Here is a 115,343-nt window from a genome sequence, read left to right on the forward strand (position 1 = left end):
ACCTAACTCCTTCGGATACAGCGCAAATAGATAAGAATAAAATACTAGGATTTGCTACAGAAATAGGTGGGGTAACATCTCATTCAGCTATTATTGCTCGTTCCATAGGAATACCTTCAGTTTTAGGTGTAGGAAAGGAAATAGAGGAAATAAAAAATGGAGAACTTATTATATTAGATGGAAACAAAGGACTTATAATAACTAATCCAGATGATGAAAAAATAAATCTTTATAAAAAGCAAATAGAAGAAGAAAAGAAATTACAAAAAATATTAGGAAAATATAAAAATATTGAAGTAATTACTCTAGATGGTAGAAAAGTAGAAGTTGCTTCAAATATAGGTTCAATAGAAGATTCAGAAAATGCCCTAAAAAATGGTGCAGAAGGAATAGGCTTATTTAGAACAGAATTTTTATATATGGCAAGTAGTGAACTTCCAGAAGAAGAGTTTCAATACAATGCCTATAAAGAAGTTTTAGAAAAAATGGGGGAAAAACCAGTTATAATTAGAACTTTAGATATAGGTGGAGATAAGAAACTTTCATATCTAACAATAGATGAAGAGATGAATCCTTTCTTAGGTTATAGGGCTATAAGATTATGTTTACATAGGAAGGATATCTTTAAAACTCAATTAAGAGCACTATTAAGAGCTTCTTACTATGGGAATTTAAAAATTATGTTTCCTATGATTGCAAATTTACAAGAGTTAAGAGAGGCAAAATCTATATTAGAAGAGTGCAAAGAAGAACTAAGAAAAGAAAGTATAGCTTTTAATGAAAATATAAAAGTAGGAATAATGGTTGAAATTCCATCAGCAGCTATTATGTCAGATGTATTAGCTAAAGAAGTAGACTTTTTTAGTATAGGTACAAATGATTTAATTCAATATACTATAGCAGTGGATAGAATGAATGAAAAAGTTTCATATTTATATGATTTCTTTAATCCAGCAGTATTAAGACTTATAAATAACGTTATTGTAAATGGACATAAAGAAGGAAAATTTGTAGGAATGTGTGGAGAAATGGCAGGAAAAAAAGAATTAATTCCGTTACTACTTGGAATGGGATTAGATGAATTTAGTATGAGTGCATCCTCTGTATTAAAAGCTAAAAAATTAATAACAGAATTAAACTATGAGGATTGTAAAAAAATAGTGTCAAAAGTTATGGAAATGGGAACAGCAGAAGAAGTTAAAGCTTTTTTAGAGAGGAACCTTAATTTCAATGAATAACTAACAATGAACAATGAATAATTAAGGATATTTTTCTTCGTTGCATTTAGAAAAATTTTAATTTTATTTTGTGGGCTCGTTTGGCAAGCCAAACATCGCTATTTTAGTTTGTTTATGAAATAGTTTATTCAGCGAAGCTGAACATCAGAATTTTATATAATCAAAATTTTTCGTAATGCTAATGGAGAAAAATATCCATAGTTGTTCACTATATTCATTGCTTGCGGTATATTGGTAACTAAAAAATAGGAGATAATTTAATGTATAATGATAATAAGTTAAATAATTATAAAAATATTGCAGAAGCTTTTAAAAATAAAGGAAATTATATAAAAGCTTTAGATATATATAATAAAGCCTATGAATTAGAAGAAGGAAAAAAAGATATAGAATTAATTTTACATATAGCATTATTATATGATGAATTAGGAAATGGAGATCTAGCAAAGGAAAAGTATAAAGAAGTCTTAAAAATAGATGAAGAAGAAAGAGCATATTATGGATTAGCTATAATTTATGAAGAAGAAGGAGAATATGAAAAAGCTTTAAAAAATTATAAGAAAGCCATAGAGTTAAATCCATATTATCATAAAGCATATTTTTTTACTGGGAATTTATATGATGAATTAAATAATAAAGAAGAGGCAATAAAGTATTACAAAAAGGCCTGTGAAATACAACCTATTGATTTTTGGAGCCACGTTAATTTAGGTTGTATTTATGAAGAAATAAACGAAAATAAACTGGCTCTAAAGGAAATGGAAAAGGCATTACAGATAAATCCAAACAACTATAAGGCTCTTTTTAATATGGGAGTTATATTAAAAAAATTATCACTATATGATGATGCAATTAAATATTATAAGAAATCTATAATGTTCAACAAAAATTATGGATATAGTTTTTTGAATTTAGGAGAATTATATAAAGAGCAGGGAAGATATAAAGAGGGTATAAATATTTTAAATGAAGGAATACTATATAATAAAAAAGAGACATATCTATACTATAATAGAGCTTGCTACTATACCCATGAAAATTATATAGATAAAGCTATTAAAGACATAGAAACTGCTCTAAAACTTAATCCAGAAATTGAAGTTTATGTAAAAAAAGACAAAGATTTAGAAAAGATATTACCATTTATTAAATTTTAAATTTATAAATTATTAAGGAAATCATAACTTTATATTAAAAATAATGATTTTTCTTGTTATCTAGGCAAAATATGATAAAATTTTAGTTAGGCAAATTACTGTGTTTTGGAGAGGAATCTTATGAAAAAAAATATTTTAATAAAATTAATAGTGTTATTATCAGTAATGTTAATATCTTTTTTTGTGGCAAAAAAAATGGGTATAAACCTGTTTGATATAAATGTTGATAGTCTCAGTATTACTATAAAGAGTTTTGGTAAATATGCTTTTATCTGTTTTTTAATTATATTTACATTAAAGCCACTTATGATGTTTTTACCTGCTGCTGTATTTTCAGTAGTGGGAGGAACTATATTTGGATCAGTTAAGGGTTTTACCCTTAATATGATTGGATTCTTTTTATCTGGTACTGTAGCTTTTTTAATAGCAAGAAATTTAGGGAAAGAAACTGTAGACAAGCTTCTTAGAGGAAAGGGAGTAAAATTAAATAATAATTTAAGCAAAAATGGATTTAAAGTTTTATTCCTATTGAGACTTCCGCCAGTATTGCCCTATGACCCACTAAGTTATGCTTGTGGTCTTACAAAAATCAAATACAAAGATTTTATATATGCATCACTTTTAGGAGTGGTTCCAGAAACATTATGTTACTCCATTATGGGACAAAATATATTTAATCCTAATTCGCCTAAATTTATAATACCCTTTATAATAATTATAATTTCAACTCTTGTATCAGGCATATTTTTTAAAAAAGCTAATTTATAAAATTAAAGCTATTCTGACGAAAGGAAGAATAGCTTCTTTAATTGTTCATTATTCAGTGTTAGTTATTCACCAAAAAAGTGCATAGCACTTTTTAAGGGGGAACATTTGTTTTTACTACCAAGTTCTGATATAATTTTAATTTATGAATAACTTTTTTAGAGGAGGAGAAATATGGAACATAAAAGCTATAAGGATTTCAACTATGATGTAAGCACTCTTACCTCCCTTGAAAAATTAGAACCTGTAAGAGTACGACCAGGTATGTATATAGGTTCTACAGGTGCAAAAGGTCTTCATCATTGTGTTTGGGAGATCCTGGATAACTCTATAGATGAAATTTCTAATGGTTATGGAGATACTGCTACCATAATATTAAATAAAGATAAAAGTGTTACTATAATGGATAATGGAAGAGGAATACCTACAGGAATACATCCTATAAAGAAAAAATCTGGAATAGAGATGGTATTTACAGAACTTCATACTGGAAGTAAATTTAATAATTCTGTTTATAAAACCTCAGGAGGACTTCATGGTGTAGGAGCTTCTGTGGTTAATGCTCTGTCTAAGTGGTTAGAAGTTGAAGTAAGCCAAAATGGAAACATATACAAACAAAGATTTGAATATGCATATGATAAAAAACTTAAAAAAAATATGCCAGGAATGCCTATAGGACAGGTTGAAATAGTAGGAAAATCTAAGTCTACAGGTACTAAGATAAGTTTTTTACCGGATGATGATGTGTTTTCTACTACAGATTTTAAATTTGAAATTATAGATGAAAGACTTCAAGAACTGGCTTTTCAAAATCAAGGAATAACTTTAAAATTCATTGATAATAGAGGAGAAGAAACTGTAGAAAAAGAATATCATTCAAAAAGAGGACTTTTAGATTTTATAGATTATTTAAATGAAAGTAAAACGATAATACACAACCCACCCATATTATTTGAAGGGGAAAGGGAAATAAAAGGTATAAGAATTCATGGAGAAGTGTGCATACAGTTTACAGATTCTACTACAGAAAATATAGCGGGCTATGTAAACAATATACCTACAACAGAATCTGGAACTCATGAAACAGGATTTAAAATGGGAATGACCAGAGCCTTTAAAGAATGGGCTAAAAAATTAAATCTAATAAAGGATAAGGATAAAGACTTCGAAGGTGATGACTTAAGAGAAGGAATGACTGCAATTGTAAAGGTTAAAATAAATAATCCTATATTTGAGGGTCAAACTAAAACAAAATTGGGAAATAATGAAGCCTATACTTTAATGAATGAATTAACCTATACCAAACTTTGTGAATGGATTGAAGATAATAAAGAAACAGCTACTTTAATTATGAATAATGCATTAGAAGTAGCTACGCGAAGGGAAAAAATAAAAAAAATAAATGAAGCAGAAAGAAAAAAAGTGGGAAAAGGTACAGCACCCTTAGCAGGTAAGGTAGCTGTATGTACCCTAAGAAACCCAAAACTATGTGAATTTATAGTGGTGGAAGGAGATTCAGCTGGAGGATCAGCAAAACAAGCAAGGGATAGAAAGTTCCAAACTATAATGCCTTCTAAGGGAAAGATTATGAATACAGAAAAACAAAAAATAGAGAATGTTATAGGAAGTGAAGAATTAAAGATATTTAATACCGCTATAGGTACAGGTGTATTAGAAAACTATAGAGAAGAAGATTTAAAATACCATAAAATAATAATAATGTCAGATGCAGATGTAGATGGCTTTCATATTAGAACTTTATGGATGACATATATATATAGATATATGAAACAACTAATAACTAACGGACATTTATATGTGGCTATGCCTCCCCTTTATAGAGTATATAAAAACTTAAAAGGAAAAGAAATATCTAAATATGCCTACAATGATGATGATTTAGAAAAAATTAAAAAGGAATTAGGAAAGGGTACAAATGTGCAAAGGTATAAAGGACTCGGAGAAATGAATCCAGATCAACTTTGGGAAACCACTCTTAATCCAGAAAGTAGAATTCTACATAAAATCACCATAGATGATGCAGCCAAGGCAGAAAAAATGGTATCACTATTAATGGGCGATGTAGTAGAACCTAGAAAGAAATATATATATAAATATTGTAAATTTTAAAGGAGTGTTTTCATGACTAAAAAAAAGCTTGAAATACCAAAAGATAATAATATAATAGAAATGCCTATAGAAGAGGCTATGCCAGAAAATTACCTTCCTTATGCAGCAGAGGTTGCAAAAGATAGGGCTTTACCTGATGTAAGAGATGGATTAAAGCCTGTACATAGAAGGATATTATATGGAGCTTATAAACTAGCAGCCTTCCCAGATAAACCTTATTATAAATCAGCAAGGATTGTAGGGGATATATTAGGTAAATATCATCCTCATGGGGATACATCAGTATATGATGCCATGGTAATTTTAGCTCAGGATTTTACAACTAGAATGCCACTTATAGATGGTCATGGAAACTGGGGAAGCATAGATGGAGATAGTGCAGCGGCGATGCGTTATACAGAAGCAAGACTAACTCCTATGGCACTAGAACTTTTAAGAGATATTGATAAAGATGTAGTAAATATGGAGGATAACTATTCATCCACAGAAAAAGAACCAGAAGTATTACCTAGTAGATACCCTAATTTACTTGTTAATGGTGCCTTTGGTATAGCAGTAGGATTAGCTACTAACATACCACCCCATAATTTAGTTGAAGTCATAGATGGAACCTTAGCATATATAGATAATAATGAAATAGATACTAAAGAACTTATGAAATATATAAAGGGACCAGATTTACCTACAGGGGGAATACTCATAGGAAAAAACTCTTTACTTAAAGCTTATGAAAACGGAATAGGAAAGGTATCTCTCAGAGCGAAAACCCAGATAGAAGAAATTGAAAAAGGGAGATTTGGAATTGTAATTACGGAATTTCCTTATAGAAAAAATAAAAGTAAGCTTTTACAAAATATATCTGAAATGACTGGGGAAAAAAGACATAGTAGGGCCTTAGAATATATAAGCGACATAAGAGATGAATCAGATAGGAATGGTATAAGGGCTGTAATTGAATTTAAAAGATCAACAGATAGAGAAATAGTAGAAAAAACATTAAAATATTTATATAAAAATACAGATATGCAAATAAATATTTCCTTTAATATGGTAGCTCTGGCTAATGGAAAGCCTGAAGTTATGGGATTAAAAACTATGATATATCACTATGTGGAACATCAAAAAGAGGTGGTTAGAAGAAGAAGTGAAAAAGAATTAGAAATTGCAGAAAATAGATTTCACATAGTAGAAGGATTTATCAAAGCTATTGATATCATGGACGAAATAATAAAAACTATAAGAGCATCTAAGTCTAAAAAAGAAGCTTCTAAGAATTTAATAGATAAATTTAATTTCACTAAAGTACAATCAGAAGCTATATTAGAGCTTATGTTATATAGATTAACAGGACTTGAAGTAACTTCCTTTAAAAAAGAGCATAAGGAACTTGAAAAGAAAATAAAAGCATTGAAAAAAATACTTCAGCATGAAGAAGAACTTTTAAAAGTTATTAAATTTGAGCTAGAAGAGGTAAGGGAAAAGTATGGAGATAAAAGAAAAACCTTAATCATAAAGGATGATGAAAAGGCAAAAATAGATATAGAAGATTTAATAATAGATGAAGAAACTGTTATAACTATATCCAAAGAAGGATTTTGTAAAAGAGTTTCTGTAAAGTCTTATAATAGATCTAATTCAGACATAGAAGATATTGAGTATAGAGAAGGGGATTATAATAAGTTTTTATTAGAAGGGTCCACAAAGGATAATGTATTAATCTTTACAAATAAAGGTAATATGTATAGCACTAAAGTTATAAATATTCCAGAAAAGCGTTGGAAAGATAGAGGAATAAGATTAGATGAAACAATAAAAACTATAGATTTAAATGAAGAAGAAATAATAGATATATATGTGGTTTCAAAGTTTACTACACAAAATGATTTTATTTTTATAACTTCTAGAGGAGGAATTAAAAAGACTTCTTTAGATAAATTTGAAACAAACTATTCAAAGCTTATGGCATTAAAATTAAGGGAAGATGAAGAAGTAATAGATGTAAAACTTATGGATAAGAATCGAGAAGAAAAGTTTTTAAAATTATCCACTAAAATGGGGTTGGATTTTACTATAGAAGAACCAACTATAAATGAAGAGGATAGAAATATATTATCAAACATATTCTGTAGCATAGGATATAAGGATAAAGTAATAAAATCACAATTTGAAGATAAAAATGAATTAGCTATATTTTCTTTAAATGTAAATAAAAATGGTAGCATAATAAAAGGTAATAGAAAAAATAAAAGTTCTATAAATTTAGAAGTGGACAGTAATAAAAAACTATTAATATTTTTGAAAAATGGGGAAGTAATTAAAATAAACTGCAATATGCTTCAGAATTTAGAAGGAAAAGCTATAAACATATTTGATTTATTGGAAAAGTACGAACAAAAAAATGAAATAATAAATGTATTACCATTTGATTATAATGATGAAGATTTAGAGATCTATTATTTAACAAAGTTTGGATTAGTTAAAAAAACTTTGTTAAAAGAATTTCAAGGAGATTATTTTATAACCATAGGATATAAATTTAGACATAAAGAAGATGAAATAATAACTGTAGATTTTGGCAAAGCACATGAAGAAAAGGACATAATAATAATAAGTGAAAAGGGAATGTGTATAAGATTTTCTAAAAACTCTATTAATCCAGTTGGAAAAATAGCTTCAGGAGTTATGGGAATAAATCTAAAGAAAGAAGATAAAGTGTTATATGGATTTATAAATACAGAGATTTATAAAAGTATAGTTTTAACTTTTAAAGAAGGTAAAGATGAAGAAATAAAATTAAAAGATATTATATCTCAAAACAGAGCGGGTAAGGGAAATAGCATATTAAATGCAGATAAAGGAGTAGATGGAATAAAAAGCATTTATATTAAATAAAACATAAAAACCTATGATGTTTTCATAGGTTTTTATTGATTTTTCAAAGACATATATATAGAATAAAAAATAGAAAAATACTTTATATTATAATATATCCGAAAATCTAAGGAGAAATAAAAATGTATCTTAAGTTTTGCTATTTGTTTATAATCTGTATATCATCTTTGATTTGTTTCTTTTTCTATGTTAGGAAATTACGAGTAGGAAAGAAATTTAACGATGATTTAATAAAACAGTATAGAAGCATATTATCAAATATACCTGCAACTATAATTAGGATTAAAGTAGAAGAGTGTAAAGAAATAAAAATTAAATATATAAGTTCCTCTTGTGAAAAAATACTTGGAATTTCTTCAGAAGAAATTATAGGAAATTCATCTTTAATATTTGGAAGAATATATTATGAGGATTTGGTAAATTATGAAATATTTATTAGAGAATTAATAAATAGTGAAAATAATTTCCAAGCTGTGACAAGGATTACAATGGAAGAACAGGTTAAGTGGATTCAATGTAATTTAACCTTAGAAAAAAATAATAAAGAAAAAATATGGGATGGCATTATAGTAGATATAACAAGTCAAAAAAAGGCAGAAGAAGAAATAAGAGATCTAAATAAAGAGTTAAAAGAACTTAGTATGGAATTACATAAAATGTCTTACTTAGATTCATTAACGGGTATGTATAATAGAAGAAAAATTATGCAATTAGGAAATGGTTTAATAATAAAAGCTAAAATATGTAGATCTCCATATTTTGTAGCAATGATGGATGTAGATGATTTTAAAGAGATAAATGATACTTATGGACATGCTTTGGGGGATAAGGCTCTACTAGTTATATCTCAAATATGCGTAGATAATCTAAAAGGAAAATGTAATTTTGGCAGATTAGGAGGAGAAGAATTTATATTCATTGTTACCGGGAAAGATAAAAAAGAAGTTATGGAACTAATGAATGAGTTAAGAAAGGAAATAAGTAAAGAAGTAATAGAGAAGCCTATAAGAAATATTAAAAGAAATATCAAAATAACTGTAAGTATAGGGGTTACTGATTTAAAGGATCAAGATGAAAGTTTAGAAGACATTATACAAAGAGCAGATGAGGCTTTGTATTTAGCTAAAAGAAATGGGAAAAACAAGGTTATTAGTATTTAATTAACAATGAACAATTATGGAGAAAAGTTATCCATAATTATTCATTGTTAGTTATTCATTAAATAAAAGTTTTCCTTTACAAAATTTTTATTTGATATACTTAAAACACCAGTCTAGCAGTTCAATACATAGATTAGATGTACTATCATCTTTATCCAATCTAGGATTTAATTCAACAAAATCCATAGATTTAATTAATCTACTTTCACATAAGGATTTTAATAAGGTTTTAGCCTCACCTGTAGAAAGTCCATCTTTTACAGGTGTACCTGTACCAGGAACAAAGTCTGGATCTATACAATCTATATCAAAACTTAAATGTATAGCATCAATCCCCTGAGCATCCAATTTAGAAAGAATATCTTCCAGTACATAGGAGATACCTTTATATTTAATGTCCTCAGTGGAATATACATTTAAATTTTTCTCTTCTATTAGTTCACATTCACCCTCATCTAAATCTCTAGCACCTATTATAAATACATTTTCTGGTTTAACTTTGGTACCGTGGAAATAAAGATTTGTTAGGTCATTATATCCAACACCCATGGCAGCTGCAAGAGGCATACCATGCACATTTCCAGTATGAGTAGTTAAGTAAGAGTTTATATCTCCATGAGCATCTACCCATATTACTGCAAAATTTTTATAGTATTTACTAACACCAGAAATACTTCCAAGGGCTAATGAATGATCTCCGCCTAATATAAGAGGGAAACTTTTAGAACTAAGAGAAGCATATACCTCCTGAGCTAAATTGGTATTTACCTGAATTATTGGTTTTAAATATTTCATTTTTGGATGATAGGAATATTTATTTAGTGAGTTTTCCTCCGGAACATATAAATCACCAAAATCGTATACCCTATGATATTTACTTAAAACCTCTACTATATTTTTTTCTCTTAATTTTTTAGGACCAAATTCTACTCCTTCAATATCGGAACCATAGAATAATGGAACACCAATTAAATTAATATTCATTTAAGTACCCCCTCTCGCCATATTAACAAGGTTTTTCTAATATAATTATTTTTTTAGTACGATAAAAGATTATATAACAAATTAAGAAAATATATAAGGTGTTTTTTAATATACGTATAATTAAAAATATTTCAACATTAATAAGTATTTGCAAATATATAATATTTATTAAATTATATGTTATTTTTTATGAGATAAAAGTACATAATAAATTTATACTTAAATATTTTAGAATATTAAGAAAATATAGTGTTCTTTTATTGATATACTATTCTAAAACTTTATAATATGTTATATAATAAATTTAAGGGTTTAGAGGATATACTAAAGAAAGGGGTATGTTTAAGTATGAAAAAAATTATAAATAACGTAGATTATGCTGTAGAGGATATGCTAGAAGGTATGATAAAGGCCTATCCTAATAAAATTAGAAAATTAGATGCTGGAAATATAATAGTAAGAAAAGATGCTCCAATAAAAGATAAAGTAGCACTTGTAAGTGGTGGAGGAAGTGGTCACGAACCTGCTCATGGTGGATATGTAGGAAAGGGAATGCTAGATGCTGCAGTAGCAGGTGCGGTATTTACATCACCAACACCAGATCAGGTTTTTGAAGCTGTAAAAGCAGTAGATGGCGGACGTGGCGTATTATTAGTTATAAAAAACTATAGCGGAGACGTAATGAATTTTGAAATGGCAAAGGATATGGCAGAAATGGAAGGAATACAAGTAGAAGCTGTTGTAGTAAATGATGATGTAGCTGTAGAGGATAGTACTTATACCACTGGTAGAAGGGGAATTGCAGGTACTATTTTTATTCATAAGATAGCGGGGGCTAAAGCGGAGAAAGGTGCTTCATTAGAAGAAGTAAAATCTGTAGCAGAAAAGGTTATTTCAAATGTAAAAAGCATGGGAGTGGCGCTTACACCCTGCACTGTACCAGCGGCAGCAAAGCCTAGCTTTACCTTAGAAGAAAATGAAATGGAAATAGGAATAGGTATCCATGGAGAACCAGGAACTCATAGGGAAGAATTAAAATCCGCAGATGAAATTACAGAACACCTAGTGAATAAAATTTTAGATGATATAAAAATAGATAAAGGTGAGGAAGTAGCAATTATGGTAAATGGATTAGGTTCTACACCTTTAATGGAATTATTTATTGTAAATAAGAAAGTACATCAAATGTTAGAGGATAAGGGTATAAAAGTATATGAAACTTTTGTAGGAGAATATATGACATCCCTTGAAATGGCAGGTTGCTCAGTAACTTTATTAAAATTAGATGGAGAGCTAAAAGAATTATTAGATGCTAATGCGGACACTCCAGCTATGAAAGTGTTATAATATAGGAGGTTTTATAATGGCGCTAAAATTAAAAGATGTAGAAGAATTAATTAAAAATATAGGTAAAGTTATGGAAGAAAATAAGGAGTTTTTAACGGAACTAGATTTAGCCATTGGAGATGGTGATCATGGAATAAACATGAATAAAGGTTTTAGGGCAGTAATTGATAAATTAGAAAGTACACCTATAAACACCATACAGGATATATTTAAAAACACAGCAATGGCGCTAATATCAAATGTGGGAGGAGCTTCTGGACCTTTATATGGCACTGTATTTATGAAAGCAGGTAGTGCAGTAGCAGGGAAGGAAGAACTTAATATAGAGGATCTTGAAAAAATATTAGAAACTTCCCTTGAAGGAGTTAAAGCTAGAGGAAAAGCTCAAAGAGGAGATAAGACCATGATAGATGCAATAGCTCCTTCTTTAGAAGTTGTAAAAAATGGAATAAAAGAAGGATTAGATGAAAAGAAGATATTGGAAAATATGAAGGATGAAGCCTTAAAAGGTGTAAACTATACTAAAGATATAATTGCAAGAAAAGGAAGGGCTAGTTACTTAGGGGAAAGAAGTATAGGACATCAAGATCCTGGTGCTACATCAAGCTATTTAATTTTAAATGAAATATACAAATATGTATGTGGAAAGTGAAAACTAATGAATATAGGAGGGAATATATATGGTAGGAATGGTAATAGTATCTCACAGTAATAAAGTAGCTAAAGGAGTTAGAGAATTATCCCTACAAATGGCCCCAGATGTTCCCATAGCATCAGCAGGAGGAACAAAAGATGGAAGAATAGGAACAGATATAGATTTAATACTAGAAGCCATTGATAAAGTGTATTCAGATGAAGGAGTTATTATACTATTTGATTTAGGAAGTGCTCTTATGAATGCAGAAATGGCTTTGGAATTTTTACCTGAAGAGAGAAAAGGTAAAGTAAAAATTGTAGACACTGCTTTAGTTGAAGGGGCTATAACCGCAGCAGTAGAAATAAGTATAGATAAAGATATAGAAGAAATAATAAAAGAAATTGAGATAATGAAACTAGGGAAAAAAGCTTAAGGGGTATTTTATGGAAAATATAGAGAAGATGCTTATAGAAAATCCTATAATAGCAGCTATAAGAAATGATGATGACTTAGAAGCTGCCATAGTAAGTGAAGCTGAAATAATATTTGTTTTATATGGAAATATTATAAATATAGGATATATATGTAATAAAATTAAAGAAAAGAATAAGATTGTGTTTGTACACATAGATTTAATAGAAGGATTAAAAGGAGATAGCCAAGGCTTAGAATATATAAAAAAATATGGGAACCCAGCAGGTATAATTACTACTAAAATAAGTTGTATAAAACATGGTAAACATTTAGGTTTTTATACAATTCAAAGGGTTTTTGTAGTAGATTCCTTATTTTTAAAGACTGGTGTAAAAAGCATACATGAGATATCACCACATGCCATAGAAGTTATGCCAGGAATTGCCATGAAAGCTATAGGTGAAACAGAAGACTTAGATAAAAAACTAAAGACACCTATAATAGCAGGAGGATTAATCAGAAGTAAAAAAGATGTTATGGATTGTTTATCTTCAGGAGCTATTGCAGTATCGACAAGTACAACGGATTTGTGGAATTTATAGAAAATATTGATAATTTGTATAAATTATAATATAATATATTTAAACAGTAAAAAATAATAAAAAGGCGGAGAGAAAGAGAGCCATATTTTAAGAATGCTCAATATAGAGCCTTCTTAAGTGTGGCTTTTTTTATATACCTTTTGTAAACCTTGTCAACCAAAATAAAATAAAAGTAGGGGGAATTGTACTATGGCAAAGTATGTAATGGCTTTAGACCAAGGAACAACTAGTTCAAGATGTATAATATTTAATGAGAGAGGACTTATTGTAAGTGTAGCTCAAAGAGAATTTAAACAGATATATCCTAAAGGTGGATGGGTAGAACATGATCCAATGGAAATATGGGCAACTCAATTCAGTGTAGCTACAGAAGCAATGGCAAAAGCAAATATAGAGGCTAGTGAAATAGCAAGTATAGGAATTACAAACCAAAGAGAAACTACCATAGTATGGGATAAGAGAACAGGACTACCTGTGTACAATGCTATAGTATGGCAATGTAGAAGAACTGCACAAATATGTGATGAATTAAAGGAAAAAGGTTTAACAGAAACAATTAGAAATAAAACAGGTCTTGTATTAGATGCTTATTTCTCAGGAACAAAAATAAAATGGATATTAGACAATGTTGCAGGAGCAAGAGAAGAGGCAGAAAAAGGAAACTTAATATTTGGTACAGTAGATACTTGGTTAATTTGGAATCTTACAAAGGGAAAAGTACATGTAACAGATTATTCAAATGCATCGAGAACTATGATATATAATATACATGAACTAAAATGGGATGATGAACTATTAGAAGCTTTAGATATTCCAAAATCAATGCTTCCAGAAGTTAAGCCATCAAGCTATGTTTATGGAGAAACCAATTCAACTCTATTTGGATCATCAATTCCAATAGCAGGAGTTGCAGGAGACCAACAAGCAGCTTTATTTGGACAAATGTGTCATCAAGAAGGAACAGCTAAAAGTACTTATGGAACAGGATGCTTCTTACTTATGAATACAGGAGAAAAAGCTGTTAAGTCAGAAAATGGACTATTAACAACTATAGCTTTTGGCATTGATGATAAAGTTGAATATGCTTTAGAAGGTAGCATATTCATAGGTGGAGCTGCTATACAGTGGTTAAGAGATGAACTTAGAATGCTTAAAGATTCTCCAGAATCAGAAAGATATGCTACAGCAGTAGAAGACACAAATGGAGTATATATGGTACCAGCCTTTGTAGGTCTTGGAGCACCTTACTGGGATCCTTATGCAAGAGGCGCTATAGTAGGACTTACAAGAGGAGCTACAAAGGAACACTTTATAAGAGCAACACTTGAATCCTTAGCATATCAAACTTATGATGTTTTAAATGCAATGAGAGAAGATTCAGGAATAGACTTAAAAGCTCTTAGAGTAGACGGAGGAGCAAGTGCAAATGACTTCTTAATGCAATTCCAAGCAGATATATTAGGAGTACCTGTTCAAAGACCAGAAGTAATTGAAACAACTGCATTGGGAGCTGCATACCTTGCAGGACTTGCAGTGGGATATTGGAAAGATAAAAAAGATGTAGCTCAAAACTGGGCAATTTCTAAAACTTTCGAACCAGATATGATTAAAGAAAGAAGAGAAGAATTGTTAGAAGGATGGCATGAAGCTGTTAAGAGATCTATGAATTGGGAAAAGAGTGAATAATAGAAAATAAAAAAGGTACAAGCAATTGTACCTTTTTTATTTAAATTATATTCCTAATCTAGTAATTTCTTCTTCTGATAATATCTTCATCATAGTTACAGATTTAGATTGATTCTTAACATGATTATTGTTTACAATTCTTAAAATACCATAGGATATTGCAAGAAAACCCAATCCTGTAAAGGCAGCTATTGTTTCATTTTTAGTAGTTATGTAAGCTATAGCTACGCCTAAAAGCATGAGTATAAGTGGAAGTGCATAAGCAAAGAAGGTAAGCTTAAAAAATATATTGTCCTCCATATTTACAGCTACAGCATCCCCAGGTTCTGCAAATAGTGTATTTTCTATATCTAATACTAATGGTGGTATTTCACAACCGCCAGAACAATTAGCACATTTATCACCACAACTGGAAGTTCTTTTAAAAATAATATGAGCTTTTTCACCATCTACTTTTGTAACATAACCAACTTGGTTCATAAAAATCACCTCTTTTAAAGTTTCACTTTACTTTTTATATTATAACACAAAATAAAAAAACTGCGACGCATTTTTTTTATTAATGAACAACTAACAATGAGCAATGAATAATTTAGGTGGATTTTATTCCTTGCCTTAGAAAATCTTTAATTTTATTAGATAATATAGATAGTTAGTCTATGAATTAGTCCGTTTAGCGAAGCTAAACATTGGGTTTTTATAAAATTAAAGTTTTTTCGTAATGCTAATGGAGAAAAAATATCCACAGTTGTTCATTATTCATTATTCCTTGTTCATTAAATAAAAATTTTGTCACGCAAAATTTTTATTTTACGAATTGTTTTTAATTAATTATACTATATATAATACTTTTAAAAGTACAAAATTATGTGGGAGGTAATAAAAGTGAAAAAAATAGTTGTAATGTTAGCAAAGGGCTTTGAAGAAATCGAAGCATTAACAGTGGTAGATATTCTAAGAAGAGTTGGAGTAGATTGTAAAACTTGTTCTATAACTGAAGAGAAAATGGTAAAGGGAGCTCATAACATATATGTAAAAAGTGATACACTTTTAAAAGATTTTAAGGAATATGGATTTTCAGGTATAGTTTTGCCAGGGGGTATGCCAGGAGCTACTAACTTAAGAGATAATAAAGAAGTTATAGGAATAATAAAAGAATTTAATGATGAAAATAAATTGATAGCAGCCATTTGTGCCGCTCCTATAGTATTAAAAGAAGCAGATATTGTAGAAAATAAGAATATAACTTCTTATCCAGGTTTTGAAGAAGAATTAAAAGGATCTAATTACAAAGAAGATAAAGTAGTTCAACATGGCAATATAATAACTAGTAGAGGACCTTCCACAGCTATAGATTTTACATTTAAAATATTAGAAAATATAATAGATGAAAAAGAATTAGAAGAATTAAAAAAATCTATGCTTTATCTCTAAAATATAGGTGATTAAATGAAGGATATAAAATTAAATAATGGAACTAAACTTATATATAAAAAAATAGAAGAACATATAACTTCCTTTTGTATAGGCTTTGATGGAGGAGCCATAAGAGAGAATGGATTTCCCTATGGAACAGCTCACGTAGTGGAACATATGGTATTTAAAGAAACTAAAAATAGAACAGAATGTGAAATAAATTCTTTATGTGATGAGATTTTTGGATTTCAAAATGCCATGACTAATTACCCTTATGTAATATATTATGGAACTACTTTATCAGAAGAATTTCATAAGGGAGTAGAAGTATTTTTAGACATAGTATTAAATCCAACTTTCCCCGCAAAAGGATTTAGAGAAGAAATAGATGTAATTAAACAAGAATTAAAGGATTGGAAAGATGATAATGACCAATATTGTGAAGATGAACTTTTTTATAATGCCTTTGAAAATAGAAGAATAAAAGAGCTTATTATAGGGAATGAACATAGTCTAAACACCATAACTTTAAATCAGATAAAAGATTTTTATAATAAATTTTATAAATTAAATAATATGACAATATCTGTAGTTTCATCTCTGGAATTTGAAAAAGTAAAGGAAATTATAGAAAAATATTTAATAAAAAAAGAAGAAAAAACTAGTATAGAAAAAGTTAATGAAAATTATCTATATGAGTTAAATAATCCAGGAACTTTTGTAAAAATAAAACAAGGTATAGAAGGAGCAAAAATACAATATGTTTATCCTATACATATGTTAGAAAATAAAGAAATAAAAGCAATGGATGTGTTTAACTTTTATTTTGGAGAAGGTACTAGTGGTATTTTATATAATATTATAAGAACAGAAAACTCATTAGCTTATGATATTAGTAGTTTTATAAAGAATGAAAAAGGAATAAAACTTTTCTGTATACAATTATCTGTGCATAAAGATAATATAAACAAAGCTATAGCTCTTATAAATAAAGCCATAGAAGAAATTAAAGTGGATAAAAATTATTTTACAGAAGATAAAATAAAAAAAGCTATTAAGGGAATTAGACTAAAACAGGAATTGAGATGTGAAAGATCTATACAGCTGGCAAAAGATTTAACTTGTTATGAAATAATGTATGGAGATTATAAAGGAGTATTTCAAACAGAGGAAGACTATAAAGATATAGATGGGTACCATATAAATAAGATTATAAGAAGAATCTTAAACAATCCAAGCATACAGATAATTCAGTAATCCCACTTGACTGTTAAAACATGCTGTAGTATCATTTAATTAATAATGGAATAAAGTTTCAGGGGAGCTGGTTTATGTCAGCTGAGAGTAAGAACTAAATTCTTAGACCCTTTAACCTGATCTGGATAATGCCAGCGTAGGGAGATGGTTTACTATATAATTTTATATTATATAGTTGTACTATTTGAATGCAAAAGTGCAGACTTACGTTGTCTGTACTTTTATTTTTTTATAAAAATATAGGAGGATTTTATGGATACTAAAAAATTAACATTGTCAGCTCTATTAATAGCTATAGGAGCTTTTCTAGGAAATTTAATATTTATACCTATAGGAGCAGCTAAGTGCTTTCTTGTACAACATGCAATTAATGTTATATCTGCGGTAATATTGGGACCTTTTTATAGTGTGACTATAGCATTTTGCATATCTCTTTTAAGAAATATAGTTGGAACAGGTTCTTTACTAGCTTTTCCTGGGAGTATGATAGGAGCAGCTATTGCAGGTGTTTTATGCAAGAAAACAGGTAAAGAATTTTTAGCAGTTATTGGAGAGATTTTTGGAACAGGATTAATAGGTGGATCACTAGCATTTCCTATAGCTAAATTTATACTGGGAAAGGAAGTGGCAGGTCTATTTTTTATAGTACCATTTTCTATAAGCAGTATAGGGGGAAGTGTTATAGGATATACTATAATAAAACTAATCGGAGAAAAAATATTTAATAAAGACAAAGCTTGTTGGAGGGGATAAATTTGAAAAAAGCATTAACTATTGCAGGGTCAGATAGTTCAGGAGGAGCAGGTATTCAAGCAGATATAAAGACTATGTCAGCTCATAGAGTATTTGGAATGAGCGTAATAACAGCAGTAACAGCTCAAAACACTCAAGGAGTTTTTGCAGTACAGGATATAGATAAAGAAATTATAATCAAACAAATGGATGCTATATTTACAGATATAGAAGTGAATGCAGTTAAAATTGGAATGGTATCCAAAATAGAAACCATAGAAATAATAGCAGAAAAATTAAAAGAGTATAAAGCTAAAAATGTAGTGGTGGATCCTGTTATGATATCCAAAAGTGGATACAATCTGTTAGCACCAGAATCTAAAAAAGCTCTTATAGAAAAACTAATACCTTTAGCAGATGTAATAACACCTAATTTACCTGAGGCAGAGGAAATAATAAAAACTTATAAAGAAGAAGGTAAACTTAAAGAGGATATAGAAAAAATACTACCTATTGATAATAAAGAAAAAATGGAAAAGGCTGCTGGAATAATAATGCAAATGGGACCTAAAAATGTTCTTATGAAGGGTGGACATTTAGAAGGTGAAGCGGTAGATATTTTATATAGTAAAGAAAAAATTAGTTATTTTTCATCGCAACGTATAAAAACTAAAAATACCCATGGTACTGGTTGCACTTTATCTTCAGCCATAGCTTCAAATCTAGCATTAGGATATACATTGGAAGAAAGTGTAAAAAAAGCTAAGGATTATATACAAATAGCCATAGAACATTCGCTAGATATAGGAAAGGGAGTAGGACCTATAAATCACTTTTATGAATTATATAATCAAGTGGAGATAGACAAGGAAAGTTATCAGTATACAGTTAATTGATATAATTTTGGAGGGGTAAGATGGAAATTTACAAAAAAATATATAATAGCTTATTAAAATTAAAAGAAAAAAATCCATTAATTCATCATATAACAAATTATGTAACGGTAAATGACTGTGCCAATATAGTGTTAGCTATAGGTGCATCTCCAGTGATGGCAGATGATATAAGAGAGGTTGAAGATATGGTGTCCATAGCTTCAGCTTTAGTTATAAACATAGGAACTTTAAATAAAAAAACAGTTAAATCCATGTTTTTGGCAGGGAAAAAAGCAAATGAACTCAATATACCCGTTATTTTAGATCCAGTAGGAGTTGGAGCTACCAAGTATAGGACATCCATAGCTTTAGAACTTTTAGAGGAAATAAAATTTTCAGTAGTAAGAGGTAATATATCAGAAGTAAAAGTTTTATCAGGTATGAATGCATCAACAAAAGGAGTAGATGCAGAAAGTTGGGATGAAACCAATCCTATTGAAGAAAGAATTAGACTAGTTAAAAGTCTTTCAGAAAAATACAATGCAGTAATTGGCATAACAGGGGAAAAGGACGTAATAGGTTTTAAAGAAGAAGTTTACACTGTGGAGAATGGAAGCAGTATTATGGCTAAAATTACAGGGGCAGGATGTATGTGTACTTCTGTAATAGCATCATATTGTGGAGCAGAAGAAAACTATTTACAAGCTACATTATCAGGAGTGGTATCCATGGGAATAGCAGGAGAAATTGCCTATGAAAAAACTAAAAATTTAGGTCCAAGTTCCTTTAGAACAGCTTTAATAGATAGTATATATAATCTTGAAGAAAGTTCATTTAATGAAAGGGGAAAGGTTTACAATGCATAATAAAAATTTAGATTGTACTCTTTATTTAGTAACGGATAGAGATATATTAAAGGGAAGAGATTTGAAAAAAGTACTAGAAGAGGCCATATTAGGTGGAACTACATTAGTGCAATTAAGAGAAAAAAATGTTTCATCGAAAGAATTTTATGAAATAGCAAAAGATATAAAAGTTATAACAGATAAATACAATATACCATTAATAATAAATGATAGAGTGGATATAGCTTTAGCAGTAAATGCAGAAGGGATACATATAGGACAAAAGGACTTGCCTGCAAATATTGTAAGAAAAATAATAGGAGAAGATAAAATTTTAGGAGTATCTGCAAATACTATAGAGGATGCTCTAAAGGCTCAAAGGGATGGAGCAGACTATTTAGGAGTAGGAGCAATATTCCCTACAAATAGTAAAAAAGATGCAGAAAGTACATCTATAGAAACCCTTAAAGAAATAAAAAATGCTGTAAACATTCCTATAGTTGCCATAGGAGGGATAAATGAAAATAATGTACAAAAATTAAAGGAAACAAATATAGATGGCATTGCAGTTATATCAACTATATTAGGAAAAGAAGACGTTAAAAAAGCCTGCGAAGAGCTGACAGGCTTTTTTAATGAATAACTAACAATAAATAATGAACAATTGAGGAGGATTTTCTTTCTTTCGTCATAAAATCTTAGAATAATATTAGATGCCATAGACAGTTATCCAAAGTTATTCATTATTAACTATAAAGAGGGGAGGTGAAAACTTTGATAATAAATGGGAATGAAATGAATTTTAAAGAGAATATAACCATAGAAGAGATTTTAAAAGAGCTAAATATTAATAAAGATAAGGTAGTAGTGGAAGTGGATTTAAATATAATATCTAAAGATGAGTTTAATACCTTTAAACTTTTTACAAATTCCAAAGTAGAGATAATAAGGTTTGTAGGAGGGGGTTAATATGAAGATATATGTAAATGAAATATTCTTAAATGTAGAAGAAGATATAGATGTTTTCAAATTAAAAAATAAAATAAAAAAAGATGCAGACATTGTAATATATAATGGCTTTCCCATAAACAACAATATAGTATTAAAACCTTTAGATAGAATTGTATTTATAAAAAGAGGAGAAATGCCAACTAAGGAAGAAATGGAAATTCAACTTGTGGCAAGACACACTCCAAAGGTTTATGAAGAATTAAGAAAAGCTTCTGTAGCTATAGCAGGACTTGGTGGATTAGGTTCTACAGCTGCACTTTCTTTAGCACGGATTGGTATAGGTAAGTTAATATTAGTAGATTATGATGTGGTGGAACCTAGCAATTTAAATAGACAGCAGTATTTTATAAAGCACATTGGAATGAAAAAAACAGAGGCAATAAAGGATATAATATCTCAATGTAATCCCTTTGTAGATATTCAAACAATAGATGCTTATGTAGATGAAAAAAACATGGAAAATATATTTAAAGATGCAGATATAATAATAGAGGCCTTTGATAATGCAGAAACTAAGGCTTTAATTACAAATACAGTCCTTACGACTATGAAGGATAAAAAAATAATAACCGCTTCAGGATTAGCAGGCTATGAAGATTGTAATTTAATAAGAAGTAAAAAGATAAATGATAGATTTTACATAGTAGGAGATGGGCAAGCTGAAGCAAAATCAGGAAGGGGGCTTATGACTCCAAGAGTTTCTGTGGCAGCTAACCATCAAGCTAATCTGGTTTTGGAGTTAATACTTAAAGAGAATATTTAGGAGGAAAGAGTATGGACAAGCTTAATATAGGTGGAAAACAATTAGAAAGTAGACTATTTATAGGTACAGGAAAATATGGTTCAAATGAAATTTTACCAAAAGTAATAGAAAGTTCAAAAAGTCAGGTAATAACTGTTGCATTAAGAAGGGTAGATTTAAATTCAAGAGAGGAGAATATATTAAATTATATAAAAGATGATTGTGTATTACTCCCAAATACTTCAGGGGCTAGAAATGCAGAAGAAGCTGTAAGGCTTGCAAGACTTTCTAAAGCAGCAGGTTGTGGAAATTGGATAAAGATAGAGGCCATATCAGACAATAAATATCTTCTTCCAGATAATTATGAAACTATAAAGGCTACAGAAATACTTGCAAAAGAAGGATTTTATGTATTTCCTTATATGAATCCAGATTTAATGGATGCTAAAAGATTTGTAGCGGCAGGAGCGGCAGCAGTAATGCCCTTAGGAGCACCTATTGGAACTAACAAAGGATTGAAAACAGAAGAGATGATAAAAATTTTAATCGAAGAAATAAAAGAAGTTCCAATAATAGTAGATGCAGGTATAGGAAAGCCATCCGATGCTTGTAAGGCTATGGAAATGGGAGCAGACGCAGTTCTTTTAAATACAGCAATAGCCACAGCAGAAAATCCAATTTTAATGGGAGAGGCTTTTAAAAATGCTGTGGAAGCAGGAAGAAAAGCTTATCTAGCAGGATTTGGAACAGAAGCAAAGTTTGCAAATGCATCATCACCCTTAATAGGATTTTTAAGATAATAAAAAAGAAGGTGACAATATGAGTTTTTATCATAAGTTAAAGGAATACGAAAATTTTGATTTTGAAGATTATTTACAAAGTGTGACAAGTGAAGATATAGAAAGGGTTTTATCCAAAGAAAGCTTAAATGAAAAGGATTTTTTAACTCTTTTATCCCCAAAAGCTGAAAATTATTTAGAAGCTATGGCACAAAAAGCAAGAAAACTATCTTTAAAAAATTTTGGTAAAACAGTGGTTTTATATACTCCTATGTATTTAGCAAACTACTGTGAAAATAAATGTATATACTGTGGATACAATGCTGAAAATCATATAAAAAGAAAGAAACTTACCTTAGAAGAAGTGGAAGAGGAAGCTAAAGCAATATATGCTGAAGGAATAAGGCACATACTTATATTAACAGGAGAGTCTAGGTATCACTCACCAGTATCATATATAAAGAACTGTGTTAATATTTTAAAAAAATATTTTAGTTCCATATCCATAGAGGTTTATGCCTTAGAGGAAGAAGAATATAGAGAACTTACAAAAGCAGGGGTAGATGGATTAACTATATATCAAGAGGTTTATAATGAAGAAGTTTATAAAAAAGTTCATATAAAAGGACCAAAAAGAGATTTTAAATACAGACTAGAAGCACCAGAAAGAGCGTGTAGAGTTGGAATACGTTCCTTAGGAGTAGGAGCTCTTTTAGGACTTCATAACTTTAGAAGTGAAGCTTTTTATTCAGCAAAACTATCCTCATGTAGAACTTTGTATGTCATTTCCTAGAATTAGACCCCATGCAGGAAGTGCCATAGAAATACATGATGTAAATGATACAAATATAGTTCAAATAATGCTTGCATACAAAATATTTTTACCAAGAGCAGGAATAAATATAACTACAAGGGAAAGAGAAGAATTTAGAGATAACTTACTTTCACTTGGAATTACAAAAATATCAGCAGGAGTTTCTACAGAAGTTGGTGGACACTCAAAGGGAATAAAGGGAGAAGCGCAATTTGATATAGCAGATAATCGTTCTGTAGAGGAAGTAAGAGATATGATAATAAAAAAAGGCTTTAATCCTGTATTTAAAGATTGGCAAAGAGGTTTGATATAATGATATTTGTAGTTACAAATAGAAAAATATGTGGTGAGGAAAATTTTATAAAAACAATAGAGGAATGTGCAAAGTATAAGCCTTTTAGCATAATACTTAGAGAAAAGGATTTGGATTATAAAAATCTTTATAAATTAGCTGTAGATATAAAAAAAGTGACGGATAAATACAATATACCCCTTATTATAAATGGAGACTTAAAGATATCAAAAGAATTAAATACCTGGGGATATCATTGTAGTATATCAGCTTTTAGAAAAATCAATGTGAAAGTAGATAGAAAGCTTGGTATTTCTGTACACAGCTTAAATGAAGCAGTAGAAGCTGAAAAATTAGGAGCGGATTATATATTGGCAGGACATATATATGAAACTAAATGCAAAGAAGGTTTAAAAGGCAGAGGACAAAATTTTATAAAAAGTATAAGTCAAAAAGTTTCAATACCCATTATTGCAATAGGTGGCATAACTGAAGAGAACACCGCAAATGTTATAAAATCAGGAGCCAAAGGAATAGCAATAATGTCCTCTGCCATGAAAAAACCATCTACTATTTTAACATTAAAAAAAGAGTTTAGAACCATTCTTATTTAGAGAACAACTAACAATGAACAATGAATAACTATGGATATTTATCTCCGAATAATTAAAAACTTTTCGTAATGATAACGGAGAAGAATTATCCTCAGCTGCTCACTATTCATTATTGGTTATTTTCTATAAAGAGTAGTAGTACTCTTTAAGTAAAAGAGCATCCTTTTCTAAAACAGGGCTTTCACATATAATACATCCTTTAATATCAAAAGATTTAAAAGCTTTCATGCAATCTTTATAGTTAAAATCACTTTCCAAAAATGGAAGGTGATTTTTTTCACCCTTTTCACCATAGTGAATACCAGATATATGTATATGCATATCTTCCAATGCTTCGTATCCTAAATTTTTATGCATATAATCTAAAATATTTGCAAAGTCATCATAATTTTTTAATGTACCATTATATCTTGCATGTAAATGAGAAAAATCTATGCAGGGTTTGCAGTGTTTAATATCTTTACAAAGTGCTACGATTTCCTCTAAAGAGCCAAATTGAGTAGGTTTTCCAGTGGTTTCTAACCTATAGTCTATTCCAAAATAGGGTAGTTTTTTAAGATTTTCTTTTATGGTATTAAAGGTTTTCTCTTTTGTATCTTTTAAATAAAATCCTGGATGAAAAATTAAACTTCTACCTTCTACCTTTTTCAATCCGTCTGCTCCTTTTATAATTCTTTCCATAGACTTTTCTTGCTTTTCTAGTTCTACAGCATTTAAATTTATAAAATAAGAACCATGGGCAGAGAGATAAATATTATTTTCTATTTTAGCGTTTAAAACCTCTTCTTTATTCTTTTCAGTAATATTAACAGATCTAACAAAGGGAAGTTCCATGGCTTCTAAACCTATAGAGTTTAAATATTTTATACCAGTTTTATAATTAAATTTTGAATTTCCGTCTCCTATAGGAAGTCCAGAAATTCCAAAGATTAATTTATCCAAAGTAATAACAACTCCTTTTAACTAATAACTATTAATATAATAATTTTACTTTTAAAGAACGTCTGTTGTCAACCCTGTAAAAAACAGAGTTTTTAATGAATAACCATAATCAATGAACAATGAACAATTAAGGTGGATTTTCTTCCGCTTTGCTACAAAAAATCTTATATTTTATTTTGCAGGCTCGTTAAGCTTTGCTTAACATCGTTTATAATCGCTTGTAAAGGGCTCATATAATTAAAAACTTTTCGAAATGATAATGGAGAAAAGATGTCCACAATTATTCATTATTCACTGTTAGTTGTTCGTTGATAAAAGTTTTGCTACGCAAAATTTTTATTTAGTATATAATGTTAAAGAGGTGAAATCAATGAAAAAGAGATGGATGATTAAATGCAGTAGCGTAAATATAAAAAAATTATCTAAAGCAACAGGGATAAATGAAGCCATGATTAAAGTATTAGTAAATAGAGGTATAAAAACTTCTTATGATATAAATAGATTTATAAATGCATCCATAGAGGATTTATATGATCCTTTTCTAATGAAGGATATGGATAAAGGTGTTGAGTTAATAAAAAAGGCCATAGAGGAAAATAAAAAGTTAGCAATATATGGAGATTATGATGCTGATGGAGTTACCAGCACTGTTATTTTATATAGAGGATTAAAAAAGTGTGGAGCAAATTTTATATATCATATTCCAGATAGAGAAAATGAAGGATATGGCATGAATAAGGACAGAATAGAAAAATTAAAAAATAATGGTGTAGAAATAATATTAAGTTGTGATAATGGTATAAGTGCCATAAATGAAATAGAATTTGCAAAGGAACTTGGTATGCAAGTAGTTATAACAGATCATCATGAACTAGGTTTTATTGATAAAGATGAAAAAAGAGAATATATATTACCAAAAGCGGATGCCATAATAAATCCTAAAAGAGAAGATTGTACCTACCCTTTTAAATTATTATGCGGAGCAGGTATAGCCTTTAAATTTATTCAAGCTCTTTATTCAGTTATGGGAATAAATTCTAAAGAACTTTATGAATTACTACAATATGCAGCTATAGGAACAATTTGTGATGTAGTAGACTTAGTAGATGAAAATAGGATATTAGTTAAAAATGGTATAGAACTTTTAAAAGATACAGATAATTTAGGATTAAAATACTTAATAAAGGAAACAGGAATAAACGAAAAAAATTTAAACTCTTATCATATAGGATTTGTTATTGGACCTTGTATAAATGCCACAGGAAGATTGGAAACTGCAAAGTTATCTGTAGAACTTTTGTTAGCAGAAGAGGATAGTAAGGCATTAGACTTAGCTAAAAAACTCCATGAGTTAAACTTAGAAAGGCAAAAGCTAACAAGTGATGGTGTAGAAAGTGTAAGAGAAATAATAGAGAATAGTTCTATAAAAAATGATAAAATAATTGTAGTATATAATAAAGATATACATGAAAGTATTGCTGGAATTGTGGCTGGAAAAATAAGAGAAGAATATAATTTACCAGCTATAATAATTACTAAAGGTAAGGAAAAAGCAAAGGGGTCAGGAAGGTCTATAGAAGAATATAATATGTTTGAAGAATTAATAAAATGCAAAGAAATTTTAGAAAACTTTGGTGGACATCCAATGGCGGCGGGACTCTCTATAAAGGAAGAAAATATAGATAAATTAAGAGAAAAATTAAATGACCAATGTAATTTAACAGAAGAGGACATAATTCCTAAAATAACTATTGATGAAAAATTAAGTCCGGATAAGGTATCTATAGATTTTATAAACAAACTTAGTATATTAGAACCTTTTGGTAAGGGAAATTCATCACCAGTTTTTGCAGAGAAAAAATTAAAAATAGATAAAATACTTTTGCTAGGTAAGGATAGAAATACTTTAAAATTTATTATAAAAGTTGATGATGTGAGAAAAATGGAAGGCATATGCTTTGGAAGAGGTAATGAATTTGAAAAAACATTAAAGAAAAATTATGGAGAGAAGTATAGGTTTATAATGAATAATCCTAAGGATATAAAAATGGACTTTATATTTTATCCTACTATAAACGAATATAATGGATATGTAAATCTTCAAATGAGGATAATAGATTATAGATTTAGTAGTTAAAAAAGTATAATACCACGATTGTGGTATTATACATATATATTTATAGCTTATTTAGAAGATAAATCTCTTTGGTATTTTTCAACCATTTTTTTAACCATGTGTCCTCCTACGGAACCATTTTCCCTAGAAGTAAGGTTTCCATTATAACCTTCAGTTAAATTTACTCCTAATTCTCTTGCAGCTTCCATTTTAAATTGATTTAATCCTTGTTTAGCTTCAGGAACAAGAATTCTATTACTTCTTGCCATTTTTATTACCTCCTTTTTCTGTTGTATTATTATATTGCCCGGAAAGTAAATTAATATATTAGCTTTTCGTAGGTATATTAGTTAATTAAAACATAAAATAATAGAAAATGGATTTTGAAATTTTATAATAAAGGGTGGTTGGTGAACTTGAAAAAAAAGATTATATTAACTGGTGGAGGAACAGCAGGTCACGTTACTCCAAATATATCATTAATTCCAAAATTAAAAGAACTAGGATATGAAGTACAATATATAGGAACAAAAGATGGCATAGAAAAAAGCTTAATAAAAAAAGAAGGTATAAAATATCACGAAATTTCTAGTGGCAAATTAAGAAGATATTTCGATTTAAAAAATTTTACAGATCCATTTAAAGTTTTGAAGGGAATAATGGAAGCCAGAAAAATAATAAAAAAGGAAAAACCAAATATAGTTTTTTCAAAGGGAGGATTTGTTGCAGTACCTGTGGTTATTGGAGCATATTTAAACAAAGTACCTGTCATATCCCATGAATCAGATATGACACCAGGTCTTGCAAATAAACTATCAACACCCTATTGTAATAAAGTATGTGTTACTTTCCCAGAAACACTAAAATATATAAAAAAAGATAAAGGTGTTTTAACAGGAACTCCTATAAGAGAAGAACTTTTTTTAGGTAATGAGGAAAAGGGGAAAAAAATTTGTGGGTTTAAAGATAATAAACCTATAGTATTACTAGTAGGAGGAAGTTTAGGTTCTAAAATTTTAAATAATTTAATAAGAGAGAATATAGAGGAATTATTAAAAAAGTTTAATATTATTCACATTTGCGGTAAGGGAAACATAGAAAAAACATTAGAAAATAAAGAAGGCTACGCTCAATTTGAATATGTAAAAGAAGAGCTACCCCATTTTATGAAGGCTTCAAATATAGTAATATCAAGAGCAGGGGCTAATTCTATATTTGAATTATTAGCTCTAGCAAAACCTAACTTATTAGTACCTTTATCTAAAAAGGCAAGCAGAGGAGATCAAATATTAAATGCAAAGTCCTTTGAGAAAAATGGATATAGTTTAGTTTTAGAAGAAGAAGAGCTATCTAAAAAGATTTTTCTAGATAAATTGAACTATCTTTATGAAAATAGAGAAAAATATATAAAGAATATGAAAAATAGTTCTTTTAAAAATGGTATAGATAATATAATAGATTTGATAGAGAAATACTATACAATGAAGAATTAACTATTAATTGAAAAAGATATTGTGTTAATATATAATTTAAATTAATAGGTTTAATGAAGGAGGGTGTTATTGTGAAAAAGATTTCAATAATATATTGGAGTGCTGGAGGTAATGTAGAAGTTCTAGCAGAACATGTATCTAAGGGAGCAAAGACTGCAGAAGCAGAAGTAGATATAAAACAAGTTCATTATGCAAAACCAGATGATGTTTTAAAAGTAGATGCAGTAGCCTTTGGAAGTCCATCTATGGACAATAACCAAATAGATCAAACAGAAATGGCACCATTTTTGGAAAACTTTAAGAACTTAAATTTAGAAAATAAACCAGTTGTTTTATTTGGATCCTATGGATGGGATAATGGTGAATTTATTGAAAAATGGGAAACTCAAATGAAAGAATATGGATTTAATGTTATAGGAAAACTAGCGGTACAAGAAACACCTAACGAAAAAGAGTTAGAAGAAGCAAAAAAATTAGGACAGATGCTTGTAAAATAGCAAAAAACTAAGCCCTATACTTTACATGTATGGGGTTTAACATTACAATTAAATGTGTAAAGAAGGGGGTACATATTTTTGTGCCAATATTAAAAAAAATATACAATAATAAAATATTTGTGATATAATAGCTTTGGAAATGTTTTAGTTTTAATAGAGGCTTTTACAAATAAGGATAGAGTTTCAGAAAAAATTAATAATGCATTTTACATATTTAAAATTTTGTTGTATATTATAAAGTGTACTAGTTTTTTAGAAGTTAGTGTATTAAAAATATATAACAATTGGACAAGCAAAATATAGAATTAAATCCTTTACACAAAAAAAGCTTATATAATTTTGTAGAAATCTACAAAATTTTAATTAAAATTATATATTATTTAAAATATATAGAAAGAAGGGAATTACTAATGAGTAGAAGAATGAAAACTATGGATGGTAATACCGCTGCCGGATATATATCCTACGCGTTTACAGACGTAGCAGCAATCTATCCTATAACACCATCATCCCCAATGGCTGAACATGTTGATGAATGGGCAGCACAAGGAAAGAAAAATATATTTGGTCAAACTGTAAAATTAGTTGAAATGCAATCAGAAGCAGGTGCAGCAGGTGCAGTTCACGGATCATTACAAGCAGGAGCTTTAACAACTACATATACAGCTTCTCAAGGATTACTTCTAATGATTCCTAATATGTACAAAATAGCAGGAGAACTTTTACCAGGAGTATTCCACGTTAGTGCAAGAGCTGTTGCAACTCACGCATTAAACATATTCGGAGATCACTCCGACGTTATGGCTGCAAGACAAACAGGATTTGCATTACTTGCAGAAAGTAGTGTTCAAGAAGTTATGGACTTATCAGCTGTAGCACATTTAGCAACAATAAAATCAAAGATACCATTCCTAAGTTTCTTTGATGGATTTAGAACTTCACACGAAATACAAAAAATTGAAATGTTAGAATATGATGAATTAGCTAAATTAGTTGACATGGATGCAGTTAACGAATTCAGACAAAGAGCTTTAAATCCAAATCAACCTGTAACAAGAGGAACAGCTCAAAATCCAGATATTTTCTTCCAAGGAAAAGAAGCATGTAATAAGTTCTACAATGACGTACCAGCTGTTGTTGAAAATTACATGAACGAAATAAACAAATTAACAGGAAGAGATTACAAACTATTCAACTACTATGGAGCAGAAGATGCTGAAAGAGTAATAGTTGCAATGGGATCAATCTGTGACTGTATAGAAGAAACAATAGATTACTTAATGGCTAAGGGAGAAAAAGTTGGTTTAGTTAAAGTTCACCTTTACAGACCATTCTCATTAGAACACTTCTTCAAGGTTATGCCAAAAACTGTTAAGAAGATTTCTGTTCTTGACAGAACTAAGGAACCAGGTTCAATTGGAGAACCATTATACTTAGATGTTAAATCAGCATTCTACAACTGTGAAGATATGAGACCAATAATAGTTGGTGGAAGATATGGACTAGGTTCAAAAGATACTCTTCCAGGACACATAATATCAGTATTTGATAACTTAAAAGAAGAATGTCCAAAGGATAACTTTACAGTAGCAATAGTAGATGACGTAACTCATACATCATTACCAGAAGGAGAAAATGTTGATACAACACCAGAAGGAACTACAGCATGTAAGTTCTGGGGTCTTGGATCAGACGGTACTGTTGGAGCAAACAAGAGTGCTATAAAGATCATAGGAGACCATACAGACATGTATGCTCAAGGATATTTTGCATATGACTCTAAAAAATCAGGTGGTATAACAGTATCTCACTTAAGATTTGGTAAAGAAGCAATTAAGAGTCCATACTTAATAAATAGTGCAGATTTCATAGCTTGCCATAACCAAGCATATGTTCATAAATATGATGTACTTAAAGGATTAAAGAAAGGTGGTAAGTTCTTACTTAACTGCATTTGGTCAGATGAAGAATTAGAACAACAACTACCAGCTTCTTTAAAGAATTACATTGCAGAAAATGATATAGAATTCTACACAATAAACGCTGTTAAGATCGCTCAAGAAGTTGGTCTTGGTGGAAGAATAAACATGATAATGCAATCAGCATTCTTTAAAATTGCAAACATCATACCAGTAGAAGATGCAGTTAAGTATCTTAAAGATGCAGTTGTTACTTCCTATGGTAAAAAGGGAGAAAAAGTTGTTAACATGAACAACGCTGCAATAGACAAAGGTGTAGAAGCTGCACATAGAGTAGAAGTTCCAGCATCATGGAAAACAACTACTGAAGGATTTGTAGAAAAAGCTGAAGAAAAACCAGCATTCATAAAGAATATTGTAGATGTTATGAACAGACAAGAAGGAGATAGCCTTCCAGTTTCAGCATTTAACGGATATGAAGATGGTACATTCCCACAAGGAACAGCAGCATTTGAAAAAAGAGGAATAGCAGTTAACGTTCCAGAATGGCAACAAGATAACTGTATCCAATGTAACCAATGTTCATTTGTATGTCCTCACTCAGTAATAAGACCATTCTTATTAACTGAAGAAGAAGCTAAGAATGCACCAGAAGGATACAGAATAGTTGAAGCTAAGGGAGGACCTGCATTTAAAGACTTCAAGTACACAATGTCAGTTTCACCACTTGACTGTACTGGATGTGGAAACTGTGCAGAGGTTTGTCCAGCACCAAGTAAAGCTCTTATAATGAAACCAGCTGGAACTCAATTAAAAGAACAAGAAAACTTCGCTTATTCAACAAAATTATCTAAAAAAGAAAATCCAATGAATAAGATGACTATAAAAGGTAGCCAATTTGAACAACCATTACTAGAGTTCAACGGAGCTTGTGCAGGTTGTGGAGAAGCTTCCTATGCAAGATTATTAACTCAATTATATGGAGATAGAATGATGATTGCTAACGCAACAGGTTGTACATCAATCTGGGGAGGATCAGCTCCATCAACTCCATACACAACTAATGAAAAAGGTCAAGGACCTGCTTGGGCTAACTCCCTATTCGAAGATAACGCTGAATTCGGATTAGGAATGGCTATAGGAGCTCAACAAATAAGAGAAAGATTAGTAGATAAAGCTCACGAAGCATTAAATGCTGATGTAAAAGAAGAAGTTAAAAAAGCTCTTCAAAACTGGTTAGATAACTATGATGATGGAGAAGCTTCAAAGGTAGCAACTGCTGAACTTATAGCAGTACTTGAAGGAGAAAAAGACAGTCACGATGCATTAAAAGAAATCTACAAAGATAGAAACTATCTTGTAAAACAATCTCAATGGATCTTTGGTGGAGACGGTTGGGCTTATGATATCGGATACGGCGGTGTTGACCACGTTCTAGCAAGTGGAGAAAACATAAACATCTTCGTATATGATACAGAAGTTTATTCAAACACTGGAGGACAAGCATCAAAATCTACACCAACTGCTGCAATAGCTAAATTTGCTGCTGCTGGTAAGAAAACTAGAAAGAAAGATCTTGGAATGATGGCAATGAGCTATGGATACGTATATGTTGCTCAAATAGCTATGGGTTCTGATAAGAATCAAACTATAAAAGCAATGAAAGAAGCAGAAGCATATAACGGACCATCATTAATCATAGCTTACGCTCCATGTATCAACCAAGGATTAAAGATAGGTATGTCTGCTAGCCAAGAAGAACAAAAGAGAGCTGTTGATTGTGGATACTGGCAATTATACAGATTCAACCCAGAACTTAAAGAAGAAGGAAAGAATCCATTTACATTAGATTCTAAGGAACCTGATTGGAGTAAATTCCAAGACTTCTTAATGGGTGAAGTAAGATATGCTTCCTTAAAGAAAGCATTCCCAGAAGTAGCAGATCAATTATATGCAAAAACTGAATCAGATGCAAAAGACAGATATGAAAGCTACAAAAGATTACAAGGTTAATCTATAAAATAAAGAGAAGACCACGGTCTTCTCTTTATTTTTTAAGGAAATTTCAAAAAAGCCTTTTAAAATACTTAAATTAAGGGTAAAATTATAACATAACCGAAAGGAGGTGAAAGTCTGGGAATATTTCCAGACGTTTCTATGGATAAAGATAAAATGAATAATTGTTGTTGTGATAATGATGACCACCATGACCATAATCATGGTTGTGGATGTGGATGTGAAGGTGATCATGAACACGAACATGAAGCTCTATTAGTAGATTTAGAAGATGAAGAGGGAAATGTTGTAACTTGTGAAGTAGTAGACGGTTTTAATTACAAAGAACAAGATTATGCTGTAGTAGAAAACCCAGAGGATGGAACAATATATTTATTTAAAGTAGTTGGAGACTCAGAAGAAGGAGAACTTCAAATTCCAAATGATGAAGAATTTGAAGAAGTAAGAACTTACTATGAAAGTCTTCTACAAGAAGAAGAGTAATTAATAAAAAGAACCGTTATAATTTATATCGGTTCTTTTTATTTTAAATATAGAATTAAAAGGAGATGAAAAAAATGAGTGGTGAAAAAATTAAATTGGCCATATTCGATGTAGATTTTACCTTAACTAGAAGAGAAACTCTAGTGGAATTTTATTATTTTTTACTTAAGAAAAAGCCAAGTCTAATAAAAAATCTACCTAGAAGCATAAAAGGAGGATTTTTATATCTTATTAAGATTTATGATGCAGGTAGAGCTAAAGAGGAATTTATATCTTTTATAAGAGGAATTACAGAGAAAGAAATGGAGGAAATCGTAAAGGAATTTTATGAAAAAAGACTTAAAAATATATTATATAGCGATGCCCTAGCCACTATAAAAAATTTTAAAAAAGAAGGATACAAAATATATTTAATTTCTGCCTCGGCTGAATTTTACTTAAAAGAATTATATAATATAAAAGAGGTAGATAAAATAATAGGCACAAGGTTTGAAATAAAGAATGGAAAGTATACTGGTAAGATTTATGGGGAAAATTGCAAAGGAGAAGAAAAAGTATTAAGACTTAAAAAGTATTTAAAACAAGAAGGTCTAGATGTTGATTTTAAAAAATCCTACATGTTCTCAGACTCCCTAGCAGACTTACCTTTATTTAGAGCAGTAGGGAATCCTTACTTAATAAACTTTAAAAAAGAACACGAAACTATAAAAAGATTAAGTTGGAAGTAGCAAAGAGTGTTAACGTTAACACCTGGGGATCGTTAACGTCAATGAACAATGAATAACGAAGGAGGATTTTCTTCCGCTTTGCTACAGAAAACCTTACATTTTATTTTGAAGGCTTGTTCAGGCAAGCTGAACATCGCTTTAGTTTTATAATTAAAGTTTTTTCGTAATGAGAATGGAGGAAAAATATCCATAATTGTTCATTATTAATTATTAATTATTCATTGCTAACACCGGGGGTGTTAATAAAAGAGGAGGGAGATTATGAACATATTTGGAAAATACTATATCTTTAATAATGATATCAAAGATTCTAGAGAATTTAACGATAATATTATAAAGGGAGAAAAAAATATTTATGAGGTATTAAAAGTTAAAAATAGCGTGCCACTACTACTAGAAGAACACATAAAAAGACTTAAAAGCACTTCTAATTTAACTAACCTAAAAATATGGTTGAAAGAAAGCTTTATAGAGGATTCTATAAAAAAATTAATAAAAAAAAATAAGGTGGAAGAAGGAAGTTTAAAATTTATTTTAAACTTTGAGGAAAAAAACTTTATATGTTACTTTGAAGAAACAATATTTCCCAATAAAGAAGATTTTAAAGAAGGCATATCTACTGCATTATACAATGAGGAAAGAGAAAATCCTAATGCAAAGGTTTTAAAGTTAGATTTTAGAAAAAGTTTAGATAAATTTATAAAAGATAAAAATATATTTGAAGCCATATTAGTAGATAGAAATGGATTCATAACTGAGGGAAGTAAATCCAATATATTTATGGTAAAAGACCATAAACTTATAACTACTCCATCAAAGGCTGTATTACCTGGAATTACTAGAAAACAAGTTTTAGATATATGCAATGAATTAAATATATCTGTAATAGAAAAGTATATAGGTAGTGAAGAATTAGAAGAAATAGATGGAATATTCATATCAAGCACTCCTTTTGACATTTTACCAATAAAAACTGTAGATGACTTAAAATTTAAATCGTCAAAAAATCCTTTAATTATATCTATTATGGATAAATACAATAAAAAGATATATGAATATATAAAAGATAAGAAAGATAATTAATTTTATATTGAGATTATGGGGGGATTATATTGAAAACTAAATTTATAGGATCATCTTTAGAACAGTGTATAGGGGATGCATGTAAATTATTTGATGTGGAAAAAGATAAGTTAGATTATAAAATAATAAAAAAGAAAAAAGGGCTTTTCATAAAAAAGGTAGTTATAGAAGCTAAACCTATAGAAGAAAAAGTAGAAGAAGTAATAAAAGAAAAAGAGGTGGAAGAAATAGAAACTTATAATATTGAAGAAAAAGCAAAGAAAGAAAACTATGGTACAGTTAAAATAAAAAATGGGGAGCTAATTGTAAAAAATCCTAAAAAAGATGGAAAACCAGCTAATATTGTAATTGGAGAAGATTCAGAGTATATAAATGTAAAAGTAGATGGACAAGAAGTAGTAAAAAGAGCAGAAATATATGAACATTCCACTATAGAAGTATCTTTGTATGATCAAGTTGCTTCTAGAAAGATAAATATATCTACTAGTAAGGATAACATAGAAGCCTTTGCGTCTGTATATTATGAACCAGAGATAATTTATGAGTTAAAAGATTCAGAAGAAAATAATGAGTTAATTTTAGAAAAAGTGTCAAAATATTCTAAAATGCCACCTAAATATACAGTAGAGGAAATAAAAGAACAATTGTCCAAAGGTGGAATAATTTGTGGTATAATAGAAGAAAATCTACAGAATGTCATAGAAAAAAGTTGTGATAATGTCTTAATAGCAAAAGGAGTAAGACCTATACATGAGAAAGATGATGTAATAGAGTATAGATTTAACGTAGATGAAAGAGAAAAAAAATTAGAAGAAGATGCTATGGGAAATGTGGACTTTAAGAGTATAGGCACTGTAGAGGCAGTTAAAAAAGGGGACATACTTGCTATAAGACACTCATCAAAGCCAGGAAGAGATGGAGTAGATGTAAAAGGAAAACTTTTAAAACATAAATTGGGTAAAAAAATTAGAATAAGAGCAGGAAATGGATGCCAATTAAGTGGAGAAAAAATTATTGCAAGTATTGAAGGAAAACCTTATGTAAAGAACAATGCATTCTACGTATATAGAATGTATGAAGTTAGATCTGATGTAGATTTAACTACAGGAAATATTGAATTCATTGGTGATGTTTTAGTATATGGAAATGTAAAAGAAGGTATGGAAGTAAATGCAGGAAACTCTATAACTATAAATAAAAATGTAGAAAGATCTAAAATAGAAGGTAAGGGAAATATAACTATAAAAGGAAGTATACTATCTTCAGATATATTAGGTGGAGGACAAGATGTTACTAAAATAAAAGCCATTGATAATTCAAAGGCACTTATAAACTTATTAAGAGAAATTATAGAATCTACAAAGGAAGTAAAAAGATTAGATCTATACGGAAAAGATAAAAAAGATGGTGAAATAATAAGAATATTAATGGAGCGTAAATATAAAACCCTTCCTAGAACTTGTTTAAACATCATAAGAGATATAACCGTTTGTGGTAAAGATCAAGAAGAAGGAAAAATAATATTAGCAGTAAAAAATAAATTAATAGGATTGGCTCCTTTAAATATAAAAAATTATAGAGAACTAGAAGATATAATAAAGCTTTTAGAAGAAAGAGTTGTAAAACTTGAAAAGGAATTAACTATACCTATAGATGTAATTATAGATTATTGTCAGGACTCTAATATATCCAGCTCGGGAAATGTTTATATAACAGGAAAAGGCGAATATATATCTAATATAGTATCAAATAATTCAATTTATTTTACTAGCGAAAAAGGGCTGGCTAGAGGTGGGCAAATAAAAGCTAAAAAGGAAATAAGGTGTAAAACTGTAGGAAGTATTAGTGGAGTAACTACAAAACTTATTGTAGGAGATAAAGGGGAGATTTGGGCAGATATAGCTTATCAAAATACAGTCTTTAAAGTAGGAACTAAAGAATATTTATTAGAAATGCCAAGTAAGGATATACATGTTTATCTTGATAAAAATGGAGATATAATAGCTGATAAATTATTATTATAGGAGGAATATCAATGGGAAATAAGGAAGAAAAAATATTGATATTTGGTATAAATGATGAACTTTATGCAACGGATATAATGGAGGTAGAAAGAATATTAGGCTTTGAAGAGCCTACAAGGGTACCAGACTCCCCAGCTTTTGTAGAAGGTGTTATAAATTATGAAGGAAATATACTTCCAATAATATGCTTATCTAAAAAGTTCAACATACCAAAGGTTCAAACTCATAATGACAGTGATAAGAAAATAATAGTTGTCAAAGATGAAAAGAGTAAAATTGGTATATTAGTAGATATAGTATTTGAAGTAAGAGATGTAAATAAGGATAATATTGAAGAGCCACCAGAAATAGTTGCTGGTATTTCTAGACGATATATAAAAGGCTTAATAAAAGAGGAAGATAAAATTATAATATTTTTAAATTTAGGTACTATATTAACAGAAAAAGAAAAAGAAGTTGTTAATAAATAGTAAAAATATATTTGTGAAAGGTGCATACTATGGAAGTTAAAGAATATAGGGTGGGGATTGCAGATTTAAATGTAGCAAAATCCCCAGATAGAATAATCACAGTAGGACTTGGCTCATGTATAGGTATAGCATTATATGATAGAATTAATGGCGTAGGAGGACTTTTACACATAATGCTTCCAGATAGTACTCAGTTTAAAAATGTAAGTAATCCATTAAAATTTCCTGATTTAGGGATAATTATAATGACTGATAAAATGAAAGAAAAGGGAGCTAATATTAGAAACATAAAAGCTAAAATCTCTGGTGGGGCATCTATGTTTAACTTTTCAGATAAAAGTATGGTAATGGATATTGGAAGAAGAAATATAGAAGCTGTAAGGAAGAAATTAAAGGAATTATCTATACCCATAGTAGCAGAAGAAGTTGGTGGAAATAAAGGAAGAACCATGACTCTAGATACATCAAATGGGATTGTTCAAATAAAAACTGTAGGAGTAGGTATGAAAGAAATATAATGGAGTGATATACATTGAAGAAAATAAAAGTTTTAGTAGTAGATGATTCAGCTTTAATGAGAAAAATAATATCAGATATGATAAATTCACAAAGAAATATGGAAGTAGTAGCAACAGCAAGAAACGGAAAAGATTTAATAGATAAAGTTGAAGTGCTATCACCAGATGTTATAACATTGGATGTAGAAATGCCTGTTATGGATGGTATGGAGGCGTTAAAAGAGCTGCAGAATAAAAAAATTAACATACCAGTAATAGTACTTAGTAGCTTTTCTAAAAGATCTTCAGAATTAACTATGGAATGTTTAGGGAATGGAGCTTTTGATTTTTTACCTAAGCCTTCGGGATCTATATCATTAGATATAGATAAAGTTAAAGATGATTTAATAACTAAAATAAATTTAGCACATAAAAAATGTGAAATTGTATGCTCAAGGGAAGATATTAAAAAGGATCCAAGAAAAATTAAATTAGTAAAAAGCACCTTAAATAACAAGAAAATAGAAGCAGTGGTAATAGGGGCTTCTACTGGAGGACCAAAAGCGCTTTACGAAGTAATAACGAAACTTCCAAAGAATTTAGGTGTTCCTATCTTTGTAGTACAGCATATGCCTCCAACCTTCACAAAAGCATTTGCAGATAGATTAAATAATAACAGTAATTTAAAAGTGGTAGAAGCAGCTGAAGGAGAAATAATAGAAGAAAATGTGGTATACATTGCCCAAGGAGGATATCATATGGAAATAAATAATTCTAAGATATCTCTAAATAAGGAAGAAACCTTATGGGGTGTAAGACCTGCTGTAGATAAACTCTTTTTTTCAGCTGCAAAAACTTATAAAGATAAATTATTAAGTATAGTATTAACAGGTATGGGAAAGGACGGAGCTCAAGGTACAGTGGAAGTAAAGAAAAATGGAGGAATAACCATATCCGAAGATGAATCTACATGTACAATATACGGAATGCCAAAATCAACTTTTGATACAGGGAAGGTGGACATGGTTTTACCAATACATGAAATTTCAGATGCTATAATAAAAATAGTAGAAGGAAGAGGAAATGGATATGGATTTAGAAAAATTTAAGGATTGGGTATACAAAGAATTTAGAATAAATCTTCATGCATATAAACCAAATCAATTACATAGAAGACTTTTAAGCCTTATGTCTAGAGTAGGTGCAAGAAGTGTAGATGAATATATAGATATATTAAAAAAAGATGGAGAACAAAGACAAAAGTTTTTAGATTTTATCACTATAAATGTAACAGAATTTTTTAGAAATCTTGAAATGTTTGAAGACTTAAAAAGTAAAATAAAAGCTCAACTACTTTCTGAAAATAAAAATTTAAAAGTATGGAGTGCAGCCTGTTCTATTGGAGCAGAACCATACTCCTTAGGAATACTATTAAATGAGTTAGCTCCTTTAGGTAGGCACACTATAATAGCCACAGACTTAGATGAGAAAATATTAGAAAGAGCAAAGCTTGGGTTTTATACAGAAAATGATATAAAGAATGTAAATAAAGATAGATTAGATAAATATTTTAAAAAGCATGGAGAATTTTATTTTATTGACGATAAAATAAAAAGGATGGTAAACTTTAGAAGACATGATTTGATTTTGGACAACTATGAAAAAAATTTTGATTTAATAGTGTGTAGAAATGTAGTTATATACTTTAATCAAGACATAAAGGACAAAATATATGAGAAGTTTAATGAATCCTTAAAAAAAGGTGGATTGCTTTTTGTAGGTGCTACTGAAAGCATTTACAATTATAAAAATTTTAATTTTGACAAAGCCTCCACTTTTATATACAAGAAAGCATAAGGAGGTAAGCTTATGGATACATCTCAATATATGTCAATGTTTTTAGAAGAAGCTATGGAGAACCTTCAAACTTTAAATGACTCCTTACTTCAATTAGAACAGGAGCCAGAAGATTCTGATAAGTTAAATGAAATCTTTAGAGTTGCTCACACTCTAAAGGGTATGTCGGCTACTATGGGATTTAATGAAATAGCTGAATTAACTCATAAAATGGAGGATGTATTATCGGAGTTTAGAGATGGAGAGTTAAAAGTAACAGAAAATGTTGTAACAGTGCTATTCAAATGCCTAGATACTCTAGAACAAATGGTAAATAATATTGCAGATGATATAGACGAGGAAATTTCCATAGAAGGTATAATATCTGAACTACAAGATATAAAAAAAAGTAGTGAAAAAGGAGATATAAAAGAAAAAGCCATAGAAGAAATAGCTCTAAATTCAGATTCAGATTTAAATTTAAATGAATATGATAAAAACATAATGAAGCAAGCTAAGAATAAAGGTTATAATACTTATATTATAAAAGTTATATTAAGTGAAAATACTTTATTAAAATCCGCAAGAGCCTTTTTAATATTCAAAAGCTTAGAAGATGTAGGAGAAATAGTAAAATCTGAACCTAGTGCAGAGGATATAGAAAGTGAAAACTTTGATTTTGAAATTAATTTAATGTATGTTTCTAAAGAGAATGAAAAAGAAATTTATAAAATTTTATCAGGTATTTCTGAAGTGGAAGAAGTTATGCTTCATAAATTAGAGGAAGAAAAGATCATAGAAGAGTCTAAGGAACATACAGCCTCAAATTTAGATTTGGATTTAAATGAATATGACATAAATGTAGTAAAACAAGCAGAGGATAAGGGATTTGATTCTTATGCTATAAAAGTTGTATTAAATGAAAATACCCTGTTAAAATCTGCAAGAGCTTTTTTAATATTTAAGAATTTAGAGGATTCAGGGGAAATAGTAAAATCCATACCTAGTGTAGAGGATATAGAAAGAGAAAATTTTGATTTTGAAATTAATTTAATGTATATTTCTAATAGAGCTAAAGAAGAAATTTATGAAATTTTATCAAATATCTCTGAAGTTGAACAAGTTATGGTCGATAATGTAAATGTAGAGAAAGAAAGAGAAAAAATAATCAAAGCGGAAGAAAAAGTTGTGGCCATAAAGGAAAAAGTTCAACAAGAAAAGTCAAAGGTGGATGTGAAAAGTGTACAAAACAACAAACCTAGGGGAAAAAAAGAGCACCAATTTAAGAAACAACATCAATCTGTAAGAGTAGACTTAGGTAGGCTAGACAAATTTATGAATATGGTATCCGAACTTGTTATTAACAGAACTAGATTAGAGCAAATAAGTCAAAACTATAAATTAACAGAACTAAATGAAACACTAGAACAGGTAGCAAGAACTACCTCAGATCTGCAAGATTTAGTTATGAAAATAAGAATGTTACCATTGGATATTGTATTTAATAGATTTCCAAGACTTATAAGAGATTTATCTGTTGAATTAGACAAGGAAATGGAACTTATCATAAAAGGACAAGATACAGAATTAGATAGAACTGTTATAGATGAAATAGGAGAGCCATTAATTCACTTAATAAGAAATGCAGCAGACCATGGAATAGAACCTACGGAAGAAAGAATAAAAAAGGGAAAAAATCCAGTTGGGAAAATAAAGCTTCTTGCATACCAAGAAGGTACAAAGGCTGTTATAAAAGTTGAAGATGATGGTGGTGGAATAGATGTTCAAAAAGTAAGAGCTAAAGCGAATAGGCTTGATATAAACACAGAGGGAATGACAGACAATGATATAAGAAATCTTATATTCATGCAAGGTTTTAGCACTAATGAAAAGGTAACAGATATTTCAGGTAGAGGGGTTGGAATGGATGTTGTAAAAACCAAAATAGCCTCTCTTGGTGGAAGTGTAGAAGTAATTAGTGAAGAGAATAAAGGGTCTTCTTTCATAATTAGACTTCCATTAACACTTCAAATAATACAGGCTCTTCTTGTTAAAGTAGGAGAAGAAACCATGGCTATATCCTTAGGATACATAGATAGGGTTATAGATTTTAAGGAGGACTTAATAAAGAAAACAAATAATAAAGAAGTTATAATATATAATGAAAATGTAATACCTCTTATAAGACTTAGCAAAAGACTAAATTTAGAAGAATCTAATAGCAAGAAGAAATACATTGTAATAGTTAAAGTAGGAGAAAAGAATATAGGATTAGTGGTGGATTCATTATTAGGGCAACAAGAAATAGTTATAAAACCATTAGGGAAAACACTACAAGGATTAAAAGAATACATAGGTGCTACCATATTGGGAGATGGCTTGGTGACTCTTATACTAGATGTTAGCTCTTTAGTTTAAGGAGGAATGTACATGACGTATTTAAGTCTTACACCACTACAACTTGATGTGTTAAAAGAAGTAGGGAATATAGGAACAGGCAATGCGGCAACAGCTCTATCGCAACTCTTAAATAGGAAAATAGATATGTCTGTTCCATATATAAATATAGTTCCCTTTGATAAAATGTTTAAAGGGATAAAAGAGGAAGAAATAGTTTATGGAATACTTGTAAGAGTTCTTGGTGATACCCCTGGAAATATATTATTTGTTTTTGAAAAAGAAACGGCAAATAATATAATAGAAATATTAACAGGTATGAAAGAAACGGAATTATCGTCATTAGGTAAATCTGTAATAGAGGAGCTGGGGAATATAATCTCTGCATCTTATATGAACGCTATAGCAAAATTTACCAACCTAACCATAATTCCATCGGTTCCAGCAGTAACCTATGATATGCTAGGAGCAATTTTATCCACAACATTTATAGAGTCAGGACAGTTTGATGAATGTGTATTAGATATAGAAACTGTGTTTTTACAAGATGATTCAGAGATAAAAGGGCATTTTTATTATATACCAATGCCCGGTTCATTAGAAAAAATATTAAATTCATTAGGAGTAATGTAATTTGGAGGGAAAGAAATGTCTAAAGTATTAATTGTTGATGATGCTGCTTTTATGAGAATGATGATAAAGGATATACTAGAAAAAAACGGTTTTGAAGTAGTAGGAGAAGCCAGTAATGGAGTAAAAGCTGTAGAACTATATAAAACAGAAAAACCTGATGTAGTAACAATGGATATAACTATGCCTGATATGGATGGTATAGAGGCAGTAAAAGAAATAAAATCCATAGATCCAGATGCAAAGGTAATAATGTGCTCAGCTATGGGACAACAAACTATGGTAGTGGATGCTATAAAAGCTGGAGCTAAAGATTTTATAGTAAAGCCTTTTCAACCAGACAGAGTATTAGAAGCCATAAAAAAAGTAATAGGATAAATCAAAAGTAGAGATAGATTACAAATCTCTATCTCTACTTTTAGTTTAAAAAAGGCTGGAGGTGAGGATATGCAGATTGTGATTTTCAAATTAAAAGACGAACAATTTGCAGTGGAAACTGAAAAAATTGAAGGTATTAATGATACTATGGAAACAACAAAAGTGCCTAATGCACCAGCTTATATAAAAGGACTTATAAATCTTAGAGGTAATATAATATCATTACTAGACATTAATCTATTATTAAACGTACCAGATCATGAAAAAGAACAAGAAAATATAATAATATTAAAGCTAGAAGAAGAATTAGTAGGGGTTAATGTAGATAATGTAGATGAAGTAATAGATATAAACCCTGATATTATAGAAAAAGTAGATGAGGAAAATAAAAAAGATTACATAAAAGGAGTTATAAATTTTAAAGATAGAATTGTAACATTAATAGATATAGATAAACTTCTTTTAAATCAGTAGGAAATGAGGGAAATATATGGGAGAAGTTCTATCTCAGGGTGAAATAGATGCCCTATTGGCAGCTTTTTCTTCAGGAGAATTATCACCAGATGAAATTCCAAAAGAAGAGGAAAAACAAAAAGTTAAAATATATGATTTTAGAAGTCCTCAAAAGTTTTCAAAGGATCACATAAGAACATTGGAATTAATTCATGATAATTATGCTAGAATAATGTCAAATTATTTAACAGCACATATGAGGAAAAATATAAAAGCTAAAATAGAATCAGTACAACAAATAACCTATGAGGAATTTATACATTCCATACCTAACCCAACGGTATTAACTGTATTTAAAGCACCTCCTTTAAATGGAACAGTTTTATTTGAAACAAATCCAAAATTTGTTTTTGAAGTTATGGATGTACTTTTAGGAGGAAATGCCGAGGGACGTGAGTATAAGCTTAGAGAATTTACCGATATAGATAAAAATATAATAAAACAGGTAAATGAAGGACTAATAGAGGGAATAAAGCTTGCTTGGGAAGATATATTAGAGTTATACCCAGAAATAGAAAGCATAGAAACAAACCCAGCTCTAAATCAAACTTTAGCACCAAATGAACCTGTAGCATTAATTACTTTCTCTGTAGATATGGGAAAGAGTAGTACTTTCATAAATATTTGTATACCATATTTAAGTATAGAAAAAATACTAGATAAATTAGTTATACAGTATTGGTTCCAAGAAAATAACGAGGCGGTAAGAGAAGAATCAAACAAACAATTAAGAGATAGAATAAATATAGTAGAAACGGAACTTGTAGCAGTACTTGGAGGTGCTAAAATAACAGTAGAAGAATTTTTAAGACTATCCTTAGGAGATGTTTTAATACTAGATAATCAAATAGATAAGCCAATCAGTATAAATGTAGAAAATCAATTATATGCTTATGGCAAGCCAGGAGTAGTAGACAAAAATATGGGAATTCAAATATTAGATATATTAGATAAGGATGTGGAAAATTATGAATGATGGTTTTCTTTCACAAGATGAAATAAATTCACTATTAAATGGTGAAAACTCAGATGATAGTGAATTTATTGAAGAAGATAAAGAAAATGTAGATGAAGTGATGGAAGATGCAGGTCATGTGGAAGAAGAGACCTTATCAGATTTAGAAAAAGATCTTCTAGGAGAGATAGGAAATATATCCATGGGGTCTGCTTCAACAGCTCTTTCCAATATAATAAAGCAACAGGTTAACATTACCACTCCTGTAGTTTCTGCAACTACTTTAAATAAGTTAAAAAACACTTTTGAGGTTCCCAATATTGCCTTAGAAGTAAAGTATACAAGTGGAATATTAGGTGAAAACTTATTAGTCATGAAAATAACAGAGGCTGCAGTAGTTGCTAATTTGATGATGGGAGGAGATGGGATAGTTAAGGATGTAACCTCTCTTTCCGAAATAGAAGTAAGTGCTGTTTCAGAAGCTATGAATCAAATGATAGGCTCTTCAGCTACTTCTATGGCTACTATGCTTGGGAGAGAAGTAAATATATCACCTCCTATATCAAAAATATGGGATGATTTAACTTCACCTCTATCAGAAAATATTGATGAAAATGAGACTATAATTAAGGTATCTTTTAAACTTAATATAGGAACTCTAGTGGATAGTCAAATAATGCAATTGTTACCAATGGAAATGGCTAAGAAAATAGTGGCGATTATGATGGGCGAAGATATTCAAGAGGAAATAGGAGAAGAAGTCATGCCAGAAATACCTCAAGTTGAAGAAACACAGCATGACTTAGATATTACTGGGGGTGAGGAGTTGTCAAAGACACAAGTAGAAATGCAAAGGGAACAGGCAACATATACAAATGAAAGTCCAACTTATCATAGGGAAACACCAAGAGTACAAGAAAAACCAATAGAGGTGCAAGAAGCTATATTTCAACCATTACAGCAGACTTCTAAAGGTGAAGAATTACCTAGAAATATAGATTTAATAATGGATGTACCACTAGATATATCAGTAGTATTAGGAAGAACAAAGCTTAATATAAAGGAAATATTAAATTTAGGTACAGGCTCTTTAATAGAACTTGATAAATTAGCAGAAGAACCTGTAGAAATACTAGTAAACGGAAAGCCTGTAGCTTTTGGAGAAGTTGTAGTTATAGATGAAAATTTTGGTGTAAGAATAACTGATATAGTAAACAATGTAGAAAAAATAAAATCCCTAGGAGGGAAATAAAAAAAGTAACGGGAAGCCGTTACTTTTTTTAATGAACAACATTAGCCAATATAAGTTTTTTTATTTTAATTATCAATTTTTTATAATACATGTCGATAATAGAGTTAAGTATAAAATGTTTAAAGAACAAGGAGTGTAATGAATATGAAAATAGGTGGAATAGGTTCTAATAGTGCAATAAATAGCTATGACAGAAACAAAAACACCCTTGATAATAGAAAGGTCAATAATGACAAAAAAAAGGACTCTATAGAAATATCTTCTTTAGGGAAAAGTCTAAGTAAGTATTCCATAGAAGATGATAAAATAGACCGAGAAAAAAGAATAGAGACTATAAGAGAAGAAATATCTAAGGGTACTTACAATATACATTCAAAATATATAGCTAAGGGTCTAATTGATGCTATGAAAGGCAGATTCTAATCTTTTGGAGGTGAAAACTTGACCCAGGAACTAAACAATATAATTTTAGGAGAGATAAAGGCCTTTGAAGAACTACTAAAAGTATTAGATAAACAACATGAGTACATTGTGAAAAATAATATTTTTAAAATGGAAAGTATAGTAGATGAAATAGAAGAAAATAGTAAAAACATAGCAAGATATGAAATGGATAGAAGAAAAATTACAAAAGGTCGTCCCATGACGGAAATAATAAGAGAATATAGGGATGAAGAATTGGAAACTAACTACAGAAAAGCTAGAAAGTTACTAGAAGAATTAAATCTACAAAAAGATACTAATGAAACATTATTAAAACAAGGAATAGTATATGCAAATAAAATGCTTCAGATAATAAATCCAAATAGGGAAGCTAAAACTTATAGTGTCCATGGAAAAATGAAGTAGAAAGACAAAATAAAATTTGGAGGTTAAAAACTATGTCAGGTTTATTTGGAACCCTACATGTGGGTAAAAGCGGAATTTTTGCAAATCAAAAAGCTATTGATGTAACATCTCATAATATGGCAAATGCAAATACAGAAGGATATTCAAGACAAAGGGCAGAATTACAAACAGAGAGACCTTTTTGTACTCCTTCTATGAACAATGCAGTAGGAGCAGGACAATTAGGTAGAGGAGTTAATGTAGCAGATATAAACAGAGTAAGAGATGCATTTTTAGACTATCAAGTTAGAATAGAGCTAGGAGTGCAAGGCACATATGTTGAAAGAAATAAATTTTTAAATGAAATAGAAAATATATTTAGTGAGCCTAGTGAAACAGGTATATCCACTCTTTTGGGGAAATTTTACAAAGGGTGGCAAGAACTTTCAAAACAACCCCACAGTTCTAATGCTAGAACCGTAGTGGCAGAACAATCAAAGGCATTAACAGATGAATTAAATCATTTACACAAGCAATTAAATAAATTAAAAGATAATACTAAAAACTGCATAAGACAAGATTTAAACGATGTAAATTCAATTTTAGATCAAATGGAAAGACTAAACGAAGAAATAATTCAAATAACAACAGCAGGTCAAAGACCAAATGACTTATTAGACAAAAGAGACCTTTTAATAGATAAGCTTAGTTCTAAGTTTGGCATTAATATAGATAAAAAAGGTTTAAATGCCATAGATATTAATACAAATGGACAAAAAGGATCAGAACCACCAAAAGATAAAAACCTTATACAAGCAGTAAATCCTGATGAATCAGTAAGACTTGCCTATATAAGTAGTATTGAACCTGATGGGAAACATAAACCAGGGGAAGCAGGAAAATATAAAATAACTTATTATAAAAATGCGGATATAACAGATGATAAAAATAAAGTTACTTTTGAAATAAATTTAAATGAAACTCAATACAAAGAATTAGATAGATCCAGAACACTGTGGACAGATAAAAAAGGTGATACTTTAGATAAAGATGGCAATGTTAAAAAATCTCCTCAATTTGATGATTTAAAAATATTTAATCCTAACACAGGTAATTTAAATGGATATATGACCGTTCAAGATGACATAGATGTTCAAATAGAACAATTAGATAAATTAGCAAGATCCTTAGCTTATACAGTGAATGCTGTACATAGTCAAAGTGAGGGGTATTCAGATAAAGATTTATTCTTTGTAAATAAAGACGGTGGACCTGAACATGAAATAACAGCAGGCAATATAACTATTAAAAAAGAAATATTAGAAAATGTTATGAATATAAAAGTAGGTAAAGGAGATAAACCAGGAGAAACAGATGGAACTAGAGCCCTTGCCATTGCAAATTTAATGGATAAACTTATGGCAATACAAAATTTAGATTTGACAGAAAAAGACAGAAGAGAAGCTTTAGTTAAGCTAGGTAGTGGATGGGGACCAGATGAAGCAGGTATTAATACTATAACGGCAAATACCAATGGTATGACTTATGGAGGTTACTTTAAGGATGTGGTAGATAAACTTGGAGTTCAAAGTCAAGAAGCTAAAAGAATGGTTAAAAATCAATTTATAGTTCTTTCAAATTTTCAACAATCAAGAGAACAGGCATCAGGAGTATCCATTGATGAGGAAACCACAAATTTAATACAGTTTCAACATGCTTACCAAGCAAATGCTAAAATCATATCCACTGTAGATGAACTACTAGATGTAGTTATAAATGGATTAAAAAGATAGGAGGAAATATAAATGAGAATAACCAATAAAATGCTTGCAAATAATTTCTTAACAGACATGACTACAAATTTAAATAATTTGCAAACTATACAACAACAACTTACATCAGGAAAGGAAATAAGAAGGCCCTCTGATGACCCAATAAAGGTTGCAAGAGCAATGCAATTACATTCAGAAATAAGTGCAAATCAACAATACAATGAAAACATAAAGGATACCCTTAGTTGGTTAGAACAAACAGATACAGCCCTAGGACAATTAGGAGAACAATCCCAAAGAGTAAGAGAACTTTTAGTATCTGCTGGAAATGCAGCTTATGGATCAGATGAAAGAAAAAAGATAAATGATGAAGTTAAAGAAATAGTGGGACAAATGTCTCAAACCTTAAATGCAAGCTTTGACGGAAGATATATCTTTGGTGGAACTAGGGGAACTTCCAAGCCCGTAAATGTAAAGGATAATAAATTAGTTTATGCTGAAAGAGATGGTAGTGAACTTGGTGCTGCCGAAAAAATTATGAAAGAAAAACTAGTAACAGAAATCTCTCAAGGGGTTAGAATAGAATACAATATAACTGCAACAGAGGCTATGCAATTTAAAGATGCAAAAGGAAATGATAGAGACTTAAGAGATATACTAGAAAAGATAGTAGAACATTTAGAATCACCAGATGATGATAAAATAAAAGAAATAACCAAAGGGGATTTAGAAGCTTTAGATGCAGTTATGGATAATACTTTAAAATTAAGATCTCAAGTAGGAGCAAAAGGAAACAGAATGGAAAGTGCTTTAGAAAAGAATAAAGAAGAAAACTTTAATTTAAAGGAAATATTATCTAAAACAGAGGATATTGACCTTGCTGAAAAAAGCATGGAATTCGCAGTAGCTATATCAGTTTATATGTCTGCACTACAAACTAGTGCAAGGGTTCTTCAACCAACTCTTATGGACTACGTGAGATAATTTCAATGAATAACTAATAATGAATAATGAACAACTTTAACCAATGAACAATTAATAATTAAGGAGGATTTTCTTCTACTACGTTACAGAAAATCTTACGTTTTATTAGATTTGTTAAAGATAGTTATACAATGGAAAACTCGTTCAGTAAAACTGAACATTGAAGATATCTTAGATTTAGTTAACTTAAAAAAGTTTAGAATTAGCTAAACATAAAGATCTTATAAAATTAAAAACTTTTCGTAATGTTAATGAAGAAAAGTTAGCCGTAATTATTCATTGTTCATTATACATTATTCATTAACTGAAGGCGGTGTGGTTATGAAATTAAATACAAAACATCATGGAACTATAGATTATGAAGAAAAGGACATAATAAATTTTAAAAGAGGATTACCAGGATTCGAACATTTAAAAAAATTTATAGTATATTCCATAGAGGAAAACAATATATTTAGTGTACTTCAATCACTAGAAGAAGAGAATATCGGTATACCTGTACTATCACCTTTTACTATATGTAGTGACTATGAAGTGAAGTTAACAGAAGAACAAATAAAAAATTTAAAAATAAAATCTGAAGAAGAAGTATGGGTATTAAATACTGTTACTATAAATTCAGACTATAAAGAAATAACTACTAATTTAAGAGCACCTATAATTATAAATATAAAAGAGAGAATTGGGGAACAAATAATATTAAAAAATGAAGAATATAAAATAAAATACCCAATCTTTCAGGAGGAAAATAAATGCTAGTAGTTGGAAGAAAAAAAGGCGAATCCATAATAATAGGTGATGACATAGAAGTAACAGTGGTAAAAATAGATGATGGAACTGTAAAACTTGCAATTAGTGCTCCAAAGGATGTAACTATACTTAGAAAAGAACTTGTAAAAGAAGTGCAAGAAGAAAACAAGAAGGCGGCTAGTGTAGACTTTACCATTTTAAATAAATTAAAATAATTTAACAAAATAAGAGAGGTGTACAGCATGGAAGTTAATTTAGTGAGTCAAGGAGGACACACAGCTACTCTTAATTACAATACAGAAAGTTTTTTTGATATGACAATAATGCAATCTCCCCCATTAGGGGAAAATATTTTAATAGGAGATAATAGAGAGTTTTTAATTAAAGATAAAAATTATACATTAGATGAAGCAAAAAAAGCTGCGGATAAATTAAACAAATTATTTGAAGACAAATCTACCTATGTTGAATATGAGGTATATGGAAAATCCAAAAGTATAACTATTAAAATATTGGACAATAAAACAAAAGAAATTGTAAAGGAAATTCCCCCAAGAAAGCTTATAGATATGGTGGACAAGCTTTGTGAACTAGCGGGTGTATTTGTAGATAAAAGAGCCTAGAATCATAGAGGTGATATTATGGAATTTAAATTGAACAAAATAGATACAGAACTAAGACAACAGGTTCAAGATTCCACAAAAGAAGGGCTTATACACAGAAAAAAAGAAATAATTATAAATAAAGATTCAAAGAAAGAAAATAAAGAAAAATTTCAACAAAGTTTAAAAAAGCATTCTAAAAAAGATGCTAAAAGGCTTTCTGTAGAGGCAGAAAAAGTAGAAGAGGTAACAGTGGAAGCTTTTATAGATAAGGATTCAGAAAAGGAAACTTCAAGGGGAAGATTTCTAGACATTAAAAGGTAGGTGTAAGTAAAAAAATGTATGCAAATAACGCTTATAATACTTATAAAACAAATAGTGTAAACTATGCTTCTAAAGAACAGCTTTTATTAATGGTATTAGATGGAGCAGTTAAATTCTCGAAAATAGCAAAACAAGGAATAGAAGAAAAAGACATAGTAAAAGCACATGAAAATATAATAAAAACTCAAAATATTTTCTACGAACTTATGGCAACTTTAGATGTAGAACAGGGCGGACAATGGGCAGAAAATTTAATGAGAATTTACGATTTTATAGTTCAAAAACTACTAGAAGCAAACATAAAAAAAGATGTAAAAGTAATGAATGAAATTATACCTCTAATAGAAGACATAAGAGACACTTGGCATGAAGCTTATAAGATTGCTAAAAATGCAAGATGATAAAAATAAGGAGTGATAAACCATGATTAGTGGATTAGGTGGAAATGGCGGACTTAGATTTGGTGGACTTGCATCAGGAATAGATACTGATGATATTATAAAAAAAATGTTGGCAGGTCAACAGGCAAAAGTAGACAAAGCTAAACAAGAAAAACAACAAGTTGAATGGAAACAAGAAATATATAGAGACATAATAAAGGATATAAAAGAACTTCAAAATACTTATTTTGATATAACAAAAAAAGATAGCTTAAATTCAGGAAAGGCTTTTTACGATTTCGCATCAAAAAGTTCTAATGAAGGTATAATAACAGCATCAGCTGGACAAGGAGCTATAGAGGGAATTTATAAAGTAAAAGTAAATAAATTAGCTAAAGGTGCTCAGGCATATAAACAATTAGGAACTGATGTTACCAATAGCAATAAATTAAAAGATTTAGGTATAGAAACTAAAGATTTTACTATAACTGTAGATGGTAAAGATTTTAAAGTTAAGCTTGATAAAGGTGAGGACTCAACTGTAGGAGATTTAGTAAGTTCCATAAAAAATGCTACAACAGCCGATGGAAAAGAAAAGCTTTCAAAATATGTAAATGTATCTTTTAGTGAAATATCTAAGAGAATGGTTATTGAAACTAAGGAAACTGGGAAAGAGCAAATAATGTCCATAACTGGTGGTAGCATTTTTGGAACTGATTTTTCAGCAAAAGGAGAAGATGCTGAGATACAAGTAATTACCCCAGATGGAGGCACAGGAACTGTAAATAATGCAAAAAATAATTTCATCTTAGATGGTATTTCCTTTAATTTAAAAAGCATTTCTGAAAAACAAGAGGTTAATCTTGAAATTACAAAGGATGTAGATAAAACCGTTGATAGATTTAAAGATTTTATGAAAAAATACAATAATGTAGTAGAAAAAATAAATGGTAAACTTACAGAAAAGAAAGCTTATAAATATAAACCATTAACAGAAGCACAAAGAAAGGAAATGAAAGAAGACGAAATAAAAAAATGGGAGGAGAAAGCCAAGGAAGGTATATTAAGAAACGATCCTAACCTTGAAAAAATGTTAAGGGAATTAAGAAGCACTTTTTTTGCTGAAGTTGAAGGAAGTAGTGAATCCTTTGGAAGACACATAGGTTTAGATACAACTAAATATGCTAAAACAGCAGGTCAAATCAGATTTGTAGAAGGTGGAGAAGAAAAGTTTAAAAAAGCTCTTTTAGAAAGACCAGAAGATATAATGGAGTTATTTACTAAAAAAGCAGACAAAAATGATTTGGATAACTTAAGAAAATTACAGAACCTAAGTAAATCTAAAAAAATTACAGCTGACCAACGCAAAGAACTTATAGAAGTTGAAAAAAGAGTATATAACAATTCAGGAATAATGACTAGAATTGATAACATTTTAAAAGATTATGTAGGATTACCAGGAAATACATTAAATAGCTCAATATTAACTAAATACGCAAATAAACAAGAAGATCATAGTGTAACAGGTGTTGTTTCATCAAATAATTTACCTGACCAAATTTATAGAAAAGATAATTTAATAAAAGAATTAGACAAGAAACTAAGAGAAAAAGAAGAAAGACTATATAAGCAATTTGCAATGATGGAAAAAGCAATGACTAAATATAATGCTCAAGCAGGATGGCTAGCACAACAATTTGGTGGAGGAATGTAAAGTTTAGAGGAGAGATTATATGGATTTAAAAACTTATTTAGAAGAATTCAGGGATATAACTCTAGACACCATAGATGCATTTAAGAAGGAAGAATATGAGTTAGGGGATAAGCTTTTAGATAAACGAAGAAAAACCATAGGAAGAATAGAAGAAATAGAGTATACCATAGAAGAATTTCGTGCCTTAGATGGAGAGTTTCAACTAAGGGATTTAAATAAAGAATTAGAATATACTATAGAAAAAGAAAGACAAAAGATAAGAAAAGAATTAGATGAAATAAATCTAAGAAGAAACACTAATAATGGTTATAATACACAAAATAAAAGTGTAATATTTAGCAGAAAAATTTAAGTAGAAAAGTGGAAAAATGTGTTGAAATTTATAAAAATATGTTATATAATGTATACATACTAAAAAATATAAAAATACTTTAAATTGATCCCACATGTTTCAATGGTTTGCCCTTGAAACTCCCCAAAAGGGGCTATCTTAAGATTTTATTTTGAGATAGCCCCTTTAAATTATTTTTAAATATATGTAAAGTAATTATTTTTTATGTCGAATATTATAATAGGAATCAAGAAATAAAAATAAAGTAAAAAAGAAATAAAAAAGTGTAAAGTAACCTAAAAGTTCTACGATAATTATAATAAGATAAAGCAATACATATTATTAAACAAATATAATTATTATTTAATAATATATATTGTAAAACTTAGAATAGTATGTTATACTGAAAAGGGTATCTTTAGAAGATACTATAAAATTTGATTTAAGAGTCATTTTGACTTTTAAAAATAAATAAAAAAGGTGAACAAGGAAGTTCACTACAATATCAAGGAGGAATACATAAATGATTATTAATCACAATTTAAACGCAATGAATGCACACAGACAAATGGGAATCAACATTGGAAATGCTGGAAAGGCTACTGAAAAATTAAGCTCAGGTTTAAGAATAAACAGAGCTGGAGATGATGCAGCAGGATTAGCAATTTCTGAAAAAATGAGAGGACAAATAAGAGGACTTAACCAAGCTTCAAGAAATGCTCAAGATGGTATATCTTTAATCCAAACAGCTGAAGGTGCTTTAAACGAAACTCACGCAATTCTTCACAGAATGAAAGAATTAACTGTACAAGCAGCTAACGATACAAACGTAACAGTTGATAAAGATAACTTACAACTTGAAATAAAAGAATTACAAAGCGAAATAAACAGAATAGCTTCACAAACTCAATTCAACACTAAAACTTTATTAAATGGAAGTTTAAGTAAATCAGCACTTACATTCCAAATAGGAGCAAATGCTGGACAAACAATAACATTAACAATTGGAGACATGACAACAAGTGGATTAAAGTTAGCTTCTATAAATATAGGTGGAGCTAAGGGAGCAGCATCAATAAGTTCACAACTTAAAACTATAGATACAGCATTAAACGAAGTTTCAAAAGAAAGAGCTAAACTTGGAGCTAACCAAAACAGATTAGAACATACTATAGCTAACGTAAACAATGCTTCAGAAAACTTACAAGCAGCTGAATCAAGAGTAAGAGACGTAGATATGGCTAAAGAAATGATGAACTTTAGCAAGAATAACATATTACAACAAGCTGCTCAAGCTATGCTTGCTCAAGCTAACCAAGCACCACAAGGAATACTACAATTATTAAGATAAGTGACACTCTAAATCTTCGATTTAGATAGTGGAATTTACTCCTACCACCCAAAAGGTGTGTAGGAGTTTCCTTTTTAAAAGACAGAGTAAACTCTCTGTCTTTTTTTGGTGAAGAAAATATATATTAAAGTTATTTTGTAGAATAACGATATATAATAGGAAAAGGAAAAATAATTAGAGGTGAAGTATGGATACTTTTACAAAAAAAACCTTAGAAGATTTAAGTAACTTTAATGAAATAGATAATGAATACTCTTTAGAAAAAAGTAAAGATAATAAAAATATAATAAGAATAAATAAAGAAGGAAAAAAAGTATATTTAGGAAGTAAATATAATGTACAAAGAGATGTAGATAAATTTTTAGAAGATTTAGAGAATATAAGTCCTATAAGTATAATAGTGGTTTTTGGGCTAGCTTCTGGAGAACACATAAAAGAGCTTTTAAATAAATTAGAAGAAAATAATAAAGTTTTAATAATAGAGTCTGATAAAAATGTATTGGATAAATTTTTAGAAATAGAATATGCAGAAGAATTACTTAAGGATGATAGAATATCTTTATACTTATATCAAAAAGGAGAAATGGAAGTTTTCTTTGCCAATAGCATAAATAGTATAACTGTAAAAAACAATATTAAATTTAAAATATCTTTTAATTATAATAATATTTACAAAAAAGAACTAGTAGAAACTTATAATGCTTTAAAAAAGGTTGTTGAAAATTCATTAACGAATAACGCTACAACTAAAAGTTTTTCAGAAACTTTTGCCAAGGCGTTTATAAACAATTTAAAACATATAGTAGAAGCTACCCCTATAAATTACTTTGAAAATGAATTTAAAAATAAACCTGCCATAGTAGTTTCCGCAGGCCCATCACTGGAGAAAAATGTATATAAATTAAAAGAAATTCAGAATAATTTTATAATAATAACAGGTGCTAGAAGTCTAAGCACATTAATCAAGAATGACATAATTCCAGATTTCATATGTATGATAGATCCGGGAGATATAAATTGTAAATTTATAGAGAATTATTTAGATTATAAAATTCCATTAATATTTTATGAAAACACTAGTTACAAAGCTATGAATTTACATAAAGGATCTAAGATATTATTTTCGGGAGATTCCTTGATTTCCTCTATATTAGAATATGATATAGAAAATTTACTATCAGGAGGATCTGTAGCACATAACTGTGCATCATTTGCTTCCTATATAGGATGTAATCCTATTACTTTTATAGGACAGGATTTTGCTTACACAGGAGAAAAATTTCACACAGATTCCTCTGCTTTTAAGGAAAATAATAAAGTAGAGAATAAAATAGACTTTATAGAAGTTAAGGGTGTTTTTGGTGATCTGGTAAAGACAGATCAAAAGCTAAATCTTTATAAAACTAATATGGAAGATATAATAAAACATTATAATAATATAACCTTTATAAATAGTACCGAAGGTGGAGCTAATATGGAGGGGACTATAGTTCAACCTTTGAGCAAAACCATAGATGAATATGGAAAAGAAAAAATAAAAAAAGAAAAAATAAAAAGTATATTAAATCATCCCCCTATTATAGAAAAAGAAAAAATAATAAAATATCTAGAAGAAAGTAAAAAAATATTAAAGGAAATATACAAGAAATCAGAAATCGCCTTAGGATATTCTAATGATATTTATTTATCCTATAAACATGGAAAAAATATTAATACAAATAATATAAATAAGAAATTAGATAAAATAGATTCTTACATAAAAGACAATAGAGACAGGATAGAATTAGTAAATTCACTACTATTTGAGGTTATAGAAAATGTATTATGTAATCCCGAATACATGTTAATGTCTAAAGATGATGAGAGAGAAATGGGAATAAAGATATCAGGAAAAAGTAGAACATTATATAAAGGCATAAAGGATAAAATAAAACAATTTATACCTATATTAGAAGATGGAATAAAAAGGCTAAAGGAGGAAGAAGTATAATGGAGCAAAAATTAGAAGCTTTAGAAACAGCAAAAAACTATATAGATAATTTAAAAGAAGGCATTGATAATATATATAACTATATATCTGAAGGTAAAGAAAACATTGCATTAAGCTTAATACCAGATTTTGCAGAGGGGATAGAATGGTTGTCTCAAATTTTAGTTTTAACTAAAGATGTACATAAAAAAGACTTAAATATGGATAAGTTAAATGATATATTAAACGAAGTAGTAGAAGCTATAGAAAATGAAGATTATATATTAGTAGGAGATTTATTTAAATACGAAATATATGAAACCTTAGATGAATTACAACAGAATATTTAATGAGTAGGTGATTTTATGTTAAATAATAAATCGATATTAATTACAGGTGGTACAGGTTCCTTTGGTAAAAGATTTACTGAAAAGATTTTAGAAAAATATGATGTGAAAAAAATAATAATATATTCAAGAGATGAATTTAAGCAGGATTTAATGAAAAAGGAATTTGCATTAAAATATCCAGAAAAAATAGACAAGCTTAGATTTTTTATAGGGGATGTAAGGGATAAAGATAGATTATATAGAGCTTTTAATGGAGTGGATTATATTGTGCATGCTGCAGCTATGAAACAAGTTCCAGCTTGTGAATACAATCCCTTTGAAGCTATTAAAACTAATATTCATGGAGCACAAAACATAATAGATGCAGCATTGGATAGAGGAATTAAAAAAGTTGTGGCACTTTCTACAGATAAGGCAGTTAATCCAATAAATTTATATGGAGGAACAAAATTAGTATCTGATAAACTTTTTATTGCTGCTAATGCCTATTCAGGATTTGATGGAACTATATTCTCAGTAGTTAGATATGGTAATGTAGCAGGAAGCAGAGGCTCTGTAATTCCATTTTTTAAATCATTAATAGAAAATGGATGTAAGGAACTTCCTATAACTGATTTTAGAATGACTAGATTTTGGATTACACTAGAACAAGGTGTGGAATTAGTATTTAAAGCTTTAGAAGAATCTAGGGGAGGAGAAACTTATATTTCTAAAATACCTTCATTTAAAATAACTGATTTGGCAAAGGTGATGTTATCAGATTGTAAACTTAAAGAAGTAGGTATAAGAGAAGGAGAAAAACTTCATGAAGTAATGATTACAAAGGATGATTCAAGATATACCTATGAATATCCAAAACATTATATAGTATATCCTCATTTTGATTGGTGGAATTCAGGAAAATATTTTACACCTGGTGGAAAATTAATAAAAGAGGGATTTGAATATGATTCGGGAACTAATAGTGAGTGGTTAGGAGTAGAGGAGTTAAAAAAAGAATTGGTTAAGCTAGGAGAATAAATTTTTGGAGGAGTTAATTTTATGAGTATTAGTCTTGATATTAATGGTAGAAAAATAGGAGAGAATTACCCTGCATATATTGTAGCAGAAATTGGAGCTAATCACAATGGAGATGTAAATTTAGCTAAAAGAATGATAGAAGTTGCAGCAGAATGTGGAGTAGATGCTGTTAAGTTTCAAACATATACAGCTAAAGAATTAGTATCAGATACAGATAGAATTTTAACTTGGGGACCTTGTGGTAAACAAAAAACTGAAACTATTGGTAAAATGTTTGATAGAATTGCATTACCAAGAGAAGCTCATAAAGAAGTATTTGAATATGCTAATAAATTAGGGTTAATGGCTTTTTCTACTCCTTTTAGTATAAAAGGAGTAGAATTCTTAAATGAATTAGAAGTTCCATGTTTTAAAGTTGCAGCATCAGATGTAGATTATTTAGATATATTAAAGGAAATTGGTAAAACTAAAAAGCCTGTTATGTTATCATTGGGAAAATGTACATTAGGTGAAGCTGATTTAGCTATAGAAACATTAATTGAATCTGGGTGTGAAAAAATCGTTATAATGCATTGTGTTTCACAGTATCCATCACCTATTAATGAAATGAATTTGAAGGTTATTGAGGGATTAAAGAGTATTTATCCGGAATTTGTTATAGGTTTTTCTGATCATTCTATGGGGATTACTGCAGATTTAGGGGCTGTTGCATTAGGGGCAAGAGTTATAGAAAAACATTTTACATTGGATAAAAATACGGATGGACCAGATCATTGGTTTAGTATGGATCCTGAAGACATGAAGAGTTTAGTAAGAGAGGTTAGAAATTTGGAGGCAGCAATGGGGCATCCAAGGAAACGAGTATTAAAATGTGAAGAACAGGGAAGAAAAAACTCTATTAGATCTTTAGTAGTTAATAGAGATATTATGAAAGGTGAAGTTATAAAGAAAGAAGATTTAGTAGCTTTAAGGCCTGGATATGGAATTAAACCTTATGATAAAGAGAAAATTATTGGATTGAAAATAAAGAAAGAATTAAAATCAGGTACTGTGTTAACATGGGATTGTTTTAAATAAAATATTAAAAAATAGATACTTGAATTTTTGTAATATTAAGTAGAAAAGAGGGGGACTTTATGAAAAAAGTTACTTGTATTATACAAGCTAGGACAGGATCAACAAGGTTACCTAATAAAGTATTAAAGAAAATTAATAACAAAATGATTTTAGAATATGTGATAGACAGGATTAAAAGATGTAGAAATATACATAATATTATTATTGCAACTACTGAAAATAAAGATGATGATATTATACAGAAAATAGCAGAAAAAAATAAAGTATTATGTTATAGGGGATCTCAATATGATGTTTTAGAAAGATATGCTAAAGCTTCTAAAATAGTAGATACTGATATAGTGGTAAGAATTACAAGTGATTGCCCTTTAATAGATACAAAATTAGTAGATGAAACAATAAGATTTTACCGAGAAAATAACTATGATTATGTTGTACCTAAAGGTAAGAATGGAATAATAAGAGGGCTAGATACAGAAGTTTTTTCAAAAAAATTATTACTTGAAATACATGAAAAAGCAAAAGACGATTATTGTAGAGAGCATGTAACACCATATATATATAGAAATCCTGAAATATATTCAATTGGTAGATATAATGTTTCAGAAGAATTACAACATTCTAATTGGAGGTTATGTGTAGACGAAGAAAATGACTATACATTTATTAAAAAAATAATTTCAGAATTACAAAACAAAGATGATTTTGATATTTATGATATTATTTGTATATTAAATAAAAAGCCTGAACTATTACAAATAAATAGAACTGTAAAACAAAGGTCAGGTACAGATTTTAAATAAAGTAAACATATAATTTATAATTAATATATTTACTTGAAAAGGTGTGGAAAAATTGAAAAGTAAAATCTTTTTATATGCAGAAGGAAGTTTTAAACTTGGATTAGGCAATATTTATAGAACTATAGCTTTAGGAAAAGAAATTTTAAAAAAGTGTTTTACAGAAGTTTATTTTATAACTAGTAGCGATATATATATTCAAGATATAATACGCAAAGCATCTATGTCTATAATAGTGTTTAAGGATTATAATCAATTTTTTGATATTGTTAAAGCTAATAATCCAGATGTTTTAATAATTGATCAAACCAATATTTCAGTGGAACTAGCAAAACATATTCGTACCTATGTTAAAAAGTTGGTTCATATAGGAAATGTGTCAAAGGCTAATGAATTTGCTGATGTTGTTATTAATGCAATTATTGGCACAAACTATAAAAATAAAGTAAGAGTAGATGAGTTTAATACTAAATATCTTGAGGGACCTAAATATTTGTCTTTACGTGACGAATTTTATGACAAAGAAGGTTCTTATAAATATACAGGAGAGTTGAATAAAATTTTACTTTCTTTTGGTGGAACTGATCAAGCTAATTTGACTACTAAGGTTCTTAGGAATTTAAATAGGTTGTCAACTAGAAAAAAAATATATATTATTAAAGGAGCTGGATTTAAATTTGATAATGAATTATTTAAAGAAATACAAAAAAATAAAAAACATATAGTAAAAGTATTTAAAAATGTATCTAATATGTCAGAGATTATGCTAAAATCAGATTTAATATTTACATCTCCAGGGACAACTTTATATGAAGCATGTAGTCTTAAAATTCCAGCTATAGCTTTTTGTCAAACAAAAGAACAGAAGAATATGCATAAAGATTATAAATTTGTTTTTGACTTTTATGAGGTTAATAATTTTGAAAAAGTTATGATTGATCTTTATGAAAGTTATGATTCTTATCTACAGTATATTAATAAATTTCATTTTGGCGAAGGAAAGAAAGAAATAGTAAAGGAATGTTCTACTTGCAATTAGGAAATTGTTAATTATATAAGGAGGATAAAACAATGATTTTAGTAACAGGAGCAACGGGATTTATAGGTAATTATCTTGTAGAAAGATTATTTAAGGATAATGTAGATGTTTTAGCGATTGGAAGAAATAGGAAATGTGAAGCTTATTATAAGTCTAAAGGTATTCCCTTTATTTTTTTAGATGTAACTAAAAAGGATGACTTTGAAAAATTACCTAAATCAGGAATAGATGCAGTTGTACATTTAGCTGCAGTGATTCCAGAGCATAGAGATTCAAATATATCTGGAGGAGATTTATTAAAAATTAATGCTTTAGGAACGTGGAATGCTTTAGAGTATTGCAGAAAAAATAATATAAAAAAATTTATTTATACTACTTCTCACTATGAAGCTAGTAATGTGAAAGATATTCTAATTAATAAAGATATAGTAGATTACATTAATAAAGGTGATCATGTTGAATATATTATATCTAAAATTGCTGGAGCTCAATATGTACAGTATTTTAATGAGGAATATGGAATGCAAGGAATTATTTTAAGAACTACTTGTATACGAGGGTATAGTAAATATTTAAAATTTAGACAAGAAAAAAAAGTTCCTAAAAGTTTTTGGGAAAAGTTTATTATTAAAGCATATAATAGTGAACCTATTGAAATATGGGGCGATTGTTCAACCCACTTAAGAGATCATTTGTATGTAAAAGATGCTGTAGAGTGTATTGTAAAAGCCATAAATAGTAAGAAAGCAAAAGGAAGATATAATATGGCGTCAGGTAAAGGAATTACATTTGAAGAAGAAGTTAAGACAATAGTAGATGTGTTTTCTCCGAAAGACAATAAGTCAAAAATTATTTATAAACCTGAAAAGGAAAATCAAATTGATAGGAGTTGGGTATATGATATTAGTGGAACAATAAAGGATTTAGATTGGCAACCACAGTATTCAACTAGAGAATATCTTCAAGATATTAAAAATGGTATGGAAAAGGATGGTTATTTTGATGAATTATAAAAAATCAATAAAAGATATAATTCCTCATTCGAAACCATATATTTCAGAAAATGATAAAAAGTATATATTAAATGTAATGAATAGTGGAATGATTAGTTCTGGAGAAAAAGTTAAAGAATTTGAACAGCAAGTATCCAAATATATAGGAGTAAAAAATGGGATAGCTACTTCAAGTGGTACAATGTCAGTAGTGTTTTCTTTAAAAGCTTTAGACATTAAAAAAGGTGATGAAGTAATAATACCTACTTATTTATGTCCATGTATTTTAGAAGCTGTGTTAGCAGTAGAAGCTACACCAGTTCTTTGTGATGTTGATACAGAATGGATTTTAAGTAAAAAAACAGTAGAACCTCATATTACCACTAATACAAAAGCAATTATTGTTCCACATATATGTGGAATTTCTGTAAAGATAGAAGATTTATTAGAGTTTGGTATACCAATAATTGAAGATATAGCTCAAGCCTTTGGCGGAATGCTAAATAATAGAAAAATTGGTACTTATGGTGATTTTACAGTTTGTTCATTTGGAGCAATAAAATGTTTAACTACAGGTGAAGGTGGAATGGTGCTTACTAACAATGATGAAATGTGTGAAAAGATTAGGAAGTTTAAAGTTTTTTCTCCTATGAGTGATATTCAAGCTATGCTTGGAATTAGTCAGTTAAAAATGTATGATTTTTTCTTAGAAAGAAGAAAAAAAATAGCAAATATGTATTTAAAGGAATTTAGTATATTTGAGGGACTATGTATGAGTGATGATTTAAAAAATAGAGATATGTTTTTTAGATTTCCATTAAATTTAAATTTTAATGAAGTAAAAGATGCTTTTTTAAAAAAGAATGTTATTGTTCGTCAGTTTATTGATTTTTTACTTCATAGGATTTTAAAATTAGATAGTAAAAATTATCCTAATGCAGAATATTTTTTTAAAAACACTATAAGTATTCCTATCTATCCTGCATTAACTGATTATGAAGTAGAGTATATTATAGATACTACAAAAAGTATTATAAATGAAATAAAATTGTATAATTAGATGTAATTGTTTAATTTTATTAAATGGTAGGAAGTAGTGTTATAATGAGGAGAGGGTTATTTAATGAAAACTATATTGATTCTTGGAGCAGGACAGTTTCAAGTTCCGCTTATAAAAAAAGCTAAAGAGTTAGGATATAAAACAATTGTTACAGATTACGATAGTAAAGCAGAGGGATTTAAATTTGCTGATATAGCATTACATATAAGTACGCTAGATAAAGAAAAAACATTACAGGTAGCAAAAAGATATAATATAGATGGAATTTTAACTACTTCTGATTTTCCAGTAAGAACAGTAGCATATGTTTGTGAAAAAATGAATTTAATGGGGTTATCTTCTAGAGCTGCTGAAATAAGTACAGATAAATTTTTATTAAGAGAATGTATGAAAAAAAATAATATTCCTTGTCCTAGGTATTTATTAGTGAATGATAAAAAAGATATATGTAATAAAAAATTAGAAGGCTTTGAATTTCCTTTAATAATAAAACCTGTTGATTCATCAGCTAGTAGAGGCGTTTGTAAAGTATATAATTTACAAGAACTAAAATTAGCCTATGAAGAATCATATCATTATAGTAAATCAGGGAAAGTAATATTAGAGGAATTTTTAGATGGACCAGAATATAGTGTTGAAACATTAACTCAAAATGGAACAAATAATATAGTTGCAATAACAGAAAAGCACACCTCAGGTTATCCACATTCTGTAGAAGATAGACACATAGTACCTGCTTACTTGAACAAAGAACAAGAGTATAAAATTAAAGATATGGTTAATAAGATTATAAATGCTATAAGAATAGATAATAGTTCATCTCATGCTGAAATTAAATTAACAGAAAAGGGACCTGTTCTTATAGAAATAGGATCTAGATTGGGAGGAGATTATATAACATCTGATTTGGTTCCATTATCTACAGGTATAGATATGTTAGAAAATATTATCAATATTAGCATTGGTAAAGAATTAAGATTATCAAACGAAGAAATAAAGTATTCAGGTATTCAATTTATTACTTATGAAAACTATGAAAAAGTTAAAAGCAATGAGATAAATATTAAAAAAGATAGTTCTATTATGAAATTTTATTTTGATCATAATAAAAAAAATGAACTAAAAAGTTCTTTGGATAGAAGTGGGTTTTATATTGCTCGTAGTAACAACAAAGATGAATTAATTAATACTTTAGATAAATATGTAAAATAGATAAAAAGAAAGGGTTAAACTATATGACTGAAAAAGAATTTAAAACAAAAGTATGTCAATTAAAAGAACTTAAACAATCTATTGAATTTAATATATATCATGGAAAATATGATGAAGCAAAGAAGTTATTGAGAGACTATGAAAGTAATTTTAATTCAGTTATAACTATATGTACTACAAAAGCTGCAATATATGTAATTGAAGGTAACTTAGAACAAGCAGAGAAAGTACTTTTAAATGGATTGATGGAACTACCTTTTAATTATGAAGTAAGTTACAATTTAGGTATGGTATATGCATTTAAAGGACAATTTACAAAAAGTATAGAGTTTTATTTTAAAGCATTAAAATATGCAGATAGTAAAGAAAAGAAGGATATGTGTATTGAATCTATAGAAAATCTATCTGAAACCATAGCAGAAAAATTTCCAGGTGAGTTTTCAGAGTTTAAAGATAAATTTCAAAGTATAAAAAATAAGCTACAGGAAATAGATGCACGATCATTTCCATTAGATGGTAGTAAAGAAAGCTTAGTGGGAAGATTTATTAATGATGAAATAACAGAAGGACATTATGTTAATCTATATAAAATTGAAAGTTTTACAGAAATTGTACCTCAGCTTAGAACCTTGTATAAAACTGAAATGTTACAAGGACAAATCATAAATAAAGAAATAGAAATGGAAGTAAAAGAAGAAATAGTTCTTCCTATATCTGTAAAAAAGTTATATTCATATATTAATTTAAAAATAAATAACAGGGAATACAAAATTAATGATGTAAGGCCTAACATATTTTACTACTTACCTATTAGAGAGGAAGGTAAACTAACAATAAGTAGTAACAATGAGTTTTTTTTAGGAAATACTATAAAAATTAAAGATAAAGTTATAAAAGATAAACCAAAACTTATTTTATATTTATTTTTAGATGGTTTGTCACAAGAAGCAATAGAAGGAAACAAACTAAAAAATCTAATGCCTAAAACATATAATTTTTTTAATGATGGTTTAAAATTTAATAGTTGCTATTGTAATAGTGAGTGGACATTACCAGGACTTGCCACATTCTTTACTGGAAAATACACAACTAATCATAAGTTATTTCATTCAAATTGGACGTATAAAATTGGAAGTAATGAAAAACTTATGAGTGAGATATTTAAAGAAAACGGATATTTCACTACACAAATATGTAATGACTGGAGGAAAACTCCATTATATGGATATAATAAAGGTTTCGATAGAACTGTATATCAACCAGCTATAGACGGGATGGGGTGTGAGGAAGTTGTAATGGAAGCTATAGAGCATTTAGAAGCTTTTAAAGAGAAAAATAATTTTATGTGGCTTTCATTTGGGGATCTTCACAAAGTACCTGACAATATAGAACCTAGAATAAGTAGTCAAATAAAAGGGAGTCTTTATTCTAGAACTACTGAACAGGATAATGATGAAACCGTATTTAAAAGTTATGATGATAAAAAGATAGAGAGATATGAAACGGAAATTGAAAGATTAGATTTTTATTTAGGTATTTTGTATAATTACATAAATTCATTGTATTCCAAAGATGAAGTTTTAATACTATTAGTATCAGATCATGGACAAACATTTTTAAAGAAGGATAATGGCTTTTTACATGAAGGAAGGACTAGAGTGCCTTTACTTATCAAGGGGTTAAACACAGAAACAAAAAACATAGAAGATATAATTGAAAATGTGGATGTGTTACCAATGGTATTAAATTTTGCAAATATTAATTATGATTTAGATATAGATGGTAAATTACCTTCATGTTTAGATGGTAATTATAAAAGAGAGTATGCTTATACAGAATCCATATTTCCAGGACAAACTTATAAAGCCGCAATAAATGATTGCACTCATAGGTTTATGTTTGAATCTGAGAGCTTTGTTGAAAATGATGGTAGAGTGGATGTTGAAAATTTTAATGTTAGTTTGATACATAAAGAAACAGGATTAGACGAAAAAGATAAATTACAAGAAAAAGTAGAAAAATATTTAGAAGTAGTCTTTAATCACATAAAGAAAAATATAAAAATATAAATATTATAAAAAAAATGGTATTACTTAAAATTAAGAAATACCATTTTTAATTTATAAAAGTGTTCAATAACATGTAAATATATGTAGAAATTGAACGATAATAATATTAAGAAATTTTTATTTAGATATTATTGTAGATGAGGTGTTTAATTTTGAATCAAAAAAAGTTAAAAATATTAAAATTATTAAAAGATAATGGAGATGTAAGTCAAAGAAAATTAGCAGAATATACAGGTTTTGCATTAGGAACTATCAACAACATAATTAAAGAACTAGAAATAAATTCATACATAATAAAGAAATATGGAAATGGAAAGTTTTATTACAAGATAACAAATGAAGGAATAGAGGAAATTGAAAAAAGTTTTATAAAACTAGCTGTGATTTTAGCGGCAGGATTAGGAAGCAGGCTTAATAGTGTTACAGAAGATAATATCCCTAAAGGAATGTTAGAAATTGAAGGAAAATCTTTAGTAGAAAGAAGTATAAATAATCTTTTTGAAAATGGTATAGAGAGAATTATTATAGTTACAGGACATTTAAATAATTATTATGATGCCTTATATGAAAAGTACGAAAATATAAAAACAATTAAAAATAGTAATTATGCCAATACAGGGAGCATGGCATCTCTTGCAGTAGCTAAAGATTTAATAAAAGAGGATTTTTTACTTTTAGAAAGTGATCTTATTTATGAAAAAAGAGCTATTAAGGAACTTCAATATATAGATAAAAAAGATTGTGTACTTTTAAGCGGTAAAACTAATAGTGGAGATGAAGTCTATATAGAAGTAAGAGATAATAGTATTTATAAAGTTTCTAAAGACAAGCATGGATTAAATAGTATATATGGTGAATTAGTTGGAATAGTTAAAGTATCAATGGATTTATTTGAAAAAATGATGATTGAATATAGTAAGAATACTAATCCTCAATATCATTATGAATATGCTATTGAGGATTCAGCTAAAAGTTATGACGTTGGATATGAAAAAATAAAAGATTTAATTTGGGCAGAAATAGATGATCCAAACCATTTAAAAAGAGTTTTAAATAAAGTTATTCCAAAATTAAAAGAAAAAAATGAAATTTAAGGAGTGTCTTATATGAAGAAATTAATTAGTGTAGTTTTAAGCTTTATTATGACTGCAATGTTTTTTAGTGGATGTAACAGTAAATCTAATAGAGAGATAACAGTATATACAGCAGTAGAAGATAATTTAATAGAAGAATATATTCAAGGATTCAATAAAGTTAATTCGGATATTAAAGTGAATATAGTAAGGGGATCTACTGGAGATATTACTTCTAAACTGTTAGCAGAAAAAGATAAGCCAGTTGCAGATGTAGTATGGGGGTTGGCTGCCACAAGTTTAATAGTTTTAGATGAAACAGAATTATTAAAACCTTGTAAAGTAGAGGGATTAAAAAATATTAATCCTAAATTTATAGATACTAAAAATAAGGAGCCACATTGGATCGGATTAAGTTTATGGACAAATGCTATAACTGCAAATTTAGAAGAAATGAAAAATAAAGGAGTAGAAATTCCCAAATCTTATAAAGAGTTATTAAAACCTGAATATAAAAATCAAATATCCATGCCTAATCCAGCCTCATCAGGTACAGGATTCATGTTTGTATCTTGTTTGATTCAAAGTTTAGGTGAAAAAGAGGCTTGGAGTTATTTAGATAAAATAAATGAAAGTATGAGAGTGTATGAACATTCAGGTATGGGACCAATTAAATCTACAGAAATGGGAGAACAATTTATAGGTCTAGGAATGGGTGGAGAAAGTCTACTAGAAGAAAAGAAACACAAGCAAATAAAGACGTTTTTTCCAAAAGAAGGGTTAGCTTGGGATATAGATGGACTTGGAATTATAAATAAAGAAAATGTAAATGATGATGCAGAAAAATTTGTAAACTATATACTCTCAGATGAAGCCATGGAAATTGAAGCTAAATCTAGAAATAGAATTGTTACATTAAAAAATCCTATTACAATAGAAGGATATCCTAAAAATGTTGTAGATATGTTATTTAAAAATGATTTAAATTGGGCATCTAATAATAAGTCAAAAATCATAGAGGAATGGAATAAAAGATATTCTGTTAACAAGAAATAATATTTTGGAGATGATATTTTTATGGGGTATTTAGTTATAGATAATATAAATAAAGATATAAATAATACTAGCATATTAAAAGACATTAGTTTTGGTATAAGCGAAGGAGAATTTATAAGTATATTGGGTCCTAGTGGTTGTGGAAAAACTACATTACTTAGAATAATTAGTGGTCTTGAAGATCCAACTTCTGGAGAAATATATTTAAATAATAATATAATAACAAATTTATCATCAGGTAAAAGAGGCTTTGGATTTGTATTTCAAAACTATGTATTATTTCCTAATATGACTGTAGAAAAAAACATAGGTTATGGATTATATAATAAAGGTTTAAATAAAAGCGAAGTTAATTCTAAAATAAATTATATACTTGATTTAATAGATATAACAGATGTTAAAAATAAATATCCAGGACAATTAAGTGGGGGACAACAACAAAGAGTTGCATTAGGAAGGGCATTAATATTATCTCCTAAAGTGCTTTTATTAGATGAACCTCTAAGTGCATTAGATGCTAAAATAAGGGAAAGTCTAAGATGGGAGATAAAAAAGATTCAGAAAGAACTAAAAATAACTACTATAATGGTTACACATGACCAAGAAGAAGCTTTGACACTAAGTGATAGAATTGTAGTTATGGAAAAATGTAAGGTTTCTCAAATAGGAACACCAGAAGAAATATATAATAATCCTAAAAATAAATTTGTAGCTGATTTTATAGGTAAAGTTAATATATTAAAAACATCCAATGGAATGGCTAAAATTATAAGACCTGAAAATATAAAATATTCTGCATGTAAAAAACAAGGATTTATTGATTGTTTTATAAAGAATATGGAATTTAAGGGAGCATTTTATAGATTAACATTACAAATGAAAGGTATAAAAACTACTAGAATACTAGTGGATGTTATGGCTAGTGAAAAAGAGAAATTAGGTTTAAAAGAGAATATGGATTTTTATATTGAGTTATCTAATAGTTTGGCAATAAGTTGTTAGAGATTAGAAATGATGGGAATGTTGAAAATGAAGAAATATGACAAAGTTAAGATTTTAAAAACTACTTTTATGTTTATTATAATATTATTTTTAATTATAAATATACTGTTGCCAATAACTACTTTATTTATAAAATCCTTTTACAGCCATGGGACATTTATAGGTTTTGGAAATTTCAAAAAAGTTATAAAGAATAATGGATTCCTGCAGGCATTTGGTAATAGCTTTACTGTATCTTCCATTGTAACAATAATAACTATTTTTATTGCTTTTCTGTTTGCCTATGGAATTGAGAGAACTAATATTAAAGGAAAAAAGTTTTTTGAAGTTAGTGCAATTTTACCTTTATTTGCACCTACAATGACTTATGGTATAGCTTTAATTTATATATTTGGAAGTAAAGGTATATTAACGACAGGTTTTTTTGGATATCTTAATAATTTAAAACTGACTTTTAATATATATGGTAAATTAGGAATAATTATAGCTGAGGTATTATACACTTTTCCGGCTGTGTATTTGATGATTTTGGCTGGATTTAAAACTATAGATTATTCTTTATATGAAGTGGCAGATATTATGGAAGTTAGTTTATTTAGAAGGTTTTATACAATTACATTGCCAAATATGAAAAATAATATTATAAATGCTTTTTTCACAGCATTTATAATGTGTTTTACTGATTTTGGTATTCCTAAAATAATAGGTGGAAATTATGATGTACTAGCTTTGAAGTTTTATCAGTATGTTATAGGTCAAAATAAATTTGAAATGGGAGCAGTTATAGCAGTATTACTTCTTATACCTTCCTTATTATATTTTATTATATATAATTATATAATAAAAAATACTTATGACAATAAGAATATAAGGTCTTACAAGATTAAAAAAAATATAGTAAGAGATATATTTTTCTATGTATACAATATAATCATATCTTTTAATATAATTTTGGTTTTTGTAATATTATTTTTTGCATCTGTTATAAAAAATTGGCCCTATGATTTATCAATAACTTTAAAATATTATAATGTTAAAAGTGTTGGAACAAGCCTTCTAAATGTATATAAAAATACTATATTTGTAGCATTTACAACAGCTCTGATTGGAACGATTGTTGTTTTTATTACAGCCTATATTGTAGAAAGGTATAAAGAATTTTCAAAAATAAGAAATATTCTATATATTATAGCATCATTACCTTTATCTATATCAGGAATGGTAATAGGATTATCTTATATCTTATTTTTTAATAAAAGTTGGAATGTATTCAACTTTTTATATGGTACGTTTTTCATTTTGATACTAGCTAATATAATTCATTTTTTTTCTGTACCTTTTTTTACAATTTCAGAGCATCTAAAAAAAATAGACAAGAATTTTGAAGAGGTTTCTGAATGTATGGGGATACCTTGGTATATAACTTTAGTTAAGGTAATATTACCAATTAGTAAATTTCCAATTATTAAAAGCTTTGAATATTATTTCATAAATTCTATGGTAACTATATCTGCTGTTAGTTTTTTATACACTAGCAAAACGAAAATAGCTTCTATAGAGATATTAAATAAAAGTGATTCAGGTGATATAGCAACTTCAGCAGCTATTGCTATTACTATAGTAATTATTAATTTAGTTATAAAATTTATTTTTAATAAAGCAAGAAAGAGAGAAATTTATAAAGGATGAGTTATATGAAAAGGAGATTGATAAAATGAATATAAAAAGAAATATACTATTAAATCCAGGGCCGGCGACTACTACGGATACTGTAAAGATGGCACAAGTGGTGGCAGATATTTGTCCACGTGAAAAAGAATTTGCTGATTTAATGAAACAAATGCGTATGGATTTAGTTGGTATAGTTCATGGAAATCCAGAAAAATATACATGTGTTATGTTTACAGGTTCAGGAACATTAAACATGGATGTATGTTTAAATTCGTTACTTCCTGCGAATAAAAAGGTACTTATTATTAATAATGGAGCTTACAGCTCAAGAGCAGTTGAAATATGTGAGTATTATGGACTATCACATATAAATTTGAAATTTAGCTACGATGAAAGACCAGACTTTGATGTTATAGAAAAGACTTTAAAAGAGAATCTAGATATTGCCTTAGTTTATACAACACATAATGAAACAGGAACTGGCATTTTGAATCCTATTAAGGAAATAGGAGCTTTAGTACATAAATATAATGCTACTTTTGTTGTAGATACTACATCTACATATGCAATGATTCCAATTGACATGGACAGGGATAATATTGATTTCTGTATGGCTTCTGCACAAAAAGGACTTAGTGCAATGACTGGTCTATCATTTATTATTGGTAATCGTGAAATGATAATAAAATCTAAAGATTATCCAAAGCGTTCATATTATTGTAATTTGTATCTTCAGTATCATTATTTTGAAACTACTGGTGAGATGCATTTTACTCCACCAGTTCAAACAGTATATGCTACAGCTCAGGCTATAAAAGAATATTTTAAAGAAGGAGAACAAGCAAAGTGGAAAAGACATCTTTGTGTATTTGAATCTATTCATAAAGAATTAGAAAAGCTCGGATTTAAGGATGTTATTAAGAGAGAATGGCAGGCTGGACTTGTTATTTCAGTTAAGTATCCAGATGATCCAAACTGGAATTTTGAAAAAATACATGATTACTGCTATAAAAGAGGATTTACAATTTATCCAGGAAAAATTGAAAACACAAATACATTTAGACTTTGTTCCTTAGGGGCAATTGATGTTTCAGATATTAAAACATTTTTTAAGATATTTGGAGAAGCACTTATAGTTAATAATGTTAGTATTCCAGTAATATATAAATAAAAATTATAAAATGCTTATTAAAAATGTAATATGTGTGAACTTTTAATAAAATATTATACTAAATTAACAAGTAGGAGGATTAAATGAAAGTAGAAACTATAATTAAACAAATAAAGGGACTTGGAATACAATCTATTGTTGGAGTTCCAGATTCTACACTAAAAGAGTTTTGTGATTATATGAATTATGAAAATCCACGTAACTTAAAACATTATGTTCCTGCCAATGAAGGAGCAGCTGTAGGGTTAGCCGCAGGTATTTACCTTGGAACAGGAAAACCAGCATGTATTTATATGCAAAACAGTGGTATTGGAAATGCTGCTAATCCCATAATCTCATTATTAAACAAAGAAGTTTATGATATTCCAGCTTTATTTATGGTTGGTTGGCGTGGAGAGCCTGGTGTTCATGATGAGCCACAACATAAATTCCAAGGAATGATTACAAAGGAACTATTTGAATTATTAAATATTAAAAATGAGGTAATTAGTTCTAATACAACCGATGAACAATTAAAAACTATTTTTGAAGTAGCTAGAAATGAACTTAACAATAATAAACAATTTGCTATTATTGTTAAAAAAGGAACTTTTGAAAAACGTGGCAATAAAGCACATAAAAACTTATATGAAATTCTTAGAGAAGATGCAATTAAAGAAATTTTAAAACAAATTGAAGCAACAGATATGATTGTTTCTACAACTGGAAAGATATCTAGAGAAGTATATGAGGAAAGTGATATTATTCTTGGAGGGCATAAGCAAAATTTTCTAACTGTGGGTTCTATGGGACATTCTTCAATGATTGCTTTGGGACTTGCTAAGGAACATGGAAATCAAAGAATATATTGTATTGATGGTGATGGGGCAGTGCTTATGCACATGGGATCTTTAGCTTTTATTGCAAAGCAAAATACAAATAATCTAATTCATATTGTTCTTAATAATGATGCTCACGAATCAGTAGGGGGAATGCCTACTTGTGCCGTTGATGTGAATATTGGGAATATAGCAAGGGCTTGTGGATATCCCAAAGTGTACCATGTCTACAGCCTAAATGAATTAACTACTGTATTAAAAAAGGCTAAAGCTACAAATGAATTATGTTTAATTGAGGTAAAGGTAAGCTTGGAGTCAAGGAATGATCTTGGAAGACCAAAAGAATCGGCAAGGGAAAATAAAGAAAACTTTATGAGATATCATTGTGTAAAATAATATATTTTTATAGTATTTTTTAGAATTAATTTTAATATTTATATAGTGTTAAATATGGAGGTAAAGAATTATGAATAATAAAGTAACAAAAAGTGTATATGCGTGTTTTAGTACAGGAGTTATCCATGAAGGACACATGAAAATTATAAATGAGGCAAAAAGATATGGAGACGTAATTGTTGGAGTTTTAAGTGATGAAGCTTGTGTTAAGTTTGATCGTTTTCCAACAACTCAAATTGAAGATAGAGTTGAAATGTTTGAAGAGTTGCTAGAAGTTAGTAAAGTGGTTATTCAGAAAACTACTTCTTATAGGGATGTGCTAAATGAATTAAAACCTGACTATGTAATCCATGGGGATAATTGGAAAAGTGGACCACAGTCAGTTATAAGACAAGAAGTTATTGAAATGTTAAAAGGATGGAATGGGCAACTAATTGAAATTCCATATACAAGAAATACAAATGTGAAAAAAGTTGATGATATTACAAGAGAAAAGTTGGCGATGCCTGAATATCGTAGAAAGAGATTGAGGCAGTTGTTAAAGCTTCGTCCAATTGTAAAGGCCATAGAAGTACATAATGGAATTACTGGGTTAATTGCAGAAAAAACCGTTGTTGAGCGTAACGGAGAACTAGATCAGTTTGATGCAATGTGGATTTCAAGTCTTTGTGATTCTACAGCAAAGGGAAAACCTGATATTGAATTAGTTGACATGTCTTCAAGGCTTGATACAGTTAATGATGTTATGGAAGTTACAACTAAACCTATTATATTAGATGGAGATACAGGTGGGTTAGTAGAACATTTTGTATATAATGTAAGAACACTTGAAAGAATGGGTGTTTCTGCAGTTATTATTGAAGACAAAACTGGTCTTAAGAAAAATTCATTATTTGGAACAGAGGTTCAGCAAACTCAAGATACTGTTGAAAACTTCTGCTATAAAATCAGTGAAGCAAAAGAGGTTCTTAGAACTGATGAGTTCATGATTATAGCAAGAATTGAAAGCTTAATTCTTGAACAAGGTATGGAAGATGCTTTAAATAGAGCTTATGCGTATGTGAATGCAGGTGCTGATGGTATCATGATACATAGTCGTAAAAAAGATCCTACAGAAATATTTAAATTCTGTGATGAATTTAGGAAAACGGATAAAAATATACCAATAGTTGTTGTGCCTACTTCTTTTAATACAGTTACTGAGGAAGAATTTATTGCACATGGGGTAAATGTTGTAATTTATGCTAATCAGCTAACAAGAAGTGCATTTCCTGCAATGCAACAAACAGCAACAAAAATTCTTGAGTGTCATAGAGCAAAAGAGGTTGATGATAATTTGATGTCAATAAAAGACATTATTACACTAATTGACTAATTTAGGAGTGGTGATGGATATGAAAAAATTTTTGTTCAATATAGGGAGCTGTATAAAGAGGTATATCATTAATTAACTTATGTGGATTATATAGTGATATTTGCAACGGGTTATATAGAATTCATAAGGAACTCTAATAAAAAATTTGAAGAAAATGGCGGTCATTTTGTTTCAATAATACCTAAAGTAAGCATTTATAAAGGTGTGAATTAAAGGTCAAAAGTCAAAAGGGACGGTTAAGCTATTTATTCTAAAACATAGAGAATAAGCTTAAAAACTGTTCTGCAGGAGCTGGAGTTATCCAGCTTCTTTTCTTTAATCTTTAATTATTACCTATAGGGAGAATTCATATTAAAATTATGACTATTAAATTTAATAGAAGGGAAAGTTTAAATATACTTTTGAATTAGCATGGAATACTATGAAAGATTATCTTGAATTAGAAGGATTTGAAGTAAAGAGTCCAAGAGGAACAATAAAAACTGCTTTTCAAATTCAGTTAATTGAAGATGGACACATCTGGATTGATGCATTGGAAAAGAGAAACTTAATGCCACATACTTATAATGAAGAAGTGGCTCAAGAAGCAACAGAACTTATTCGTAAATCGTATTATCCTCTAATTAAAAAATTGTATTCCAAATTGGAGGAATTAGAATGAATTTTGGATTAAGATAATCAGATTTAGAATATATAGTTAATATTATAAGCGGATTTGATGAGATTGAAAAAGCATATATATTTGGGTCACGTGCCAAGGGTAATTATAAGCCAGAATCAGATATTGATATAGCTATTTATGGTGAGAATATAAATTTGGATATTTTATCAAAACTTAATTCAATACTAGAAGAAAAAAGTCCTATGCCATACTTTTTTGATATAGTTGATTATTCACATTTAAAACATAAAGAATTGAAGGAACATATAGATAGAGTGGGTAAAGTAATATTTTGCAGGAAATAGTTGTTTGGACTTTAAAGGGATGGTTAAGCAATCTAAATTAAAGTTATTGCATGAATTTACGATTATATTATAAAGAAAGCAGAAAATTAATTGTAAATAAAGGAATGAATTACAATGAATAATAATAAAAGAAAAATAGAAATAATCAAATCCAAAGATAATAATTATGCTTTGAAAGTAGACAACAAATTTGTATATAGTAGATTTTATCCTACAAGAGATGCAGAAAAGTTTATAGAAAGCAATAAAGAATTAATTTTAAATAAAAAATATATTGTTATGTATGGTTTAGGCTTTGGATATCATGTAAAAGAGTTATTAAAAAGAATACCTTCAGATTCTAGGGTATTCTTATTTGATTTAGATGTGGAAATACATGATATTGCAAAGAAATATAATCTTTTGGAGGATATAAAAAAAGATAATAGGGTAAAAATCATATTAGGAAGTAATAAAAACTTTTATAATGAGTTTATGGATAAAGTTTCTTTGGTAGATGATATTATAGTGTATGAGCCATTATTAAAAGTTTTGGAAGATGAATATAATGATTTTAGACAAGCTATAAAAAGTTATAAGATAGCTAAAATTAATTTAGAAAGATTTGAACCTATTATGAAAGAGAACGAAGAAATAAATATAAAAAATAATTACAATACCATAGGAGAATTTTTTAAAACTTTTGAATTAGAAAATAAACCAATAATAATTGCATCAGCAGGTCCTTCTCTAGAAAAAGATTTAAATATTATGAAAGAAAAAAGAGAATATATTAAAATATTTGCAGTAGGAAGAACTTTGGATATTTTAATGAAAAACGGAATAAAACCGGATATAATTACCATATTAGATGCAGGAGAAGTTGTTTACAATCAGATAAAGGGTTATGAAGATTTAGATATCCCCCTTTGTTTTTTATCTACAGGTTCTAGATGGGCGGTACAAGCTTATAAGGGGCCTAAATATATGTTTTTCAATAAAGAATGTAGTTTTAATAAAGAAAATATTGTAATAGAAACAGGTAAAACCGTAGCCATACCTACCATAGATTTAGCTATAAAAGCTGGTGGAAAAAACATTATTCTATGTGGCCAAGATATGGCTTTTGTAGATGATAAATCTCATGCTGGTGATGATAAGAATATAGAACAAAGTAGTTCTTACAAAAAAGTATTAGGAGTAGATGGAAACTATTTAAATACAACATCTGGCATGTTAGAATTTAAAAAAGGCATAGAAAGACTTATAGAGAATAACAAAAACGTTGAATTTATTAATTCTAGTAAAGGAGCTAAAATAAAAGGAACTGTAGATATGGATTTAAGGAATTTTATTGAGGGTATGGTTAAGTAAAATAATCTAAAAATTAAAAGAAATTAAAGGGACGGTTAAGCAAAATAACCTATCAAATGGGTAGAGGAATAAGAATGAAAATCAAAATAAATAAGCAAAAAATTGCATTTTCCCTAAGCGTTATATTTATAGCATTATCCTTTGCAGTAAAATCTAATAATTTTTTAAATAGTATAAATACTATATTCTATAAAGATAAAATTTCTATAGCTAAAAAGGAATCGGAAAGATTTAAAGAAGAAGATATAAAAAGTCGCATAGGAGAAATTTTAAAAACTCTAAAAGAAGGAAATGACTACATAGAAAAGGATATAAAAAATAAAGATATATCAAAAGAAAGTGAAGAAATAATAGATATATCTATAGAAGCTACAGAAAGCATAGAAAGTTCTATTAAGGGTTTAGAAAATTACATTAATAAAGAAAAGGATATTAAGAATAGTATTGTATTAAGAGCTTATTATAGAGATTTAAAAACATATTTAAAAAAGGGCGATTTTAAAGGTGCAGATAATGTGTTAAAGAATAAAATAAAGTTTCTAATTAAAGAATTATAGAGTATAAAGGGACAGTTAAGTTATTTAATCTAAAATATAGAAAATAAAAGTTTATAAGTTTTTATAATTATATTAGTTTTTTATTGAATAACTAAAATTAAAGTTTCTATATAAATTTATGACAAGCATAAACGAGATAATAGGTATATTTAAGAGATTTAATTTAAAACACAGAATGGTAGATAATTATTTATTAGAAGAAGGGGGATGAATATGTATATAGTAGTACATATTGAACAGAGTGAATTTTTTTCTAACATAATAAAGGTAATGTTAGAGGAGCAGGGGTATGAATATATTAATACAGACAATTTTAGTGAGGCATGCTATATTATAGAAAATAATGATGTAGATCTTATTATAACTTCTCTTTTAGCAAAAGGTGGAAGTATAGAAGAATTTATAAAAGACATAAATTCCAGCGATAAAAAGGAAATCCCCATATTTGTAGTAACAGGCGATAATATAAATGAGAAAAAGAAGAGTCTTTTTAACCTTGGCATAAGTGACTATATATTAAAAGAAGATTTACAAGAAGAGATATCTAAACATGTGCAGGCTGTATTAGAAGAAGATGGATATATGAGAGATTTGAGGGAGGCAAAAATTGCTATAGTAGAGGATAGTTCTTTAGAATATGCCATAGTTAGGGATATTCTAAAGAACTATGGAATAGAAAATTTAGAGCTTTATAAAACAGGTAAGGAATTAATAGATAGCAATAAAACCTATGATATTTACTTAATAGATCTTGTTTTACAAAATGAATATGGTAAAAATATCATAAGACAAATTAGAAGAAATAATATAAAGGCTACTATAATTGCTATTACTTCCTTAAGCAATTCTAAAACGTTATCCAGCATTTTAGGTGCTGGAGCAGATGATTTTATTTTAAAACCTGTAGATAAGGGATTATTTATAGCAAAGCTAAAATCTAATATAAGGATATATAGTTTAAATAAAAAAATAAATACTTATCTTAGAGAAATAGAGATAATAGAGAAATAAGAAAATAAAGGGACGGTTAAGTAAATTTATTTAATTTAAAAACTAAATAAATGAATAAACACCTCATTTCATGTTAATAATTGAAATATTAACTATGAAATGAGGTGTTTTTATTGCCAAGGATGAGAAGACAAAAATCAGAAAATGCTATATATCATATAATGATAAGAAGTATAACAGAGGTACCCTTGTTTAAAAAACATGAAGATAAAATTAGATATCTAAATAAAATGAGGGAGTATCAAAAGATTTATAAATTTAAGGTATATGCCTATTGTTTAATGAGTAATCATGGACATTTCATAATAGATTCGAACGGTGCGGATATATCAAAAATAATGCATGGATTAAACTTTAGCTATGCAATAAGCTTTAATCGTATTTATAAAAGGAATGGTCATTTATTTCAAGATAGATTCAAAAGCAAAATAGTAGATACAAGAAGATATCTTATAATGTTATCTGCTTACATTCACAATAATCCATTAGATATACGAGGATATGAAAACTGTCCTGAAAAATATAAATATTCAAGTTTAAAGGTGTATTTAGGGTTTGAAAAAGATGATACAGGACTTTTAGATGAAGGATTTATAATGCAGTTTTTTAGTAATAATGTAAAAGAAGCAAGAGAAAATTATGCTAAATTAGTTTACATATGTAATGATGAAAAAATGAAAAGTGAATTGGAATTTAAAGATGAAAAAACAGAATATAGAAGTGAAAGAAAAGTAATAGCAAGGAATTTTGATCCTCAGGATATAATAAAGTTTATTTCAAAAGAAACAGGAATAAATGAAATAATGTTTTATGCTAGAAATAATAAAAATTCAAGAAGTGTAAAAGCACTAGCTTCGATATTAATGAGAAGTCTTTGTAACTACACTTGTAAGGATATATGCAAAGTTCTTGGGAATATTACTCAATCAACTGTATCTAGGCTTTGTTATATAGGAGTTGAACTTATATCAACGGAGGATAAATACAAAAATTTAATAAACAAATTTGTTTTGGAACATAATAACTTAAAGATGGCAGAATGTACTTAAATATTATTTATAATTTAGTTTGAAATTTTTATATTGATTATAATAACACCTTTTATTTTTAATTTTAATAAAAGGTGTTGTTAATATGCTTAAAATAAAAAAAGTACAAGCTTCGATATGTAAAAACAGTATATAACATTTAAGACTAAATTAAATATAATAAATAAAGTAAGTTAAATTTAATACAGAAAGAACAGTTACGATAATATGATATTTAGTTTTTAATAATATATAGATGTTAACCGTCCCTAAATACTAAATATTTGCTATACTAAAACTTTCTTTATCATATAAAAATTCCATGGAGGTTGCATATAAATATTCAACATCATTTTGTGTAAGATTTAAAGTTTTAAGTGCAGATTCTGAAAAATTATAAGCAAGTCCATCAACACCTAGGCCTACACCCATCATCATAGTCATGGTATCGGCTAAGTGTACAATGGAGATTAACTTGGTGTTAGATTCGCATATTTCTGGATTGTGATGATATTGAATACTTTCAACTAATTCTTTTGGAAGATTCCACTTTTTAGCTATTTTCCCTCCGACGTCACCATGATTGAATCCTAAGATAGTTTCTTCAGCATGTAAAAATGAAAGTCCTTCATTTTCTACTTTATTTAAAATAGTTTCATATTCTTTGGCTACATAATAATTTAAAATAGTCTTGCCAATATCTCGTAAAAGTCCAGCAATATATGCCTGTTCAGGATTTTTATATTTAATTTCTTTTGCTATATGTCTTGAAATTATAGCACAAGTTTGAGATTGGTTCCAAAGATCATATTTTTCCATACGGTAACCACCAGGGAGTTCTGCTATAAGAAATTCACTTACGGCAGAAGCTATAACTATACTTTTAATAGCTTGAAATCCCAAAAGTACGGTAGCCCCCGATACAGTGCTTATTTTTCTTGCATATCCATAATATGTAGAGTTTGCAAGTCTTAAGATTTTTGTTGTTAAACTTTGATCATTTAAAATTTCTAACTCTACATCTGCTACTGTAGAGTCGGGGTCTTCTACAAGTTTCAATATTTTATTTATCCTATCAGGAATAAGAGGCATATCTTGTACCCCATCAATAAGTGTTTGTAAATTTAGCTTTTTCATGATTAAAACTCCTATTATCATAATTATTTTATACTTATACATATATTATATCGGCCGTTAGGAGCTTTTTTATAGTCTTTTAATAAAATTAAATATTGGTATATAATATATATTAAGAACATAAAAAGAAATACGATAAAATATAAGGGGATGAGGATATGGAACAATATGAAGAAGAACATATAGAAATTATTAAATATCTAGTAGATACTTCAAAAACTTTAATAGAAGCTGTAGATTATATAGAAAAAAATCTGTATGAATTTAAAACTAGAGAAATTCTAACTATCATAGATGAAGGAATAGAATCTGTAATAGTTTGTAAAAAATCTTTAAAAGTTTTACCTTCAGAAAAAAGTATAAATAAACAAGTAAGCTCAACTGAAGTTATTTTACATTCATTTATGAAATTAAGAGAAAACTTTTATGATGGAGATGTAAAACAATGTTTTAAGATAATAGAAAAAAGATTAACACCTGAAATTAATTTGTGGAAAAGTAATTTAGAAACAAACCTACAGAGTTATACCATAAATTAAATGTATATAAAGATTAATTAAAATATGTATAATAAAACTTAATTTTTCTTAAATACATCCGATAAATTAATGGGGTTTAAATTCAATTTTGTAGATAGGGGGTGAAACAGTGTTAATAAACAATATATATACTTTCTCTTCAACTAATAGAATAAATAAATTTAAAGATACTAAAGAAAAAGTCACAGAAAAAGTAGCTACTGGTAGAAGAATAAATAGAGCAGCAGATGATGCATCAGGATTAACCATTAGCGAAAGTTTTAAAGCACAGGTAAGAGGTCTTTCCCAGGCAGAAAGGAATATACAAGATGGGATGTCCCTTTTACAAGTAGTAGATGGAGCTTTAGGTGATATAACAGATAATCTTCATAGAATTAGAGAATTATGTGTTCATTCTAGTAATGGAACTTTAGTAGATGAAGATAGAGAAGCATTAAATGAAGAATTAAAACAAATTAAAGAAGCAATTCAAACAACTGTGGAAAATACAGAATTCAACCAAATTAAAGTTCTAAAATATGATAGAAGTTTGACCATACAAACTAAAGATAACCCATATACTAGTATGGAAATAAAACTTTATGATTTGAAATTAGAAAATTTAGAACTTAAAGATGCAGATGCATCCACCCAAGAGAATTCACAAAATACTATTTTAAAATCCCAAAACGCCGTAGACAAAATAAATAAAATAAGAGCAGAAAATGGAGCATATTATAATAATTTAAAACATACTCTAATGAATACTTCTAATTCAAATTTAAATATTAATTCATCATTATCAGTTATAACTGATGTGAATACAGCGATTTCTTTAATGGATATAGTTAAAACGGATGTTCTAATTAATTATAGCCAATTTATGTATAGTAATGTAAAAGGGAATTTAGAAGCCATTAAAAATTTAATAGGATAATTTAATTAAAAACTCTCTTTTAAATAAGGGGAGTTTTTATATTTTAGTGAATATAAAAATTGTTAATTATTTATGTACTATGATATAATTTAAGAGTAATTTACTAATCATATTTAAATATATTTTATAGGAGGAGAAAACTTGAAGGTAGAAGAACTTATTGAGAGAATAAACTATTTATATAAAAAAAGTAAGGAAGAAGGTTTAACAGAGGAAGAAAAAATAGAGCAAGCTGAACTTAGAGAAAAATACTTAAAAAATATAAGAAGCAATTTCAGAGCACAGTTAGAAAGTATAGGTGGAGTTTCTAAGAAGCAATCTAAGAACTAAAATTATAATAGTTAAAGAATTACCTATAATCTCCGAAAATTATTGAAGAGAAAATAATAATTATGAAGGGGAGAAATCCATGATTGATGATAAATTAATTGTAGATAAAAATATTTTAAAAAAAATACAATCTAGAGCTACTGGGATCAAGATTACATCAAAAGAAAAACCTATTATTAAAGATGCAGAGGAAATTATACAAATTATAGATAAAATATTAGAGGATAATTCCATAACCCTTGTAGAAAAAATAGAACAGAAGATGAGGGATGTTAGATATAGCGATCCAGAAATGAATGCAAATCTATATATTCTGCATAGAAAATTGGTAGATGGAAAGATAAACCACAAGGATGCAGACAATTTATTCCACTTATATATTAACTCAGAACCATTTGATAAGAAGGTATATTAGAATAATTTGTAAACAAGTGTAAAAATCAATATGCTATAAGTAATTACATTAAATATAGTTAAACACAACTAAAACTAAGATGACATTGTTTTTTAACAGTGTCATCTTAGTTTTAGTTGAATTTGTTTATAAGATAAGGTTTTAATACTTTAATTATCTAAAGTTTTAATATACTGACAATTTTCTTAAAACTCAAAAAATAGCTGTTATTTTGAAAGGTTTTGTATTATAATTAGGATGATGAATTTGCTAGTTAGAGTAGGTGATTGCGCGTGAAGTGCTAGTTGGATAGGATGTTGCCACTAGACGAAAAAATCTTTTGGATTTTGCGATGCATATACCGCTTCCGCTAACAATGTAGCCCACTTCTCTATTAGCAAGTTTAAAATTTTGTGAAGGAGGTGGAGCTATGAGGAACATTCAAAAGTTAGTGACTTTAAGTTTTTTAATTGCGCTTCAAGTGTTACTTACAAGATTTTTAGGTATAGAAACACCAGTAATTAGAATAAGTTTTGGATTTATACCTCTAGCTTTATCAGGTGCTTTATTTGGTCCTATAGCAAGTGGAATAGTTGGAGCTTTAGCAGATCTTATAGGTATGATGGTATTCCCAAAAGGAGCATATTTCCCAGGATTTACTATAAGTAATGCATTATCAGGAGTAATTTATGGATATTTTCTTCATAATAAACCTAAAAAAATACTTAATATCGCTTTAGCTGTAATCTCTGTTATGCTATTTGTAAACATAGGATTAAATACTGTTTGGTTATCAATACTAACTAAAAAAGGAGTATATGCTATAATTGGACTAAGAATAATTAAAAACCTGATAGAAGTACCTATAAAGGTTTCTTGCATTTATTTTGTATGGAAACTTGTAGGAGTTCATTTAAACAAAGATATTAAAAATATAGCAGTTTAATAAAATAAAAAATTCTCAAGTTTTAACAAGACTTGGGGATTTTTTTATTGTATTAATGATAAAAGGGTGATATACTTAGTTATATTAGTAACTAACCAATAACAAAGAGGTGAGTAAAACTATGAGTGTATCAAGAGTAATTAACATAAAAAAATTCAAAAGTCAAATTAAGATATTTTCAAAAAGTCAAAGTAAAATACTAAAAATGCTTATATTGATTTTTGCAATGTTAGCTAGTGCAATAATTTTAGATGTAGCTTCAGAAAGTACAACTTCTACGGTAAGTCTATGGTGGATAGGATTTATTATATATTTTATTGATATAACAGTTTTAATTCAAGATTTCAACAGAGAATTAAAATTTTTTTTAGATTTAAGATATACAAGAAAAGAATTTTATATAAATAATTATATAATAATAGCCATGATAACTATTATATACTCTATTTTTCTTTTTTATTTAAAGTATATAGGAGCTATAAAAAATACACACATTGTTCCAATTCCAATAATACAAGCAAAAGCACATACTTATATAATTAATTTCTTAGGAATAATAACAATGAATATTTTTATGATTACAATAGTAACTTACTTCACAGTAAAGGAAAAACAGTATATTTATTCAATAGTGGCATTCCTTAACTTGGGACAGTTCTTTTTCAAAAGACTACATAGTTTTATATCAAATAATATTGTGTATGGATTTATTTTCATTTGGAGTAGTACAAAAAGGTTTTATATACTACTTATAATTTTAGCTATACTAAATATGTTTTTATATTATTCAATTTTAATAGCATATAAGAGAAAGGATGTAAACTAAGAGGTGAATTTTATTGAAAATTAAATTAGATGATTCAAAACCTATATATCTACAAATTGCAGAAGGAATAGAGGATGATATATTAAATGGATTTTTAGAAGAAGAAAGTCAGGTAATGTCCACCACTCAATTCTCTGAAGTTTATGGTATAAATCCAGCTACTTCTAGAAAGGGAATGAGCCTTTTAGTAGATGAAGGAATTTTATATAAAAAAAGAGGTATCGGTATGTTTGTAAAAAGTGGAGCTTTAGAATATATAAAAAATAAAAGAAGAAAAAGATTTTTTAAAGATTATATATTAGAAACATTAAAAGAAGGGCAAAAATTAGAACTTTCCAAAGAAGATATTATAAATATGATAAAGGATTATAGGGAGTGATGCTATGAATTGGAAGTTATTTAAATTGCATATTAAAGATAAAATAGGTGTGTATTTTTTTATTCTGATTATTATAATTACTTTTATAATCAGAATATGCATAAATAAAAATGATTTAGATCTTTATATTATGGATGGATTAATTAAATTTATTATGCTCCTTACTAGTTTCATTGCTTTAAAAATAAATACTTTTGTTATGTACATACAGTTTAGCAAAACTAGAAAAAGTTTTTTTAAAGATAGATTAAAATATTCTATTATAATGACCTTGTTCTTAACAATTATATCAACTATTTTCACATTGTTTTTTAAAGAACAAGTTCTGAAAAATCATTTGATAATAGATTATAAATTAATAATCATGATCTTTATAGTGAATTTCTTATTTTATTTAATGTGTTTTAGTTTAGAAATCTTTATCATAATATTGAGAAAAAGTAGTTATGAAGCCCTGCAAATTGGGATGATATTTTTCTATATTATATTAGCTATAAGGTTTGGAGTTGTTACAGCCTCCTATTATAGTTTTAATAACTTTGTGTATTTTGTGCCAGCTACTATGGCTATAATAATTTTTAATTTAAAAATGAGCCATATAGCCTTAGAAACTGTAGAAATAAACTAAAGGAGTGAATACCATGGAATTAGCTGTAAAGGTAGAAAGAATAAATAAAATATTTAATAAGAAAAAGGTTTTAGATAATCTGTCCTTGGAAATTGAAAAAGATAAGATATATGGATTAGTAGGAAAAAATGGTGCAGGAAAGACTACCCTTTTAAAGATAATATCCTGTTATTACATAAAAAGTTCAGGAGATATAGAAGTCTTTGGAGAAGAACCCTTTGAAAATGAAAAAATACTTTCTCAAATATGTTTTACATCATCAGATAGAATACTTCCTTCCTATTTAAAAATAGGTGAAATTTTAAATATACTAAAAGAATTTTATCCTAGTTGGGATGAAGAATTTAGAAAGGAATTAATAAAAAAGTTCCAATTAGATGAAAATAAAGTTTTTGATGAGCTTTCTAAGGGAATGAAAGCTATGGTTAATTTAATAATAGGACTTGCCAGTAGAGCACCTTTAACTATATATGATGAACCCTATTCTGGGTTAGATCCTGTATATAGAGAATTATTCTATAAAATATTATTAGAAGATTATGAAAGATATCCAAGAACTATAATATTTTCCACCCATTATTTGGATGAAGTAAGTAGATTATTTGAAAAACTAATCATAATGGATAGGGGACGGGTATTGCTAAATGAAGAAATGGATTCTTTAAGGGAAAAATCTTTTTATATAAAGGGAGAGAGGAATACCATAGAAGAAATAGAGAATAATTTAAATGTAATAAATTCTGAAGTATATGGAAACAGTAAAATTCTTTGGGTTTTTCAAGAAATCCCAAATGTTTTAAAAGAAAAAATTACAGAAAAGAATCTCTCAATAGAACCCCTAGGTATTCAAAAACTATTTGTGGGATTGTCCCTAAAAGATATTCAAGACAGGTGATATTATGAATAGTATATATAAAGGTGACTATGAAAAGTTAAAAAGACAATTTGACATAAAAATGAGAAGTGAAGGATTTCCTCTAGCTATAGCCTTTTGGGCTATAATGGGAATTATACTTGAGGCTTTTTTAATGATAGTATCAACAGAGAAAGGATATACAATAAGTAGTGCAGTGATACCTATTTATTTTCCTGTATTAGTAAGTTCCATAAGTTATAAAGGCATAAAATACGAATTAGGACTTTTTACAGGTTTAGGATACAAAAGAAAGAGATATTTTATAAATGAGAAAATTATAGGAAATATTATGTTTTTGATGATAGCTTTTTTTATGTCTATATGGATAATACTGAGGAAGGATGAAAGTTTTTGGTATTTAGGATTTTTATTTAAAAGTGGATTTGTAGGCTTTTTAAAGTCTATAATTGTAAATTATTTATTTATAACTTTAATTAGCATAAACTATTTGCTTATAAGTTTAATCATAAACACTATAGGGAAGATTTTGTTTAAGGAAAATAGTGAAAAAATAATACCCACATTTCTAATATTTATATTACCTATGTTACTTACTTCTTCTAAAGTATTTATAAGTAATTATAATATAAGAATTTTAACTTATATCTCTCCAATTATTATTTTAACAGAGATGTATTTTGAATATAAAATAATAATGCATATGGATGTATGATAATAAATTTAAAGGGACTATCACACTAAAGAATTTACATACAATATATTGTAGCATTTATTCTTAATGTGACAGCCCCTTTTTTAAAATCAATATGTTTTGGAAAGTTTTACATACTCATCAGAAGATTTTTTTATGTTTTCTATTTCTTCAGAAGTTAAATTTCTTATAATTTTAGCAGGACTTCCTAGTAAAAGTACACCAGATGGAAAAGTTTTTCCCTGCGGAATCAATGTGCCAGCTCCTACTATAGCGTTTTCTCCAATTTTAGCGCCATTTAAAATAATACTACCCATTCCTATTAAAGTATTATTTCCTATTTCACAACCATGCAGTATAGAGTTATGTCCCACTGTAACACTTTCTCCTATTTTCACTTTAAAATTGGTATCTATGTGTAAAGTACAATTATCTTGAATGTTACTATTTTTACCTACATAAATACTATTATGATCTGCTCTTAAAACAGCATTAAACCATATACTAACATTATCTTCTATGGTTACATCTCCTATTATGCAAGAAGTACTTTCTATAAAAGAATTACTATGTATTTTTGGTGTCTTATTATTAAAATTTCTAATCACGATTAAAACCTCCCTTTTTATAGTGAATAACTAATTATTATTATATCAAATTTTAATAAATTGATTATAAAATTGTAATTTGGATAGAATCATAATAATTATATAATAGATTAATTTGAGGTGAAAAGATGATGAATAAAGTTATGTTAATTGGAAGATTGGCTAAGGATTCTGAACTAAGGTATGTAGGAGTAGAAAACAAACCTGTGTTAAATCTTACTTTAGCTGTGCAAAGACCCTATTTAAATTCTAATGGTGAAAAAGATGTTGATTTTATCCCAGTGTCCTATTGGAGAAGAGCAGCAGAAGCCCTTCACCCTTATTTAAAAAAAGGCAAATTAATAAGTATAATGGGTAGAGTAAATATAAGAGTGCTAGAAAGAGAAGATGGAACCAAAAGGTATATAACACAAATAACATCAGAAGAAATTCAATTTTTAGATTATGGTAAGAAAAAAGAAGAAACCAATGAAAAAGATAATGTGAAAATTAGTTAAAGTAAAAAATATGGAGAAGTTTTAATTTCTCCATATTTTTTTAATTTTCTCTTTTCTTTCCTAAAAAGCATAAAGTCAAGGCATTTGGTCCTGTGTGAGAGCCTATTACAGGACCTATAGAACCAATTAATATATTTTTAATATTGTATTTTTCTAAAATTAGTTCCTTTAGATACTGGGCATCTTCCAAACAATCACTATGACTTATGCCAATGGTTTCATCTTCAAAGTTCTCTCTATTTTTCTCATATACTTCTAAAAGAGATTTTATTGCTTTTTTTCTTCCACGGATATTAGCTGTATTTACTATAGCACCTTCATTATTTAGAGTTAGCATAGGTTTTACATTCATCAAAGTTCCTATAGCAGAAGAAAATGTTGAAAGCCTTCCACCTCTTTTTAAATACATTAAATCATCTACAATAAACCAATGATTCATATTATATTTATAAGTTTCTATCCAAGATATAATATTTTCTTTAGATGATCCCTTTTTTAGCATTTCTACTGCCTTAAGTATTAAAAGTCCTTGGCCAATAGCGGCACTTTTAGTATTAATAATTGTTATATCTGCCTTAGGGTATTCTTCTAAAAGTTCATTTTTAGCAATTTCTGCACTATTTATGCATCCACTTAAAACAGAAGAAAATCCTAAATATAATATAGATTTATTTTCTTTTATAAGTTCTTCAAAACATTTTCTAAAAGAATAGGCGTTTATTTGAGATGTAGTTGATAATTCACCCTTTCGTAATTCATTATAAAACTTTTCATGACTCATGGTTTTGCCAAAATCATCTGGAAAGCTTCCATAACTTAAATTATAAGTTAAGCTTAAAAATTTTATGTTGTTCTCCTCTATATATTCTAAAGGTAAATCACAACTAGAATCTGTTAAAATTACAGTATTCATAGTTTTTCCTCCTTTTACACATAATGTATGTATTATGTATTATAGATTAAATTTAATTTTTTTATACATAATTTCATATTATCATAGGATAAAGTTAAAATAAAGAATTTCTTGTACGTTAGTAAAGTTCTACATAATATTTACGATAATACATTCATAATACAACTAAATTCAATGGAGTGTGGAATATTATGAGATTAAATCATAACTTAGCGTCGCTAAATGTTTACAGGGAGTATTCAAAGAACTTAAAGAGTAATAGTGTGGCAATGAAAAGGGTGTCCTCAGGACAGAAAATAAATTCTGCTAAGGATGATCCTAATAATTTAGCCAAAAGTGAAAGAATGAGAATGAACATAAGGGGACTTCAAATGGCTAACAGAAATGTACAAGATGGAGTTAGTATGTTACAGTCAGCTGATGGTTCTTTAAGTTCTATGAATTCTATTTTAGGCAGAATAAGAGAATTATCTGTACAATATGGCAATGGAAGTAATTCAAAAGAAGATAAAGAAATTATAAAAGAGGAAATAAGTCAAATGATAGCAAGCTACGACGAGGCTGTAGCTAATTCTGAATTTAATGGAGTAAAGCTATTTGATAATAAAATAAAAGAAAGAAGTATGCAATTAGGTCCTGATGTAGGAGATTCTATGGACATAGAATTTTTTAATTTAACAGGGGAACTTAAAGATTTAAAGAATTTAGTGGAAAAAGAAGATGCAGATTTTACAGATAAGGCATTAGAAGAAGTGGATAAAGCTATAAATAAAGTGGTAGATGTTAGAAGTAAATATGGTGCCATTGTAAACAAATTTGAAGGTACTATGAGTAATTTAAGTCAATATGAGTTAATTACCCAAGAATCAGAAAGTAGAGTAAGAGATGCTGATATAGCAGAAGAAATGATAGAAGTAGCTAGAACAAGTGTATTATTAGATGCAGGTATGGCTATTATGGTACAGACTAATCAATTGCCGCAAGATATGCTTAAAGTATTAGATAATATTAGAGTTAAATAGAAAGATAAAAAAGCTGTTTCAAAATTATTTTGAAACAGCCTCTTTTTTCAAAAAATATTATAAGAAATAATGAAATAAATAAAAAATTATAAAAATATAGCTGATATGAGTTATAAAATAAAAAATTTAATATAAAAATAAAATACATTTAAAATAAGCTAAAAAAATAAAAAAATTGCTAGAAAAAATACAAAGAATGATATATAATAGACTTAGTTATAAAAATTATGGAAATTAATATATAATTATGAGATAATGTATATAATTAAAAATTAAATTTCCATTAATATCAAATAATATCAAAATTATTATTTAAAAATAAAGAAAATATATAGGCTATTGGAGGGGAAATTTGTGAAAAATATTTCTTTTACTACAAATAAAAACATAGATAGACAGAATTATGACAATATCAAAAGATCTTTAGATGTAGCAAGTACTAGAGGGAGGGTTATAAATAATAATATCTCTAATGTAAATGTAAAAGGATATAAAAGGCATTATGTAGAATTTGAAGAAAGTTTAAGAAAAAACAGAGAAAATTTAGACTTGAAGTTTACAAAAAATAGACATATTTCTACAGAAGTAGAATATGGAAAAATGCAAATTAAAAGAGATGAAACCAGTAGCATGAGAAAAGATGGTAATAATGTAGATATAGAAACAGAAAAAGTAAATCAAGCAGCAAATACTTTGATGTACAATGCACTTATATCACAACTAAATAATAGAATATCAACAAAAAGATACATTATTAGCAGTAAATAGTTATTAGTTAAAAAGGAGGAAGTGGGATTATGAAAATGTTTAATAATATGAGAATAAGTGCTAGTGGTTTATCAGCAGAAAGACTGAGAATAGATACCATAGCTTCTAATATTGTTAATTCCCGAAGCACAAGAGGCAAAAATGGGGAACCTTATAGAAGAAAAGTTGCAATATTCCAAGAAAATTTAACGAAGGAAATAAATAAGCAAACCGGTAAAAGAGAAGAAGTATTAAAAGGTGTAAAAGCTATAGGAATACAAGAAGATATGTCGGAGTTTAGAAGAGTATATGAGCCAAGCCATCCAGATGCAGATGAAAATGGATACGTTTTAATGCCAAATGTAAATGCGTTAAATGAAGTAGCAGATCTGATAGCCGCTACTAGGTCTTATGAGGCAAATGTAGATGCCATTAACTCATCGAAAAGTATGTTTATGAAAGCATTAGAAATAGGAAGGTAGGTGTAATATAGTTGAAAATTAATGAGTTTATACCAAATAATATGATTTTTAAAAATGACATCAATAATAAAATTCAAGAGAAAAAAGAAGAAAATAATGGTTTTAGCCATATGCTAAAAAATAAATTAGATCAAGTTAATGAAAAGCAAATAAAGGCAGAAGAAACCACTAATAATTTTCTCCAAGGAGAGGAAACAGATATACATAAGGTTATGTTAGATTCGGAAGAGGCTAAATTATCCGTAGAACTAGCAGTTCAAGTTAGAAATAAATTAATAGAAGCATATCAGGAGTTGAATAGAATGCAGCTATAGTAAGGAGTGCAAATAAATGAACAAGCTATCCCAATGGTTTAATACTTTAAAAGATAAGATTAAAGATTTAAGTAAGAAAAAGAAAATTGCCTATGGCGCCATTGCAGTGGGAATTATAGGTGCTCTAATAAGTGGAATTGTTTATATTTCTAAACCTAAATACGCAATATTATTTTCTAACATGGAACAAGAGGACATGGGAACTGTATACAACAAACTAAAGGACAGTAAAGAAAATTTCAAAGTAGATGGAAATACCATACTTGTTCCTAGGGAAAAGGTAGATAGCCTCAGAATGGAAGTAATGTCACAGGTACCTATAAAGAATGGAAGCAATGGATTTGAATTATTAGATAAAAATAAATTCGGTGCTACAGAAGAAGAGATGAAAATTAATTATCAAAGGGCATTGCAAGGGGAGATTGAGAGAACTATTAAGGGTTTTCCAGAAATCGAAAATGCAAGAGTGCATTTAGTAATGCCAGAAGATAGTGTTTTTATAAAGGATGATACCCCAGCAAAGGCATCTATAACATTAAAAATAAAACCTTATAAAAAAATTACAGATAATCAAGTAAAGGCAATAGTTGCCTTAGCATCAGGTAGTGTGAAGAACTTACCAAAAGAAAATGTAGAAATAAATGATACTAATCAAATACTTACAAAGGATTTATTTAAAGAAGATGAATTTGATTCTTCAGAATCTATACAAAAACAACAGGCTTTAAAAAAGGAATATGAAAAAACTTTAGAAGATAAGGTTACATCAATGCTTGAAGCCGTTTATGGTAAAGAAAGAGCTAAGATAAAAATAAATGCAGATTTAAATTTTGATGCAATACAAGATGAATCTACTATATATGATCCTAAAAATGTAGTGGTTAGTGAGAAAAATGTTAAAGAAACTACACCAGGTGGAAATGATTTAGCTACAGGCGGAAGCCCAGTGGATGATAATATGAGAAATAGAGCTGGAAATAATGAAAAAGATGCTTTAGTAACTCATGAAGAAAATGTAAGAAATTATGAAGTGTCCGAAAGAAAAAATAAAACCCTAAGAGCACCAGGTAGTGTAAGAAGACTTACAGTTTCTGTAGTTTTAGATGGTAATTTAGATAATGCTACAAGAAATGCTGTACAAAATACAGTGAAATCTGCTGTAGGCTACAATGAACAAAGAGGAGATACCATAAGTGTAGAAGGTCTTCCATTTGATACTGCTTATAGAGAAAGAATCGAAAAAGATAAGGAAGCTATGGAAGAAGAACTTGCACGAGATAAGAAGATGAATTTATATAAAATATTAGCAGCATTAGGTGTATTAGCACTTGGTATTATAATTGGCATTTTAGTTAAGAAAAGAAGAAATAAAGAAGATAATGAATTAGATTTAATAAATGAAGGTTTAGATGTTGTAATTGATGATGAAATTACAGAAGAAAAACCTAAATTTAAACCTATCCAGTTAGAAGAAGAAAGCGAAGGCGCATACATAGAAAGAGAAATAAGAAAATATGCAACAGAAAAGCCAGACCAAGTTATCGAAATTGTAAAAGCTTGGTTAGCAGAAGATGAGAGGTGATAATATATGGCGAGAACTGAAGAAATAAAGAGTTTAACTGGAGTTCAAAAGGCTGCTATATTATTTATAACATTAGGACCTGAAGCTTCTGCAGGAATTATAAAAAAGTTGCCGGAATCTGAAATACAAAAAATAACTTATGAAATAGCTAATATTTCCACAGTTAAACCTGAACAAAAACAGCAGATATTGGAAGAGTTTATACAAATGAATAAGGCTAAGGATTACTTAGTAGAAGGTGGACTTGACTATGCTAAAAATCTATTATCAAAAGCATTAGGAAGTCAAAGAGCCTTAGAAATATTAGAAAAAGTAACAGAAGCTACACAACAATTTAGACCTTTTTCTATTGCAAGAAAAGCAGATGCTCATCAGCTTTTAAATATTATATCAAATGAGCATCCGCAAACTATAGCACTGATACTTTGTCACCTTCAACCAGATAAATCCGGTCAAATTCTAGCTGAATTAGAAGAAGAGTTACAATCAGATGTAGCCTTTAGAATAGCTACTATGAATAACACATCTCCTATGGTTATAAAAGAGATAGAAAAAGTATTAGATAGTAAATTATCTTCAGTGGTAAGATCTGATATGAAATCTATAGGAGGAGTTCAAACTATAGTTGACATATTAAATCAAGTAGATAGAACTACTGAAAAGCATATTACAGAAGTATTAGAAAGAGAAGATCCAGAGTTGGCAGAAAAAATCAAAGAATCCATGTTTGTATTTGAAGATATTCTTACATTAGATGATGTATCAATACAAAGAGTGTTAAGGGAAGTGGAAACAAAGGAACTTGCCTTAGCATTAAAGGGTTGTTCCGAAGAAGTTGCAGAGGCTATATTTAGAAATCAATCTAAGAGAGCGGCAACTTCACTAAAAGAAGATATAGAATTCTTAGGACCTGTAAGACTTATGGATGTTGAAAAATCACAGCAAAGAATTGTTACTGTAATAAGAAGGTTAGATGAAGCTGGAGAAATAGTTATTTCAAGAGGTGGCGAAGATGCTATCATTGTATAATGTGGTTAAGAAAACCAATGTTGTAAAAAAAGATAAAAAAGATATAGTGACCAAATATGAACCTCCAGTAAAAAAGATTAAACAGGAGAAAGAAAAAAAAGAAATAGAAACTGTGGAAATGAAGGTAGAGCAATACGATAGCATAGCTACGGTTATGTTTGAAAATTACAGAAAAAAAGGCGAAGACATAATAAATGAAGCCTACAAAGAAGCGGTTTTAATAGGAGAAGAGGCTTATAAAAAAGCCTATGATAAAGGTTTAAAAGAAGGAAGAGAAAAAGGCTATGAAGAGGCTTACGAAAAAGGATATGTAGAAAATATGGAAAAGTCAAAAGCAGAAGGTGATAGAATAATTGCTGAAGCTAAGGATATATCTAAAGCCATGATAAATTCCTCTGAAGAACAATGTATAGAATATATAGATAAAAAAAGACTTGAGTTAAAGGAATTAATAGAAAATATAGTTGAGTCTGTATTTAAAAGAGAAATAAAAGACCAGGATGCATTAAATGAAATGGTTATTGAGGCTGTAAACAATGCTAAAAAATCTAAAAGCATAACCATAAGATGCAAAGACTTATATAAGGATGAAATTAAAAAAGATGTGGATTTATGGGAAAGTCAAAACGTATTTAATGGAGATATTTTTGTAATATCGGATAATTCCTTAGAAGAAGGAATAGTTTCATTAGAAAAGGATAATGGAATTGTAGAAATAGATATAAATAAATCCTTAGAAAAAATAAAAGATATATTAAGAAGTTAAGATAATTAGTAAGGGTGGACTGGAGTGTTTCCATGGAGTTATTAGATTTTAATTATATAAACAAAAAAATAAAAGAAACAGATTACTACTCCTATGAAGGGGTTGTAAAAAAAGTAATAGGTCTAACCATAGAAGTAGAAGGAATTAAAGCTTTTATTGGAGAGGTTTGTACTATATATAATCAACAAAATAACCCTATAGTATGTGAAGTAGTAGGTTTTGTAGAGGATAATGTAATACTTATGCCTCTTGGAGAATTAATTGGAATAGCTCCAGGATGTAGGGTAATACCATCAGGAAACCCTCTAAGTGTAAAGTGTTCAGAAGAGCTTTTTGGTAAAGTATTAGATGGTCTTGGTAGTCCATTAAATGGTGAAAAAATAAAAACAGGAGTTCCCTATCCTTTGGATAGAGAACCCCCAGACCCTTTAAAAAGAAGAAGAATAAAGGATGTAATACCAACAGGAGTAAGGGCTATAGATGGATATTTAACCTGTGGAGAAGGACAAAGAATTGGTATATTTGCAGGTAGTGGAGTAGGAAAAAGTACAAGTCTTGGTATGATTGCAAAATATGCAGAGGCAGATGTAAATGTAATATGTCTAATAGGAGAAAGAGGAAGAGAAGTTCTAGATTTTGTAGAAAAGGATTTAGGAGAAGAGGGCATGAAAAAGAGTATAGTAATTTGTGCAACCTCAGATAAACCAGCCTTGGTTAGAATAAAAGGAGCTTTTACAGCCACAGCTATAGCAGAATACTTTAGAGATAAGGGTAAAAAAGTAATACTTATGATGGATTCTGTTACTAGATTTGCTATGGCTCAAAGGGAAGTAGGGCTTGCCATTGGGGAGCCACCAGCTACAAAAGGATATACACCTTCTGTATTTGCTATGCTTCCAAGGTTAATGGAAAGATCGGGAATGTCAGATAAGGGTTCTATAACAGCTTTTTATACTGTGTTAGTAGATGGGGACGACTTTAATGAACCTATAGCAGATGCTGTTAGAGGTATACTAGATGGACATATTGTGTTATCCCGTGATTTAGCAGCTAAAAACCATTATCCAGCAATTGATATTTTAAGTAGTATAAGTAGACTTATGAATGAAATTTCAGTCAAGGAGCATAAAGAATCTGCATCTATAGGAAGGGATTTAATTGCTACTTACAAGGAAGCAGAGGATTTAATTAACATAGGAGCTTATGTAAAGGGAAGTAATGAAAAGATAGATATTGCAATTAAGTACATAGATAGTATAAATGAATTTTTAACCCAAAAAGTAGATGAACATAATAATTTTGAAGAAAGTATACAGTGGCTAAACAGTATATTTAAGAATTTAAGAAGCAACTAAAGAAAATTGAGGTGACCTTTATATGAAAGGCTACAAATTTAATCTACAAAAGCTTTTAGATATAAGAAAAGATAGGGAAGAACAGTGTAAAATCCAATTTCAAAATGCACAAAAATTGAAAATAGATATTGAAAATAAGTTGATGAGCCTAAAAGATAGCTATAGAAAGTATAGTTCCGAGATAACAGAGGAATCAATAATTGGTAGAAAAATAAGACATCAATATTTAATAAATGTAAGCCACAATATAGAACTTACCACTGAGGAGCTAAAGAAAAGAGAAGAAGAAGTAGAAAAGGTAAGAATTAGCTTAAAACAAAAGCAAATTGAAAGAAAAACTGTAGAAACCTTAAGAGAAAAAGACAAAAGTGCATTTATAAAAGAACAAAATCTATTAGAACAAAAGGCAAATGATGAATTTGCATTGTATGGATTTATAAGAAATCTTGAAAGGAGGTGAAAAAGATGATAAAAGGAGTTAACGAAATAGCTTTTAATAATGAAGCTAACATAAAACTTAGGGAAAGTAAAAATGAAAAGTACAATGGTTTTGATAAATTTGTTAAAAAGTATTCTAAAAATAAAAGTGAATCAAATATTTCAAAAGACAAGGTAACTTATGAAAAAGATAATAAATCTTTAAAATCAACTAAAGAAAACTCACTGCAAGTAAAAGATTCAGAAATAAAAGACATTGATATAAAAGAATCTTTAAAAAATACTAATGAACAAATATATTTATTGATACAAAATCTTTTCTTTCAAAACATTCCAGAGAATTTAGAAGACCTTTTAAAAAATGGAAATGAATTAGAAGGTTTTGTTGAAAAACTAATATTGAATGTAGTTGAAGATGAAGATTTTAAAGAAGTTTTAAATGGAATTAACATAAAGGATTTAGGATTAGAAGAAAAAATAAATAAAGAAGAATTTAAAGAAACCTTAAAACAGATTTTACAAATCCCTAAAGGTGAGGAAGAGCCACTAAATAAAATAAAAACTACAATCTCTTCATTAATTAAAGAAGAGATATTACCTAAAAAAGAAGTAAATTTAAATAATGAATTTGCTGATAAGAACACTATGGTAAATATTAACAATAAAGCTGAAACAAAAACAGAAGATTTCTCTAAAAGTTCTAGTGATGAATCCTTTAGTAAAGAAGATTCAGAGGAGAATGTACTTAAAAACATTTTAGGTGATAAGGAAGACAACAAGTTTTCAAAAACAATAAATTTTATGAATCAATTTAATAAAATATCTAATGTTGAAAATCTAGACTTAGAAAATATAGAAAATATAGTGGTTAATAAAGAAACTTTAAATGGAGATGTTATAAAAGTTGTAAAGTACATGGAAGTTAATGACATAAAAAATCTGACAGTAAAAATTAATCCAAAGGAATTAGGGGAAATGGTTATAAAAATAACCATGGAAAATGGAAAGATGAAAGCAAATATTACAGCTAATAATAAAGAAGCTTTTAATTTATTAAATGCTAATCTACAAGATATTACAGATAAACTTCAAAAGGGTGCTGTGAAAATAGAAAATTTCTCATTGAATCTTTATGAAGACACTACTTTCTTTAGTAATGATAAGGACAAAAGTAGAGAAGGATTTAAAGAAAACAATAAAAACAGCGTAAAAGAAAATTTAAAGCTTCAAAATGACGTAATAGAAGATACAAATGATGTAGAGGATTTAAGTAATATAAGTATATTAGCATAGGAGGTGTAAATATGAGTGATGCAATAGATTCTATACTTTCTAAAAAACCCGTTACAGGAAACTATACAGATAGGGGAACTAAAATTGTAAGACCTGGTGAGGAATTAGATAAAAATGCATTTTTAAGAATACTTGCAGCAGAGCTATCACATCAAGATCCTTTAAGTGCAAAGGACGGAACAGAATTTGTAACTCAAATGGCTCAATTTACAAGTATAGAGCAAATGTCTAATTTAAATAATACTATGAGATTTGCTGGAGCTACATCCCTTATTGGGAAATATGCTATGGTGAATAATACAGATACATATGGAAATTTATATCATGGTGTAATTACAGGAGTTTCCAGAGATAAAGGAAGTATAAAAATAAACATGGTAGTAGGAGAAGGTAAAGATAAGGATGGAAAACCTAGACCAATAGTAGAGAAGTTTAATTTAGATGATATAATCGAACTTATAGATATACCAGAGGTTTCCGAAGATAAAAAATCCACAGAGTCTACAAATCCTAAGGAAGAAAATAAGGTTGTGTAAACCATGGGATATAGAGTAATAAACGGTAAAATTCATTTTATAGAAGGTTTTAAAGGATATGCCAATACTCAATCTAATAAATCCACTGAAAGTTTAAAAAAAACTAGCTTTGATGATGTATTAAAAAAAGAAATTAATAAAGAAGATACCTTTGTACTTTCAAACCATGCCCATGAAAGATTAAGAGAAAGAAATATAGTTTTAAATCAGCAGGATATGAAAAAGGTAAATGAAGGAATAAACATGGGAGAAAAAAAAGGCTGCAAAGAAATTGTAATTCTTTATAAAGACATAGCACTAGTTACTAATATAAAGAATAGAACAGTAATTACTGCCATGGCAAAAGATGAAAGCAAAGGAAATGTGTTTACCAATATAGATGGAATGGTTATTTTATAGGCAGGACTTTTAAAGATGCCTAAGCTTTGTGGAATGATAGAAGCAGAGCAAAATAAATTATTTGAAAATAATGGAGGGCTTTATATGTTAAGATCAATGTTTTCAGGTATTAGTGGGTTAAAAGCTAACCAAACTAAGCTTGATGTAATAGGAAATAATATAGCTAACGTAAATACTACAGCTTTTAAAAACCAAAGAATAAGATTCCAAGATGTTTTAAGCCAAAACTTAAAGTTTGGTACAGGAGCCTCAGCTAATGTAGGGGGAACTAACCCAAGCCAAGTAGGATTAGGAGTAGAAGTTGCAGGAATAGACACTGTAGTAAGCCAAGGTAATATGCAACCTACAGGAAGAAACCTAGACTTCGCAGTAGATGGAGATGGATATTTTGTAGTAGCAAGAGGTAAACAAGAGGGAAAAATTGAAATTGAGAAAGACGATGAAGCAAAAAAAGGAGAAGTTAAAGCAAGTGACGGATTAGAAGTGCACTATACAAGAGATGGTTCCTTTGGATTAGATGATTTTGGACAATTATTAACTTCAGATGGATATAGAGTTTTAGGTTATGTTCCTAAAGGAACGACAATAAAATATGCTGATGGAAAACCAGTTTTAGAAGTAAATCCAAAAGAACAAGAAGGTGGGGCGAAAGTAGAAGAGAATGATTTAAAACCATTAGCAATACCAGATAAGGTTATATATAACGGGGCAGGTAAAGATCATGGTAAGGCTATGACAATAAAAAATTTTTCTGTGGATAAAAATGGTGCAATAAATGCAGTACTTGCAAATAATGAAGTAGTAACCATAGGGCAAATTGGTATGGCAGATTTTAAAAATTCAGCAGGACTATATAAAGAAGGTAAAAATTTGTATTCAGGAACTGCAAGTTCTGGAGATGCTATATATAGACTCGGAACTGATCCTACTAATGATAAGAGTAACGAAAAAGGCTATGGAGATATAATACAAGGTAGACTAGAAATGTCTAATGTAGACTTAGCAGAGCAATTTACAGAAATGATAGTTGCTAGCAGAGCTTTCCAAGCTAACGGTAAGATAATAACTACTGGAGACGAAATTTTACAAGACTTAGTTAATTTAAAAAGATAGCTTTATTTAATGAATAAGTAACAATGAACTTAATTAATGAATAACCAACAATGAATAATGAACAATTGAGGAGGATTTTCTTCTGTTTCACTACAGAAAAACTTTAATCTTATTGGATTAGATAGATGGTTATTCCATGGAGTAGTTCCTTCAGCAAAGCTGAACATCAAGATCTTATACAATTAAAAACTTTTCGTAATGCTAATGGAGAAAAGTTATCCAAAGTTGTTCATTATTCATTATTCATTGTTCACTAATTAATGACCCCCGGGGGTCATTAACAAAAATGGGGGGAGAGCTAAGATGATACATTTAACAGGACTTGATAATAAAGACTTTGTTTTAAATGCAGATCACATAGAAAAATTACAATCAGTTCCTGAAACAGTTATAACCCTAACCAATGGAAAAAAGTATCTTGTAAAGGAAGAGATTGACGATATAATTAGTAGGGTTTTAAAGTATAAAAGAGAAATTTATACTTTACATAATGAATATAATGCGGGAGGCAACTAGAAAATGAAGAGAAGAGACGTATTAACAGCTATAGGAATTGTAGTAGGATTTCTTATGATGGTTTGGGCTATGGCTATGGTAACTATAACTGAATATAATGTAGGACAACTAAAACTTTTTTGGGACATATCATCTATTATAATAACGGTAGGTGGATCTTTATGTGCTATGCTTGTTAACTACCCTCTTCATCAATTTAAGAAATTAATGAAGATAACAATACAAGCTTTTAAGGAAAATGAAAAGTCTGGTATAGATATAATAAATCAATTTATTGATCTATCAAGAAAAGCAAGACGTGAAGGGCTTCTTTCCTTAGAAGATGAGATAAGTGGTATAAATGATGATTTCTTAAAGAAAGGTCTTCAAATGGTAGTTGATGGTATAGAACCTGAAACAATACAAGATATAATGGATCTTGAAATAGGTGAAATGGAAAGAAGACATGGAGAAGGAGTGGACATGCTAAAAGCATGGGGAGCATATGCACCAGCTTTTGGTATGGCAGGTACACTAATAGGACTTATTCAAATGCTTGGTAACTTAAATGAATCTGGTCAAATAGCTTCTGGTATGTCAAAAGCTTTGATTACCACATTATATGGTTCATTAATGGCAAATATAGTTTTTAATCCTATGGCTGCAAATTTATCACTTAAAAGTCAGCAGGAAATTGCAGTAAGGGAAATGATGTTAGAAGGTATACTTGCTATTCAATCTGGAGTAAACCCAAGAATTGTAGAAGAAAAATTAATATCTTATTTATCACCAGAAGAAAGACAAAAATATGCAATGAGACCACTAAGTGGCGAAGGGGTGTCAGAGAATGTCTAGAAGGAAGAGGGGAAAAGGCGAAGGAGTTAATGGAGAAGGATGGCTACAAACCTATGCAGATACCGTTACCTTACTTTTAACATTTTTCGTACTTCTATATTCTTTTTCAAGTGTAGATGCACAGAAGTTTAAACAGATTTCTACTGCCTTTCAAAGTGTATTATCTGGACAAAATGGAGAAACTGTTTTTGATTTTAATATGAAAAATGGAGATATTCCTCTAGTTGGAGAAACAACACAAATGGGTTCAGCCACTGGAGGAAAAGAAAATGAATTATATGATAAGGTGAAAAGTGCGGTTCAAAAGAGTAATTTACAGGAATCTGTAAAAATAAAAAGTGACGCAAGAGGAGTTTTATTAGAATTAGATGATAGTATTTTATTTGAAATAGCTCAAGCAGATATTAAACAAAATAGTTTACCTATATTAGATAAAATAAACAAAATTATATCAACTTTACCTAATAGTGTTATGGTAGAAGGTCACACAGATAATGTTCCCATAAAAAATTATAAATATGATTCAAACTGGGAACTATCTACGCAAAGGGCAGTAAATGTATTAAGATATTTTGTAGAAACTAAAAAACAAAACCCACAAAGATTTACAGCGGCAGGATATGGAGAATTTAAACCAATTCATCCTAATGATACTTTAGAAAATAGGTCTAAAAATAGAAGGGTTACAATTGTTATTGTTTCTATAGATAGGGAGGGACTTAAAAAATGATAGAAAACAGCACAGAAAGAGGAAGTAAATTAAAAATAGTTATTGCAGTAATTACATTACTGGTACTTGTAGGTGGTGGAACCTATGGAGGATACTACTTATCGCAAAGAGAAAAAAAGGTTGGGAGCAACATACAACAACCTAATAATCAACAAGTGACTAATAGCGTAAATATTAATGAAAACAGTGGTTATGTAAGAAATATTGTTCCTTCTAATAGCTTTGAAGCAGGGGAATTTCTTGTGAATTTATCTGACGAAGAGGGTAGAAGATTTGTAAAAACTAGAATTCATTTAGGATACGAAAATAAAAGATTAGCTAAGGAATTAGAAAAAAAGAAACCTATAATATTAGATACTATAAATAGTGTTCTAAGAAGTAAGAAATCCACTGATTTTAATGAAAAAGGTGTAGATAAAATAAAATTAGAAATATTAAATAGAGTAAACACTGCCTTTCAAAATGGAAGATGCGAAACTGTATACTTTACTGAATTAATTATTCAATAGAGTATAGGAGGATGAAGGTTTTATTATGGCAATATTAGGATTTGAGGTACAGTACATATATACTTTAATAAAAATAATACTATTTTTACCAATAATTTTGTTTCTAATATATGTTTTTGCAAAGTATGGAGGAAGTAGTCTACAAAAGATTCAAAAGGGAAGATATATGTCTGTACTAGATAGATTGCCACTATCAAAGGATAATGCTTTGTTAATTGTTAAAATTGGAGAAAAGGTGTATCTTGTAGCCTCTTCTCAAGGAAAAGTAGAGGTTATAGAGGAACTTAATTATGAAGAAGTAGAAAAAATTGAAAAAACTCGAGAAATTAAGGAATACACCTCTGTAAAAGAATTTTATTCAAAATTAATAAATAAAAAGGAAGATTAGAGTATGGAGAATAAAAGTAGCAGTAAAAGAAAAACATTCCTAGTTATAGGTATAGTTTTTTTATTAACCTTACTATGTTTTCAACAAAAAGCACTGGCAGCACCAGGACAAATACCTATACCTAGGATAAACATATCACCAGGAGATGGAGGAGATCCTAAAACCTATGTAGATAACTTGAAATTATTTTTAATGATTACTGCTTTATCTATATTACCATCTTTTATAGTAATGATGACAAGTTTCGTAAGAATATCAGTAGTTTTTGGCTTTTTAAGAAATGCCATGGGAACGCAGCAATCTCCACCTAATCAAGTCTTAGTAGGACTTGCTCTCTTTTTAACTATATTTATTATGACGCCAGTTTATCAAATTATTAATAAAGAAGCTATACAACCCTTTGTAAAAAGTGAAATAAATCAAGAGCAGGCCTTTGAAACTGGATCTAAGCCTTTAAGGGAATTTATGCTAAAACAAACTAGGGAAAAGGACTTAAAACTATTTGTAGAGATTTCAAATATAGACAAAAATATCACAAAAGAAAATGTACCTCTTTATGTAGTGGTTCCTTCTTTTATCATAAGTGAGTTAAAAACAGCTTTTCAAATAGGGTTTTTATTATACATACCATTTTTAGTTATAGATTTAGTGGTAGCCAGCGTTTTAATGTCTATGGGTATGTTTATGTTACCACCGGTAATGGTATCTTTACCCTTTAAGTTATTACTATTTGTAATGGTAGATGGATGGCATTTACTTATAAAGTCTTTAATAATGAGTTTTAAATGAGGTGGGGAATAAATGAGTGAAAATATGATTATGGGAGTAATGAGGGATGCTATAAGTACAGGGCTTTTGGTTTCAGCACCAATACTTATATCAGCAATAGTTGTAGGGCTTTTAATTAGTATTTTACAAGCTACCACCCAGATTCAAGAACAAACCTTAACTTTTGTTCCAAAACTCATTACTGTAGCCTTAGTAGGACTATTTACAGGAAACTGGATGCTACATAATTTAGTAGGTCTTACTAATAGGATTTTTGAACTTATTGCAAATATTGTCAAATAGATTAAAAGTAGGTGTTATATATGATGGATGTAGCTTTTTTTACAGCAGTGATTATGGTTTTTTTAAGACTTATTGGATTTTTTACAGTAACACCTGTATTTTTTCCTAAGGGAACTCCTGCAATTTTAAAAGTAGCATTTACACTAATTCTTTCGTACATGTTAGTACCAGGAATAGATTACTCCCAAATTTCAAACATAAATAATACCATGGTTTTTATAACCAATTGTTCAAGTGAAATTATAACAGGACTAGCCTTAGGTTTTATGACACAACTTTGTTTTATGGCCATTAGGCTTGGAGGAAATTACATGGATATTCAAGTAGGTTTCTCTATGGTATCTATGTTAGATCCAAATACCAGCAGTAATTCAACATTAATTGAGAGATTACTTTACTGGACAGGACTTATACTATTTTTTATGGTGGATGGGCATCATATGCTCATAACACAATTAATAGATAGTTTTAATGCAGTAACCATTGGAAGATTTATTTTAAACCAAGAAACCGCCAGTATTATAATAGAAGTTTTTATACAATTTTTTATTATGGGATTGAAAATAGCAATACCTATTGTATTGATAATTATAATTGCAGAATTGACTTTAGGACTTGTAGGAAGAGCAGTACCACAGCTAAATGTAATGATATTAGGACTTCCATTAAAAATAATTGTAGGTCTTGCAACCCTAATATTAGCTATGCCAATAATATTTAAATTAATAGCTACGGGATTTTCAAATATCCCTGAAGCTTTTAAGGGGTTTTTTAGGGGAGTACCACCAATATTATTTATCTTTGCATCAGAGGATAAAACGGAAGAGGCCACTCCTCATAAATTGCAGGAAGCTAGAAAAAAGGGACAGGTAGCAAAAAGTAAAGAGGTTGGGTTAGCATTTACTTTGCTTATGAGTACTTTAGTTATAAGTTTTTTAGGGCAGTATGCAATAGAAAATTTACAAAATGTCATGACTGCCTTTTTAAAAGATTTTATGGGAATGGAGCTAAATTATAAAAATTTATTTTATATATCTTTAACCATTGTGATGAGATCAGCATTGATTATACTACCTTTAATTATACCTATAATGATAATGGGGATATTTGCAAATTTTATACAAACAGGATTCATTTTTACAAAAGAAACTCTAAAGCCAGATATTAAAAAATTAAATCCTGTAAATGGATTTAAAAAGATATTCTCCACAAGAACCTTAGTGGAGCTTGTAAAAGATTTAGCCCTTGTAAATGTAGTGGGCTATGTAGGATATAGATTTTTAAAGAAAAACTATATAGAAATTTTAAACTTAAATAATTTAAGATTTCCCATTATGCTAAAAGCTTTTAAAGGCATAGCTGTTAAAGCATTTTTTAATATAACTCTTGTTATGATTTTCATAGCTGTTGGAGACTTTATATTTCAAAAGAAAAAATATAAAAAGGATATGAAAATGAGTAAACAAGAAGTGAAAGAAGAGTTTAAACAACAAGAAGGAGATCCACAAATCAAGGGTAAAATAAGACAAAAGCAAAGAGAAATGGCCATGAGAAGAATGATGCAAAGTGTGCCAGATGCCACAGTAGTAATAACAAATCCTACTCATATAGCAGTAGCCTTAAAATATGAAGAAGGAAAAGGACAGGCACCAATGCTTGTTGCTAAAGGAGCAGACTATGTGGCATATAAAATAAAGGAAAAGGCTAAAGAAAGTAAAGTTCCTATTATTGAAAATAGACCTTTGGCTAGAATGATATATGAAAAGGTTGAATTAGAAGAAGAGATACCTGTGGAAATGTATGAAGCAGTAGCAGAGATTTTGGCTTTTGTATTTAAATTCAATAAGTAAAAGTGTTTAACTTTAAGGATGGTGTTTTTATTGGAAGGTACAAGGAATAAATTAAACTTAAAAAATAATCTAGATGTGATTGTTTCCTTAGGTATTATAGGAATTGTAATGATGATAATAATTCCTATATCTACCGGAACAATGGATATATTATTAGCTATGAATATAACCATATCTGTGGTAATTATTTTAATGACTATGTTTACTACAGATGTTTTGCAGTTTTCATCCTTTCCAACATTACTTTTAATAACTACTTTGTTTAGATTGTCATTAAATGTATCTTCCACAAGACTTATATTAGGTGATGCCGATGCAGGAGGCATAATAGAAGCTTTTGGAAACTTTGTTGTAGGAGGAAACTATGTTGTAGGTATTATAATATTTTTAATTATTGTAATAATTCAATTTATAGTTATAACTAATGGTGCATCTAGAGTAGCAGAAGTTTCTGCAAGATTTACATTAGATGCAATGCCAGGAAAACAAATGAGTATAGATGCAGATTTAAACTCAGGACTTATAGATGAAAATGGTGCAAGAGATAGAAGAAAAAAGCTTCAAGATGAAGCTAACTTTTATGGAGCCATGGACGGGGCATCTAAATTTGTAAAAGGTGATGCTATAGCAGGACTTATAATAACCTTTATAAATATTGTAGGTGGAATAATTATAGGAGTTATGATGCATGGTCTATCAGCTTCAGAATCTGCTCAACTTTTTACAAGACTTACAGTAGGAGATGGACTTGTAAGCCAAATTCCAGCCCTATTAATATCTACAGCTTCTGGTATATTGGTTACACGTTCTGGAAGTGATGAAAACTTAGGTTCCGTTGTAAGTAAACAGCTTACAACATTCCCTAAGGTTATAGCTATGGCATCTGCCATATTATTCTTTTTATTTTTAGTTCCAGGACTACCATCATTACCTTTTTTCATCTTGTCAGCAGCTAGTGGTATAGCAGCATATTTCCTATATAAAGATGAAAAGGAAAAGATAATAGAGCAAATAGAATATGAGCAACAGGAAATAACAGAAATAGAAAGCAGAGAACCAGAAAATGTAATGAATTTAATAAATGTAGAACCTATGGAAATAGAAATAGGATATGGACTTATTCCATTGGCAGATGAAGGTTCTGGAGGAGATTTACTTCAAAGAATAACTTCTGTAAGAAGACAATGTGCCATAGAAATGGGAATAGTAGTACAACCCATTAGAATAAGGGACAATCTACAATTAAAAACCAATGAATATGTTATAAAAATAAGAAGCACTGTAGTGGCTAAGGGAGAGCTTATGGCTAATATGCTACTTTGTATGGATCCTAGTAATGGAGAGTATGAAATAGAAGGAATTAGAACTATAGAACCTACTTTTGGACTTCCAGCAGTTTGGATAAATAATGATCAAAGAGAAGATGCAGAAATAAAAGGACTTACAGTGGTAGACCCAACTACGGTATTAATAACTCATTTAACTGAAACCATAAAGAATCATTCACATGAATTGGTAGGAAGACAAGAAGTAAAACTTATAATAGATTCACTTAAGGAAAAATACAGTGCTGTAGTAGAAGAATTAATACCAGATTTAATGACTGTAGGAGAAATACAAAAAATATTACAAAACTTATTAAAAGAAAGAGTTTCTATAAAGGATATGGTTACAATACTTGAATCTCTAGCAGATAATTCAAGAACTACAAAGGACTTAGAACTTCTTACGGAGTATGTTAGATTTTCTTTAAGTAGAAACATATGTGAATCCTTAATAGATGAAAAAGGTGGCATAACTGTAATGACACTGGCTCCTGAAGTAGAGGAACTTATAGGAAATAATATTCAAAAATCTATGCAAGGCTCCTTCCCTGCAATAGATCCAGATACTACTGGAAAAATATTATCTTCATTAAAGGAAAATATGGATAAAGTGTTCTTTTATGAGGGGCAACCAGCTATATTGGTTTCTCCAAATGTAAGACCAGCATTTAGAAAATTAACAGAAATGGTTTTTCCTAGTTTAGCTGTTTTATCTATAAATGAAATTCCAAATGATGTGGATATTAAAGCAGAAGGAGTTGTAAGTATATAAAATGATTATAAAAAGATATGTGGTAAATGACATGAATGAAGCAATGACTAGAATAAGATACGAATTAGGAAAAGATGCAGTAATAATAAGTCAGCGAAAGATTAGAAGGTCAGGAATAAGTGGCTTTTTTAAAAAGAAAGTTCTTGAAGTTACCGCAACTACTGAAAGCTCTCATGATAGTAAAGAAGCAGAAAACTATAATGCTGTAAAACAGTTATTAGAAAATAGTATAGATAGAAAAAAAGAGAGACCAGTAGAAAATACTTTAGATAATTTTAACGGGGATAAAAGGATATTAAAAGAGATAGAAGAAATGAAAAACGCTTTTACTTCTTTTGTAGATAATACTTATAAAGGAAATATAGAAGAAGAGAGACAAGAAATAAAAGAGATAAAAAGTATATTAAAAGATAATGATATATCCGAAGATATTATAGAAAAAATACTAGATGAATTAAATGAAGTAGAAAATATAACAGAAGCTTTAGAAAAGACAAAGGAATTTATAGAAGATAGAGTTAGAGTATCTTCAGAGGATTTAAAGGGTGCCGTAGTTTTAGTAGGACCTACAGGAGTTGGAAAGACTACAACTATTGCAAAACTTGCAGGAAGACTTTCATTAGTAGAGAAAAAGAAAGTGGGATTAATTACTGTGGATACCTATAGAATAGGAGCAGTAGAACAGTTAAAGACCTATGCAGATATTATGAAAATACCCTTTAAAGTTGTATTTTCTATAAAGGATATGGAAGATGCCATAGAAGATATGAAAAACTGCGAAGTAATTTTAGTTGATACTACAGGAAGAAGCTCTAAGAATGTAATGCAAATTTCAGAACTTAGAGCCTTTATAGAAAAAGTAAATAGTGAAAACATACATTTAGTTATAAGTTCCACCACAAAAAATAAGGATATAGATAGTATAGTAGAAGGATACAAAACACTAGGGTATAAAAGTGTTATTATTACCAAATTAGATGAAACTACTACCTATGGTTCTATTTTAAATATAGCAAATAGCACAAAAAAACCTATAAGCTTTATAACTACTGGTCAAAATGTTCCAGAGGACATAAGATTAGTAACTCCAAAGGAGATAACTGGCTTAATACTAGGAGAGGATAATATATGTTAGATCAGGCTGCATCCTTAAGAAAGCTAGTAGCTCAGAAGAATAATGATCTGAAAGATTTAGAAGAAGAAAAAAAACCAAAAATACTTACTGTAACTTCTGGAAAAGGCGGAGTAGGAAAAAGTAATTTCGTTGTAAACCTATCTATTGCACTTCAAAAAAGAGGAAAGAAAGTTCTTGTTTTAGATACGGATATAGGTATGGCAAATGATGATATATTAATGGGTTTCTTTCCAAAATATGATATAGGGCATGTTTTATTTCATAATATGCCGCTAGAAGAGGTAATAATAGAAGGGCCTTTTGGGGTTAAGCTTTTACCAGGTGGTTCTGGTATGACTAAACTAAACGAAATTACAGAAGAGATAAGAGAAAATTTTATTGGAAAAATAAGTGCTTTAAGAGATTTAGACTTCATAATTATAGATACAGGTGCAGGAGCTGATGATCGAGTTTTAAGATTTATATCTTGTAGTGAAGATTTAATACTCCTTACAACTCCTGAACCCACAGCTTTGACAGATGCTTATAGTTTATTAAAATTAGTAAGCTATTTTAAGATAAAAAGTAATGCCAAAGTAGTTGTAAATAAGGCTTTAAACTATAAAGAAGCTTTAAATACCTTTAATAAATTTAATAATACTTCTAATAAATTTTTAAGTATTGATTTGGAATTTTTAGGGTATATAATGGAAGATAGGAAAGTTATAGAAGCTGTGAGAAAACAAAGTCCTTTTATATTAAGTTTTCCAAATTCTTATGCTGCAAAGAGCATAGAGAATGTAGCTGACTTTTTAATAAAAGATAGAAGCCATAGAAAAGAAAAAACTAAGGACATAAGTATACAAAGCTTTTTTAAGAAAATGTTTAATGCTTTTAAGGCTTAATTATTACAGTGGTGGGGTGGATAATTATGAAGTCAATAAAAGAATTTAATGTTAATGGAAGAATTGAAATATTAATGGATGATGGGGTATACAAAAGTAATATACAAGATATAAATAAAGAGTATATAGCCATAAGTATACCAGTAAAAGATGGAGGATATCTTCCTTTAAGATTAGAAGATACAGTTGAGGCTGTATATTATAATAAAAATAAATTATATAAATTTTACACCATAGTATCAGGTAGAAAAGTAGATGACAGGGTTATGATGGTACTTTTAAAACATCCAGATAAAATATCTAAAGTACAGAGAAGAAATTTTGTAAGAGTGCCATTTACTGTAGAAGTATTATGTGCACTTTTAGAGAAAAATCAGAGCATAAAAAATATTACAGATAACCAATTTGAATTTTTTCATGGACATACAGTAGACATTAGTGGCGGAGGTATAAAATTGTCTACAGAAAAGGAGTTACAACTAGGAGAACTTTTAATTATAACCATACCAATAAAGGACGAGAATATATCTATAAAAGGAAAAATAATAAGAAAAGAAAAAATAAATGAGTTTGTATACGGAGTTGCCTTTGAAGATGTAGATAATAAAACTGTAGAAAAAATAGTGTCCTTACTGTTTCAAATAATGAGAAAACATAGAAAAACCGGGATGAAGGAGAGATAAAATATGTCCATAGCTGAAGAATGTGATGTCAAGGAAGGATTAGTTAAAAAATATATTCCCCTTGTAAAATATATAGCATCTAGGGTTATTATAGGAAAAACAAAGTATATAGATTATGATGACTTAGTAGGCTATGGTATGCTTGGTCTTATGGATGCTATGCAGAAATTTGATCCATCTAAGGGAATGAAGTTCTCTACCTATGCATCTATAAGAATAAGGGGTTCAATGATAGATGAATTAAGGAGAATAAGCCCTATATCCAAAAGTGCCATGGATAAACTTAATAGATACAATGAGGCAGTAGAAAAGCTACAAATGAAGAATTTTAAAGAACCAAAATTAGAAGAAGTAGCAAAGGAATTAGATATGTCTTTAAAAGAAGTGGCTCAAATAGAAAATTATATAAATTACATATCCATAGTATCCTTAGAGGATTTTATATTTTCTGATGAAGAGGATATGTCTTTAATGGCTACTGTAGTTGATAAAAATAGTCCAAGCCCTGAAAAGATTTTAGAAGAAAAAGAGTTAATTGAGTATTTAGAAAAAGCTATAAATAAATTAAAAGAAAGAGATAGAATAGTTTTGTCTTTATATTATTATGAAAGGCTTACATTAAAAGAGATAGGAAAGGTTTTAGATGTTTCGGAATCTAGAGTATGTCAATTACATAGTAGAGCTATTGTCCATTTGAGAAGTGAATTAAAAAAACTAAAAATCATAAATTAAGGGGTAATTTTCTATGCAATTTGTTTTATTATCTATAGGAATAATACTTATAGTGTTAAATATTAGTGCTATAAAAAAAGACAAAAATCCTAAGAATGAAAATTTTAGTGAAAATTTAAATATAGCTCATGATAATATGGATAAAAATGAAGCTGAAATTATGAAGATGAGAAAAGAAATGGGAGAAACCTTTTATAGTATTCAAGAAGAAATTGAAGACTTAAAACAACAAATAAAAGGATTGGAAACAAAGATTATTAATAATAATTTTAAAGAATCTATAAAGAAAAGCATAGATATCTTAGATGAAAAAGAAATTATACTGCCAAAAGTGGAATATACAAATTCCAATAATATAAAGATGGAAGAGGTAAAAAAGCTAATAGATAAGGGAAAGAATATAGATGAAATATGCGAAATTTTAAATATGGGCAAGGGGGAGGTACTATTAATAAAGGATTTATATCTAGATTAAAAGAATCTATTTCTTTTTTTTATGACAGAAGATTATTATTAGGAATTGGTATAGGCCTAGTTATGGGCATAATATCCATGATGGGAGTTAAAATTAATTATAATTTAAGTGATTATGAAATAGAAAAAAGAGCACGTTCCATGGGAATGAAGTATCCACAAGAAGTAAAAGTTATTATAAATAAGGATGTGAAGAAAAAATGATAAGAGGATTATATACTGCCGTATCTGGCATGATTACTGAAGAAGCTAAACAAAATGTTGTAACAAATAATTTAGCAAATGTAACTACACCAGGGTTTAAATCTGATAATTTATCAGTTAAGCAATTTGATGATGTACTTTTATATAATTATGATAAAAAAGTTGGTAATAAAAATGTAAGACATGATCTTGGGGGACTTTCTATGGGAAGCAAGATAGATGAAGTAAATACATATTTCCAACAGGGTATGTTAGAAAAAACAGATAGAGCTACAGATTTTGCAATACAGGGCAAAGGTTTCTTTGTAGTAGAAAGAGAAGGACAAGGAGGCAATGAAAGATTATATACAAGAAATGGTCACTTTTATGTAAATAATAGAGGATTTTTGGTAAATGATAGTGGGTACAATGTAATAGGTAGAAATAATGATACAGGAGCAGTAGAGCCTATTAGATTAAATACAGAAAATTTTACTTTGACAAAAGAGGGAAACATATTAGTAGATGGTAATACTACATACACACTTCAAGTAGCTGATTTTCAGAATTATAACGATTTAAGAAAGGTAGGACATGATGCCTACACAGGAAACAATGCTGTAAACTCTACAGATTATATTGTAAAACAAAATACTTTAGAAAAATCCAATGTAAATACAATAAGAGAAATGATTGAAATGATGACAGTTATGAGAACTTTTGAAACCAATCAAAAAATTATACAATCTATAGATGATACCTTAGGGAAAGCTGTAAATGAGATAGGAAATGTTAGATAGAAAGGCAAGGGGGAGTAATAATGCTTAGAGTACTTTGGTCTGGAAGAAGTGCCATGTATGCCCAACAGGAAAAATTAGATGCTATATCTAATAATATAGCAAATGTAAATACTGAAGGATATAAAAGACAGGATGTTTCCTTTCAAGATTTAATGAATGAAACACTTGATAGAAGGGGATATCCTGTAAATGAAGAGGGAAATAGAAATTTAATACATGGAACTGGTGTAAAAACAGGTCCTTGGATAAGAGATAATACTCAGGGAACCCTTAATAACACAGGTTCTAGTACAGACTTTGCCATAGATGGTAATGGATATTTTAAAGTATTTTCAAATGACAAAGAATATTATATAAGAGCAGGAAATTTCAATTTAGACAATAAAGGAAATTTAGTAGATAAGAATGGAAACATACTAGAAATAGATAGAAATATAGAAAATATAATAGATGAAGATGAAGAGTATGATTTTGACGATGATTACTATGACGATTATGAGGACTATGATGATGATTTTGGTGAGGTACAAAGAAGAACTCCATTAATTAAAGATAATTTTTATGTAGAAAAAGATGGACGTGTTTATTTAAAAGATGCTAAAAAGCCAAGATTAATAGGTAAAATAAATGTTTATGATGCAGTAGGAGAAAATGCTTTTATATCTGTAAGTGACAATTTATACAAACCAGTACAAGGTGTAAATCCAGAGGCTGTAAATTCAGATGTATTACAAGGATATGTAGAAAGATCTAATGTTAGAATGGAAAAAGAAATGTCAGATATGATAGTATCTCAAAGAGCATTTGAATTTAGCTCAAGAGCTGTTAAAGCAGCAGATGAGATGTGGGGTATGATAAACAATTTAAGAGGACGTTAAGCCTTTAGTTAATGAATAATAAACAAATTACCTTGATTTGTTTATTATTCATTATTCATTGTTCATTGATTAAAAAACTCTTCACTGTTAGTTTTCCTTAACT

The 115,343-nt window shown here is 28.8% G+C and carries 121 protein-coding genes, 2 pseudogenes and 2 riboswitches (1 of these 125 cut by a window edge); of the genes and pseudogenes, 116 read left to right on the forward strand and 7 right to left on the reverse strand.

Annotated elements, in window-relative coordinates:
• From ptsP to B5D21_RS01090, 6 genes are all read left to right on the forward strand, one after another.
• Positions 1-1,238, forward strand: partial view of a phosphoenolpyruvate--protein phosphotransferase gene (gene ptsP / locus B5D21_RS01065; RefSeq protein ID WP_011099960.1) — the 3' portion only. Its footprint begins 478 nt before the window's first position; 1,238 of the gene's 1,716 nt are visible here — the last part of the coding sequence; its start codon lies off the left edge, out of view; it ends in the stop codon at positions 1,236-1,238.
• 260 nt (positions 1,239-1,498) lie between these two features.
• Positions 1,499-2,395: a tetratricopeptide repeat protein gene (locus tag B5D21_RS01070; protein ID WP_011099959.1), complete on the forward strand. Its 897-nt coding sequence runs from the start codon at positions 1,499-1,501 to the stop codon at positions 2,393-2,395.
• 120 nt (positions 2,396-2,515) lie between these two features.
• A complete protein-coding gene (locus B5D21_RS01075) occupies positions 2,516-3,163 on the forward strand; it encodes a TVP38/TMEM64 family protein (protein ID WP_035109396.1) in 648 nt (215 codons plus the stop codon).
• Between the two features lie 171 nt (positions 3,164-3,334).
• Positions 3,335-5,290, forward strand: coding sequence for a DNA gyrase/topoisomerase IV subunit B (locus B5D21_RS01080; RefSeq protein ID WP_011099957.1), 1,956 nt, complete (start codon positions 3,335-3,337; stop codon positions 5,288-5,290).
• A gap of 12 nt (positions 5,291-5,302) precedes the next feature.
• Positions 5,303-8,182 carry a DNA topoisomerase IV subunit A gene (locus B5D21_RS01085; protein WP_011099956.1) on the forward strand — a complete coding sequence of 960 codons (2,880 nt, stop codon included), beginning with the start codon at positions 5,303-5,305 and terminating at the stop codon, positions 8,180-8,182.
• Between the two features lie 122 nt (positions 8,183-8,304).
• Positions 8,305-9,342 (forward strand): sensor domain-containing diguanylate cyclase, encoded by a 1,038-nt coding sequence (locus tag B5D21_RS01090; protein ID WP_011099955.1) that lies wholly within the window; start codon positions 8,305-8,307, stop codon positions 9,340-9,342.
• Positions 9,343-9,429: 87 nt separating this feature from the next.
• Here B5D21_RS01090 and rocF read toward each other — a convergent pair whose 3' ends face one another.
• Entirely contained in the window at positions 9,430-10,326 is an 897-nt protein-coding gene (gene rocF / locus B5D21_RS01095; protein WP_011099954.1) for an arginase, read from the reverse strand.
• Positions 10,327-10,674: 348 nt separating this feature from the next.
• On the opposite strand from rocF, the gene dhaK reads away from it, so the two are divergent.
• The 5 genes from dhaK (at position 10,675) to glpK (ending at position 15,012) form a co-directional block, all read left to right on the forward strand.
• Complete coding sequence (gene dhaK / locus B5D21_RS01100) at positions 10,675-11,673, forward strand: dihydroxyacetone kinase subunit DhaK (protein WP_035109400.1); 999 nt, start codon at positions 10,675-10,677, stop codon at positions 11,671-11,673.
• Positions 11,674-11,689: 16 nt separating this feature from the next.
• Positions 11,690-12,325 carry a dihydroxyacetone kinase subunit DhaL gene (gene dhaL / locus B5D21_RS01105; RefSeq protein ID WP_011099952.1) on the forward strand — a complete coding sequence of 212 codons (636 nt, stop codon included), beginning with the start codon at positions 11,690-11,692 and terminating at the stop codon, positions 12,323-12,325.
• Between the two features lie 28 nt (positions 12,326-12,353).
• Positions 12,354-12,743 (forward strand): dihydroxyacetone kinase phosphoryl donor subunit DhaM, encoded by a 390-nt coding sequence (gene dhaM / locus B5D21_RS01110; protein ID WP_011099951.1) that lies wholly within the window; start codon positions 12,354-12,356, stop codon positions 12,741-12,743.
• Positions 12,744-12,753: 10 nt separating this feature from the next.
• Positions 12,754-13,326, forward strand: coding sequence for a glycerol-3-phosphate responsive antiterminator (locus B5D21_RS01115; RefSeq protein WP_011099950.1), 573 nt, complete (start codon positions 12,754-12,756; stop codon positions 13,324-13,326).
• A 189-nt stretch (positions 13,327-13,515) separates the two neighbouring features.
• On the forward strand, positions 13,516-15,012 hold the full coding sequence (glpK, locus tag B5D21_RS01120) for a glycerol kinase GlpK (RefSeq protein ID WP_011099949.1): 1,497 nt from the start codon (positions 13,516-13,518) through the stop codon (positions 15,010-15,012).
• Between the two features lie 45 nt (positions 15,013-15,057).
• On the opposite strand, the gene B5D21_RS01125 is transcribed toward glpK, so the two are convergent.
• On the reverse strand, positions 15,058-15,492 hold the full coding sequence (locus B5D21_RS01125) for a SoxR reducing system RseC family protein (protein ID WP_035109403.1): 435 nt from the start codon (positions 15,490-15,492) through the stop codon (positions 15,058-15,060).
• Positions 15,493-15,897: 405 nt separating this feature from the next.
• Between B5D21_RS01125 and B5D21_RS01130 the strand changes: the two genes are divergently transcribed.
• The 11 genes and pseudogenes from B5D21_RS01130 (at position 15,898) to B5D21_RS01180 (ending at position 24,389) form a co-directional block, all read left to right on the forward strand.
• A complete protein-coding gene (locus B5D21_RS01130) occupies positions 15,898-16,446 on the forward strand; it encodes a DJ-1 family glyoxalase III (RefSeq protein ID WP_035109406.1) in 549 nt (182 codons plus the stop codon).
• Between the two features lie 15 nt (positions 16,447-16,461).
• Positions 16,462-17,685: a M16 family metallopeptidase gene (locus B5D21_RS01135; RefSeq protein ID WP_011099946.1), complete on the forward strand. Its 1,224-nt coding sequence runs from the start codon at positions 16,462-16,464 to the stop codon at positions 17,683-17,685.
• 50 nt (positions 17,686-17,735) lie between these two features.
• Positions 17,736-17,845, forward strand: a riboswitch (TPP riboswitch).
• Positions 17,846-17,937: 92 nt separating this feature from the next.
• Positions 17,938-18,438 carry an energy coupling factor transporter S component ThiW gene (gene thiW / locus B5D21_RS01140; RefSeq protein ID WP_011099945.1) on the forward strand — a complete coding sequence of 167 codons (501 nt, stop codon included), beginning with the start codon at positions 17,938-17,940 and terminating at the stop codon, positions 18,436-18,438.
• 2 nt (positions 18,439-18,440) lie between these two features.
• Entirely contained in the window at positions 18,441-19,313 is an 873-nt protein-coding gene (gene thiD / locus B5D21_RS01145; RefSeq protein WP_035109410.1) for a bifunctional hydroxymethylpyrimidine kinase/phosphomethylpyrimidine kinase, read from the forward strand.
• Positions 19,314-19,333: 20 nt separating this feature from the next.
• Complete coding sequence (gene thiM / locus B5D21_RS01150; protein WP_011099943.1) at positions 19,334-20,158, forward strand: hydroxyethylthiazole kinase; 825 nt, start codon at positions 19,334-19,336, stop codon at positions 20,156-20,158.
• Entirely contained in the window at positions 20,151-20,780 is a 630-nt protein-coding gene (gene thiE / locus B5D21_RS01155) for a thiamine phosphate synthase (protein ID WP_035109414.1), read from the forward strand. The genes thiM and thiE overlap by 8 nt, the downstream gene beginning before the upstream one ends.
• 131 nt (positions 20,781-20,911) lie before the next feature.
• Positions 20,912-21,106 (forward strand): sulfur carrier protein ThiS, encoded by a 195-nt coding sequence (thiS, locus tag B5D21_RS01160; RefSeq protein ID WP_035109418.1) that lies wholly within the window; start codon positions 20,912-20,914, stop codon positions 21,104-21,106.
• 1 nt (position 21,107) lies between these two features.
• On the forward strand, positions 21,108-21,911 hold the full coding sequence (gene thiF, locus B5D21_RS01165) for a thiamine biosynthesis protein ThiF (protein WP_011099941.1): 804 nt from the start codon (positions 21,108-21,110) through the stop codon (positions 21,909-21,911).
• An 11-nt stretch (positions 21,912-21,922) separates the two neighbouring features.
• Positions 21,923-22,690 (forward strand): thiazole synthase, encoded by a 768-nt coding sequence (locus B5D21_RS01170; protein WP_011099940.1) that lies wholly within the window; start codon positions 21,923-21,925, stop codon positions 22,688-22,690.
• A gap of 19 nt (positions 22,691-22,709) precedes the next feature.
• Positions 22,710-23,796, forward strand: a pseudogene (gene thiH / locus B5D21_RS01175) (2-iminoacetate synthase ThiH).
• Positions 23,796-24,389 (forward strand): thiamine phosphate synthase, encoded by a 594-nt coding sequence (locus tag B5D21_RS01180; RefSeq protein WP_035109421.1) that lies wholly within the window; start codon positions 23,796-23,798, stop codon positions 24,387-24,389. The pseudogene thiH and the gene B5D21_RS01180 overlap by 1 nt, the downstream one beginning before the upstream one ends.
• 123 nt (positions 24,390-24,512) lie before the next feature.
• Here B5D21_RS01180 and B5D21_RS01185 read toward each other — a convergent pair whose 3' ends face one another.
• On the reverse strand, positions 24,513-25,331 hold the full coding sequence (locus B5D21_RS01185; RefSeq protein ID WP_011099937.1) for a TIM barrel protein: 819 nt from the start codon (positions 25,329-25,331) through the stop codon (positions 24,513-24,515).
• A gap of 370 nt (positions 25,332-25,701) precedes the next feature.
• Here B5D21_RS01185 and recJ point away from each other — a divergent pair, with 370 nt between their 5' ends.
• Entirely contained in the window at positions 25,702-27,468 is a 1,767-nt protein-coding gene (gene recJ / locus B5D21_RS01190; protein WP_035109423.1) for a single-stranded-DNA-specific exonuclease RecJ, read from the forward strand.
• Positions 27,469-27,515: 47 nt separating this feature from the next.
• Here the strand turns inward: recJ and B5D21_RS01195 are convergent, their stop codons facing one another.
• Positions 27,516-27,716: an alpha/beta-type small acid-soluble spore protein gene (locus tag B5D21_RS01195; protein ID WP_023438671.1), complete on the reverse strand. Its 201-nt coding sequence runs from the start codon at positions 27,714-27,716 to the stop codon at positions 27,516-27,518.
• Between the two features lie 147 nt (positions 27,717-27,863).
• On the opposite strand from B5D21_RS01195, the gene B5D21_RS01200 reads away from it, so the two are divergent.
• The 52 genes and pseudogenes from B5D21_RS01200 to B5D21_RS01455 all read left to right on the forward strand — a co-directional run bounded on the left by B5D21_RS01200 (position 27,864) and on the right by B5D21_RS01455 (position 80,740).
• Positions 27,864-28,940, forward strand: coding sequence for an undecaprenyldiphospho-muramoylpentapeptide beta-N-acetylglucosaminyltransferase (locus tag B5D21_RS01200; protein WP_035109428.1), 1,077 nt, complete (start codon positions 27,864-27,866; stop codon positions 28,938-28,940).
• Positions 28,941-29,011: 71 nt separating this feature from the next.
• Positions 29,012-29,437 (forward strand): flavodoxin, encoded by a 426-nt coding sequence (locus B5D21_RS01205; RefSeq protein WP_035109431.1) that lies wholly within the window; start codon positions 29,012-29,014, stop codon positions 29,435-29,437.
• A 410-nt stretch (positions 29,438-29,847) separates the two neighbouring features.
• Positions 29,848-33,369 (forward strand): pyruvate:ferredoxin (flavodoxin) oxidoreductase, encoded by a 3,522-nt coding sequence (gene nifJ, locus B5D21_RS01210; RefSeq protein WP_035110378.1) that lies wholly within the window; start codon positions 29,848-29,850, stop codon positions 33,367-33,369.
• 144 nt (positions 33,370-33,513) lie between these two features.
• On the forward strand, positions 33,514-33,855 hold the full coding sequence (locus B5D21_RS01215) for a DUF1292 domain-containing protein (protein WP_011099932.1): 342 nt from the start codon (positions 33,514-33,516) through the stop codon (positions 33,853-33,855).
• 65 nt (positions 33,856-33,920) lie between these two features.
• Complete coding sequence (locus tag B5D21_RS01220) at positions 33,921-34,583, forward strand: HAD-IB family hydrolase (RefSeq protein ID WP_011099931.1); 663 nt, start codon at positions 33,921-33,923, stop codon at positions 34,581-34,583.
• A 261-nt stretch (positions 34,584-34,844) separates the two neighbouring features.
• On the forward strand, positions 34,845-35,666 hold the full coding sequence (locus tag B5D21_RS01225; protein WP_011099930.1) for an aminotransferase class IV: 822 nt from the start codon (positions 34,845-34,847) through the stop codon (positions 35,664-35,666).
• A gap of 29 nt (positions 35,667-35,695) precedes the next feature.
• On the forward strand, positions 35,696-37,690 hold the full coding sequence (locus tag B5D21_RS01230; RefSeq protein WP_035127640.1) for a DUF342 domain-containing protein: 1,995 nt from the start codon (positions 35,696-35,698) through the stop codon (positions 37,688-37,690).
• 11 nt (positions 37,691-37,701) lie between these two features.
• Positions 37,702-38,160 (forward strand): chemotaxis protein CheW, encoded by a 459-nt coding sequence (locus B5D21_RS01235; protein ID WP_011099928.1) that lies wholly within the window; start codon positions 37,702-37,704, stop codon positions 38,158-38,160.
• Between the two features lie 29 nt (positions 38,161-38,189).
• Entirely contained in the window at positions 38,190-38,678 is a 489-nt protein-coding gene (locus B5D21_RS01240; RefSeq protein ID WP_035109435.1) for a chemotaxis protein CheD, read from the forward strand.
• Positions 38,679-38,692: 14 nt separating this feature from the next.
• Positions 38,693-39,766 carry a protein-glutamate methylesterase/protein-glutamine glutaminase gene (locus tag B5D21_RS01245; protein ID WP_035109437.1) on the forward strand — a complete coding sequence of 358 codons (1,074 nt, stop codon included), beginning with the start codon at positions 38,693-38,695 and terminating at the stop codon, positions 39,764-39,766.
• Positions 39,747-40,514: a CheR family methyltransferase gene (locus B5D21_RS01250; RefSeq protein ID WP_035109439.1), complete on the forward strand. Its 768-nt coding sequence runs from the start codon at positions 39,747-39,749 to the stop codon at positions 40,512-40,514. The genes B5D21_RS01245 and B5D21_RS01250 overlap by 20 nt, the downstream gene beginning before the upstream one ends.
• 12 nt (positions 40,515-40,526) lie before the next feature.
• Positions 40,527-42,911, forward strand: coding sequence for a chemotaxis protein CheA (locus B5D21_RS01255; protein ID WP_078688059.1), 2,385 nt, complete (start codon positions 40,527-40,529; stop codon positions 42,909-42,911).
• Between the two features lie 12 nt (positions 42,912-42,923).
• Positions 42,924-43,523, forward strand: a complete 600-nt coding sequence (locus B5D21_RS01260; RefSeq protein WP_035109441.1) for a chemotaxis protein CheC — start codon at positions 42,924-42,926, stop codon at positions 43,521-43,523.
• Between the two features lie 15 nt (positions 43,524-43,538).
• A complete protein-coding gene (locus B5D21_RS01265) occupies positions 43,539-43,898 on the forward strand; it encodes a response regulator (protein WP_035127638.1) in 360 nt (119 codons plus the stop codon).
• Positions 43,899-43,967: 69 nt separating this feature from the next.
• A complete protein-coding gene (locus B5D21_RS01270) occupies positions 43,968-44,372 on the forward strand; it encodes a chemotaxis protein CheW (RefSeq protein WP_011099921.1) in 405 nt (134 codons plus the stop codon).
• A 16-nt stretch (positions 44,373-44,388) separates the two neighbouring features.
• Positions 44,389-45,387: a flagellar motor switch protein FliM gene (gene fliM, locus B5D21_RS01275; protein ID WP_011099920.1), complete on the forward strand. Its 999-nt coding sequence runs from the start codon at positions 44,389-44,391 to the stop codon at positions 45,385-45,387.
• Complete coding sequence (gene fliY / locus B5D21_RS01280; RefSeq protein ID WP_035127634.1) at positions 45,380-46,618, forward strand: flagellar motor switch phosphatase FliY; 1,239 nt, start codon at positions 45,380-45,382, stop codon at positions 46,616-46,618. The genes fliM and fliY overlap by 8 nt, the downstream gene beginning before the upstream one ends.
• 144 nt (positions 46,619-46,762) lie before the next feature.
• Positions 46,763-47,041, forward strand: a complete 279-nt coding sequence (flgM, locus tag B5D21_RS01285) for a flagellar biosynthesis anti-sigma factor FlgM (protein ID WP_035125058.1) — start codon at positions 46,763-46,765, stop codon at positions 47,039-47,041.
• Positions 47,042-47,059: 18 nt separating this feature from the next.
• On the forward strand, positions 47,060-47,467 hold the full coding sequence (locus B5D21_RS01290) for a flagellar protein FlgN (RefSeq protein WP_011099918.1): 408 nt from the start codon (positions 47,060-47,062) through the stop codon (positions 47,465-47,467).
• A 32-nt stretch (positions 47,468-47,499) separates the two neighbouring features.
• On the forward strand, positions 47,500-49,239 hold the full coding sequence (flgK, locus tag B5D21_RS01295; protein ID WP_011099917.1) for a flagellar hook-associated protein FlgK: 1,740 nt from the start codon (positions 47,500-47,502) through the stop codon (positions 49,237-49,239).
• Positions 49,240-49,251: 12 nt separating this feature from the next.
• Positions 49,252-50,202: a flagellar hook-associated protein FlgL gene (gene flgL, locus B5D21_RS01300; protein ID WP_011099916.1), complete on the forward strand. Its 951-nt coding sequence runs from the start codon at positions 49,252-49,254 to the stop codon at positions 50,200-50,202.
• A 321-nt stretch (positions 50,203-50,523) separates the two neighbouring features.
• A complete protein-coding gene (gene fliW / locus B5D21_RS01305) occupies positions 50,524-50,961 on the forward strand; it encodes a flagellar assembly protein FliW (RefSeq protein ID WP_035109452.1) in 438 nt (145 codons plus the stop codon).
• Positions 50,955-51,167: a carbon storage regulator CsrA gene (gene csrA / locus B5D21_RS01310; protein ID WP_035125060.1), complete on the forward strand. Its 213-nt coding sequence runs from the start codon at positions 50,955-50,957 to the stop codon at positions 51,165-51,167. Before fliW ends, csrA begins: the two co-directional genes overlap by 7 nt.
• Before the next feature lie 27 nt (positions 51,168-51,194).
• Positions 51,195-51,575 (forward strand): flagellar protein FlaG, encoded by a 381-nt coding sequence (locus B5D21_RS01315; protein ID WP_035125063.1) that lies wholly within the window; start codon positions 51,195-51,197, stop codon positions 51,573-51,575.
• A gap of 18 nt (positions 51,576-51,593) precedes the next feature.
• On the forward strand, positions 51,594-51,878 hold the full coding sequence (locus tag B5D21_RS01320) for a hypothetical protein (protein WP_035125065.1): 285 nt from the start codon (positions 51,594-51,596) through the stop codon (positions 51,876-51,878).
• 14 nt (positions 51,879-51,892) lie between these two features.
• Positions 51,893-52,279, forward strand: a complete 387-nt coding sequence (gene fliS, locus B5D21_RS01325; RefSeq protein ID WP_011099913.1) for a flagellar export chaperone FliS — start codon at positions 51,893-51,895, stop codon at positions 52,277-52,279.
• A 22-nt stretch (positions 52,280-52,301) separates the two neighbouring features.
• Positions 52,302-53,972 carry a flagellar filament capping protein FliD gene (gene fliD, locus B5D21_RS01330; RefSeq protein WP_011099912.1) on the forward strand — a complete coding sequence of 557 codons (1,671 nt, stop codon included), beginning with the start codon at positions 52,302-52,304 and terminating at the stop codon, positions 53,970-53,972.
• Positions 53,973-53,991: 19 nt separating this feature from the next.
• Entirely contained in the window at positions 53,992-54,324 is a 333-nt protein-coding gene (gene fliT / locus B5D21_RS01335; protein WP_011099911.1) for a flagellar protein FliT, read from the forward strand.
• 502 nt (positions 54,325-54,826) lie between these two features.
• The gene (locus B5D21_RS01340) at positions 54,827-55,654 is read left to right on the forward strand and encodes a flagellin N-terminal helical domain-containing protein (RefSeq protein WP_011099910.1); all 828 of its coding nucleotides are present in this window, start codon (positions 54,827-54,829) and stop codon (positions 55,652-55,654) included.
• Between the two features lie 187 nt (positions 55,655-55,841).
• On the forward strand, positions 55,842-57,644 hold the full coding sequence (locus tag B5D21_RS01345; RefSeq protein ID WP_011099909.1) for a motility associated factor glycosyltransferase family protein: 1,803 nt from the start codon (positions 55,842-55,844) through the stop codon (positions 57,642-57,644).
• Complete coding sequence (locus B5D21_RS01350; protein ID WP_011099908.1) at positions 57,644-57,973, forward strand: DUF8042 domain-containing protein; 330 nt, start codon at positions 57,644-57,646, stop codon at positions 57,971-57,973. The genes B5D21_RS01345 and B5D21_RS01350 overlap by 1 nt, the downstream gene beginning before the upstream one ends.
• A gap of 15 nt (positions 57,974-57,988) precedes the next feature.
• Positions 57,989-58,993 (forward strand): UDP-N-acetylglucosamine 4,6-dehydratase (inverting), encoded by a 1,005-nt coding sequence (gene pseB / locus B5D21_RS01355; protein WP_011099907.1) that lies wholly within the window; start codon positions 57,989-57,991, stop codon positions 58,991-58,993.
• 21 nt (positions 58,994-59,014) lie between these two features.
• The gene (locus tag B5D21_RS01360) at positions 59,015-60,070 is read left to right on the forward strand and encodes an N-acetylneuraminate synthase family protein (protein ID WP_011099906.1); all 1,056 of its coding nucleotides are present in this window, start codon (positions 59,015-59,017) and stop codon (positions 60,068-60,070) included.
• A gap of 59 nt (positions 60,071-60,129) precedes the next feature.
• The gene (locus B5D21_RS01365; RefSeq protein ID WP_011099905.1) at positions 60,130-60,873 is read left to right on the forward strand and encodes a cytidylyltransferase domain-containing protein; all 744 of its coding nucleotides are present in this window, start codon (positions 60,130-60,132) and stop codon (positions 60,871-60,873) included.
• 52 nt (positions 60,874-60,925) lie between these two features.
• On the forward strand, positions 60,926-61,909 hold the full coding sequence (locus tag B5D21_RS01370; RefSeq protein WP_035125067.1) for a PseG/SpsG family protein: 984 nt from the start codon (positions 60,926-60,928) through the stop codon (positions 61,907-61,909).
• Between the two features lie 32 nt (positions 61,910-61,941).
• Complete coding sequence (locus tag B5D21_RS01375) at positions 61,942-62,922, forward strand: SDR family oxidoreductase (protein ID WP_011099903.1); 981 nt, start codon at positions 61,942-61,944, stop codon at positions 62,920-62,922.
• Positions 62,912-63,961: a DegT/DnrJ/EryC1/StrS family aminotransferase gene (locus B5D21_RS01380; protein WP_035125069.1), complete on the forward strand. Its 1,050-nt coding sequence runs from the start codon at positions 62,912-62,914 to the stop codon at positions 63,959-63,961. The genes B5D21_RS01375 and B5D21_RS01380 overlap by 11 nt, the downstream gene beginning before the upstream one ends.
• A 63-nt stretch (positions 63,962-64,024) precedes the next feature.
• Positions 64,025-65,173: an ATP-grasp domain-containing protein gene (locus B5D21_RS01385; RefSeq protein ID WP_011099901.1), complete on the forward strand. Its 1,149-nt coding sequence runs from the start codon at positions 64,025-64,027 to the stop codon at positions 65,171-65,173.
• A 23-nt stretch (positions 65,174-65,196) separates the two neighbouring features.
• On the forward strand, positions 65,197-67,242 hold the full coding sequence (locus B5D21_RS01390) for a sulfatase-like hydrolase/transferase (protein WP_011099900.1): 2,046 nt from the start codon (positions 65,197-65,199) through the stop codon (positions 67,240-67,242).
• 152 nt (positions 67,243-67,394) lie between these two features.
• The gene (locus B5D21_RS01395) at positions 67,395-68,336 is read left to right on the forward strand and encodes a phosphocholine cytidylyltransferase family protein (protein WP_128993697.1); all 942 of its coding nucleotides are present in this window, start codon (positions 67,395-67,397) and stop codon (positions 68,334-68,336) included.
• 12 nt (positions 68,337-68,348) lie between these two features.
• The gene (locus B5D21_RS01400; protein ID WP_035125071.1) at positions 68,349-69,371 is read left to right on the forward strand and encodes a putative 2-aminoethylphosphonate ABC transporter substrate-binding protein; all 1,023 of its coding nucleotides are present in this window, start codon (positions 68,349-68,351) and stop codon (positions 69,369-69,371) included.
• 21 nt (positions 69,372-69,392) lie between these two features.
• Entirely contained in the window at positions 69,393-70,373 is a 981-nt protein-coding gene (locus tag B5D21_RS01405) for an ABC transporter ATP-binding protein (protein WP_011099897.1), read from the forward strand.
• Between the two features lie 27 nt (positions 70,374-70,400).
• Positions 70,401-72,062, forward strand: a complete 1,662-nt coding sequence (locus B5D21_RS01410; protein WP_035125220.1) for a putative 2-aminoethylphosphonate ABC transporter permease subunit — start codon at positions 70,401-70,403, stop codon at positions 72,060-72,062.
• 25 nt (positions 72,063-72,087) lie between these two features.
• Positions 72,088-73,215: a 2-aminoethylphosphonate aminotransferase gene (locus B5D21_RS01415; protein WP_011099895.1), complete on the forward strand. Its 1,128-nt coding sequence runs from the start codon at positions 72,088-72,090 to the stop codon at positions 73,213-73,215.
• Between the two features lie 83 nt (positions 73,216-73,298).
• Positions 73,299-74,429, forward strand: a complete 1,131-nt coding sequence (gene aepY, locus B5D21_RS01420) for a phosphonopyruvate decarboxylase (RefSeq protein ID WP_011099894.1) — start codon at positions 73,299-73,301, stop codon at positions 74,427-74,429.
• A gap of 70 nt (positions 74,430-74,499) precedes the next feature.
• Positions 74,500-75,804 carry a phosphoenolpyruvate mutase gene (gene aepX / locus B5D21_RS01425; protein ID WP_011099893.1) on the forward strand — a complete coding sequence of 435 codons (1,305 nt, stop codon included), beginning with the start codon at positions 74,500-74,502 and terminating at the stop codon, positions 75,802-75,804.
• Between the two features lie 397 nt (positions 75,805-76,201).
• Positions 76,202-76,465: pseudogene (locus B5D21_RS01430) on the forward strand (HI0074 family nucleotidyltransferase substrate-binding subunit); the annotation flags it as partial.
• A gap of 41 nt (positions 76,466-76,506) precedes the next feature.
• A complete protein-coding gene (locus tag B5D21_RS01435) occupies positions 76,507-76,770 on the forward strand; it encodes a nucleotidyltransferase domain-containing protein (protein WP_274542174.1) in 264 nt (87 codons plus the stop codon).
• A gap of 114 nt (positions 76,771-76,884) precedes the next feature.
• On the forward strand, positions 76,885-78,123 hold the full coding sequence (locus B5D21_RS01440; RefSeq protein ID WP_011099892.1) for a motility associated factor glycosyltransferase family protein: 1,239 nt from the start codon (positions 76,885-76,887) through the stop codon (positions 78,121-78,123).
• A 74-nt stretch (positions 78,124-78,197) separates the two neighbouring features.
• A complete protein-coding gene (locus B5D21_RS01445; RefSeq protein WP_035125074.1) occupies positions 78,198-78,680 on the forward strand; it encodes a hypothetical protein in 483 nt (160 codons plus the stop codon).
• A 213-nt stretch (positions 78,681-78,893) separates the two neighbouring features.
• Positions 78,894-79,691, forward strand: coding sequence for a response regulator (locus tag B5D21_RS01450; RefSeq protein ID WP_035125076.1), 798 nt, complete (start codon positions 78,894-78,896; stop codon positions 79,689-79,691).
• Between the two features lie 122 nt (positions 79,692-79,813).
• Entirely contained in the window at positions 79,814-80,740 is a 927-nt protein-coding gene (locus tag B5D21_RS01455; protein ID WP_242651303.1) for a transposase, read from the forward strand.
• Between the two features lie 255 nt (positions 80,741-80,995).
• Here the strand turns inward: B5D21_RS01455 and B5D21_RS01460 are convergent, their stop codons facing one another.
• Positions 80,996-81,856 carry an HDOD domain-containing protein gene (locus B5D21_RS01460; protein ID WP_035125080.1) on the reverse strand — a complete coding sequence of 287 codons (861 nt, stop codon included), beginning with the start codon at positions 81,854-81,856 and terminating at the stop codon, positions 80,996-80,998.
• Between the two features lie 158 nt (positions 81,857-82,014).
• Here B5D21_RS01460 and B5D21_RS01465 point away from each other — a divergent pair, with 158 nt between their 5' ends.
• The 10 genes from B5D21_RS01465 to B5D21_RS01510 all read left to right on the forward strand — a co-directional run bounded on the left by B5D21_RS01465 (position 82,015) and on the right by B5D21_RS01510 (position 88,403).
• Positions 82,015-82,395 carry a DUF8042 domain-containing protein gene (locus B5D21_RS01465; RefSeq protein WP_011099887.1) on the forward strand — a complete coding sequence of 127 codons (381 nt, stop codon included), beginning with the start codon at positions 82,015-82,017 and terminating at the stop codon, positions 82,393-82,395.
• A gap of 109 nt (positions 82,396-82,504) precedes the next feature.
• The gene (locus B5D21_RS01470) at positions 82,505-83,311 is read left to right on the forward strand and encodes a flagellin (RefSeq protein WP_011099886.1); all 807 of its coding nucleotides are present in this window, start codon (positions 82,505-82,507) and stop codon (positions 83,309-83,311) included.
• 141 nt (positions 83,312-83,452) lie between these two features.
• Positions 83,453-83,641: a DUF896 domain-containing protein gene (locus B5D21_RS01475; RefSeq protein ID WP_035109508.1), complete on the forward strand. Its 189-nt coding sequence runs from the start codon at positions 83,453-83,455 to the stop codon at positions 83,639-83,641.
• A 79-nt stretch (positions 83,642-83,720) separates the two neighbouring features.
• Positions 83,721-84,056, forward strand: a complete 336-nt coding sequence (locus B5D21_RS01480; protein WP_011099885.1) for a hypothetical protein — start codon at positions 83,721-83,723, stop codon at positions 84,054-84,056.
• A gap of 252 nt (positions 84,057-84,308) precedes the next feature.
• A riboswitch (THF riboswitch) is annotated at positions 84,309-84,410 on the forward strand.
• A 55-nt stretch (positions 84,411-84,465) separates the two neighbouring features.
• A complete protein-coding gene (locus tag B5D21_RS01485; RefSeq protein ID WP_011099884.1) occupies positions 84,466-84,981 on the forward strand; it encodes a folate family ECF transporter S component in 516 nt (171 codons plus the stop codon).
• Between the two features lie 121 nt (positions 84,982-85,102).
• The gene (locus B5D21_RS01490) at positions 85,103-85,807 is read left to right on the forward strand and encodes a hypothetical protein (RefSeq protein WP_035125083.1); all 705 of its coding nucleotides are present in this window, start codon (positions 85,103-85,105) and stop codon (positions 85,805-85,807) included.
• A gap of 13 nt (positions 85,808-85,820) precedes the next feature.
• Positions 85,821-86,186: a GntR family transcriptional regulator gene (locus tag B5D21_RS01495; RefSeq protein WP_011099882.1), complete on the forward strand. Its 366-nt coding sequence runs from the start codon at positions 85,821-85,823 to the stop codon at positions 86,184-86,186.
• 4 nt (positions 86,187-86,190) lie between these two features.
• On the forward strand, positions 86,191-86,814 hold the full coding sequence (locus tag B5D21_RS01500) for a hypothetical protein (RefSeq protein WP_011099881.1): 624 nt from the start codon (positions 86,191-86,193) through the stop codon (positions 86,812-86,814).
• A 13-nt stretch (positions 86,815-86,827) separates the two neighbouring features.
• Positions 86,828-87,709 (forward strand): ABC transporter ATP-binding protein, encoded by an 882-nt coding sequence (locus B5D21_RS01505; protein WP_035125086.1) that lies wholly within the window; start codon positions 86,828-86,830, stop codon positions 87,707-87,709.
• A gap of 4 nt (positions 87,710-87,713) precedes the next feature.
• On the forward strand, positions 87,714-88,403 hold the full coding sequence (locus tag B5D21_RS01510; protein ID WP_011099879.1) for a hypothetical protein: 690 nt from the start codon (positions 87,714-87,716) through the stop codon (positions 88,401-88,403).
• A gap of 89 nt (positions 88,404-88,492) precedes the next feature.
• On the opposite strand, the gene B5D21_RS01515 is transcribed toward B5D21_RS01510, so the two are convergent.
• Positions 88,493-88,990: a gamma carbonic anhydrase family protein gene (locus B5D21_RS01515; RefSeq protein WP_011099878.1), complete on the reverse strand. Its 498-nt coding sequence runs from the start codon at positions 88,988-88,990 to the stop codon at positions 88,493-88,495.
• Between the two features lie 131 nt (positions 88,991-89,121).
• On the opposite strand from B5D21_RS01515, the gene B5D21_RS01520 reads away from it, so the two are divergent.
• A complete protein-coding gene (locus B5D21_RS01520; protein ID WP_035109522.1) occupies positions 89,122-89,487 on the forward strand; it encodes a single-stranded DNA-binding protein in 366 nt (121 codons plus the stop codon).
• 40 nt (positions 89,488-89,527) lie between these two features.
• Here B5D21_RS01520 and B5D21_RS01525 read toward each other — a convergent pair whose 3' ends face one another.
• Positions 89,528-90,400, reverse strand: a complete 873-nt coding sequence (locus B5D21_RS01525) for a DegV family protein (RefSeq protein ID WP_035109524.1) — start codon at positions 90,398-90,400, stop codon at positions 89,528-89,530.
• A gap of 191 nt (positions 90,401-90,591) precedes the next feature.
• On the opposite strand from B5D21_RS01525, the gene B5D21_RS01530 reads away from it, so the two are divergent.
• The 30 genes from B5D21_RS01530 to B5D21_RS01675 all read left to right on the forward strand — a co-directional run bounded on the left by B5D21_RS01530 (position 90,592) and on the right by B5D21_RS01675 (position 115,240).
• Positions 90,592-91,422, forward strand: a complete 831-nt coding sequence (locus B5D21_RS01530; RefSeq protein ID WP_035125091.1) for a flagellin — start codon at positions 90,592-90,594, stop codon at positions 91,420-91,422.
• A 354-nt stretch (positions 91,423-91,776) separates the two neighbouring features.
• On the forward strand, positions 91,777-92,190 hold the full coding sequence (gene flgB, locus B5D21_RS01535) for a flagellar basal body rod protein FlgB (RefSeq protein WP_274542167.1): 414 nt from the start codon (positions 91,777-91,779) through the stop codon (positions 92,188-92,190).
• A 29-nt stretch (positions 92,191-92,219) separates the two neighbouring features.
• Positions 92,220-92,651 (forward strand): flagellar basal body rod protein FlgC, encoded by a 432-nt coding sequence (flgC, locus tag B5D21_RS01540; protein ID WP_011099873.1) that lies wholly within the window; start codon positions 92,220-92,222, stop codon positions 92,649-92,651.
• Positions 92,652-92,662: 11 nt separating this feature from the next.
• Positions 92,663-92,965, forward strand: a complete 303-nt coding sequence (gene fliE, locus B5D21_RS01545) for a flagellar hook-basal body complex protein FliE (protein WP_035109530.1) — start codon at positions 92,663-92,665, stop codon at positions 92,963-92,965.
• 16 nt (positions 92,966-92,981) lie between these two features.
• Positions 92,982-94,547, forward strand: coding sequence for a flagellar basal-body MS-ring/collar protein FliF (fliF, locus tag B5D21_RS01550; RefSeq protein ID WP_011099872.1), 1,566 nt, complete (start codon positions 92,982-92,984; stop codon positions 94,545-94,547).
• Between the two features lie 6 nt (positions 94,548-94,553).
• Positions 94,554-95,576 (forward strand): flagellar motor switch protein FliG, encoded by a 1,023-nt coding sequence (gene fliG, locus B5D21_RS01555; protein ID WP_011099871.1) that lies wholly within the window; start codon positions 94,554-94,556, stop codon positions 95,574-95,576.
• Positions 95,560-96,342 carry a FliH/SctL family protein gene (locus B5D21_RS01560; protein ID WP_035109532.1) on the forward strand — a complete coding sequence of 261 codons (783 nt, stop codon included), beginning with the start codon at positions 95,560-95,562 and terminating at the stop codon, positions 96,340-96,342. The genes fliG and B5D21_RS01560 overlap by 17 nt, the downstream gene beginning before the upstream one ends.
• A gap of 32 nt (positions 96,343-96,374) precedes the next feature.
• The gene (gene fliI / locus B5D21_RS01565; RefSeq protein WP_035125094.1) at positions 96,375-97,697 is read left to right on the forward strand and encodes a flagellar protein export ATPase FliI; all 1,323 of its coding nucleotides are present in this window, start codon (positions 96,375-96,377) and stop codon (positions 97,695-97,697) included.
• A 22-nt stretch (positions 97,698-97,719) separates the two neighbouring features.
• Positions 97,720-98,157 carry a flagellar export protein FliJ gene (gene fliJ / locus B5D21_RS01570; RefSeq protein WP_011099868.1) on the forward strand — a complete coding sequence of 146 codons (438 nt, stop codon included), beginning with the start codon at positions 97,720-97,722 and terminating at the stop codon, positions 98,155-98,157.
• 5 nt (positions 98,158-98,162) lie between these two features.
• The gene (locus tag B5D21_RS01575) at positions 98,163-99,428 is read left to right on the forward strand and encodes a flagellar hook-length control protein FliK (RefSeq protein ID WP_052042382.1); all 1,266 of its coding nucleotides are present in this window, start codon (positions 98,163-98,165) and stop codon (positions 99,426-99,428) included.
• A gap of 11 nt (positions 99,429-99,439) precedes the next feature.
• On the forward strand, positions 99,440-99,964 hold the full coding sequence (locus B5D21_RS01580; protein ID WP_011099866.1) for a flagellar hook assembly protein FlgD: 525 nt from the start codon (positions 99,440-99,442) through the stop codon (positions 99,962-99,964).
• A 3-nt stretch (positions 99,965-99,967) separates the two neighbouring features.
• Positions 99,968-100,363 carry a TIGR02530 family flagellar biosynthesis protein gene (locus tag B5D21_RS01585; protein ID WP_011099865.1) on the forward strand — a complete coding sequence of 132 codons (396 nt, stop codon included), beginning with the start codon at positions 99,968-99,970 and terminating at the stop codon, positions 100,361-100,363.
• 84 nt (positions 100,364-100,447) lie between these two features.
• Complete coding sequence (locus tag B5D21_RS01590) at positions 100,448-101,476, forward strand: flagellar hook-basal body complex protein (RefSeq protein ID WP_035110386.1); 1,029 nt, start codon at positions 100,448-100,450, stop codon at positions 101,474-101,476.
• 303 nt (positions 101,477-101,779) lie between these two features.
• Positions 101,780-101,992, forward strand: coding sequence for a flagellar FlbD family protein (locus tag B5D21_RS01595; protein WP_035125098.1), 213 nt, complete (start codon positions 101,780-101,782; stop codon positions 101,990-101,992).
• Positions 101,993-101,995: 3 nt separating this feature from the next.
• The gene (locus B5D21_RS01600) at positions 101,996-102,826 is read left to right on the forward strand and encodes a motility protein A (protein ID WP_011099863.1); all 831 of its coding nucleotides are present in this window, start codon (positions 101,996-101,998) and stop codon (positions 102,824-102,826) included.
• Positions 102,819-103,556 carry a flagellar motor protein MotB gene (locus B5D21_RS01605; RefSeq protein ID WP_035125101.1) on the forward strand — a complete coding sequence of 246 codons (738 nt, stop codon included), beginning with the start codon at positions 102,819-102,821 and terminating at the stop codon, positions 103,554-103,556. The genes B5D21_RS01600 and B5D21_RS01605 overlap by 8 nt, the downstream gene beginning before the upstream one ends.
• Positions 103,553-104,065 (forward strand): flagellar basal body-associated FliL family protein, encoded by a 513-nt coding sequence (locus B5D21_RS01610; protein WP_011099861.1) that lies wholly within the window; start codon positions 103,553-103,555, stop codon positions 104,063-104,065. Before B5D21_RS01605 ends, B5D21_RS01610 begins: the two co-directional genes overlap by 4 nt.
• 25 nt (positions 104,066-104,090) lie before the next feature.
• Complete coding sequence (gene fliO / locus B5D21_RS01615) at positions 104,091-104,453, forward strand: flagellar biosynthetic protein FliO (protein WP_011099860.1); 363 nt, start codon at positions 104,091-104,093, stop codon at positions 104,451-104,453.
• Positions 104,454-104,456: 3 nt separating this feature from the next.
• Entirely contained in the window at positions 104,457-105,242 is a 786-nt protein-coding gene (fliP, locus tag B5D21_RS01620; RefSeq protein ID WP_011099859.1) for a flagellar type III secretion system pore protein FliP, read from the forward strand.
• Between the two features lie 12 nt (positions 105,243-105,254).
• The gene (gene fliQ, locus B5D21_RS01625) at positions 105,255-105,524 is read left to right on the forward strand and encodes a flagellar biosynthesis protein FliQ (protein ID WP_023438579.1); all 270 of its coding nucleotides are present in this window, start codon (positions 105,255-105,257) and stop codon (positions 105,522-105,524) included.
• Positions 105,525-105,544: 20 nt separating this feature from the next.
• A complete protein-coding gene (locus tag B5D21_RS01630; RefSeq protein ID WP_035127631.1) occupies positions 105,545-107,374 on the forward strand; it encodes a fused FliR family export protein/FlhB family type III secretion system protein in 1,830 nt (609 codons plus the stop codon).
• An 18-nt stretch (positions 107,375-107,392) separates the two neighbouring features.
• On the forward strand, positions 107,393-109,471 hold the full coding sequence (gene flhA, locus B5D21_RS01635; protein ID WP_011099857.1) for a flagellar biosynthesis protein FlhA: 2,079 nt from the start codon (positions 107,393-107,395) through the stop codon (positions 109,469-109,471).
• 1 nt (position 109,472) lies between these two features.
• The gene (flhF, locus tag B5D21_RS01640; protein ID WP_011099856.1) at positions 109,473-110,606 is read left to right on the forward strand and encodes a flagellar biosynthesis GTPase FlhF; all 1,134 of its coding nucleotides are present in this window, start codon (positions 109,473-109,475) and stop codon (positions 110,604-110,606) included.
• Positions 110,600-111,490 (forward strand): MinD/ParA family protein, encoded by an 891-nt coding sequence (locus B5D21_RS01645; protein ID WP_011099855.1) that lies wholly within the window; start codon positions 110,600-110,602, stop codon positions 111,488-111,490. Before flhF ends, B5D21_RS01645 begins: the two co-directional genes overlap by 7 nt.
• 26 nt (positions 111,491-111,516) lie before the next feature.
• Positions 111,517-112,173, forward strand: coding sequence for a flagellar brake protein (locus B5D21_RS01650; protein ID WP_035109561.1), 657 nt, complete (start codon positions 111,517-111,519; stop codon positions 112,171-112,173).
• Positions 112,174-112,176: 3 nt separating this feature from the next.
• A complete protein-coding gene (locus B5D21_RS01655; RefSeq protein WP_011099853.1) occupies positions 112,177-112,905 on the forward strand; it encodes a FliA/WhiG family RNA polymerase sigma factor in 729 nt (242 codons plus the stop codon).
• A gap of 13 nt (positions 112,906-112,918) precedes the next feature.
• A complete protein-coding gene (locus B5D21_RS01660; protein ID WP_011099852.1) occupies positions 112,919-113,380 on the forward strand; it encodes a hypothetical protein in 462 nt (153 codons plus the stop codon).
• A gap of 80 nt (positions 113,381-113,460) precedes the next feature.
• Positions 113,461-113,583: a hypothetical protein gene (locus tag B5D21_RS14350; RefSeq protein WP_274542375.1), complete on the forward strand. Its 123-nt coding sequence runs from the start codon at positions 113,461-113,463 to the stop codon at positions 113,581-113,583.
• Entirely contained in the window at positions 113,580-114,362 is a 783-nt protein-coding gene (locus B5D21_RS01670) for a flagellar basal-body rod protein FlgG (RefSeq protein WP_011099851.1), read from the forward strand. Before B5D21_RS14350 ends, B5D21_RS01670 begins: the two co-directional genes overlap by 4 nt.
• A 20-nt stretch (positions 114,363-114,382) precedes the next feature.
• Complete coding sequence (locus B5D21_RS01675; protein ID WP_011099850.1) at positions 114,383-115,240, forward strand: flagellar basal-body rod protein FlgG; 858 nt, start codon at positions 114,383-114,385, stop codon at positions 115,238-115,240.
• Positions 115,241-115,343 lie beyond the last annotated feature (103 nt).

The organism is Clostridium tetani (genome assembly GCF_900167265.1).
Taxonomy (GTDB): domain Bacteria; phylum Bacillota; class Clostridia; order Clostridiales; family Clostridiaceae; genus Clostridium_G; species Clostridium_G tetani.

What these genes read in the sequence shown, in the direction of transcription:
- B5D21_RS01070 (WP_011099959.1), top strand. Translation starts at nt 1,499, where the DNA reads ATGTATAATGATAATAAGTTAAATAATTATAAAAATATTGCAGAAGCT.
- B5D21_RS01075 (WP_035109396.1), top strand. Translation starts at nt 2,516, where the DNA reads ATGAAAAAAAATATTTTAATAAAATTAATAGTGTTATTATCAGTAATG.
- B5D21_RS01080 (WP_011099957.1), top strand. Translation starts at nt 3,335, where the DNA reads ATGGAACATAAAAGCTATAAGGATTTCAACTATGATGTAAGCACTCTT.
- B5D21_RS01085 (WP_011099956.1), top strand. Translation starts at nt 5,303, where the DNA reads ATGACTAAAAAAAAGCTTGAAATACCAAAAGATAATAATATAATAGAA.
- B5D21_RS01090 (WP_011099955.1), top strand. Translation starts at nt 8,305, where the DNA reads ATGTATCTTAAGTTTTGCTATTTGTTTATAATCTGTATATCATCTTTG.
- rocF (WP_011099954.1), bottom strand. Translation starts at nt 10,326, where the DNA reads ATGAATATTAATTTAATTGGTGTTCCATTATTCTATGGTTCCGATATT.
- dhaK (WP_035109400.1), top strand. Translation starts at nt 10,675, where the DNA reads ATGAAAAAAATTATAAATAACGTAGATTATGCTGTAGAGGATATGCTA.
- dhaL (WP_011099952.1), top strand. Translation starts at nt 11,690, where the DNA reads ATGGCGCTAAAATTAAAAGATGTAGAAGAATTAATTAAAAATATAGGT.
- dhaM (WP_011099951.1), top strand. Translation starts at nt 12,354, where the DNA reads ATGGTAGGAATGGTAATAGTATCTCACAGTAATAAAGTAGCTAAAGGA.
- B5D21_RS01115 (WP_011099950.1), top strand. Translation starts at nt 12,754, where the DNA reads ATGGAAAATATAGAGAAGATGCTTATAGAAAATCCTATAATAGCAGCT.
- glpK (WP_011099949.1), top strand. Translation starts at nt 13,516, where the DNA reads ATGGCAAAGTATGTAATGGCTTTAGACCAAGGAACAACTAGTTCAAGA.
- B5D21_RS01125 (WP_035109403.1), bottom strand. Translation starts at nt 15,492, where the DNA reads ATGAACCAAGTTGGTTATGTTACAAAAGTAGATGGTGAAAAAGCTCAT.
- B5D21_RS01135 (WP_011099946.1), top strand. Translation starts at nt 16,462, where the DNA reads ATGAAGGATATAAAATTAAATAATGGAACTAAACTTATATATAAAAAA.
- thiW (WP_011099945.1), top strand. Translation starts at nt 17,938, where the DNA reads ATGGATACTAAAAAATTAACATTGTCAGCTCTATTAATAGCTATAGGA.
- thiM (WP_011099943.1), top strand. Translation starts at nt 19,334, where the DNA reads ATGGAAATTTACAAAAAAATATATAATAGCTTATTAAAATTAAAAGAA.
- thiE (WP_035109414.1), top strand. Translation starts at nt 20,151, where the DNA reads ATGCATAATAAAAATTTAGATTGTACTCTTTATTTAGTAACGGATAGA.
- thiF (WP_011099941.1), top strand. Translation starts at nt 21,108, where the DNA reads ATGAAGATATATGTAAATGAAATATTCTTAAATGTAGAAGAAGATATA.
- B5D21_RS01170 (WP_011099940.1), top strand. Translation starts at nt 21,923, where the DNA reads ATGGACAAGCTTAATATAGGTGGAAAACAATTAGAAAGTAGACTATTT.
- B5D21_RS01180 (WP_035109421.1), top strand. Translation starts at nt 23,796, where the DNA reads ATGATATTTGTAGTTACAAATAGAAAAATATGTGGTGAGGAAAATTTT.
- recJ (WP_035109423.1), top strand. Translation starts at nt 25,702, where the DNA reads ATGAAAAAGAGATGGATGATTAAATGCAGTAGCGTAAATATAAAAAAA.
- B5D21_RS01195 (WP_023438671.1), bottom strand. Translation starts at nt 27,716, where the DNA reads ATGGCAAGAAGTAATAGAATTCTTGTTCCTGAAGCTAAACAAGGATTA.
- nifJ (WP_035110378.1), top strand. Translation starts at nt 29,848, where the DNA reads ATGAGTAGAAGAATGAAAACTATGGATGGTAATACCGCTGCCGGATAT.
- B5D21_RS01215 (WP_011099932.1), top strand. Translation starts at nt 33,514, where the DNA reads ATGGATAAAGATAAAATGAATAATTGTTGTTGTGATAATGATGACCAC.
- B5D21_RS01220 (WP_011099931.1), top strand. Translation starts at nt 33,921, where the DNA reads ATGAAAAAAATGAGTGGTGAAAAAATTAAATTGGCCATATTCGATGTA.
- B5D21_RS01225 (WP_011099930.1), top strand. Translation starts at nt 34,845, where the DNA reads ATGAACATATTTGGAAAATACTATATCTTTAATAATGATATCAAAGAT.
- B5D21_RS01235 (WP_011099928.1), top strand. Translation starts at nt 37,702, where the DNA reads ATGGGAAATAAGGAAGAAAAAATATTGATATTTGGTATAAATGATGAA.
- B5D21_RS01240 (WP_035109435.1), top strand. Translation starts at nt 38,190, where the DNA reads ATGGAAGTTAAAGAATATAGGGTGGGGATTGCAGATTTAAATGTAGCA.
- B5D21_RS01250 (WP_035109439.1), top strand. Translation starts at nt 39,747, where the DNA reads ATGGATTTAGAAAAATTTAAGGATTGGGTATACAAAGAATTTAGAATA.
- B5D21_RS01255 (WP_078688059.1), top strand. Translation starts at nt 40,527, where the DNA reads ATGGATACATCTCAATATATGTCAATGTTTTTAGAAGAAGCTATGGAG.
- B5D21_RS01260 (WP_035109441.1), top strand. Translation starts at nt 42,924, where the DNA reads ATGACGTATTTAAGTCTTACACCACTACAACTTGATGTGTTAAAAGAA.
- B5D21_RS01265 (WP_035127638.1), top strand. Translation starts at nt 43,539, where the DNA reads ATGTCTAAAGTATTAATTGTTGATGATGCTGCTTTTATGAGAATGATG.
- B5D21_RS01270 (WP_011099921.1), top strand. Translation starts at nt 43,968, where the DNA reads ATGCAGATTGTGATTTTCAAATTAAAAGACGAACAATTTGCAGTGGAA.
- fliM (WP_011099920.1), top strand. Translation starts at nt 44,389, where the DNA reads ATGGGAGAAGTTCTATCTCAGGGTGAAATAGATGCCCTATTGGCAGCT.
- fliY (WP_035127634.1), top strand. Translation starts at nt 45,380, where the DNA reads ATGAATGATGGTTTTCTTTCACAAGATGAAATAAATTCACTATTAAAT.
- flgM (WP_035125058.1), top strand. Translation starts at nt 46,763, where the DNA reads ATGAAAATAGGTGGAATAGGTTCTAATAGTGCAATAAATAGCTATGAC.
- flgK (WP_011099917.1), top strand. Translation starts at nt 47,500, where the DNA reads ATGTCAGGTTTATTTGGAACCCTACATGTGGGTAAAAGCGGAATTTTT.
- flgL (WP_011099916.1), top strand. Translation starts at nt 49,252, where the DNA reads ATGAGAATAACCAATAAAATGCTTGCAAATAATTTCTTAACAGACATG.
- fliW (WP_035109452.1), top strand. Translation starts at nt 50,524, where the DNA reads ATGAAATTAAATACAAAACATCATGGAACTATAGATTATGAAGAAAAG.
- csrA (WP_035125060.1), top strand. Translation starts at nt 50,955, where the DNA reads ATGCTAGTAGTTGGAAGAAAAAAAGGCGAATCCATAATAATAGGTGAT.
- B5D21_RS01315 (WP_035125063.1), top strand. Translation starts at nt 51,195, where the DNA reads ATGGAAGTTAATTTAGTGAGTCAAGGAGGACACACAGCTACTCTTAAT.
- B5D21_RS01320 (WP_035125065.1), top strand. Translation starts at nt 51,594, where the DNA reads ATGGAATTTAAATTGAACAAAATAGATACAGAACTAAGACAACAGGTT.
- fliS (WP_011099913.1), top strand. Translation starts at nt 51,893, where the DNA reads ATGTATGCAAATAACGCTTATAATACTTATAAAACAAATAGTGTAAAC.
- fliD (WP_011099912.1), top strand. Translation starts at nt 52,302, where the DNA reads ATGATTAGTGGATTAGGTGGAAATGGCGGACTTAGATTTGGTGGACTT.
- fliT (WP_011099911.1), top strand. Translation starts at nt 53,992, where the DNA reads ATGGATTTAAAAACTTATTTAGAAGAATTCAGGGATATAACTCTAGAC.
- B5D21_RS01340 (WP_011099910.1), top strand. Translation starts at nt 54,827, where the DNA reads ATGATTATTAATCACAATTTAAACGCAATGAATGCACACAGACAAATG.
- B5D21_RS01345 (WP_011099909.1), top strand. Translation starts at nt 55,842, where the DNA reads ATGGATACTTTTACAAAAAAAACCTTAGAAGATTTAAGTAACTTTAAT.
- B5D21_RS01350 (WP_011099908.1), top strand. Translation starts at nt 57,644, where the DNA reads ATGGAGCAAAAATTAGAAGCTTTAGAAACAGCAAAAAACTATATAGAT.
- pseB (WP_011099907.1), top strand. Translation starts at nt 57,989, where the DNA reads ATGTTAAATAATAAATCGATATTAATTACAGGTGGTACAGGTTCCTTT.
- B5D21_RS01360 (WP_011099906.1), top strand. Translation starts at nt 59,015, where the DNA reads ATGAGTATTAGTCTTGATATTAATGGTAGAAAAATAGGAGAGAATTAC.
- B5D21_RS01365 (WP_011099905.1), top strand. Translation starts at nt 60,130, where the DNA reads ATGAAAAAAGTTACTTGTATTATACAAGCTAGGACAGGATCAACAAGG.
- B5D21_RS01375 (WP_011099903.1), top strand. Translation starts at nt 61,942, where the DNA reads ATGATTTTAGTAACAGGAGCAACGGGATTTATAGGTAATTATCTTGTA.
- B5D21_RS01380 (WP_035125069.1), top strand. Translation starts at nt 62,912, where the DNA reads ATGAATTATAAAAAATCAATAAAAGATATAATTCCTCATTCGAAACCA.
- B5D21_RS01385 (WP_011099901.1), top strand. Translation starts at nt 64,025, where the DNA reads ATGAAAACTATATTGATTCTTGGAGCAGGACAGTTTCAAGTTCCGCTT.
- B5D21_RS01390 (WP_011099900.1), top strand. Translation starts at nt 65,197, where the DNA reads ATGACTGAAAAAGAATTTAAAACAAAAGTATGTCAATTAAAAGAACTT.
- B5D21_RS01400 (WP_035125071.1), top strand. Translation starts at nt 68,349, where the DNA reads ATGAAGAAATTAATTAGTGTAGTTTTAAGCTTTATTATGACTGCAATG.
- B5D21_RS01405 (WP_011099897.1), top strand. Translation starts at nt 69,393, where the DNA reads ATGGGGTATTTAGTTATAGATAATATAAATAAAGATATAAATAATACT.
- B5D21_RS01410 (WP_035125220.1), top strand. Translation starts at nt 70,401, where the DNA reads ATGAAGAAATATGACAAAGTTAAGATTTTAAAAACTACTTTTATGTTT.
- B5D21_RS01415 (WP_011099895.1), top strand. Translation starts at nt 72,088, where the DNA reads ATGAATATAAAAAGAAATATACTATTAAATCCAGGGCCGGCGACTACT.
- aepY (WP_011099894.1), top strand. Translation starts at nt 73,299, where the DNA reads ATGAAAGTAGAAACTATAATTAAACAAATAAAGGGACTTGGAATACAA.
- aepX (WP_011099893.1), top strand. Translation starts at nt 74,500, where the DNA reads ATGAATAATAAAGTAACAAAAAGTGTATATGCGTGTTTTAGTACAGGA.
- B5D21_RS01440 (WP_011099892.1), top strand. Translation starts at nt 76,885, where the DNA reads ATGAATAATAATAAAAGAAAAATAGAAATAATCAAATCCAAAGATAAT.
- B5D21_RS01445 (WP_035125074.1), top strand. Translation starts at nt 78,198, where the DNA reads ATGAAAATCAAAATAAATAAGCAAAAAATTGCATTTTCCCTAAGCGTT.
- B5D21_RS01450 (WP_035125076.1), top strand. Translation starts at nt 78,894, where the DNA reads ATGTATATAGTAGTACATATTGAACAGAGTGAATTTTTTTCTAACATA.
- B5D21_RS01455 (WP_242651303.1), top strand. Translation starts at nt 79,814, where the DNA reads ATGAGAAGACAAAAATCAGAAAATGCTATATATCATATAATGATAAGA.
- B5D21_RS01460 (WP_035125080.1), bottom strand. Translation starts at nt 81,856, where the DNA reads ATGAAAAAGCTAAATTTACAAACACTTATTGATGGGGTACAAGATATG.
- B5D21_RS01465 (WP_011099887.1), top strand. Translation starts at nt 82,015, where the DNA reads ATGGAACAATATGAAGAAGAACATATAGAAATTATTAAATATCTAGTA.
- B5D21_RS01480 (WP_011099885.1), top strand. Translation starts at nt 83,721, where the DNA reads ATGATTGATGATAAATTAATTGTAGATAAAAATATTTTAAAAAAAATA.
- B5D21_RS01485 (WP_011099884.1), top strand. Translation starts at nt 84,466, where the DNA reads ATGAGGAACATTCAAAAGTTAGTGACTTTAAGTTTTTTAATTGCGCTT.
- B5D21_RS01490 (WP_035125083.1), top strand. Translation starts at nt 85,103, where the DNA reads ATGAGTGTATCAAGAGTAATTAACATAAAAAAATTCAAAAGTCAAATT.
- B5D21_RS01500 (WP_011099881.1), top strand. Translation starts at nt 86,191, where the DNA reads ATGAATTGGAAGTTATTTAAATTGCATATTAAAGATAAAATAGGTGTG.
- B5D21_RS01505 (WP_035125086.1), top strand. Translation starts at nt 86,828, where the DNA reads ATGGAATTAGCTGTAAAGGTAGAAAGAATAAATAAAATATTTAATAAG.
- B5D21_RS01510 (WP_011099879.1), top strand. Translation starts at nt 87,714, where the DNA reads ATGAATAGTATATATAAAGGTGACTATGAAAAGTTAAAAAGACAATTT.
- B5D21_RS01520 (WP_035109522.1), top strand. Translation starts at nt 89,122, where the DNA reads ATGAATAAAGTTATGTTAATTGGAAGATTGGCTAAGGATTCTGAACTA.
- B5D21_RS01525 (WP_035109524.1), bottom strand. Translation starts at nt 90,400, where the DNA reads ATGAATACTGTAATTTTAACAGATTCTAGTTGTGATTTACCTTTAGAA.
- B5D21_RS01530 (WP_035125091.1), top strand. Translation starts at nt 90,592, where the DNA reads ATGAGATTAAATCATAACTTAGCGTCGCTAAATGTTTACAGGGAGTAT.
- flgC (WP_011099873.1), top strand. Translation starts at nt 92,220, where the DNA reads ATGAAAATGTTTAATAATATGAGAATAAGTGCTAGTGGTTTATCAGCA.
- fliF (WP_011099872.1), top strand. Translation starts at nt 92,982, where the DNA reads ATGAACAAGCTATCCCAATGGTTTAATACTTTAAAAGATAAGATTAAA.
- fliG (WP_011099871.1), top strand. Translation starts at nt 94,554, where the DNA reads ATGGCGAGAACTGAAGAAATAAAGAGTTTAACTGGAGTTCAAAAGGCT.
- B5D21_RS01560 (WP_035109532.1), top strand. Translation starts at nt 95,560, where the DNA reads ATGCTATCATTGTATAATGTGGTTAAGAAAACCAATGTTGTAAAAAAA.
- fliI (WP_035125094.1), top strand. Translation starts at nt 96,375, where the DNA reads ATGGAGTTATTAGATTTTAATTATATAAACAAAAAAATAAAAGAAACA.
- fliJ (WP_011099868.1), top strand. Translation starts at nt 97,720, where the DNA reads ATGAAAGGCTACAAATTTAATCTACAAAAGCTTTTAGATATAAGAAAA.
- B5D21_RS01575 (WP_052042382.1), top strand. Translation starts at nt 98,163, where the DNA reads ATGATAAAAGGAGTTAACGAAATAGCTTTTAATAATGAAGCTAACATA.
- B5D21_RS01580 (WP_011099866.1), top strand. Translation starts at nt 99,440, where the DNA reads ATGAGTGATGCAATAGATTCTATACTTTCTAAAAAACCCGTTACAGGA.
- B5D21_RS01585 (WP_011099865.1), top strand. Translation starts at nt 99,968, where the DNA reads ATGGGATATAGAGTAATAAACGGTAAAATTCATTTTATAGAAGGTTTT.
- B5D21_RS01590 (WP_035110386.1), top strand. Translation starts at nt 100,448, where the DNA reads ATGTTAAGATCAATGTTTTCAGGTATTAGTGGGTTAAAAGCTAACCAA.
- B5D21_RS01595 (WP_035125098.1), top strand. Translation starts at nt 101,780, where the DNA reads ATGATACATTTAACAGGACTTGATAATAAAGACTTTGTTTTAAATGCA.
- B5D21_RS01600 (WP_011099863.1), top strand. Translation starts at nt 101,996, where the DNA reads ATGAAGAGAAGAGACGTATTAACAGCTATAGGAATTGTAGTAGGATTT.
- B5D21_RS01605 (WP_035125101.1), top strand. Translation starts at nt 102,819, where the DNA reads ATGTCTAGAAGGAAGAGGGGAAAAGGCGAAGGAGTTAATGGAGAAGGA.
- B5D21_RS01610 (WP_011099861.1), top strand. Translation starts at nt 103,553, where the DNA reads ATGATAGAAAACAGCACAGAAAGAGGAAGTAAATTAAAAATAGTTATT.
- fliO (WP_011099860.1), top strand. Translation starts at nt 104,091, where the DNA reads ATGGCAATATTAGGATTTGAGGTACAGTACATATATACTTTAATAAAA.
- fliP (WP_011099859.1), top strand. Translation starts at nt 104,457, where the DNA reads ATGGAGAATAAAAGTAGCAGTAAAAGAAAAACATTCCTAGTTATAGGT.
- fliQ (WP_023438579.1), top strand. Translation starts at nt 105,255, where the DNA reads ATGAGTGAAAATATGATTATGGGAGTAATGAGGGATGCTATAAGTACA.
- B5D21_RS01630 (WP_035127631.1), top strand. Translation starts at nt 105,545, where the DNA reads ATGATGGATGTAGCTTTTTTTACAGCAGTGATTATGGTTTTTTTAAGA.
- flhA (WP_011099857.1), top strand. Translation starts at nt 107,393, where the DNA reads ATGGTGTTTTTATTGGAAGGTACAAGGAATAAATTAAACTTAAAAAAT.
- flhF (WP_011099856.1), top strand. Translation starts at nt 109,473, where the DNA reads ATGATTATAAAAAGATATGTGGTAAATGACATGAATGAAGCAATGACT.
- B5D21_RS01645 (WP_011099855.1), top strand. Translation starts at nt 110,600, where the DNA reads ATGTTAGATCAGGCTGCATCCTTAAGAAAGCTAGTAGCTCAGAAGAAT.
- B5D21_RS01650 (WP_035109561.1), top strand. Translation starts at nt 111,517, where the DNA reads ATGAAGTCAATAAAAGAATTTAATGTTAATGGAAGAATTGAAATATTA.
- B5D21_RS01655 (WP_011099853.1), top strand. Translation starts at nt 112,177, where the DNA reads ATGTCCATAGCTGAAGAATGTGATGTCAAGGAAGGATTAGTTAAAAAA.
- B5D21_RS01660 (WP_011099852.1), top strand. Translation starts at nt 112,919, where the DNA reads ATGCAATTTGTTTTATTATCTATAGGAATAATACTTATAGTGTTAAAT.
- B5D21_RS14350 (WP_274542375.1), top strand. Translation starts at nt 113,461, where the DNA reads ATGGGAGTTAAAATTAATTATAATTTAAGTGATTATGAAATAGAAAAA.
- B5D21_RS01670 (WP_011099851.1), top strand. Translation starts at nt 113,580, where the DNA reads ATGATAAGAGGATTATATACTGCCGTATCTGGCATGATTACTGAAGAA.
- B5D21_RS01675 (WP_011099850.1), top strand. Translation starts at nt 114,383, where the DNA reads ATGCTTAGAGTACTTTGGTCTGGAAGAAGTGCCATGTATGCCCAACAG.